The sequence below is a fragment of the Pirellulales bacterium genome (assembly GCA_019636345.1).
GTDB lineage: Bacteria > Planctomycetota > Planctomycetia > Pirellulales > Lacipirellulaceae.
Window position 1 is genome coordinate 1 of sequence record JAHBXQ010000007.1, and the last position, 115,343, is coordinate 115,343.

The following is a 115,343-nucleotide window of genomic DNA, read 5'->3' on the forward strand; positions in this document are numbered from 1 at the left end:
CATGCCAATCGCGGCGACGACGGCGCACGCCGCAAAACGAGCCCTCAGTCGTCGGAACACAAGTGCGGCAATATTGCCCTTCATCGTGGCGCCTTTCAGTGTTGAGATCGGGCGAGCGGTTTAGTAACGAGATGAGTTGCCAGCGCACTTCCGTGCCGTCCCGCTTGCGCGCGGGTCAGCAACGCGCTTCCAATGAGATCTGCCGAGAAGTCCGTTCATGAAAGTCCGAGAACCAGTTGCCGAATCTGACCGCGGCGAAGGAAGTCATTGACATCAGCGGACGCTTCGCTTGCGCGGCAGTCGCGATCGGGGCTCTGCAACTGCTCCTCGCCTATTTCTTCTTGGGGACGTCGAAGTTCAGTTCGATCGCGTCTTGGCCGGCCTCGACCACGAGCGGTTCCGTCGTAAAGTCCGCAGGCACCCGCTCCAAGTCTTGCGGCGATTTGGACGCATCGTTGGGATCAATGCACGAGACGCTGACGTGGTACCTGCCGGGCAGCAGTCCGTCTCCCGGCAGGTACGACCCGACCACGAACTTGCCGTCCGTCTTGAACGGCCCCGAACCGGGCCGGGCGGGGGTCGACGCCGAGGATTCAAAGGGAGAAAACGTGACATATCCCGGAAAGGGCCACGCCCCGCCGCCGTAGGTGACGCGACCGGCGACCGGAACCAGCGGCTTGTCGTTGCCGCCGCATCCCGCCGCTGCGGCCGCGGCGAACAACAAGGACCCTAATACAAGTTGGTTGGTTGTCTTGAGCACGAGGCGAACGATCAGGCAGGAAGGAAACGCATCCCAAACGCACTACTGCGACACGGCGCCGGATTCTCCGCCGGAAGTCGTGCCGAGAGCGTTGTACAGATAGTAGTCGATGTCCTCGCTCACAAAATGGACCGAAGCGTCCCCCATCAGCAGATGAGCGCCGGAAGGGTGATGGCTCTTGTACCCGCTATTGCGCCAGTAATCTTCGATGACGTTTTCGTTGAGCGCGTTGAACGTGATATGAGTCGAGGCAAAGACGATGACGTTGCTGAACAGGGCGTTGCGGTTGTTGTGAGCCGGGATTGTTTCTCCGGCCATGATGGTGTTCGAGACCCCGTCCTCGACCTGCCGGAGCGTCACCGCCACCGTGGTGCGGCCGAACATCCCGACAAACGCCCCGTCCTGACCGCAAGGGCCGCTTCGGCCGGCCGGATAACAGGGATTCGACTCCAAGGCGCCGGTGGTGGAACCGTAGTTGAGCCCCATGCACACCAGGCGCGCCTGCTCGAACGCCAACCTCGGCGGGCCTGCCGACACGTAACAACGGTCGGGTTGCGTCGGCCCCACCGAGGCGACGTACCAGTTGCCCTGCAGAGGGAACGGCGGTTGCGGCAGGAAGAAGCCCGAGCGATCGTACCGATCGTTGAACAGGGGCTGGCCCGCCACGGGGTCGCTCGGACACACGAACTGCGGCAACTTCAGGCCGTCAAGCGCAGCTCGATTGGCCGCGGAACTCGGCGCCCAGCTAATGTCGCCGACGCTCTTGGGAACCATGTCGAAGCTGGCAACGACCGCAGCCAGTTCCATGTACGGCATGATCTGCGTGACGTAGTTCCAGTGATTCACGGCGCCAGGCTTCATCAGCTCGTCGAACGACCTTCCGTTGTTCGGGTAAAACGCGCCGTAGGGCAACCTGCGGTTCGCGCTCTCGAAATTCGAAAAAGCGAGGCCGATTTGACGGAGGTTGTTGGCGCATTCCGAACGACGCGCCGCCTCACGCGCCGCCTGGATCGCCGGCAGCAACAGCGCGACCAAGACGCCGATAATGGCGATCACCACCAACAGCTCGACCAAAGTAAACGCCCGAGAAGTGCGTTTCATGATGCGCCGCTTTCCTGACGACTGCGAATGCGCAGTCCGCGTGAATAAGTCGGATCGGTGAATTGCGACGAGCAAAGCTTGGCAGCCCCGACGCGTCACCGAACGGATGATGAGAGGAACAAAGTTCGCGATTCCGGGTTGTCGGACGCCCCGCCGGCCGCGTTGAAGTCCGCGTTCGCCGGAAGCGTTCTGCAGGTCGCTCGAACTGCAATTTCAAATGTAACAACGACGGGCATCGGCGAAATTTTCAATTGCGCAAATCTGTTTCTGAATTGCGATCTTGCACACGACGACCGGGTGCGGGCTTGTGCCGCGCACGTTCGCCAGCGGCGAATCGCCCGGCCATGCGGTGCGCTCGACGCCGGACCTATGAGGCGACCAATCGCGTGGTTCCCTGAGGCAAACGCAGTTCGGTGCTGCACATTGCTCTCTTTTCCCATGCTGGTTGCGGAGCCGACGTCCGGCTTGAAAGGACTGGGAGAGAGCGAACCGGTCAGAAAGATCGTCGGTCGCAAATGCAATATGTTTTTGCACAATTACGACATTCTCCGTCGGCCTCGTCGCCGCAATTGCAGGTAAATTGTTGTGTGAATGGCGATCGACGGGTCCCGCGTCAGACGCGTTGCGAGAGTCGATCGTCCCGTCCTCTGTCTCCTCCTCGGCGCCCGTCGTCCCCATGCCTGAACAGCCTCGCGTCGCTCTGCTTGTCGAGACGGCCCGCGGATTCGGCCGCGATTTTCTTCGCGGCGTGGCCCGCTATGCGCAGCTTCACGGCCCGTGGAGCTTCCACATTACCGCGGGCGACTACCGCCACGCGGTGCCGAAGATGCGCACCTGGGGAGGGGCCGGCATCATCGCTCGCATTCCCGACGAGCAAACCGCTCGGGCGATTCTGGAAGCCAACGTCCCCACGGTCGCCCTAGGACTGACCGATCAACAAATGCAGCCCGACAGTCCGCTGGCCGCGTTCTCGGAGGTCAGTTCGGATCCGCGGCAGGTCGCGTCGATGGCGGCCGAGCATCTTCTGCAACGGCGATTCCAGCATTTCGCCTACGTGGGACTGGATGATCGGGCGTGGTCGCGACGTCGCGAGGTCGTTTTCGCGCAACTTTTGACGCAGGCAGGATACGGAGTCCACTCCTACAAGCAGCCGAAGCGCGCCCAGGATCGGGTTTGGGAGCGCGAACAAGCGATCCTCGCCCGCTGGCTGGACGATCTTCCCCGGCCGGTCGGACTGTTCGCCTGCAACGACGACCGTGGTCGCGAGGTGCTCGAAGCCTGCACGATCGCGGGGCTTCGGGTGCCCGAGGACGTCGCCGTCGTGGGCGTCGACAACGACGAGGTGTTTTGCGCGTTGGCCAATCCTCCGCTCTCCAGCGTGGCGCTGAACGCCGAGACGGCCGGCTATCGAGCCGCGGAACTGCTCGACGGCATGATGAGCGGCAAGGTCCGCAAGCCGAAGCGGATCGTCGTCGAGGCTTTGCACGTGGTGACGCGGCGGTCGTCCGACATTGTGGCGGTCGAGGACCCCGACGTCGCGGCCGCACTGCAGTTCATCCATCGCGAGAAGGGATGCAACATCTCGGTCGATTCGGTCGTCGAGGAGGTCGCGGTGTCGCGCCGGCATCTTGAGAAGCGATTCCGCGAGACGATCGGGCGGACGATCCTCGACGAAATCCAGCTCACGCGGCTCGAACGGGCGAAGCGACTGCTGTTGGAAACGACCTTTCCCGTGTCGAAGGTCGCCGATTTTTCGGGGTTCGGGACGGCGGCGTACTTCATCCAGTTCTTCCAACGGCGCGTCGGGGTCACGCCGCGGCGCTATCGTCAGGAACTCGGCTACACCGCCGGCGTCGCGCGCCCGCAGCCGCAGAACGCCCAGTAAGCTCGCAACCAGAGCGCGTCTTCCCAGCGGCGGCTACGGCGTGCGCTCGCCGGAAACGATCTGCAGAACGGCCCGGATATATCCCAACGCATACGCCATCCCCGCGTGCCACGGGGCGCTGCAGGCCATTTGCGGCGCGTGGTCGGGGATGACCACCCCGTTGAAGCCGTTCTCGTGAAGAATTCGCAGCACGCGGGCGAGGTTCACGTCGCCGTCGTCGACGAACGTCTCGCGGTAGTCGGGGACTTTGCCCGCGACGTTGCGCAGATGGACGTATCCGACGGCGCCTTGCCGGGCGTACTTGGCGACCGTTTCGTAAACGTCCCCCTCGGTCATCTCGGCGATGGTGCCGATGCAGAATTCCAGTTTGTTCGCCGGGCTGGGACGGCGGTCGAGAATCTGCTGGAACATGCGGGGCTGGAACACGAGTCGCGCCTGCCCGCGCATCGTCGGCATCGGCGGGTCGTCGGGGTGAGCCGCCAGGGCGACGCCCGCCTCCTCGGCCACGGGGAGCACCTCGTCCAGAAACTCGCCGTGCCGCCGCCACAGCGTCTCGTGGTCGACCGGCGGCACGAACCCCTCCGCTGCATGCGGGTCGACCACCATGTTCCACGCCATGCCGCGCGGCATCGGTTCGTCGTAAGGGCCGTCCATTCCCACCGACGTCGCCCCCCCGCGGGCAAAGGGCCCGGTCGTTCGCCCGCAGACTCCCGCGATGCTGAAGTTATATCCCATGATCGGGATGCCGGCCGCCCCGACGCGGCGGACCGTTTCCTTGACGTTCTCGTAGTGGACCGCTTTGCGCGGGCCGTCCAGCAGCACGTCGTGCCAGTGGGCGGGGTCGAAGTTCTCGATCGCTTCGAGTTCGAGTCCCGCGTCGTTCACCCGCCGTCGCATCTCGACGAGCTGCTCGACGGTCCACAAGACGTCCGGGTCGCCGGCCAAGCCCCATCCGCCGAGCGCCCCGGTCGGTTGGTTGTCGTGGGCGCCGTGATCCCCGCCGCGAAAGTAATCGACCAGATGCGCCACGATGTGCGTACACCCCGCCTGCCGGGCGAACTGCAAGTTCTCCGGCGTGAGCATGTGACGATAGAGACCGAGACCGAGATGCATGGAGGGGCGAGTGGCCAGGGGGAAGAGAGGTGAAGCTCGGCGGAGTGTCGCGCACGCCAATCGTCATGTCGCGTCGTTTGGCGGGGCGACTCAGCCTACGACCAGGGTCGTCGATTGCAGTTCGACGGAATTCGGGCCGACCATCACGGTGAACGCGCCCGGCTCGACGACGAACTGTTTGTCGATGTTCCAGAACGCCAGCCGGTCGGGGGTGAGGGGGAGCGCCACCGTGCGGGTCTCGCCGGGGGCGAGCGTGATCCGCTCGAACCCTTTGAGCTCCTTGACCGGCCGGGTCGACGAACTGACCTCGTCCCGGACGTACATTTGAACGACCTCGTCCCCGATGCACTTTCCGACGTTGGTCACGTCCACGAGCACGTGCGTCGACTCGCCCCGGGCGATTCGCGCTTTCTCTAACCGCGGCGGACTGAACTGAAACTGCGTGTAGCTGAGCCCGAAGCCGAAGGGGAACAACGGCGCCGTCGTGTCGAACAGGTACCCGCGCCGGGCCGAGGGGCGGTGGTTGTAGTACGCGGGAACGTGTCCCACGGAGCGGGGGAACGTGATCGACAGCTTTCCCCCCGGGCTGAAATCGCCGAACAACGCCTGGGCGACGGCGGGACCGGTTTCCTGGCCGAGGTACCAGCACTCGAAGATCGCGTCGGCCTTCTCCGCCAGATTGCGAATCGACAGAGGCCGGCCGTTGAACACGAGCGCCACAATCGGCTTGCCGAGTTCGGCGATTGCGTCGACCAGTTCGTCCTGCAGGCCGAGCAGATCGAGGTCGGTGCGATCGCCCATGTGGACCGCGTCCCACGCCTCTCGCGAGGTTTGTTCATTCCCCCCGAGGGCGAGGACGACGACGTCGGCCCGGCGCGCAAGCTCGACCGCCTCGGCGATCGTGCGACGATCCTCGACCGGGTCGTTCGGGACGACCTCGTCCTGCCACCACGAACCTCCGATCGTGATCTTGCAGCCTTCGTGATAGAGGACGTCGACCGCGTCGCCGACCCGCTCGCGGATCCCCGACAGCACCGTCGAACTCCGCTTCGGTTGGCCGCTGTAGCCCCCTAACAGCTCGCGATCGGCGTTGGGGCCGATCACGGCGATTGTCCGCACCGTCTCGGCCGACAGGGGAGCGACGCTTCCTTCGTTCTTGAGCAGCGTGATCGTTTTCTTGGCCGCTTCGAGCGCCAGCGCCGCATGCTCAGGGCGTCCGACGACTCGTTCGGCTTCGGCCGGATCAACGTACGGGTCCTCGAACAAGCCGAGCTGAAACTTCTGGGCCAACAGCGGGGCGACCAGCGCGTCGAGTTCCGCTTCGGCGAGCGTTCCCTCCTCAACCAACTCGACAAGATGTTGATAGCAATCGGGCTCGGGGAGTTCGATGTTCACTCCTGCGCGCACGGCCAACAGGGCCGCTCCTTTGCCGTCATCGGCTAGGTGATGCCCGTACAACCCGGGCCGATCGGCCAATTCGCGGATCGCGTAGTAGTCGGAGACCACGGTCCCGGCGAATCCCCACTCGCCGCGGAGAACGTCGCGCAGCAGCCAGCGGTTGGCGTGCGAGGGGACGCCGTCGATCTCGTTGTACGAGGCCATCACGCTCATCGCCCCGGCTCGCTTGAGGACGGTCTGGAACGGTGCGAGAAACGTCTCGCGAAGTACGCGCTCCGAGACGCTCACCGGGGCGCAGTTCGTGCCTGATTCGGGCTGTCCGTGGGCGGCGAAGTGCTTGAGCGTGGCGACGACCCGCGACTTGTCTTGGAAGGCGCGATCCCCCTGGAATCCCTGCACGGCGGCGACCCCCAACTCGCCGACGAGATACGGATCCTCGCCGAACGTCTCCTCGACGCGTCCCCACCGCGGGTCGCGAGCGACGTCGACGACGGGGGTGAGGGCCTGATGGGCTCCGCGGACGCGAGCCTCGAGCGCCGTCATGGCGTAGAGCCGCTCGACCAGATCGGGGTCGAACGTGGCGCCCAGTCCGATCGGCTGCGGGAAGCTGGTCGAGTCAATCGCCGCTTGGCCGTGGAGGCACTCTTCGTGGAAGAAGACGGGGATCCCCAGCCGGCTGTTCTCGATGAAGAACTTCTGAATCGCGTTAGTCAATTCGGCGGTTTGCCGGGGCCCGAGTCCGCCGGCGGAGTCGCTGGGTCGTCCCACCTGCCCCAGCCCGTGTCCGTGCCCGAATCGCGCGCGGGCCTTCGCCTCGTCGAACTCGCCGGCCTCATCGACCAGACAGTCGGCTTTCTCGCGCCAGACGCAGGTCATCTGCGCGGCCTTCTCTTCCAGCGTCATCCGCGACAGTAGATCGGCGACGCGCTCGGCGACGGGGAGCGAAGCATTACGAAACGGGACGATTTCGAGCACGGCGGACATGGCGGATTCAGGGCACGGGAGAGGATGCGCAAGGCGCGAGGATGCCAACACGATAGACGATCGAGACCGGCGGGTCGCCGTAGGATCAACGCTCGACGACCTCGAAATCAAACCAATCGAAATCAGCGGGCGTCGATGCCCGCTGGCCGGGGCCCGCGGCGAACATGCCGAGGTAAACGCCGGTGAAGCCGCCGATCCGCTCGCTGGACAGGTCCTGCGGCGAGGCGCCGCCCAGCGGCAACGCTTCTCCCCCCGCGGTGATGCAGAAGAACTGGTACTCCGTGGGCGACGCGATGACCTTGAGCACGACGTCTCCCGGCGGCAGAGGGCGGAGCTCCACCGGCCCGACAACCTCTCCTTTGAGCACCCGGCGGAGCGTCGCCGTGCGGCCGCCGTCGCGACGGGTCACGACCAACGCGTAGTAGTTCGCATCGTTGCCGCGCACGACGAGGCCCGCTTCTTCGCCGTCGCTCTGCGGATCGAACGACAGCTTCGTCTGCACGATGCAAGCGAGGGCCGTTTGCCGGCGCCCGACGAACGCCGGCGAGTCCTGCGCCCCGAGCGGGACCGCCGAGCCGTGCAGCCGGAGATACCCAGGGCGCTCGCTCAGCGACCAATCCTCGGCGCGGGGATTGCGGAGAAAGTTCCAGGCGAAGTCGAGTTTCGGGGCCTCGAACTCGTCGCGCTGCGGCAGCGTCGGCCAGGGGTGCGGCGGCAGCGCGGGGGCCGGGGTCTCGATCTCCATCTTTCCCGCCGTACCGATCGTCGGCCAGCCGTCGTCGTCCCAGACGACCGGGGCGAGGAACGTCTCGCGGCCCAGGTGGTGCACCCGGCCTCCCTGCGGGCGGATGCCCAGGAATACGGTCCACCACCCGGCGGGGGTCTCGACGAAGTCCGCGTGTCCCAGCGCCTGCACGGGATGTTCGGGCCGATCGACATGCGTCAAGATCGGGTTGCGGGGACACGACTCGTACGGTCCCCAGGGCGACTTGCTGCGAGCGATCGTCACCGCGTGGTTGAAGCTCGTTCCCCCCTCGGCGATCAGCACGTAGTACCACCCGTCGCGCTTGTAGAGGTGCGGTCCCTCGGCCCACACGCCCCCCGTGCCGCGCCAGATTTCCTTCATCTCGCCCACGAGCTTGCCCGCGGCGAGGTCGAGCTGCTGCAGTCCGATGTATCCGTCCCCTCCGCCGACATGCCGCATGTAGTAGACGGTCCCGTCGTCGTCGAAGAAGAGCGAGGGGTCGATTCCCTCGCGATCGAGCCAAACGGGCTCGGACCACGGCCCGGCCGGGTCGGTCGCCGTGCAGAAGAAATTGCCTCCGCCCCAGACGTTGGTCGTAACCAGATAGAACACGCCGTCGTGATGGCGGATCGTCGGCGCGAAGATTCCCGCAGAGGGACGCATCTTCTCCAGGTTCAACTGCGACGGGCGATCGAGACAGTGCCCGATTTGTCGCCAGTGGACGAGATCGCGGCTGTGAAAGATCGGCGCCCCGGGAAAGTACTCGAACGTGCTGTGGACGAGGTAGTAGTCGTCGCCGGCGCGACAGACGCTCGGGTCGGGATAGAACCCCGCTTGAATCGGATTCTGAAACGTCGGCTCGGCCCCGCGGGAGGCGCCCGTCACGGCGAGGCAGGCGAACCAACCAGCGATGGCGATTGTGCGGAACACCGAGTCGTCACTCCCTTCTTAAGCAAGTCGGCGAGTCGCAGATTACTCCCCCGCGGCGACTCGCAGCAGTGCGGCGTACGCCGGCTTTGGCTGCAACTTGCGATCGAACAACAGCGGATAGTTCTTCCGCCCGGGGGGGCGATTGTTGAGCCACGAATGGCCGTCGTGGACCCCCCAGAACGTGACGCGCGACAGCTTGTCCTTGTGCTTCCTCAGCACGCGGAAGATCTCGGCGTACCGCTGGGCCAGCGCCGCTTCCAGTTCGGGGGGGAGTCCGTCGGGATAGGGATTCGCCCGCGTCGCGCCCGGAATGTCGCTGATCTCGGCGCCGGTGTTCTCCGACTTGTCGCGCACGACGTTAATGTCGAGCTCGGTCACCATGAGCTTGACCCCCAGCTTGCCGTACTCGACGAGCATGTGGTCGATCTCATCGAGGCTGGGGTAATCCATCCCCCAATGTCCTTGCAGGCCGACGCCGTCGATCCGCACCCCTTTCGCCTGAAGCGAGGTCACCAATTCCGAGATCGCCCGGATCTTTCCCGGATACCACTCGTTGTAGTCGTTGTAGTAGAGTTCGGCCTCGGGATCGGCTTCGTGCGCCATGCGGAAGGCTTGCTCGATGAAATCGTCGCCGATCGCGGCATGCCACGGCGAGCCGGGCGCCCGACCGGGCCCGCCGGGGGCCGTGCCGGTGCGCCAGTCCCCGTTTTCGAGGATTGCCTCGTTGACGACGTCCCAGCCGTGGACGCGCCCCTGGTAGCGTCCGACGACCGCGTCGATGTGCGTCTTCATCCGCTCAATCGCCGTTTCGCGATCGAGCGCCCCGCCGTCCTTTCCCGCAAAGACCCACCCCGGGGTTTGGCTGTGCCACACCAGCGTATGCCCCACGACGAACATCTCGTGTTCCTCGGCCCAATCGACGTATTGATCGGCCGGTCCCCAGTTGTAGCGCTCGGGGTCCGGGTGAACCTCGGCCCATTTGAGCAAGTTCTCGGGGGTCACGGTGTTGTACTCCCGCGCGACCAGCTCCAGGGCGGCCGGTTCTCGCCCCAGAACATGCTGCGTCCCCAGCGCGGCGCCGACGAGGAAATCGTCGCGAAACGCGTCCTTGAGCGCCGGCGGTTCGGCGACGACGGCCGTCGACGCGCAGCAGACAAACGCAAGAGCGGCGGCAGGAAGCAGCAAGGCGTGCATCGTATCAACTCCGTAGCGAGGTCCGTTGTGAAAGACCGACCGCAGGCTTCTCGGCGTCAAGCGTTTGCGGCACGTCGCGCGGTCAACTCGTCGTGCATGTCATGTTCGGCTTGGCGGTCGATTTGGTAGTACAGCAGGCAGACCGCCGCGGCGAAGAACGCCAGCGCGGGGTACAGACTCATGACTTTTGCGATTCCCGCCTTGGCCAACGGGGTTTGGACGCCGTCGGAGACGTAGCCGTGCATGGCCAGGATGTAGCCCTGCAGCGCTCCTCCCAGGCTCAGACCGAGTTTCAGGGCGAACACGGTCGCGGCGAAGGTCATGGCCGTCGCCCGGCGATTGTGCTTCCACTCGGTGAAATCGGCGACGTCGGCCATCATCGCCCACAACAGCGGCACGCTGATCCCGTAAATGAACTGCATCAGGTACTGCACGGCGAACATCGCCTCGGTGGCGGTCGGGGGGAGCAGATAAAACGCCGTGATGCCGACGGCCGAGAGGAAGATGCTCGTGCGGAAGACGTTGCGCTTGCCAAATCGCATTGCCAGCGGCTTCGAGAGGAGCACGCCGACGATCGTCAGCGCCGTGCTGATGCCGTTGAACCAGCCGACGAGTTTGTCGGTTCGCAGGGACGTTCCGAAGATCTCGGTTCGCTCGAGATAGTAGTTGAAATAGGGGACGGTCGATCCGCCGCGCATCGCCAGAGCGATGAAAATGAGCACCGTCGCCGCCGCCAGGACGACCCAATTGCGATTGCCCGCCAGGTCGCGAAGATCGGTCCCCAGCGACGACTTCTGTTGAGCCGTGGGAACGATCCGCTCTTTGGTCGTCAGGAACGTGATGACAAAGAACAGAGCCGCCAGCGCAGCCCAGATCGCGATGGTGATTTGGTAGCCCCGCGCCGGATCGACGACTGTGCCGTCCTCGGCCGTTCCTCCGAAACGGGCGACGAGCGTCATGGTGTAGGCCCCGACGAGAAACTGCGCGGTCATCGCCATGACAAATCGCCATTGGACCAGTTTGGCCCGTTCGGCGATGTCGCCCGTCATGACCCCGGTCAGGGCCGAGTAGGGGACGTTGTTCACCGTGTACATCATCATGAGGGCGTTGTAGGTGACGACCGCCCAGATGATCTTGCCGGTGTGCCCCAAGTCCGGGGCCGTGTACGCCAGCACGAACAGCACGGCGAAAGGAAACGCCGAAGCGAGAATCCAAGGCCGAAACTTGCCCCACCGGGTCTCGGTGCGGTCGGCCAATCCCCCGATGATCGGGTCGTTGATCGCGTCCCACAGTCGCGACGCCCAAAAGATCGTGCCGACCGTGAAGGCGCTCAACTTGAGCACGTTCGTGTAGAAATCGAACAGAAACATCATCTGCGTCATGAACACGAAGTTCGCGGCGCAGTCGCCCAGGCCGTAGCCGATCTTCTCCGAAATCGGCAACCGCTCGTTCTCGGCCGACATCGCTGTTTCCTTATCGCGTCTGCAAGGGCGACGCTCTGACTGAGAAGAGCAATCGCCTCCCGTGGCCGAGGCCCGGAGGGGTGACGTTCCGAGTATTATCGAGCGAATCCACTTCGCCCATATGTAATCGCGAAGAAAAGTTTTCGTATTGCGTCTGCAAATTGCCCTTTCTTCCCTTAGTGACGATGATGCCTTCACGGGCTCGATGAACCGGACGGTCCGGGGCAGTCGTCAATCCCGCCGAGGCGCGGCACGTTCTGCGACTCGTACGTTGTTCCCGCCTCCTGTTGGATCGCCGACGGTGCGAACCGAATTCGGTCGTGCTTGTCGCTGGTCGCGATTCGCTCCTTCATGAAATCACCGCTTGCAGTATCGACGAACACGGCCGCCAGCGGACCGGAAACCAACGGCCGGAGCGACGCGGGGCCCTTTTCGCTCGTCGGCGAAACGGCGGTGGTGACCGGCGGCGGCACCGGGTTGGGATTGGGGATTGCACGGGCCTTCGTCGCCGCGGGGGCGCAGGTCGTACTTGTCGGCCGCCGCGCTGAGATTCTTTCTCAATCGGCCGCCGATCTTGGCGAGAACGCGACTTGGGAAGTCCACGACGTCACGCTCCACGAGGAGCACGGCGAGCTCGTTCAGCGGATCGTCGACCGCGTCGGTTCGCCGACGATTTTGGTCAACAACGCCGGCATCCATCTCAAGAAGCTGGCCGTCGAGATGTCGGCCGCCGAGTTCGCCGAAGTGCTGCAGACCAACCTCATCGGCGCCTTCAGCATGAGCCAGGCCGTGCTGCCGGGCATGATCCAGCGCGGGCGGGGGAACGTGTTGTTCGTGGCCTCGATGGCGTCGTTGATCGGGCTGCCAAAGGTGTCCGCCTATTCCGCGGCGAAGGCGGGGATCGTGGGGTTAGTCCGATCGCTGGCCGCCGAGGCCTCGCCCGGCGGGGTCCGAGTCAACGCCATCGCCCCGGGGTGGATCGAGTCGGATATGCTCCGCAACTCGATGAGCGGCGACCCGGAACGAGAAGCGAAGGTCATCGCCCGCACGCCGCTGAACCGGTTTGGCGCCCCCGAGGACGTCGGCTTGGCCGCGACCTTCCTTTGCTCCACGGCCGCTAAGTTTATCACGGGCGTCGTGCTCCCCGTCGACGGCGGGGCGAGCATTGGGTTCTGAGGCAGGGGCTCGAGATGGGCGAGCCTCGGCCTGACTGGCTCGGCGGAGCCTCGTCCGCTCTGACGAGCCAGCCTCGTCGGTTGGGGGCAGAATCGCGATCGCGTATCTTAAGGGATCGCCGACGTCCTCGTCAGCCGCTTCCGTCACCCCTCCTCGCACGCCATTCTCCTGATGAATTCTTACGCTCGCGCGGGCCGTCGATTTGGCGAGAGAGTTGCGAAGCTCTTTGTCTGGGAACAGATCTCACGCAGAGGCGCAGAGTGCGCAGGCGCCGTCCCGAGAAGCGTCCGGAAATCGAGGCCGCCGGCTCCATCGCCAAGGCGTATCTCGCGCCAGGCGTTCGGCGGCATGAGGCGACCTCTGCAAGCCCAGTCCCGCATGCCGCACAGTTCTGCGACCACTGTGCCTGTGCATGCGACTAGGCTTGAGTCGAGCGTGGTCGATCGCGCATGTCTGTGGCGTCGATTCGCGCTTGTCGTCGGTTGGCTCTTGTGCGTTGCAGCAGACCCCGCCCCGACTTTCGCCGAGACGGGTTACGACGGCTGGCTGCGCTATTCCCCGTTGCCGACCGACCGATTGGAGCGCGTGCGCGCCGAGTTGCCTGCTGTGATCGTGGCGCCCGGGGACTCGCCCGTCGTGGTCGCCGCCGCCGAGGAGTTGGTCCGCGGGTTTCGCGGAATGACCGGCCGCGTGCTGCGCATCTCCGCAGAAGGCCCCGTCGGAGAGGCCGCCATCGTGCTGTCGCGGCTGCCTGACGTCGACCTGCAGGGGTCGCAGTCAGGCAACGCTCCGCGCCGACGGACCTCCGTCGAAGGGTTCAGCATCGACGCTGGCCATTACCACGGACAGCCGGCGATCTTCGTTCATTCGAGCTCTGACCGCGGGCTGTTGTACGGCGCGTTTGCGTTGCTGCGGCACGTGGCGCTCGAGGGGACGCTGGCCGACGTCGCCCTCATGGAGACTCCTTGCGCCCCCGTGCGAATCGTCAACCAGTGGGACAATCTCGACGGCTCGATCGAGCGCGGATACGGCGGGCGTTCGATCTTCTGGGAGAACGACCACGTCGCGACCGATTTGACGCGGATCGGCGACTACGCCCGCTTGCTCGCTTCCGTAGGGATCAACGGCTGCTCGATCAACAACGTCAACGCGGACCCGCGCGTCATCTCCGCGGAGTACCTTCCCGAGGTCGCTCGGATCGCCGCGGCGATGCGTCCCTGGGGGGTGCAGGTCTATCTGTCGCTCAGCTTCGCAACTCCCCGCGAAGTCGGGGGCGCGACAACCTTCGACCCGCTCGACCCCGTCGCGGTCGCCTACTGGAAGGATGCGATCGACGCCGTCTATCGCGCGGTCCCCGACCTGGGGGGCTTTGTCCTCAAGGCCGACTCCGAGGGGCGGCTCGGTCCGTCGCAATACAACCGCAGCCACGCCGACGCGGCCAACGTGATCGCCCGCGCCGCCCAGCCGCACGGGGGCGTGCTGTTCTACCGCGGATTCGTCTACGACCACCGGATGGATTGGCGCGACCTGTCGCTCGATCGAGCCCGAGCCGCGTACGAGAACTTCCGCCCGCTCGACGGCCAGTTCGAGAACAACGTCGTCATTCAAGTGAAACACGGGCCGATCGATTTCCAAGTTCGCGAACCCCCCTCGTCCTTGTTCAGCGGACTGGAAAAGACGAATCTCGCGATCGAGCTGATGGTGTCGCAGGAGTACCTTGGTCAGCAGAAGCACCTGGTTTACCAGCCGACGATGTGGAATTGGGTGCTCGACTACGACTTGCAGGCCGGACCCGCGGACGATCCTGCCGGGACGCCGGTGAAGGAACTGGTCGCAGGGCGCACGTTCGGGCGCCCGCTGGGCGGATTCGTCGGCGTGGCGAATGTCGGCCGCGATGCGAACTGGCTCGGCCATCATCTGGCCATGGCCAATCTGTACGGCTTCGGTCGGCTGGCCTGGAACGCCGATCTCTCCGCAGAGTCGATCGCGCGCGAGTGGACCGGACTGACCTTCGGAACCGACGAAGAGGTCCTCGAGACGATCGTCGGCCTATTGATGCGGTCGTGGGCGATCTACGAAAGTTACACTGGCCCGCTGGGAATCGGCACGCTGACCGACATTATTCACATCCATTTCGGCCCTGGGCCCGAATCGAGCGAGTACAACGGCTGGGGGCAGTGGCATCGGGCCAGCGACACGGGCGTCGGCATGAACCGCACCGTGGCGACCGGCACGGGCTTCATCGGCCAGTACCGGCCGCGCGTGGCCGCGGAGTTCGAGTCGCTCGACACGTGCCCTGACGATCTGCTGCTGTTTATGCACCATGTGCCGTACGTTCACAGACTCGCCAGCGGCAAGACGGTCATCCAGCACTTCTACGACGAGCACTACGCCGGCGCCGAAGCGGCGGCCGAAGCGGCTGAGATCTGGCGGACTCTCGCCGGCCGCGTCGACGAGCAGCGACATCGCGAGGTGCAGGCCCGCATGGACTTTCAAGCGGGGCACGCGGTCGTGTGGCGGGACGCGATCTGCCGTTGGTTCCACAAAAAGTCGGGCGTCGACGACGAGCAGGGGCGAGTCGGCGTCTACCCAGGCCGCCAAGAGGTCGAGGACGCGGATCTGGTCGGGTACAAGCCGACCCCGATCGCTCCCTGGGAAGCGGCCTCGGGGAGCAGTTCGGCCCAGCTCCCCGCCGGCGCCGCTCGCGGCACGGCGACGTTCCGCTTCGTCGGCGAGCCCGGCTGGTACGACGTGCGGGTCCAGTACTTCGACGAGGAGGACGGCGTGAGCCGCTTCCGCGTGCGGCTAGGCGAGCAGTTGCTGGACGAGTGGCTGGCCGACGACCACGTGCCGACGCCGACCACGAAGCCCGATTCCCACTCGTCGACCCGCCGCACGATCCGCGGCGTGCCGCTGCGGCCCGGAGACGCGATTGTCGTCGAGGGAGAAGCCGACGCCGACGAACGGGCGGGGATCGACTACGTCGAGTTCGTTGCCGCGGAGTGATCGGGGGCGCCTCGTACTTTGTCACAGATCGAAATGGTCGACCTGACAAAGCTCTCGAGCGTTGATTGACGTCTTGCGCAAAGGCGCGAGGCGAATCGCAATCGTCCTATCTGACGAGCACGCGCCGTGCGAGTCGGCAGACTCCAATCCCCTTTGCGGCTTCGCGCGGGTGCGCGAGATTCCGCCCCGATGTGCGGCGATCAGTCAGCGCTAACTCTTCAGCACCAACACCGGGCAGTGGGCGAAACGTACGACGCGTTCAGCGACCGAGCCCATGACAATGTGCGAAAAGCCGGTGCGGCCGTGCGAGGGCATGACGATCAGCCCGGCCTTCAACTCCTGGGCGAAGTCGGAGATCTCGTGGGCCGGTTCGCCGAAGCGGACGGCGAACTGCATCCCTTTGTACCGTTCGTCGTGGTATCGTTCGTTGAACACTTCGCGCAGCCGGCCGAGGCGATCCTGATCGCTGACCATATCCCACACGACCCCGGGCTCGAAAGCCGCCAGCGGGGGCGCCACGTGCAGTGCCGTCACAAATTCGGGCGACTTGGCCAGACTCAGCGCGAACAGCACGCCGCGATCCGCCTCCTCAGTAAAGTCAATCGGCGCGACAATCGGATGCTCGGACAATTGCGTGATCATCGGATCCTCTTGGCCTGCCGGCCGGTTGCGTCGCGCGAGAGCTCTTGCCGTTCCTCGTCGGCGGCGGCCAGCACTGCGGCGACTATGTCGAGCGTGGTGAGCACGCCCGCGGGGGCCCCGCGCTCGTCGAGCGCCACGACGCGGTGAATATGCTCCAGACACATGACGCGGGCTGCATGCATGAGCGATGCGCCGGCGTCGATCGATTGGACGGCGGTGCTCATCATCTTGCGGACCGGGGTGAAGTCCTCGGCGGCCCAAGCCGAGCCGGGGGCGCCCTGCAGTCGGCAGGCGCGGGCCGTCTCGGACAGATAGTCGCGCGAGCTGAGCATGCCGACGCATCGGCCCGCCTCGTCGACGACCGGGGCTCCTGACGTCCCCGCGGCCACCAGCCGCGCGGCTGCCTCGCACGCGGTGTCGGATTGGGGGATCGACACGACGCTGCGTTGCATGACGTCGCACACGCGGAGGCCGCGGAGGCGGTCCATCGGATCGCAAGTAGCGGAGTTCATGAGTGGCGTGATGAGCAGAGGAGATGGGGCGAAAAGTCAGAAGCGGTCGGCCTCGTACGCGTCCGGGCGTCCGGGGTAATTATTGCAGGGCGTCGCCCGGCAGGGGACGCCAGTGCGCCAACTCCTCGGAACCCGTCGCGTTCGTCGCCTGGACACCGCCGTCGGATGGTGCGAAAACGGCGCCGAGCGTCGCACGAGCGAGGGACCGGTGCGCGACAGAGAGAAGCAAGTGCAAACCCGGCGCCGATGCGGCGCCTCGGCAGAGGAGCCCTCCCGCCAAGCCTGTGTGCGATGCGGCGCACCAGGAATCGCCGGATGGGCCCGTTCGCTCAGCCCCGCGAGATTGTCGGCCGATGCTGCCAGTGCGAAGTCGACAAACCTGGGCTTGCGCAGTCGGAGGCTCGGGTTGGGCATAGCGGTTGCAACGGTCCCTCGCCGTGGGCTGCCGCGAGCATCCTGCGGGCGAGTCGATCAGGCGGTCGACAGTTCTGTTCCGAATGACGCCCCGCATTGGTTCTTTCCCCTCGATGGCTCGCGGCGAACGGGGCTGTCGGCAATCAACCGGCGGCCGGCGGCCAAGCGGGGATTCTCTCTGCACGTCGCCGGGCGCGGCGCGAGCGCCGGCAGTCGTCGCACTCGTCGGCCGCTGGCCGAGGCGTACTCAAAATCAGGAGGCTCGAGCGATGGCGCGCCAAGTTGTCTTTCTCAGCGGCGTCCGCACCGCGATCGGCGGGTACGGCGGCAGTCTCAAGGACGTTCCCCCCGGCGATCTCGCCGCGACGTGCGTGCGCGAAGCGGTGAAACGCGCGGGGATCGACCCGACTGACGTCGGTCACGTGGTGTTCGGCAACGTCATTCATACCGATCCGCACGACCATTACTTGGCTCGCATCGCCGGCGTGAAGGGGGGACTCCCGCATGAGGTCCCCGCCTTGACCCTCAACCGGCTGTGCGGCAGCGGCATGCAGGCGATCCTCACCGCGGCCCAAGCGATCATCCTCGGCGACGCCGAGGCGGCCGTCGCCGGCGGGGCCGAGAACATGAGCCGCAGCCCGTACTCGGCCCCCGCCATGCGGTGGGGCGCCCGCATGAACGACGCCAAGCTGGTCGACATGATGGTCGGCGCCCTCAGCGATCCGTTCGACGATTGCCACATGGGCGTCACGGCCGAGAACGTCGCCAAGAAGTGGAACGTCTCGCGCGAGGACCAGGACGCGTTGTCCGTCGAAAGCCATCGTCGGGCCGCAGCGGCTATCGAGGCGGGGCGATTCGTCGACCAGATCGTTCCGGTGGACATTAAGGTCAAACGCGACACGGTTGCGTTCAATCGCGACGAAACTGTACGCGCCGACGCCACGCTGGAAGGGATGGCGAAGCTGCGGCCAGTGTTCGATCCGCAGGGGAGCGTCACCCCCGGCAACGCATCGAGCATCAACGACGCGGCCGCGGCAGTCGTACTGATGGAAGCGGAGCAAGCCGCCGCGCGCGGACTGAAACCGCTAGGCCGACTGGCCGCGTACAGCTACGCGGGGGTCGATCCCAAGTACATGGGCATCGGGCCGGTGCCGGCAGTGCAGTCGCTGCTCAAGAAGTCCGGCCTGACGAACGACGACTTTGACCTGTTCGAGGTCAACGAGGCGTTCGCCGCGCAGGCCTTGGCCGTGTGCCGTGAACTGAACTTGCCCGAGGATCGCACGAACCCCAACGGCAGCGGCATCTCGCTGGGCCACCCGATCGGGGCCACCGGGGCGATCCTTGCGGTCAAGGCGCTCTACGAGCTCCAGCGCACCGGCGGCAAACGGGCGCTGGTGACGATGTGCATCGGCGGCGGGCAAGGCATCGCCGCGATCATTGAGCGAGATTGAACCGGGACTCGCAAGCGGTCGGTTCTCGGCCGACCGCTCGCGAACCGGCGAACTGCATACCAAATCACGACAACCTCCCCTCACCGTTCTTGCTGAGAGTTCGGCGCGTAAATACGCCGGCTCCCAAAGGAGATTTCACCATGGGCCGCTTGGATGGAAAAACTGCGTTAGTCACGGGCGCCTCTCGAGGGATCGGCCGAGCGATCGCGCTCGACTTGGCTCGCGAAGGGGCTAGGATCGCCCTGAACTACAACTCGAACGAAGCGAAAGCCAAAGAAGCCGCCGACGAAATCGCGGCCATAGGGGGCGAGTGCGTCCTCATTCAAGCGAACGTCGGCGTCCCCGCCGAGGCGCGGGCAATGGTCGCCAAGGCGATTGAGCAGCTTGGCCGACTCGACATTTTGGTCAACAACGCCGGCATCACGCGCGATCGATCGCTGAAGAAGCTCACCGACGAGGAGTGGGACGAGGTCGTCCGCACCAATCTCGGGAGTTGCTTCGCGTGCATCTCCGCGGCGATTCCGCAGATGATGGAGCAGCAGTACGGGCGGATTATCAACATCAGCTCGATGAACGGCCAAGTCGGCGCGTTCGGTCAGGCGAACTACAGCGCCAGCAAGGGAGGGATCATCGCCCTGACCCGCACCGCGGCGCTCGAACTGGCCAGTTCCGGGATCACGGTCAACACGGTCGCTCCGGGATTCACGTTGACCGACATGTTCAACGAAGTCCCCGACAAGGTGCAGGAGCAGATCAAGACGCGCATCCCGCTGCGGCGTTTCGGCAAGCCCGAGGAAATCGCCAAGGCGGTCACGTTCCTTGCCGCGGACGGCGATTACGTCACCGGCCAACAGATCAATGTCAACGGCGGAGCGCATATGTAGGGCCTGTCGGCCATCGGCTGTCGACTCTCGGCCGGCGCAACTTGCGATGGGCTGACCGCCGCAAGCGGCCAGCCCATCGCCAACGCGGCTTTTCAGCGGCGCAACCCTCAACAGAATCCCTTCATCCCCCGGTCGCCCTATGAGCGATAAGACCACCTTCGATCCGCTCGATCCTACTGGCGTGTTCAAGACGATACGCGACAAGGGGATGGAGGCCTGGGCCAAGACGATGACCGAACTGGTCGGCAGCGACGCTTACAGCGAAGCGAGCGGGCAGATGCTCGATGCGTGGCTCAAGACGAGCGGGCCGTTCCGCGAGATCACGCAAAAGCTGATCGCCCAGTCGATGGCCAACTTGAATCTGCCGAGTCGCGAGGACGTGACGCGCCTCGCCGAGCGGCTGACTAACGTCGAGATGCGGCTCGACGATCTTGATGCAAAGCTCGACGAATGCTTGAGCCTGTTGCGCACCAGATCGTAGGCCGGACCAACCAACGCCAATTCGGCGAGTTTCGGTGAAGCTCGCCTCCGTCGGCCCGGGAAGGGCCTGGGCAGCACCAGCAGGAGTCGCCTCGCCATGTCCGCGACTGACACCAAGACCGATCACGACGGCCGCCCGACGCCAATGCTCGCCGACTACTGCGAGGCCGCCCACGACGCCGCGAAGAAGCTCGATCGCTTCAACGAGCTGCTGACGACCGACGCCTCGATCGCGATGACCCCGAAACGATGCGTCTGGAGCCTGAACAAGGCGAAGCTGTATCGCTACACGCCCGTCGTCCCCGAGGATCAACTGAAGCCCGTGCCGCTGCTGTTGGTCTTTGCGATCATGAACCGGCCGTACGTGCTCGACCTGCGGCCTGGGCACAGCTTCGTCGAGTACATGTTGCGTCACGGGTACGACGTGTACCTCTTGGACTGGGGCATTCCCGGGCCCGAGGACAAGGATCACCAATTCGACGATTACGCCCTGGAGTACCTGCCTCGAGTCGTACGCAAGCTCAAGGCGCTCACCGGGAAAGAGCAGTTCAGCATGCTGGGGTGGTGCCTGGGGGCGCTTATCAGCACGATCTACGCGGCCTTGCGGCCCGACGACGGACTGAAAAACCTCGTCCTGCTGACCGCCCCGCTCGACTTCGCCGACAAGAAGGTCGGCGGCTTCGTCAAGTGGGTCAGCGATCCCGCATTCAACGCCGACCGCATCGTCGAGACCTTCGGCAACGTCCCGGGCGAGATGATCGACGCCGGCGCCAAGATGCTTAAGCCGGTCGAAAATTACCTCGGCACGTACGTCGGCTTGTGGGAGCGGCTCGACGATCCCGGCTCGGTCGAGGCCTGGCACGCGATGAACACCTGGGTCCGAGACATCATCCCCATGGCGGGGGCGGCTTATCGACAGCTCATCAACGAATTCTACAAGGAGAATCGCCTGATGGAGGGGACCCTCGCCATTCGCGGCGAGAAAGTCGACTTGGCGCAGCTGCGGGCGAGCGTGCTCAATGTGATCGCAGAGGCCGACCACATCACCCCTCCCTGCCAAAGCGAGCGGATCATGAAGCACATCGGCGGCGACGACCATACCGTGCTTCGCGTCAAAGGAGGACACATCGGCATCATGGCCGGCCGCGGAGCCGAGAAGAACACTTGGCCGCATATCGACGAGTGGCTGGCAGCCCGATCCGGGTGACGGCTTGGCCTGCGGGGGCGAATCGGCTCGCCCTGGGGCGTTTTGAGGCGTCGATGCGGCGCAGCCGGGCGGGGCGTCATCGGACGAAACTTCGGATATAGTGACGCTCGGGAGCGACGCTCCCCCGTACGATTTCCGAGGCCTTTGTTGCACGAGGTGGCCATGCCAGCCGATTTGCTCGCCGAAGCGATTCTCCCCCGACTTTCCACAATGTGGTTGGGCCGCAGCTATCATTGCCACGGCGAACTCAGCTCGACGAACGACGAGGCCGTGCAGCTTGCCAAGACGGGAGCGCCGCACGGCACGGTCGTCGTGGCCGACGGCCAGACGAGCGGTCGCGGGCGGGTCAACCGAAGCTGGCACTCCCCCCCCGGCGAGAATCTGTACTTCTCGATCCTGCTTCGCCCCTCGTGGCAGGCGAGCGAGCCGCGTCCCGTCAGCTTGGCCGCCGGAGTCGGGCTGGCCGAGGCGCTTGCATCGCAGCTCCCTCAGCCGCCGCAGCTCAAGTGGCCCAACGATCTGCTGTACCGAGGTCGCAAACTCGCGGGGATCCTCATCGAGGGTTCGATGCAGCTCGATCGGGTCGAGTACGTCATCGTCGGCATCGGCGTGAACGTGAACACGGCGGAATTCCCCCCGGAACTGGCCGACATCGCCGAGTCGCTGGGCCGAGTCGCAGGCCAAGCCATTGACCGCGGCGCGGTACTTGCAGCGATTCTCAATTCGATGGAACCGTGGCTGGAGACGTTGGCCGAGCAAGGTCCTGAGCCGATCGTCGCCGCTTGGTTGAAGCACGCCGCGAGTCTGGGCCAACCGATCCGCGTTACGGACGGCACGCGCGAGACGAGCGGCGTGATGCAAGGAATCGACCCCGACGGCGCCATGCGGTTGCAAACTCCCGACGGTCGCGAGCACCGCATCGTTTCGGGCGACGTGCTCGTCGATTGAGTCGGAATCAAGGCGAGCGGCGATCGAAATCGCATGTTCGCCTGCGGTCGTTCGTGCAACGCCGCGGCTCGTCGCGAGCCCCGGGAGACGCGGCCATGAACCATTGGCAGTCGCTGCTGGACGAAGGCGAACTCGCCGAGTTGCTGCCGGCGGAGCACCGCGAGTTTGCGCCGGCGGTCGTCGGCGCCTTGGCGGTCTTCCTGGACGGGCTGAGCGAAGCTCGTCAGGTCCGCGTGTTGGCTCGGCAGGCGGAGTTGGGGCCGCACGCTTCGGCGTCTGAGCGGATCGGCGCGCTTGCGCACTCGTCGCCCGTGCTCCACAAGTTGGGGCAGATTCTTGCCCGCGATTCGCGTTTGGCGCCTGCGCTGCGTCACCAGCTCGAGAAACTCGAATCTCTCCCCCCGGCCATTCCGGTCGACGAGTTGCGACCGACCCTTTCCCAGGACCTGGGCGTCGCGTGGGAGCGGGAGATCGAATTGGCCGAGACTCCGCTCGCCGAAGCGAGCGTGGCGGTCGTCGTACCTTTTCGACAGAAACGCCCCCGACCGTCGGCTCTCAACGCTCGGTTTGGCGCCCAGGCGGCGCACGCGGATCCCCGAGAAGCAGCCGAGGCCCGCCGCTGCGACTTTCCCGGCGTGCTCAAAATCCTGAAGCCCGGCATCGAACAGCAACTCGGCGAGGAGTTAGCGTTGTTGGGGCGCGTGGGCGACTACCTCGACGACGCTTGCGGACGACTGGGGCTGATCCAGCTGGATTACGCCGAATCGTTTCGGCGGGTGCAAGAGAAGCTGGCCGGCGAGGTGCGGCTCGATCGCGAGCAGACCCATCTGCTCGCGGCGAGGCGGGAGTTCCTCGGCGAGCCGCGGGTGCTTATCCCCGCGCTCTTGCCCTACTCGTCGCCGCGAATCACGGCGATGCAGCGCGTCTTCGGCCGGAAGATCACCGAGCGGCTGCCGAGCGAGACTTCGGCCCGACGGCGACTGGCCCGGCTCGTGGCGGCCGCGCTGGTGGCGCGACCGATTTTTGCGCCGCAGGCGCGGGCCGTGTTCCACAGCGACCCGCATGCCGGCAACCTGATGCTGGCCGACGACGGGAGACTGGCGATCCTCGACTGGAGCCTTGTCGGCGAACTGACCCACGGCGAACGAGCCGCGATCGTGCAAATGCTGCTGGCGGCCGCGGCGCTCGACGAGACGCGGATCGCCGATTTGTTGGCGTCGCTGGCCGAGCGCGGATCGTTCGCCGCCGCCGCCGTACGCGTCGTCGTCCGCCGGTGGCTGGGCAAGATCATCGACGGAACGTTGCCGGCGATGGCGTGGCTGGTGGGAATGCTCGACGACGCCGTGCAAACGGCCGGCCTGCGCGTGCACGCCGAGTTAATGCTGTTTCGCAAGTCGTTGTACACCGTCGAGGGAGTGGTCGCGTCGATCGGGGGCGGGGCCGTCGACGTCGACGGCGTCCTGACGCAGGAGTTCGCCCGGCAGTTGGCCCTGGAGATGCCGGCTAGGTGGTTCGCCGCGCCGGCAAGCCGCGACTTCGCCACCCGGGCTTCCAACCTCGACTTGTTGGCACTCTATTTGCAAATGCCGAAGCTAGCCGCCTTTCAAACCGCCGCAGCCGGTCGCCGCCTTTGGGCAAAGTGGGTCGAACCAGCGGCTCCCCGCAGATAGCAAGCCGCCGCCCTCCCCCGCTCGCCACCCGTAGATCACCACTCGCCCTCCCCCCCAGGACTCTCCCCATGCAACCCGTGAAAGCCGTCAACCACATCGGCATTGCCGTCGCTTCGATTGACGAGCAGCGGCCGTTTTACGAGGAGATGGGAGCCGTGTTTGAGCACGTCGAAGAGGTTCCCTCGCAGAAAGTTCGTGTGGGCTTTTTTCGCGTCGGGGACGTGCGGCTGGAACTGCTCGAGCCGACCGATCCAACGAGCACGATTGCCGCGTTCCTTGAAAAACGGGGTCCCGGTCTCCACCATGTGGCGTACACCGTCGACGATCTGCCGGCGCGGATCGCCGAGCTGAAGCAGGCCGGCGTCCGAATGATCGACGAGACCCCGCGGCCCGGGGCCCATCACATGAAGATCGCCTTCCTCCACCCCAAGAGTTCGCACGGCGTGCTCACCGAGTTGTGCGAACCCGCACAGAGGGGCGACTCGTGAGCGGTGATTGGTGATTGCAGCAGTGTCGCCCTGTCCAACCTCCTACTCCCCCGGCTGTCATGCTTTCCGAAGAACTGACTCTCGACGAGTTTCCTCCGGTCGACTACGCGGCGTGGCGTGCGCTGGTCGACGTCGATCTTGCCGGAGCGCCATTTGAAAAGAAACTTGTCACCGGCGCCTATGAAGGAATCGCGATTCAGCCGCTCTACACGGCGGCCGATTGGCCCAGCGAGCGGGCCGCAATGCGCGGCGAGCCCGGCACGGCGCCGTTCGTCCGCGGTTCGCGATCGACGAGCGAAAGCGTCGCCGGTTGGCGACTCTGGCAGGAACACGCTCATCCCGACCTCGGCTCGACGCAGCAGGCGATTCGCGACGACGTCGCCGGCGGCGTCGACGGCGTGTTGCTGAGGCTCGACTGCGCGGCTCGCAGCGGAATCGATCCCAACGACGCAGCGGCGATGGACCTCGCGGCCCGTGACGGCGTGGCGGCGTATTCGCTCGACGACTTCGACGCCGTCTTGGCGGGCGTCGATCTCGCGAAGGTCGCTGTGGCGCTCGAGGCGGGGGCGGCCTTCGTCCCGGCCGCGGCGCTGATGGTCCAACTCTGGCAACGGCGCAGCGTGGGACTTGATCGCGCCGTCGGGGCGTTCAACGCCGATCCGCTGGCCGTGCTCGCCCGCGACGGAGCGCTGCCGCTGGCGATCGACGAGGCGCTCGCCCTGTTGTCCGATCTCGCCGTCTGGACGGAGGCGCATGCTCCGCACGTCACGGCGGTGCGCGTCGGGACGGCCCCTTATCACCACGCCGGGGCTACGGCGGCGCAGGACCTGGGGTTCGCGCTGGCGACGGGGGTCGAGTATCTGCGGGCGATGACTGCCGCGGGGCTGGCGGTCGACGCCGCTGCGCTGCAGCTCGTGTTCAACATGGCCGTGGGGACGCATCATTTTCTGGCGATCTCCAAGCTGCGCGCCGCCCGGCGGCTCTGGTCGCGCGTCGTCGAGGCCAGCGGCGGCAGCCCGACCGCTGGCGCCATGCAGTTGCATGCGAAGACCAGCAAGCGGGTTCTCACGACGCGCGATCCCCACGTCAATTTGCTTCGCAACACCGCGGCGGTCTTCGCCGCGGCGCTGGGCGGGGCCGAAACGATTACTAGCGTGCCATTCGACGCTCCGCTGGGGCTGCCCGATCTCCACAGCCGGCGCGTCGCCCGCAATACGGCGATCATCCTCAAGGAGGAAGGCCACCTGCATCGCGTCGCCGACGCCCCGGGCGGAAGCTGGTATCTCGAACGGCTCACCGACGAACTGGCCGAAAAAGGCTGGGGCGTGTTTCAGCAAGTTGAGGCGCAGGGCGGGATGCGGGCAGCGCTCGAATCGGGATGGATTGCCGCACAGATCGAATCGGCCTTCGCCCCTCGGGCGAAGAAACTGGCCGACAGGCGCGAAGGAATCGTCGGCGTCAGCGAATTTGCCGACGCGAAGCATGTCCGCCTGGAACGGCCGGCGCCCGATCGCGCGGCGATCGCTCGTACGGCCGCCGAACGCATCGCCTCAATTCGCCGCGAACAAGCCTTAGAGGTCGGTTCGCTTGTCTCCGGGACCAAGCCCGGCGAGCGGACGGTCGGCGCGATTGCCGCGGCTGCGGCCGGAGCGACGATCGGTTCCCTGGCCGGCGCGCTCGGCTTCGGCGGCGCGAGCCCGTCGATCGCTCCCTTGGCCCTGTCGCCGTTCGCCCAGCCGTTCGAGGAGTTGCGCGACGCGTGCGACGCCTGGGCCGTCAAGCACGGCGCCCCGCCGCAGGTGCTGCTCGCGTCGTTGGGTCGGCCCGCGCAACACGGTCCGCGCAGCCAGTATTCCAAGAGCTTCTTCGAGGCGGGCGGGTTCCTGGTGATTCAGGACGAAGCGGCCGGCACGATCGACGCGGCCGTCGCGGCGCTCGACAAGCATCAAGCGCCGATCGCCGTGCTCTGCTCGACGGACGAAATCTACGCTGAACAGGCGGCGACGGCCGCCCAGCGGCTCAAGCAAGCGGGGGCCAAGACGGTCGTCCTGGCCGGGGTTCCGGGCGCCAACGAGGCTGCGTGGCGCGAGGCCGGGGTCGACCGCTTCATTTTCATGAAATGCGACGTGCTGGCGACGCTCCGCGAGTTGCTGGCCGGGTTAGGAGTGATCAGCGCATGAGTGCGATTCCTTCGTTCGTCGACATCCCGCTCGAAATCCCCGCCAATGCGGCCGGGGGCGGAGCGGAGCACAGCCCCGAGGGCGCCCACGTCGGGGCCCCGGCGTGGGAAACCCCCGAGCACATCGCCGTGAAGCCGCTCTACACGGCCGAGGATCTGGGGCCGGTGAAGCATCTCGACACGATGCCGGGACTGCCCCCCTACGTCCGCGGGCCGTACGCCACGATGTACGCGCTGCGTCCCTGGACGGTGCGCCAGTATGCGGGGTTCTCGACTGCCAAGGACTCGAACGCATTCTATCGTCGCAACCTCGCAGCGGGACAGATGGGGCTGTCGGTCGCCTTCGATTTGGCCACTCATCGCGGCTACGATTCCGACCATCCACGGGTATTCGGCGACGTCGGCATGGCGGGGGTCGCCATCGACAGTATCCGCGACATGCAGACGCTGTTCGACGGCATCCCGCTCGATCGCATGAGCGTGTCGATGACCATGAACGGCGCCGTGCTGCCGGTGATGGCGCTCTACATCGTCGCAGCCGAGTTGCAAGGCGTGCCGACGGAGAAGCTCTCCGGCACGATCCAGAACGACATCCTCAAGGAGTTCATGGTCCGCAACACGTACATTTACCCCCCGGGGCCCAGCATTCGGATCATCGCCGACATTTTCTCGTACGCCAGCCGGCATATGCCGCGGTTCAACAGCATCAGCATCAGCGGTTACCACATGCAGGAGGCCGGGGCGACCGCCGATTTGGAACTGGCGTACACGCTCGCCGACGGGCTCGAGTACGTGCGGACAGGGATCAAGGCGGGCATGGCGGTGGACGACTTCGCCCCGCGGTTGTCGTTTTTCTGGGCGATCGGCATGAACTACTTCATGGAGGTCGCCAAGCTGCGCGCCGCCCGGCTGCTGTGGGCCAAACTGATTCGGCAGTTCGAGCCGCAGAATCCCAAGAGCCTCGCCCTCCGCACCCACAGCCAGACCAGCGGCTGGAGCCTGACCGCCCAGGACGTGTTCAACAACGTTCCGCGGGTCTGTCTGCAAGCGCTCGCCGCGGCCCACGGGCATACGCAGTCGCTCCATACGAACGCGCTCGACGAGGCCCTGGCGTTGCCGACCGACTTCTCGGCCCGCATCGCGCGGAACACGCAACTGTTCATCCAGAAGGAGACAGACACCTGCGACGTGGTCGACCCGTGGGGAGGGAGCTACTATGTCGAGCGGCTCACTCACGACTTGGCTCGACGGGCGTGGCAGCATCTGCGCGAGGTTGAGGACCTGGGCGGCATGACGGCCGCGATCCAGGCCGGCATCCCCAAGATGCGCATCGAGGAGGCCGCCGCCCGAACCCAGGCCCGCATCGACTCGGGCCAGCAGATCGTCGTGGGGCTCAACAAGCACCGCCCCGCACACGAAGACGCGATCGAGGTTCTCAAGGTCGACAACACGGCCGTCCGCGAATCCCAGATCGCCAGCCTCAAGCGACTGCGCGCCGAGCGCGATCAGGGGGCGGTCGACCGCGCGCTGGCGGCGCTCGAGGAAGCCGCGCGCAACGAAACCGACAATCTGCTAGAACTAGCGGTCGTCGCCGCACGGGCCCAGGCGACGGTCGGCGAGATGAGCGCGGCCCTGGAACGGGCGTACGGCCGGTATCAAGCCCCGGTCGAAGCGGTTCGCGGCGTCTATGCCGGCGAGATCGGTCAAGGCGCTGGCATGGTGCAAAATGTTCAACGACTCGTCGAACAGTTCGCCCAAGCCGAGGGCCGCCGCCCGCGGATCCTGGTCGCCAAGATGGGGCAGGACGGACACGACCGCGGCCAAAAGGTGATCGCCAGTGCGTTCGCCGATCTGGGATTCGACGTCGACATCGGCCCGCTGTTTCAAACCCCCGCCGAAACAGCCCGGCAGGCAATCGAAAACGACGTCCACATTGTGGGAGTCAGCTCGCTGGCCGCAGGGCACCTGACGCTGGTCCCCGCCTTGCGCGAGGAACTCGCCAAGTACGACCGCGACGACGTAATGATCGTCGCCGGAGGGGTGATTCCGCCGCAGGACTACGACGCCCTCTATCAGGCGGGCGCCGCGGCCGTTTTCGGCCCCGGCACCGTCATTGCCGACGCGGCCGAGAAACTGGTCCGCGACTTGGCGGAGCGATTGGGGCATAAGCTGACATCTTGAGCGGCTACCGCCCTCGGCGATCGCCTCGCCATGCTGCTGCGGCTGCCATGACCAGCAGGCCGATCGTCGCCGGTTCAGGGACCGCGCCGCTCACGACGACGGCCGGGACGGAAGCGCCCAGCGTGGCTTGCCAGATCGCTAAATCGGCGGAGTCGACGACGCCATTGCGGTCGGCATCCCCTTGGGCGTGGGCGGCGCCGCCCGTCGTTCCGTAGCCGCGCTGCCAAATCAAAAAGTCGGCCCCGTCCACGCGGCCGTCAAGGTTGAAGTCGGCGTCGAGCGCGGGCCGCGCTTCGAGCGTGACGGCGGTCGGGGCGTACAGCACTGCGTAGGTCAACGCGGAGGGCAGCCCGGCGAACGTCATGTTGGCGAACGTGCCCGTCACGCTTGCGCCGCTGATGATTTCGAACTGGTCGCCGATTTGCGGCACGAACAGTCCCCCTCCGAAATCGACCTGGGCGACGGCCAGCGTCCCCCCCAGTTGCACGTCCGCTTGCGACAACACGCGGTCGTAGTTGTTGGGATGGGCGCCGCCGATCTCGATCTCCAGCGTAGCGGTCGGGGCGAGTTGATACAGGCCGTGGACCGGCACGGCGTTGTACGGGGCGAATCCGGGGCGGTGGACGTCGTTGATCCGCACGTCGCGCAACAGGCCGTCGCCGGCGAGCGGGCCGTTGACGGCCAGCACGTTTCCTCCGCCGGGTCCGCTGACGGTTCCGCGATTGACGAGGCTGCCGTTGATTTCTCCCAGGCCGCGAATCGTGTGGCCCGGTGCATTGGTGAGCGTCTTTCCCGCGGCGACGGAGACCTGTGCCCGAAAGCCGACGTTGACCAGCTCGATTTCGCCGACGCCGTCGAGCGTCATCGCCGTGGCGCCGTCGAAAAGAAGCCGGATCGTCGTATTCGCAAACGTCGGATTGACTCGAATCAGGCCGTCGTTCGTCAGCCCGGAGCCTCGCACCGTGACGCCGCTGCTGAGCACCTCAAGCAGCCCCTGATTGGTCACGTCGGTCAGTTTCGCCGACCCTGACGCCTGAATCCTGCCTGGGCCCGTGCTGTGGAGCCGTCCGTCGACGATCTCGACGCTGTCGCGCAGGCGAATCGTCCCCTCGTCGGCGACGATGATTCCGGCGGCGTGGTCCTGAACGACGACGACGTTGTTGACAATATCGAGCGTGTTGCCCGCCAGCGCGGCGATGCGGTTGTTGTTGACTTTGTTCTGGCCGGTCAGCGTCAGGAGGCTCGTGCTGGTTCCCGTAATGGCGGCCTCGATGACGCCGTCATTGACCAAATTGGCGAAGATCTGAAGCTTGCCGCGCAAGGCGTGGCCGGCTCCGTTGGTCAGCACGGAACTGCCCAGCGTGGAGATCGTGGAAGAAACCGAGCTTGTTCCGACAACGGCCCCCGTACCCGCGACGGTCATCGTGCCGTCGACTTGCAGCGACGTCGACAGGGCGACCGTGCCGTTGTTCGCGAATCCGCCTCCGTCGAGGACTAGCGTCGCGTTGGCCGTAAGGGCGCCGTTGTTCGTGACGCCGTGGAAGCGGGCGCCCCCGCCGCCCGACTGGATCACGACGTTGCCCGTGCCGGTCGTGCGGAGCTCTCCGCCGTGGAGGTGGAGACCGTTAAGTTGCACGGTCCCTCCGTCGGCTTGGATGATCCCGCCGCCGCCCTGCTGAACGCTGAGCGATTGGATTTCGAGGATGCTGCCAGGCCCCGCGGCGAACGTGCCGTTGTTGAGATTGGTCGTCGCGGACAAGATCAGCCTGAGCGATCCCGAACCGATGGGGTTGTACGCAGCGACCATGCCGTTGTTGACGAGCGCGGCGTCGATTCGCCCCATGCCGCGAATCGTGTGGTTGGCGCCATTGGTCAGGGAACTGGCCGCTTCGAGCCGCGCCCCCGAAACGGGGATCGCCGGCGGGAACCCGGCACTGTAGACCCGATTGAGCGTCAGCGTCCCGACGCCCGCGATTGCTCCCCCCGCGGGAAAGACCAGCCGCGAAAGGAGCGCCGCATTGTCGCTGTTGACGACGATCTCGCCATCGTTGCGGAGGTCCCCTGCGGCCAGCGTCAGGGTCTTGCCCCCGAGGATGTTCAACAGCCCCGCGTCGATCTCCAGCGAATCAATCGTCCTGTCGAGATCGAGCACGGCGGGGGCTGGCGGTCCTATGATGGCGTGATCGCCGACCGAAGGGGGCGGGCCCCCCTTCCAATTGAGGGCCGAACTCCAGGCGTCGCTCACGGGGTCGTCGCCAGTCCACTTCACGTCGGCCGCGCCGAGAGGTCTCTTGCCGCAGAACATGGTCAGCGCCAGAACCAAGGCTGGCGTCGCAAATCCTCGAATGCGTCGGAGTCGACGCAGACGCGGTAGCGGACGTTCGCTGCCGTTCGTGACCATCGCCGGCCTCCTCGAATGACGAGAGCAGGAGCGGGTTGCCGACGCCCGACGACAGGCGGCAAGACCAGAGCGGCGCTCCCTGCGGGCCTCAGCTTCGCTTCCTGGCCGCCGCAGTGCGCGTGCGACAAGCTCCCCCGCGACGCCCAGCAGCGGACCAACTGGAGCATGACGCCGAGAGGCGCTCCGCGTCAAGCGTTTGTCGCCGGCTCGTCGACCGACGGTTTCGTCGACGCAGTCCAGTGTCGGGCGAAGACGTAGGCGACGCACGCCGCCCCCAGGGCGTAGGTGATTCCCGCGGCCCAGATAATCTGCTGCTTCTGGGCCGACATGTCGAGCTGCCGCAGCGAGAGCGACGCCGAGATCCCGAAGAAGACGAGAAACACGACATTGAACCCGACCACGAACGCTCGGTCGACCTCGCGGTAGCGTCCATGGCTCTCCAGCCAGTGCTCCCAGCAGCTGAAGTCCTTGATGCGGGGCTCGACCACCTCGCGCAGGTAACGGCCCGCGCGGCTGATGTTGCTCGATTCGGCGATGAACGACAGCATGAGCGCCAGGATCAACAGCGGAATCGACGCGTTGGCGAACCCCGATGGCTGGGCCGCCGCCATGTAGCCGCCGACGATCACCAGCAGCATGCCGACGATCAACAGCCAGAAGATGCGGGCCTTCGACTCGCTGATTTCGGCCCGGAGGGCCACGTACTGCTGCTTCGAGAATTCATCGAGGTTCATGGTCGCAGCCTCCGCGGGGAGTAGAGAAGGCGAATAGAGGTGTGAAGAGGCGCGGCGGGGTCGTGCGTCGGCAAACGTCGCGCCGCTGTTGGGCGATCGTAGTCTTCTGCAAGCGCTTTCGCAACTCTTGGGCGCCGCTGTCGCGAGGCGTCTCGCGTTGAGGTGCGGAGGCGACCAGCCGCGAAGCAGTCGGCAACGCACCAATCGCATCGAGGTTCGCCTCCATGTCGCGGACCCTTTTGCACCGCCGCGGCCGGGCGCAAGTTCGCTTAGCCGATTTCCGCGAAATCAGCCGAGGGAAACTACACAAGGGCGTCGTGCGATTTCGCACAGCGGCAGCTCTTGGTTGCCTAGAAGAAGGGGGTTGGGGGCGCTTCCTTCGACCTTGGTAGCCTGTCGGTTCGCCCGGGGCCGCCCTTTATGAACGGCCCGAACCGGCCGGGGGGAGAAAACGCTCACGTCCGGCGTGGCGGCGAGTTATCGTGAATGGGGCGTCGCGAATCGGACCGGGATTTGCTTGTGACCCGTTCGTCGGTTCGCTCCGCTCTTGCGACGGTCGCGACGGCCTTGGGCCGTTTAGCCGGCCATCGCCCCTCTTCTCATTTGCAGCAAAGGTCGGTTCCATGAGCCAGCCGGCGGTTCCCTTCGACGAGATGCGGCGGTTGCTGTTGTTTCTGGGGGAGCACGGGGCGTCGGACCTCCATCTGAAGGTCGGCTACGCCCCCTACGTGAGGATCGGCGGGCACTTGCGGCGGATGGAGTTGCCGGTCATTCCTGACACCGCGTGGATGCATGAGATGGTCGAACCGCTGGTGCCCTCCAAGCGGTGGCAGGATTTCGAGGCGAACGGCTCGCTCGACTTCTCCGCATCCGACGAGTCGGGAGATCGGTACCGGATCAATCTGTTCCGCTCGCACGGCGACATCCATGTCGCGGTGCGGCGGGTGCAGTCGAAGATCGCCGATTTCAACGATCTCAATCTCCCCGACGTGTATCGCGACGTCATCAGCAAGACAATGGAGGGATTGGTTCTCGTCTGCGGCGTGACCGGGTCGGGAAAGAGTTCGACCCTGGCGGCGATGATCGAGCACATCAACCAGAATCGCAGCCTGCATATCATCACGATCGAGGACCCGGTCGAGTTCGCTTTTCACGGCAAGAAGAGCATCATTTCGCAGCGCGAGATCGGGCTCGACGTCGCCAATTTCCGCGACGCGTTGCGGTCGGTCGTCCGGCAGGACCCCGACTGCATCCTCATCGGCGAGATGCGCGACCGCGAAACGATGCTCGCCGCGATCCAAGCGGCCGAGACGGGTCACCTAGTCATGGGTTCGCTCCACTGTGCGGACGCCCAACTGAGTTTTTCGCGCATTCTGGAATTTTTCGACCGGAGCGAACACGGATTCATCCGCTCGTCGTTGGCCAACAGCCTGAAGGCGATCATGGTGCAGCGGTTGCTGCCGGCCGTCGAGGAAGGAAAGCGATTCCCCGCCACCGAGGTCTTGCTGGCTAACGCGACGGTCAAGGACAAAATTCTCCGCGAGGAGGATGAAGACCTGCCCGCCGTGCTCCATCAATGCCGGCACGAAGGGATGCGCGATTACACTCACTCCCTGTGCGAACTGGTGTTGCAGGACAAAATCCTGCGGACGACCGCCATGGACTACGCCCCCAGCCGCGAGGGACTGCAGGCGGCGCTCAAGGGGATCGACTCGGCTGCCTCCAGCATCATTTCCCGCGTGCGGGGTTGAGAGTCTAGCGCTTTGACACAGCCCAAAAAACTCGTGCTGACAAAGCGCTCGCCTCGACCTGTCCAAGAGCGCAGGCGACCCTCGCACGTCCTGAAGCAAACGCAGCGCCTCGCACCGGCACAGTCGCGGGTCGAGGTCGCACAGGGGGCGACCTCCTGGGCGGAGTCGCATCGCTGTGGCGGCTGCCGGGGCGCACGGTCGCGTGGAACGCCAGTTGCTGCAAGGCTATCCAGTCGATCAGCGATCCCTTCCTGCGGAGGGCGGCGACATGTGCGGGCGAGAATCTCGTGAGTTTTGGTTTCATCCGGCCCACCAGGGATGCGGCGAAGCATCCGGCGGCCGCGCGGAGTCGATCCGGCTGGTCCTGATCGGTCCCCCCGGAGTGGGCAAGGGGACGCAAGCCGCGCTGTTGTGTCGCCGTTATCGAGCCTGCCACCTGTCGACCGGCGATCTGTTTCGCGCGGCGGCGTGCGAGTCGGAACTGAGCGCCGCGATGCAGGCCGCCCTGGTCGCCATGCGGCGCGGCGAGCTCGTGTCGGACGAGTTGGTGATGGATCTGGTGCGCGAGCGATGCGCGTGTCTGGCCTGCCAGGGCGGATTTCTGCTCGACGGCGTGCCGCGCACCTTGCCGCAGGCCCGGGCGCTCGTCGAGCTGCTCGCCGAGCTTGAGGCGACGCTCGACGGGGTCGTGCTCTACGAGTTGGCCGAGACTGAGATTGTCGCACGCATCTGCGGCCGGCGAACGTGCGCGACTTGCAAGGCGGTCTACCACGAGTCGGCCTGCCCCCCGGCGAAGCCGGGCGCGTGCGATCGGTGCGGCGGATCGCTGATGCAGCGCGACGACGATCGCCCTGAGGTTGTCGTCGCCCGACTGGCGGCGTACCGCGCGGCGACCCGCCCGCTGAGCGACTTCTACGCGGCTCGCGGCGAGCTGATCCCGGTCGCGGCGCACGGCTCGCCGGAGGAAATCTGCGAGCGCACGTGCCAAGCCCTCGCCGCGCGCCGGACCGCGCCGCGCTGTTAGCGCGCCCCCCGTCAAGGCGCCGTTTTCGTCTTGATCACCGTAACCGAGTACGGAGCGAACGACCGCCGCCAGGGGAGCGAGTCGATTCGCTCGGTCGAGGAAATCGGCGCAACGCGACGCGGCTCGTCGAGGGAATTCTCGGCTTCGGCGCCTTCGGCGGTCAACTCGACGACTTGTGCCTCGCCCTTCACGAGCGTACGGCCCGTCGTCGTGACAGGAGTCGTCACGGCGTCGCCGGTCGGATTGACGACCAGGATCACGGCCTCGTGGTCGGCGGAGTTGTAACCCGCGGCGGCGTACAGCGCGGGACGCGGCTTCAAGGCGAACTCCTGGACGAGCTTGTCGTCCAGGTAGCAGCGGACTTCGGCGCCCGCGATCTCGATCCGGATCGAATACCACCGGCCGGTCTCGATTTGCCCGGGGACCTGCGCGGCGGTCGCCCCGCGCAGTTCCAAACCGTGGAGTCGGTTCCGCCACCCGCCGAGGTTCCACCAATTGGCCGTTCCCGGGTCGGTCGAGGCGAACGAGACGAGGAACCCTTCTTCGCCCCCCAGTTTGCGAGCCTTGAGCGAGAGCGTGTAATTCTCCCAATTCGGGTCGCCGACGAACAGCCGGACGTTCTCGGCGCGCGAGCTTTGCCGGAGCACTCCGTTGGCGCATGACCATTGGCCGTTGTGCGTCTCCCAGCCGGCCAGCCCTGCTTCGGGGTCGAATTCGTACAGCGTTTCGCCGCTGCGAACGACCTTGACGTCTTTGAACTCGGCCTCGGTCAGCCACGTGCCGATGCCGATCCGCCCGCGGAACGGCGTCGGAGGCTGCTGCGGCAAATCGCTCCGCACGGGCGCCATCAACTCGGGCAGGTGGGTTGAAAAGACCTGCTGCACGTAGTACGACGGCGAGCCGAACGAGCGTTCGTTGTCGAACCAGATCAGGTCGGGCGCCCACTGGGCGTGGCCGAAGCGGCCGAACAGAGGGGCGTAGCAGGCCATTGCCACGACGTCGGCGTTGCGCCACAGGCCGGTCATGAACGCGGCCTCGGCGAGGGCGGCTTCCATGTTGTTGCGGCGTCCGGAGCCGTGGGCGGCGAATTCGCCGGCGAACACCTTGGGCCCGTTGCGACGGAACGAGTCGTAACGGCGATGATTGTCCAGGAACCACTGCGGCGGGCGGTAGTAGTGCTCGTCGACCAGATCGGCCGGCAGCCCCGCGTAAAACCGGCGCCAGGCGTCGTCGTACTCCCTGCCGTCGGCCCCGGCGCCCGAGGTCGAGATGAGCTTGATCTCAGGATGCCGTGCGGCGAGTGTCTTCTGAAACGCCTCGTACCGCGCAAAGTAATCCGCTCCCCATTGCTCGTTGCCGATGGCGACGTATTTCAAGTCGAAGGGCTCAGGATGCCCCATCGCGGCGCGCTTGGCGCCCCAGGTCGTCTCCGGCGCGCCGTTGGCGAACTCGACGAGGTCGAGCGCGTCCTGCACCCAGGGGTCGAGTTCCTCCAGCGGCACGAGCCCCCCGCCGCGGAACTGACACGCCATGCCGCAGTTCAGCACGGGCAACGGCTCGGCGCCCATGTCCTCGCACAGTTGGAAGTACTCGAAGAACCCCAGGCCGTAGGTCTGGTGGTACTGGGGCGATTCGTTGTTGCTCCACAGATTCCAGTTCTGGCGCCGCCGCCAGGGCTCGTCGATCGTGTCCTTCCAGCGATATGCGTTGGCCAGCCCGTTCCCCTCGACGATGCACCCCCCGGGAAACCGCATGAATCCCGGACGCATGTCGGCCAGCAGTTGAGCGAGATCCGCGCGGAGCCCGTTGGCACGACCGTGGAACGTGTCGGTCGGGAAGAGCGAGACCATGTCGAGTTCGTAGCGCCCCGGCGCGGCGACGAGCACCCGCAGCCGAGCGGCGGCGTGCGAATCGTCGGCCGTGATCGTGCCGGACAAGGACTGCCACGTCTGCGAGTCGCCGGCGCGGAGCACGACCTCGCCCAGGCTCCGGCCCTCGTCGTCCACGAGCGCCGCGGTCGCTTGGGCGCCGGCGATCGCCGTTCGCAGAAAAAGCGAAAATCGGTAGCTCTTCCCCTTTTCAACCCGAATGCCGTCGAAACCGGAGTTCGAGACGCCGATCGCGGGAGCTGCGGCTTCCAAGACCAAGTAGTGCTCGTTGTTGGGATCGAGCGGCTCCGCGTCGCCGATCGAGATCTTCGCTTGCTCGGCGCCCTCGGCTTGCCAACTGGTGAGCCGGTTGCGGTGCTCGAACGAGCGATTCTGAACCAACTCGGCGTAGAGCCCCCCGTCGGCCGCGTAGTTGATGTCCTCGAAGAAGATGCCGTGCATCGTCCGAGGATAGGCAGGTCCGGGGTTCGTCAGGTCGACCACGATCGACCCCGTTGGTTCGGCGGCGATCGCCGTACCGGACGTCAGGAGCGCCAGCAGCAGCCAGCAGGAGAGCTTCACAGGAGACATATCGAGGCTCGCTCGTTGGTGAACAGGAGAATGGTTCGTCGGAAGTCAGTCCGCTTCGACGACGGCGCCGGACAGTTCCATTTCGTCGCCGACTTGGGGCCAGCCGTCAGCGTCCCAACTCAGGCGGTTGACGCCCAGTTGGGGCAGCCCCTGGCGATCGCCGGCGTAGTAGTGGTAGCTCAGCATCTGTCGGCCCTCGTGCGCGAAGATTCCGGCGTGGCCTGGGCCGATCGCCTTGCCGCGCGTCGCGAGGACCGGGGCGCCGCCGCCTTCGCGGAGATCGACCCCGCGCTTGTCCACGTAGGGGCCCGTGACCTCGCGGCTGCGGCCGACGCGGATCTCGTACGTGCTGTTCACTCCCCGGCAGCAGTGGCCCCAGTTGACGAACAGGTAGTAGCAACCGTCGTGATGCCAGAGCGTCGCCGCTTCGATCTCGGACTTGCTGGCGAGCGCGTAGATCGGGCCGTCGGGATCCTTGCGTTTGCCCGTGGCGGGGTCGAGTTCAACAAGCTTGATTCCTGTCCAGTACGAACCGTACGCCAGCCAAAGCGTTCCGTCGGGCGCGGCGAGGACGCTCGGGTCGATCGCGTTGTGGTCGTACTTGCCGCTGTCGTCGGTGCGGACGACCAGCCCCTCGTCGGTCCAGCCGAAATCAGCGGCCTGCGGATCGAGCGTCGGCGATGACGCCAGCCCGATGGCGGACGTCTGCTTGCCGAACGTCGACACGGAGTAATAGACGAAGTACTTGCCGTCGCGTTCGATCAGGTCGGGAGCCCACAGATGATCGCGATGCTCCGGCACGGCTTCGCGGAACCATTCCGGCAATTTGGCGAACAGCGGCGGTTCGAGTCGCCACTCGCGCAAGTTCGTCGACGACTGGACTTGGATCCCCGTGCCGGTCGAAAAGCACCAGTACCGGCCGGCGCGGTGCAGGATTGTCGACGGGTCGTGAATTCGCGCCGGGCGGCGGAACCGCAGACTGACGTACGTCGGCGCATCGCGATCGCAACCGAGGGCGCCGTCGACGTAGGTCAATTCGGCGACCTGGATCGAACTGCGACGAAGCTCGTACCCGCTGGTCGCTGCGCCCTCGGCGCCCGTGCGCCCTGGGTGAGTGAAGTAGAACAGGTACGCCCGATCATCGATCGCGACGACGTCGGCGTGCTGGCCGATGACTCCGTCGTCGACCCCGGCGCCGGGCTGCTGCAGCAATCGCTCGGACTGCCGAGTCCACTCCGTCGCGTCGTCCGAGCGATAGACGGCCAGCCCGCCCCACTCGTCGATGATCATCCAGTACTTGCCCTGCCAGGCAAAGACCTTGGGCCCTTCCCCGCCCCGCAGGTCGGGCAGGAGAACCTTGCCCTTGTCGTGCCAAGCGGCCAGATCGTCGCTGTCGGCGCAGTAGATCGATTTCTTGTCGGCCTCGTTGTTGTACCACATGCGGTACTTGCCGTCGGGCAGGCGGAGGACCGAGGCGTCGATCACTTTCGGCGACGCGAGTTCGAGAGTCGACTCGTACTTCCAATCGCGCAAGTTCCGGCTTGTCAGGTGAACGATCGACCGCGGATGGCCCCAATCGCGAAACACTCCGGGCACAAGCGTGAGATACATGTGGTACTGCCCATTGCCGAAGATCACCTCGGGCGCCCAGTAGGTGGCGTCTTCGCCGCCGAAGTCGATGTTCGCCGTTCCGACGTACTCCCAATGAGCGCCGTCGCTCGACTCGGCGATGCCGATTTTCGTGCCATGCACCCAGTTGACGCCGTCGATCTGATCCTCCGGCAACTTCGCCCGGCGGTTGGTGTAGAACATCCACCACTTCCGCTCGGCGAAGTTGTAGATGATCGTCGGATCCGCGGCGCCGTCGAACTCGGGGTCCCGGAACAGGGGCTTGTCGGCCAAGCCGCCGCGGCGCGCCGGCTGCGCCGACGCCAAGTCGGCGCCCAGCGCGACGCACGCCATGACGAACAAGCCGAGCGCCGCGACCCTGCGCGACCTCCGTTCGGAGGGGCGGGGCGTCGAAGCGGAATCTGCGAGGTCGTTCACGATCTCTCTCTCCAAGAAACTTACTGCTGCCGCGATGACGGAGCCTCGGCTATGGCTGCGAGGTTGCGGGCTCGTCGCCGTCGCGGCGGACGACGCGCACGCCGAACACTCCGCCGGCGGTGTTGCGGGGCTCGGCCTGGAACTTGACGGTCGCGGTCTTGCGGCCCGTCGTTCGCTCGAGCGGCAGTTCGTACGTGCGGTCCCAAAACTTGCCGGGCTGATCGCGATCGAGCGACTCGGACGCGAACTTCTCGCCGTCGATCAGGACGTCGAACTTGCGGGCCCCTGAATCGCTCCCCCAATAGGTGACGATCAAATCGGCGGCCCCGTCGTCGGGGAGCTTCACGTCGAACGAGAACCAGCCCCCGTCCCAGGCATGGCGGAACTTCTTCCCGCCGAAGTCTCCCGGCCCCGTCTTCTCCCCCTGGAAGTTGTGATCGCGCTCGGACTGCATCTCGCCAATGGCGAACAGATCGACCGTTCGGGCGTCGAGCTGCTTGAGTCGCCGCCGCTGTTCGTTGTATTCGCGTTCCCGGGCGCGCCATTGGTCCTCGGTGAAGACGTCCCAGTAGACGATGTAGCGCTCGTCACGGACCGCAAAGAACGGCTCCAGCGGCAGATCCCGTGGGCGGCCGACGCCAGCGGTTTCGAACCGCGCCGGTCGATCCGCCGCGGGCTTGAGCCAATCGTCGACCGGCCGATCGCTCGTCACCAGCACCGGCAGCATCTCCTCGGCGTCTTGCCCCACGATCCCGACGTACATCGCCGGTCCGTAGAACGCCGCGACGCGGCCAGGATTGTCCGGCATGGGCTCCAGTCGCAGCGACGGCGGCAAATCGACTTCGACGACGTCCCCGGCGTTCCATGTCCGTTCGACGGTCGCGAACGATCCCGGCGTGGCGTCGGTCTCGACCTCCGCGCCATTGACGCGAATGCGAAATCCCTCGCCGCACCACCGGGGGCGCCGCACGTGCAGGGCGAACTCGCGCGGCTCTTTGCAGGAGATTTCCAGCCGCGTCGCCCCCGTGGTCGGCAGCTCGGTCTGCTGGCGAAGCTTCACCCCGGCTCGGGTCCAATCGAGCTCCGACGAGATGAACTGGTTCACGTACAGGTCGTCGGCCGACCGAGCGTAAACGTACTCGCCGTAGCGGGCGTGGTTCTCCATCCCCGAGCCGCTGCAGCAGGTGAACGCCTCGGGGTCCATGAACGGCTTGGTCGACCCCGCGGCCAGCGGCACGAAGTAGCAGACCATGCCCGTCGCCGAGTTCTGCGATGCCAGGATGTGATTCCACAGCGCCCGCTCGGCGTACTCGACGTACGCGGCGTCGGGCTTCTGCGAGAAGAGGGCCGAGGTCAGCTTGAGCATGTTGTAGGTGTTGCAGGTCTCGGCCGTGTCATGGCTGAGCCGGTCGTTGAGCTTGCGCGGCGGGCCGAGGTGCTCGCGCATGCTGTTGCCCCCCATGGCGTAGGTGTGGTTGTCGACGATCGTCGACCAGAAGAAGCGGGCGATCACGGCGAACTTGGCCTCGCCGGTGAGTTCGGCGATCTTCGCCGCGCCGATGATCTTGGGGACCTGCGTGTTCGAGTGCTTCCCCTCCAATTCGTCGCGCTCGGCGGCGAGCGGATCGAGGATCTGCTTGTGGTAGAACTTCTTCGCCAGCTTGAGGAACTCTTCGTCGCCGGTGAGTTGATACAGCTCGGCCAGCGACTCGTTCATGCCGCCGTGCTCGCAGGCGAGCATCTGCTGCCACTGTTCGGGCGTCAGGTCGGCGGTCGTCTCGATCGCCCATCGCCCCAGGCGCGACGCCACGTCGAGCGCCTGCTCGTTGTCGCACAGGCGGTAGGCGTCGATCAGCCCTGCGAACAACTTGTGAAGCGTGTACCACGGGACCCAGGACCCGTTGAGGTCGAACCCTCGGGAGCGGATGTCGCCGCGGGCCACCTCGGCAAACACTTCGCGGCCCCGCGGCATGGCGCCGACGAACCCGTCCCCTCCCGCCTCCTGACAGGCGGCCAATTCGGCGACGACGTAATCGACTCGGCGGCGAAACTCCTCGTCGCCGTCCGCGTGGTGCATCCGGGCGCAGGCGCTCAGGTAATGTCCCAGGCTGTGCCCGGCGATCCCCATCGCTTCCCACCCGCCGTACTGTTCGGCCTTCGGCTCCAGTCCGGCGTCTTTGCGGTACCAGCTCAGCAGGCGATCGGGCTTGAGCGTCAGCAGGTACGCCGCGTCGGCGTCCTGCGCCTCCTTGAACGGGCCGTCGAGCAACTTGACCTGCCGTACGTCGAACGGCCGCACGACCGGCGGCGATTTGGCCGCGACCTGGGCTCGACAGACGGGGGGCGCCAACGGGGCCATGAATACGATCGCAAGGAACCCAAACTTCAAGGCGGAAACGTTCACCGGCAGGATCTCGCAAGGGGGGGCGGGCTGCTGCGGGAGCCTCGCGCTCCCGCAGCGGGACAAAGCCGACTCCGGAGCCGTTCCCTATTGGACCGGAAATCGGAGAACGGTCAACGAATGCGGGGCGAATTCATGCACGAATACGGGGCCCGCGAGTTTCGCCGTGCTCGTTTGCGGGGCGATCGCCTCGGGTTCGTCGAGCGAGTTGACCGCATCGGGATCGCCCGCGAGCACGACGATTCGGGCCTCGTCCCCGGCGAGCTTGGCGGATCCCAGGTCGATCTGTCCTGTCACAGGCTTGTCGCCCACGTGCACCGCCTTGACGACGACCTCGCGGGTCGCGGCATCGCGACCCGCGACGGCGTACAACCAGGGCAGCTCCAAGGCCGGAATCGTCGCCTCGTGGACGAGCTTGTCGTCGAGGTAGCACCGCACGTCAGGGCCGCTCAGCTCGATCCGGACGTCGTACCAGCGTCCCTCCTCGATGCTTCCCGGCGTCGCGGCCACTTGCGGATTCTCGGTGCTATGCCGGGCGAGAAACGCTTGCAGCGTGTGCTGCGTGTTGCCCGCGGCGCCAATGTTCCACTGCACGAACGATCCCCCCGGCGTCCCGCGGACCAGCGCCGCAAAGCCCCCCGGGCCCCCCGTCTTGCGGGCCTGGAATCGCACCACGTAGTCGCGCCAATCGCAGTCTCCCAACAAGGCGCGGCAGGTCGCCCGCGGCGCCGTTTGGGCGAGCGTGTCGCCATCAAGTTCCCACCGCCCACGGAAGCGTTCGAGCACGTCGACGTCGGCAAGCTGGTCGGCCCGCCACAGCGTTTCGCCCTCGCGCGCGACCGTGATTCCCCGGAACTCGACCGTCGCGTCGTTGGCGCCGACGCCAATTCGTCCCCCCGCGGGCGCCCGGGGGCGCGGGTCGACGAACTCGATCGGCAGCACGACGTCGGCCCGATGCCGGCTGAACAATTGCTGGACGTAGTAGTTCGGGGTCGCGTACGAGGTCAGGCTGTCGAACCAGATCAGATTCGGCCGCCACTGCCACGCCTCCTCGTGCCCGAACAGCGGGGCGTAGCACGACATGACCACCACGTCCGAGTTGCGCTCGATCCCGGTGAGAAACGCCGCCTCGGCCAAAGCGCAGCGCAGGTTGTTGCGGTTGTCGGGCGAGCAGATGTCGATCGACTGGGCCGCGTATTCGCCCATGAACACTTGCGATCCGCCGCGGGGGTAGGAATCGTAGCGCGTCGCCTCGCGCTGGAACCAATCGGGGCAGGCGTAACAGTGCTCGTCGACCGCCTCGGCCTTCTGCGGGCGGAGCCGCGACCAGGCGTAATCAAAGTCGGCGCCGACCGGGAACGGTCCGGAACCCGAGACGAGCCGAATCTCGGGATGCTTCTCCTTGAGCACGGCCGCGATTCGCTCGTATCGGTCGAGGTACTGCGGGCCCCACTGTTCGTTGCCGATCCCCAGCATCGTCAGACCGAACGGCGCGGGATGCCCGAGCGCGGCCCGGCGGGCGCCCCACGGGGTCTCGGGGCCGCCGTTGGCGAACTCGATTAGATCGAGCACGTCGTCGATGTACGGTTCCAGGGCATCGAGCGCAACGAGCTCCTTCGAGTTGAACTGGCACGCCATGCCGCAATTGAGGATCGGCAGCGGCGCGGCTCCGAGGTCCTCGCTCAACTGGAAGAACTCGAAGAACCCGACGCCGAACGACTGAAAATAGTCGGGCGTAAGCCGATGGGCGAACTCGGCGTTCCAGCGGTTCAACAACAACCGCCGCTCGGCCAAGTCGCCGATGGTCGTTTTCCACTGATAGCGGTACTTCAACTCCGGCCCTTCGACGATGCACCCCCCGGGGAAGCGGAAGAACGCGGGTTGCAGCTCCGCGAGCTTCTGCACGAGATCGGCCCGCAGCCCGTGGGGGCGTTCCCGCCAGGTACGTACGGGGCAGAGCGACGCCATGTCGAGATCGATCAGCCCGGGCCCGGCGAGCAGCAACTGCAGCGAGCCGCGCCCCTCGTCCGCGGTCGGGACGAGCTCCGTCTCGACCGCGCGCCATTCCGACCCGGCGACGTCGACGGCGGATTCGGCGAGCGCCTTCCCCTGCGGATCGACCAGTCGCACCACAAGCAGGGCGGTCCGTCCGGCGACCGAGCGCGCCTGGGCCGTGAAGCGGTACGGTTCGCCCGCGCGGAACCCCATGCCGCGGAACCCTTCGTTCGCGGCGCCGTAGGGGCCTTGCTCGCTGGTTTCGATCCGCAGGAAGACGGCGTTGGTCGTTCGCCAGGGGGCGTCGTTGCTCGTGCTCAGTCGACCCCGCGACCCGCCGCGGACCTCGCTCCAGCCAAGCAGCGCCCGGGGAAACTCGAAACCGCCGTTCTTCACCAACTCGGCGTTGAGCCCCCCGTCGCCGCCGAAGTTGATGTCCTCGAAGAAGATGCCGTAGAGCTGCGGACTGACCGTGTGGCCGGGGCGGTCGACGGCGACGCGCAATTGAACCTCGGCCGCCGCAGCGATCGAGGCGAGCAAAGCCGTCAGGGCCGATAGCGCACCGCACCTCAACAGACACCGCAGGTTACCCGCGGGCGCTGGCATCCGCTCCAGGCTCTGAGCGGACGGCGCTCGCCGCCGGTGCAGCACGCGAGGCTCCTGCACAACCCGCCATCGTTGTTTGCTCGGGACTGGCGCCTGCGGCTCGTGATCGGGGGCAAAGCCTGACATGACACGTAACAAGAGGGCTGTCGATGGTGAAGGCAAGCGAGCCGGCACGACAGGCCTGGCGATCGCGCTTGCAGGACGATAGCGAGGACAAAAGACCAAGGCGCCGGCGAAGCGCGACGCTGCCGGCGCCTGAATCGATGGCCGTCGTCGCCTAGCGGCAGCCGTCAGTTCCCGATGCTGACCGTCTCGCCCCCGGCGGCGCTCGTGAGGGCGTTCCATACAAAGCGATCGATGCTGTCGGTGTAGAACGCAACGGAGGCGTCGCAGCGCGACGCGTTGACGCCGCCGGGATGCCGACTGCGAGCGCTCACATAGTTTTGTTTCGTACCATGCTGGTTGTCCACTCTGGCTTCGGCAGGGACGTCATTGCTCCGAGGAATGTTCAGAGGAGATGCAGGGGGGCTTGGCAATTCTGCGGCGGCCCAGGCGTCCCTCACGTCTTGGTTAGGCGACCACCACCATGACTGCCGATCGAGGCCATCGGGAACCGTTGTGTTGGGAGTTTGGTAGCCTGTGAACATCTGACCTCCCAAAGCCGTCTGGGCGTCCGAGTAGGGCCCGCCCCAGTTCGCGGTTTCGGGTAGGACGAAGACCTCTGACATCATAAGAGTGTTGGCCGTACCATCAGTGATCGCGGCGAGTTTCCCTTCTTTCTTCGGTATGAACGGGGCCCCGCCAAAGGTGATGCAGTTGGGGAATTCCCCTGGGCAACCTCCAAGAAGATGTTGGCCGTAAACCGTATTGCCGCCGTTGACGACATAGTTGCTTCGTACGCGAGCCCAATATACGCTGCCCCATTCGTTGCGTTGCAGCCCAATGTCAGTTGGGCAGGCATAGAGCGGGACGAAAGCTCGCCGAGCGGCTTCGTTAGCGGCATGGCTAAACGATTTGGTCACGTCGACAACAGCGACGATTCCTTGTTGCTCGATGTAGGGCATGAGGGGCAGATACCATCCATGGTCGTCATACCAACTGCCTTGAACCCCGCCGGCTCCGTAGGTTGCGGTCATCTCGGCATTGGACCAGTGCTTCGCCAGATGCGGCAATCCCTTCTTGGCCGACTCGTAGTTGAGCATAGCCACGCTCAACTGCCTCAGGTTGTTGAGGCACTGCGAGCGGCGGGCCGCCTCGCGGGCCGCTTGGATCGCCGGCAACAACAGCGCGACCAGCACGCCGATGATGGCGATCACCACCAGAAGTTCGACCAGCGTGAAGGCCCTCGATTGGCTAAGTCGATGTTTCATGTCCGTTTTCCTTGTTGCCCCGAATCAAAGGGCGGCTTGACAATCCGTCACAATAAACGGCGAACGGATGCTGCTAAAGATCGAAATGTTGATCGAGATTCTCGCCTGAGACGACAACTTCAACCCCAGTCGATGTCTTGGGCGGCACCAAGTTGACTTCGTCGCGATACTCACCCCCTGTCCGCTCGTTCTTCTTAAGCGGACCGACCTCACGGGTAATGTTGAAATAGGCTCGCAATGTGCCCACCGGCGTCGCCGGCGAGTCGTACTCGCCGTTGACGATCGGGACCGATACGGCCTTCGTTTCGGACCCGCCGGGGGGGGCGAACGTGATCGACGCCTTCGCGTCCGCCGGGATCGGCTGGCCTCCCAGGGTCACCTTCCCGTGCAGGTGCACCGTGGAGTTCGAGCCGCCGCAACCGGCCAACAGCCCCAGCGCCGCGAGCGTCGCCCAAGCGCGGCGACCGGCGCGACCTCGCACAGGCGCGGATCCGACCGGGGGACATGCTGCGGGACGCGAACAAGTGATCATGCGCGGGACGACGGTCCTGGAAACGAGGAGCAACCGAATCGGACGAGACAACGTGAACGCAATCGCAAGTCTGCGTCGCTCCCGGCGCGATGGCGCATGGCGCGGGAGCGATCGGCACCCGCGGTCCGTCGGCGAGGACAGGACCGTGGGGCTCGGCAGAGGATGATGAGCTACCTAAATAATCGCCGGTTTGCGTCCCGGAGTCACTACAATGATGCGTATAAAAAAAACAGAAAATGCGCAGCAGACATGTCGAATCCCGACATTTTTTAGCTCACTTGTCTCTTGATCGGAACCGCTTGGCGGGTCGGCGGCGACCTTGCCAGCCGACCGCGCACGCCGCGGCTGCGGCCAAAGCCGTCGCCGACGGCTCGGGGACCGTCGCTCCCAGTAGGGCCGACGAGCCCGGCCCGTGGACCGCCTCGTAGTCGGCCTTGAACAGCCGGAAGTCGGCGACGTCGTTGTCGCCGTCGCCGTCCAGATCGCCGGCGCGGTACGCGGCGACCGGAGACAAGCCCGTCAGGCTGGTCAGGTGATTGTCGCGCAGCGCCGGCCAGTCGGCCGCGTCGATGACGCCGTCGGCGTTCAAATCGCTGCGGGCGAAGCGGTTGCCGTCGTTGCCGACGTACTTCACGGTCCCGGGGATGGTCGAGCCGTCGCCCAGCGTGATCGTCAGCAACAGGTCCTCGGTCGGCGAGGCGAGCCACCCACCCGCCGAGCTGAGCGTCACGCTTTGAGCGTCGTCGAGAAGCCCGGCGGTCCCTAGCGAGCTCTCGGCGAACGAGTAGAAATCGCCCGCCGGCGAGGTGATCTGCCAGTTGTTCGTCTGGTCGACGGCGCCGGTTCCCGCCGCGTCGGCAAAACCCGTGATCGGCGTGTCGAACCCGGCGGCGTTGATCGCCCCCGCGGGGGAGGCGAGCGCGTAGCCGCGAATGTCGACCGCGGCGCCGGTGGGGTTCGACAAGGCCATTCCCCCCGTCATGCGATCGACCGTGAGAGTCACCGTCAGGTAGGGGACGAGCTTGAAGATCTCGCCCAAGCCGGCGGCGGGATACTGACCGTCGAAGCTGTTTTGCGTCCCCGAGCGGTTGCCGAAGTCGACGATGTAGAGATTCCCGGCGTTGTCCTCGCCGAACGACACGATCTTGTCGAGCCCGGGCAGATCGTTTTGATTCGAACTGGGCATGTACGTCGGATCGGTCGGGTCGTAGACCAGCGATTGCCACAGCGAAGTCAACTCGGTGACGACGCCGTTGTTGCCGTTGGGGGTCTCGTTGCGATCGTATTCGAGCGACCAGTACCGTGACCGGACGAAGTCGGCGTAAAAGTACTTCCCCTGCAATTCTTCGATCGGCCCGCGGTAGACGTATCCGCCGATGACGGCCAGGCCGTCGGCGTGGGAGTACTGCTGGATCGGATCGAGCGATTCGACGCCCGTGAACGGGTTGGTCGGCAAGTGGGGGGCGCCGGAGACGTTGCTCTCGAACGTCCCCTCCCATTGCGGCCAGCCGAGATCGACGGGGGGACCGCCGAGGTTGGAACCCTGCTTGATGAAATGGACCTCCTCGACGGCGTTCTCGCCGACGTCGCCGTAGTAGAAGTCGCCGGTCTCCCGGTCGAAGCTGGCGCGGTAGCCGTTGCGGACCCCGGTGATCCAGACCTCCCCCAGCCCGGAGATCGGCGAACCGGGGTTCGCCGCGTTGTAGGCGGGGATCGGATTGGTCGACGGAATCGAGAAGTTCTTGTTCCCGTTGCCGAGATACGAGTCGCCCGAGACGTCGACGCGCAGGATCTTGCCTTGCAGGTCGGCGGGGTTTTGCGACGGCCGGCCCGTGGGGCTCGTCCCCCCGTTGTACGCGTTGCCGAACGAGCCTTCGCCGGCGGAGATGTAGAGATGATTGCGCTCGGCCCCCGTCGCTGTAGGATCGAACCCGATCCAGTTGACCGTGTGGTTGTTCTGCGCGTTGTTGTTGTAACGGAGGATGGTCCGCACCGAGCCGAACGTGCCGTCGGGGTTCATCGTGTACTCTTCGACCCGATTGATCGCGGTGGTGCTGCGCTCGCTGCTGGAGACGTACATCTTGCCGTAGGTCGGGGCGCCGGGCGTGTTGAAATCGGGGCTGAAGGCGATCGTCTGCAGACCCGTGTCGTTAGTGACCGACCGGTGCGACAAGTCGAGCACGACCGTTTTGGTCCGCGTGTCGACGTCGTATCGCCAGACCTTGCCCATCTGGTTGATCGCCGAAAAGCCGCCGATCGTGTTGGAGGTTCGCTCGGCAAAGTAGAGGATGTTCGCCGGGTCGCCGGGGGCCTGCGTGACGTAGGTCGGCTGGCTGAGGCCCGAGGCGATTCGTTCGAGTCGGTAGCCCTGGGCGTCGGCGTCGGCGGCGCCGATCGTCAACAGGCAGGCGAACAGAAACTTCGCCGGCGAGGAGTCCGGGCGAACCCGGCGCGATCTTGCAAGGATGTCCATCGTGAGTGGCGGCCAGAAGCGATGGTCCGGGCGGCGTCGGTCGCTCGGACGCGCGGAAGACATCTCGACCGAAGGTACGACGACCGTCGGCGACGCAGAGCGGACAGCGACCGAGGTCGCAAGCAGAAGTCAGGCGGCGAATGCGATGAAGACAAGGCGGCGGCGTGTCGCCGAAATGCATCTCGACGACTTCTCCTTCAGTCACCTTAAGCGCTCTAGTCGCCGCGAACAAACGTCCTGCGCGATATCTAAAGATGTTGTGCGGAGAGTTGGTTGGCGTCCGCGCGCTCGGCAGTTCATAATCGGGCCCGAACGCGAAGGGCTGCAGACGGGCAGGTCTTCCCGCTTTTCGTTCAGGACAGGCCACGGCGGGCTTCCCTGCTTGCTGTTGCACGGACGCGAAGCTGCTTAAGCGACTCTTCAAACGGCGACGTTCTTCTCGTTGCTCGCAGCTGCGCGAGATTTCCGTGGATTTGGGTTTGATCCTCGAGGACGCTTTTCGGCAACCCGCAGGCGAGCCTGCTTAGCCCGCAAGAGTCAAGCGACCGACCGTTCCTCGGAAATCAGGACATTACCGGCGTTTTCTTGACTGAGGGGCGCGGTCAAGACGGCGATCGACACACCATTGCTTCAGACGACAAGGAGACGGAATTGTGAATCGACGATTGTTGACAGGCGTCGCGGCGGTCCTCGTTTCGGCGACGAATGCTTGGGGGGCGGTCACGCACCTTTACACCTTTAACGACGGCACGGCGAACGACTCGGTCGGCGGCGCCCACGGCACGCTCGTCGGCGGCGCCACGATTTCGGGGGGAGAAGCGATTCTGGGCGGCGGGCCGATCAACACTCCCGACACCTCGGCCAACAACATGGGCCCCCACGTCAGCTTCGACGCGGCGACGATCGCCATCAACACCTACACGGCCGCGAGCATCGAGGTGTGGCTGAAGTCGGACACGTCCAACGCGATTCCGACCGGCCAGTTCACGATGGCCGCGGCGCTCGGCCGGCACACGACCAACACGGGCGGAAACGAGGCCCCCTGGTCCGGCCACCAGTACATCATGATGCAGCCGACCCGCGGCGGCGGACCGGCCGCTATGCGGGCTGCGATCACCAACGATCGGTTCGAGAACGAGACCGGCGTCAATGGCGTGGCCCAAATCGCCGACAATCTGCTCCACCATTGGGTGGTGACGATCAACTCGACGACGATCAGTTCGTATCTCGACGGCGTGCTGCAGGGTTCGACGGCGCTAGGAAGCAACTCTCTGTCTCAACTCAGCAACGAGGTCGTCTACCTCGGGCGATCGCTCTACAACGACCCCTTCTTCAAGGGATCGATCGACCAATTTGCGATCTACAATACGGCATTGACCCAGACCGAAGTGACGACCAACTTCAACACCGGCCCGGTGGGCACCGGCAGTCCCGGGGTGGCCACGCTGACGATCGACCGCGACACCGGCGCGATGACGCTCAGCAAGCAGGGCGCCCCGCATGAAATGTTCCGTTACGAGATTAACTCCGCCAGCGGGGCTCTCAACCCGGCCCAATGGCGCACGATCGCCGACAACGCCGACTCTGACAGCGGCTCGTCGTTCGACGATAACGACGTCTGGAACGTTCTGACTGCGACGAACTTCACGTGGTCGGAGGAAGAGCCGATCGACGGCGGCGGCGACAACGGCGGTCTTCTGGGAGCCGGCGGCACGACCTCGCTCCCCCTCTCGACAGCCGGCGGGTGGCTCAAGTCCTACCGCGAAGACGTCACGATGACCCTGGGCATTCTCGTCAACGGCATCGAGGCGACCACCCCGGTCAACGTCGTCTACACCGGCAACGGCGGTGAGCCGTTCAAACGAAGCGATTTCAACTTCGACAATGAGATCGATGAGGTCGACTACCAGATCCTGCTGAGCAACCACCTGACGACGCTCACGGATCCGAATGCGGCTTCGACGTACCTCAAGGGCGACGTCAACGGCGACCTGCGCAACGACGTCCTCGACTTCCGGCTGTTCAAGGAGGACTTCATCGCCGTCAACGGTTTGGCGGCGTTCAACGCTTTGGTCGGCGCGGTTCCCGAGCCGGGTTCCGTCGCGCTGGCGGTCCTCGCGGCCGCGACCGTGGTCGGACTTCGGCGCCGACGTTAGGCTCGCTGGCTGCACACGCGCCAGCTCGAGGACGTCATCAACAGGACCATCTCATTCGCAACTCCAATTGAAATAAGGTTTCCCCACGATGAATCTGCGGACTGCAATGAATTGGGCGACTCGCGCCGCGGCCGGTTTGGCCGGGACGGCGGCGGTTGCAATTTTGACCGGCGTGACGCCCGCCTACGGGGCGTTGACCCATAAGTACACCTTCAACGACGGCACGGCGAACGACTCCGTCGGCGCGGCCCACGGGACCTTCGTCAACGGTCCGACCGTCACGTTCGACGGCCAAGTCGATCTCGACGGAGTGAACGACTACGTCAGCCTTCCCGGACCGACGATCGCGATCAATACGTACTCGGCCGTCACGCTCGAAACGTGGTTCACGATGGACGTCGCGCAAGGGTGGCAACGCATCTACGACTTCGGCGACACGAGTCCGGACAATCTGGGCAGGAACTACATCTTCTACTCGCCGAGCAGCGGGCCCGGCGACCATCGGGCCGTGATTTCCGACGCTGATCCCGGCTACTTAAGCGAGGAACTCGCCGTCGGGGGGCCGACGCTCTCGACCGGTATCGAGCATCACATCGCGGTCACGATCGCCAATGGCGGCAACATGACGCTGTACCACAACGGCGTCCAAGCCGGAACGGTGGCGCTGACCAAGTCGCTGGCGTCGGTCAGCAATGCGTTCGCCTTGCTGGGCGAGGCGGTGTATCCCGGCGACCCGAACTTCAACGGGCGCATTGACGAGTTCCGGATTTACGACACGGCCTTGTCCGCCTCGGAGGTCCAGGCCAGCTATGCGCTCGGGCAGGATTTCAAGCAGACGCTCGTGTTGGACGTCAACACGGTCACCGGGGCCGTGGGGCTGCGCAACGCGACGGCCGTCCCGCTCTCGTTCGACTACTACCAAATCACCAGCGCCGCAGGGACGCTGAGCACCACGAACTGGAACAGCCTGAGCGACCAGAACATCGACGCGGTCGGCGGCGGCCAAGGGGAGAGTTGGGACGAAGCGGGCGGGGTGACCAGCAACGTGCTTAGCGAGTTGTTTCTCGGCGGCTCGACGACGCTTGCCCCCAACGCCACGCTCAGCCTGGGCAACGCCTTCAACACGGGCGTCGGGGCGACGGATCTCCGGTTTCAGTATTCGTTGACCGACGGAACGGTCGCCAAGAGCGCGGTCAACTACGTCACGGGAGCGACCGATTCCGATTTCAACAACGACAACATCGTTAACGGCAGCGACTTCCTGATCTGGCAGCGTAATTTCGGCGCGACCAGCGGGGCCACCAACGCCCAGGGCGACACCAACAATGACGGGGCTGTCAACGCCGCCGACTTGGCCAACTGGAAGACCAGCTACGGTCAGCCGTCGGCGACCGCCGTGGCCGCGGGAGTCCCCGAGCCGTCGGCAATGCTGATCGCGTTGGCCGGTCTGTCGTTGTTGGGCTTCGCCCGTCGCTAAGGGTTCGGCTTCGCACCGGCGAAGCGACTCCCGCCCTAAAATCGAGTCCCCGTGCGGTTCGGCGCCGACGCGTCGAGGGGGCAGGCCGCACGGGGATTTCTTTTTTCACCGCCGGTCGGTATCACAAACGGTCCAGTCAGGCGTCACGGTCCTATTGACTCCGTCGCAGCGGTCTATGCCACTTAAGACGCCGAAGGTCGCCCTGCTCATCGAAACGTCGCGGGGTTACGGGCGAGGGCTGCTGCGCGGCATTTCGCGCTACGCCAAGCATCACGGGCCGTGGGAGTTCTACATCACTCCGGGCGATTTCGCCCAGCATTTGCCGCGAATCAAACAGTGGAGCGGCGACGGGATCATCGCCCGGCTCGAAACGCCGGCGATCGCTCGCGACGTGTGCGCCGCCAATCTGCCGACGATCATTCTCGACGTGTCGCAGAACATTCCGCTCGACATGCCCGAGCTGCAACGATTCAGCGAGGTGGCGTCCGACTCCGTCGAAGCGGGCCGGATGGCGGCCGAGCATTTGCTCGACCGCGGTTTCAAGCAATTCGCCTATGTCGGCGAGCACGGTCGCATCTGGTCGCACAACCGAGAGGCGGGTTTCCGCTCCGCTCTGCAGAAGCGAGGTTTCGACGCCCTGGTGTACGAAGGCCCGCGCAACAAGCAGAAACAATTTTGGGAGCGGGAGCAGGCCGTGCTGGCCGAGTGGTTGGCGGCGCTCCCCAAACCGATCGGAGTGATGGCGTGCAACGACGATCGCGGGCGGCAAGTGCTCGACGCCTGCCTGACGGCGGGGGTGAAGTCGCCGCTTGAGGCGGCAGTCGTCGGGGTCGACAACGACGAACTGCTGTGCGAGCTTGCCATGCCGCCATTGTCGAGCGTGGCCCTGAACTCCGACGCCGGGGGATACCGGGCCGCGGCGTTGCTCGACGACCTGATGGCGGGCCGGCGTCGCAAGCCGCAGCGGGTGACCGTCGAGCCGATCGGCGTCGTCGAGCGCCGCTCCACGCAGGCCACCGCGCAGTACGACCCCGACGTTGCGGCGGCGATTCACTTCATCCACGATCATGCGGGGCAGAACATTGGCGTCGACGACGTGGTGCGGCACGTGCACATGTCGCGGCGAACGCTCGAGATTCGGTTCCGCGACGTCGTCGGGCGATCGCCTTATCACGAGTTGCAGCGGGTGCGAGTCGAGCGGGCGCGCCGGTTGCTGATGGAAACCGACTTGCCGATCCCCCGCGTGGCCGCCGCCGCCGGTTTCAGCAGCAACGCCTACTTGGCGCAGGTCTTCCAGAAATGGGTCGGCAAGACCCCCTCGCAAATCCGCCGGCAGCATCGAACGTAGCGCCGGTTTCGGCAGGCTCGCGAGTCGTCTCTCGGGAGCAAGCGGTCGGCGCGACAATCGCCCAAGCTGCCATGAAGTGGAGAAACTCGTGCGCAAACTGACAGTCTCCTCGCCGATTGTTCGCCGGAAAGGGCGGCGGTAGCATGGGGGGCTGTTGACGTGTTTGCAGTCACGAGACCTCTGCCATGACCTTGATCGCCGCGGCGTTGGCCCTGGACGGGGACGCTCACGAAGTCGCTGCTTGGGAGCGGTTGGCCGCTTCGCCCCTCCTCGGCAGCGTGGCAGCGACGGTTCCGCCGGGGAACAAAGCTCCTTTCGCCGCTTGCGCCCGGCTGGACGCCCCGTCGTTGCGATCGGCTGCCGGAGTCGTCGAGACGTTGCAGTGGTTCGCCGGGACCAAGGCGTCTCATTTGCTGTGGGCGCCGTCCCCGGGAATCGAACTGACCGCGTCCGGACTGCTCCGTCTCGCGCAAGCCGCCGAGGACTCGCGGGCCGCGATTCTCTACTCGGACTACTACGACATGCAGGCCGACGGCGCCGCGACGCTTCACCCGCTTATCGACTATCAGGCAGGGAGCATTCGCGACGATTTCGATTTCGGGCGCGTCGTGTTGCTCAGCCGAGACGCCGTCGCCGGGCTTGCCGAGGCGATCCGGGCCGACGGCGTCTCGGACGCCTTTGGCGGCTGGTACGACCTGCGTCTGCGGGCAAGCGAGCGCGGCCCGGTCGTTCGGCTTCCGGAGCCGACCTACGCAGTGTGCTCCGTCGAGCAGCGAACCGCGGGCGAGGCTCACTTCAGCTACGTCGATCCGCGGAACCGAGATTATCAGCTTGAGATGGAGCGAATCGCCACGGCGCACCTTCGCCGCATCGACGCGTGGCTGCCGCCGCCGACTGCGCCGCCCGTCGAGGGAGGGGAGTTTCCCGTGGAATGCAGCGTCGTGATTCCGGTGCGGAACCGCGTGCGCACCGTCGCCGATGCGGTCCAGAGCGCTCTGTCGCAACTCGCCGACTTCGCCTTCAACGTGATTGTCGTCGACAATCACTCGACCGACGGGACGACGGACGTGCTGCGCGAATTGGCCGCGACGAGCGAACGGCTCGTCCACCTGATCCCCGCTCGGGTCGATCTGGGGATCGGCGGCTGTTGGAACGAAGCGATTCACGCCGCAGTCTGCGGGCGCTACGCCGTGCAACTCGACAGCGACGACATCTACTCGAGCCCCGACGTGCTGACCCGGTTCGTGACGGAGTTTCGTCGCGGAGGATACGCCCTTGTGGTCGGCTCGTACACAATCTGCAACTTCGAGTTGCAGCCAATTCCGCCGGGGCTGATCGACCATCGCGAGTGGACTCCCGAGAACGGGCACAACAACGCCCTGCGGATCGCCGGGCTCGGCGCCCCGCGGGCGTTTCATGTGCCGACCTTGCGGACGATCGGGTTTCCGAACGTCAGTTTCGGCGAAGACTACGCGGTCGCGCTGCGAATGAGCCGGCAGTATCCGATCGGCCGCATCTACGATTCGCTCTATTGGTGTCGCCGCTGGGAAGGAAACACCGACCATGCCCTGCCGCTGGAAACGCAGAACCGATATGCGTCGTACAAGGATCGCGTCCGAACGATCGAGCTGGCCGCTCGTCGGCAGGCGGCGAAGACCGGGTGATGCGGCGGTTCGCCGTGGAGGACCCAGGACCTGCGGACAGCGCGGATTGCGTCGTTGAGATTGCGTCGAGTCGGACGACCGGTTGAAGTCGGTCGTCTCGGCCCGTCGCGTCGGATCTGCTGCAACGCAAGTTGGCGACGATCCGGTTTCTCCTCGCGTCGGCCTTTTCGGCTGTGCGTCGAATTGAGTTGCAGAGTCGCTTGCTTTCCGACGAACGCCCATGCCCTGGCGAAACATCCTCGAAATCGACCCAGGCCCGACCGTCCCCCTGCGGCAGCGCATTGACGGTTTGTTCGTCCAACAGCGAGCGACTTGGCCTGCGCTGCGCGACGGAGAAGCCGCGCTCGCCCATTTGCAGCGGAAGACGCTGTCGACGGACATTTCGACCGTGATCGTGCAACGCAACCCGGCGCGGCGCGGCTCGACCTTGGCCAAGACCGACGCGAAAGCAGTCGCGGCCAGGGCCTGCTTTCTTTGCCCGGACAAGATGCCAGCCGAGGAGCGGGGCGTGGCGTTCGAGGACTTCGTCGTCCTTCCGAATCCCTTTCCGATTCTGCCGCTCCACGCCACGATCGCCTCGCGCGATCATCAGCCCCAGCGGATCATGGGGCGGGTCGACGCGTATTTGCGACTCGCTCGGGACCTGAGCCCCGATCTTGCGGCGCTCTACAACGGTCCTCGCTGCGGCGCCTCGGCGCCGGATCACCTTCATTTCCAGGCCGCCGTGGCGAGCGAGATCCCGATTCTTGCCCAGTTCCCGCCCAAGCAGCGTCGTCCGCACTTCGCCCACACGAGCCGGAGTCGCCGGATGGTCGTTTTCGCCGGCGCCGACCCGGCGCGGATCCAGCGCGACGTCGACGTCACGATTGCTGCGCTTGCCGAACTCGACCCAAGCGACGCCGAGCCGATGCTCAACCTCATCGCTCGCTTCGACGGTCGGCAGTATCTGGTCGTGCTGTTCCCGCGCGCCGCCCATCGGCCGGTGTGCTACTTTCAGCCGGAGCCGGACCAGATCCTGATCAGCCCGGCGATCCTCGAGATGTGCGGGATCGTGGTCGCCACCGAAGAAGCCCACTACTCCCGGGTCGACGATCGCGTCGTCGAGGAGATCTACGAGGAAGTGAGTCTGGCCGGCCCGCAGTTCGAGCGGCTGATCGCGGCGCTGTCGATCGGCCCCCGCTGAGCCGCTGAGACGCTGAGACATCGAAAAACACGCCACTTTGCCGCTTTCCCGCTATTCGGGCTATATTAGAGGAAGTCGTCGATCGCATGCCCTGCGTCGCCAGCCCGCTGGACGATTCTTGCCGGAATATTCGCCGATGGTCCCCTCCTCCGTGTCGAGCGCCCGTTCTTCCCGCTTGCGGTCGGCGACCGCTGTGCGCCGCAGCGGCTTCACTCTCATCGAGTTGCTCGTCGTGATCGGCATCGTCGCTGGGCTGATCGCGCTGCTGTTGCCGGCCGTGCAAGCGGCTCGAGAGGCGGCGCGGGCGACCCAGTGCCGAAACAACCTGCGGCAAATCGGGCTGGCGACTCTGCACCATCACGACGCCCTGGGGCACTTTCCCCCGGCCCGGCTGCGAATCCGCAATTGGGACGAGATTGAGTGCGAGACGACGCAACCCTCCTGGTTCGCTCGCATCCTCGGGTACCTCGAGCAGGGTTCCGCCCACGCCCAGTGGGACTTCAGTCTGCCTTACGAGGAGCATCCCACGGAGCTGCGCGAGTTCGGGCCCGACGTGTTCGTCTGCCCGTCGCGACGCACGTTGAGCGAGTCGGTCATCGCCTCGGGCGCAACCGAGGAAGTCGTGACCTATCCCTGCGGTTGCAGCGGATTGGAAACCACGTGGCTCACCAGCGGAGTGACCGGCGATTACGCCGGCAATCACGGCGACTTCACCGGCGGGTCCTACGGCAGTCAAACCGACTACTGGCGCGGGGGAAACGGGACGGGCGTGATTATTTCCAGCCGGCCTGAATGCCGCGGTCTTCGTCCCGGCGGGGCGCGCGACAAGGTGCGGCTGAAGGACGTGCTCGACGGAGCCAGCAACACGTTCCTCGCCGGCGAGATGCACATTCCTGCCGAGCGACTCGCACAAGCTCCCGAGAACGGGCCGCTGTACAACGGCAAAGATCTGACCGCGTTCGCGCGGATCGGAGGACCGAGCGTCCCCCTCGCCCGCGGCCCCGAGGACGCGTCGGTCGGCATCTTGGGGTTCGGCAGTTGGCACCCGCAGAACTGCCCCTTCGTGCTCGCCGACGGTTCGGTCCGCAGCATCGACGTGCTGATCGACACGGTCGTACTCAAAGGGTGGTGCCACCGTTCCGACGCCTCCGGCGCCGACGAGGTCTTTCCCGACTGGTGGCCGGGGCTGCTATGAATCGCCTGAGGACGAAGCGACTGCTGCTGTCGCTGATGGTCGCTCTTGGGTCAGGGTGCGGCGACGGCCGCGAGCCGACCTATCCCGTCAGCGGGACGGTCACGTTTCGCGACGGTTCGCCGGTGCGGTTCGGCAGCGTGGAATGCCGATCGGAAGCCTCCGGCAAGATCGCCCGCGGCGTGCTCGATCGGCAAGGGCGGTTTCGGCTCGGCGTCTACGCCAACGACGACGGGGCCGTCGCAGGGTTCCATCAGGTAATCGTCGTGCAGTTGGCGCGGCCGGAGAGCGTTCCGTTGGCTCCCCCCGCCGACGTCGCCGAAGCCGATCGCGCAGCCCACGCCGCGCACGGCGCCGTGCCGCTGGTTTCCCCGCTCTACGCACAATACGCGACCTCTCCGCTGCGGATCGAGGTCAAGGCGACGGCGTCAAATCAGGCGGACCTGATCGTCGATTCGTTGGCTCCGCCGAGGAGCGATCCGGCTCCCCGCCGCTCGGGGCGGGCCGAGTAAAGTCGTCGCCTCTCCGAGCGCGGTCGGCAGAATCGTTGCATTTGCAATCTTAATGCAAAGACGCAAGAATGCTTTTTAGACGCTGGCTTGTCCCATCGCCCTTGTCCCGACGGGAGTCGTTTCCGTGAAATCCGCTGCCGCCAAGCACGACGTAACATGGGCGAAGGGACTGCTGAAAGGCGCCGGGATGCGCAGCACGGCCGCCCGCGTGGCGGTGCTGCAGCAATTGGCGGCTGCGACGCAACCGACCAGTCACGCCGACGTGGTCGCAAAGCTCGAGGATTTCGGCTTCGACCAATCCACGATCTTCCGCTCGCTGCAGGAACTGGCCGAGGCGGGGTTGGTCAGTCGACTGGATCTGGGCGATCAGGTGCGCCGTTTCGAGCTTCGGCACGAAACGGGGGACGATCGGCTGGAGCATCCGCACTTCATGTGCATCGACTGCGGCAAGGTCTCGTGCCTCGACGATTTCTCGTTTCGTCTCGCCCCCAGCCGCGGACCGCGGCGTGATCAGTTGGGCGAAATCACCGAAGTGCTCCTCAAGGGTCACTGCGGGACTTGCCTCGGCAAATAGCGGCTTGTCGCGCGACGCCGGCGCTGCTCGACCGGCTTGAGGTCCGCTCGCTTCGGGTCCGCCCCGCTCGGCATGCCGGCGCAGTCCGGACGCGCCATGGCCGGAGTTCTCGAACCGGGGTCCTGAACCGCCCCGCCTGACCCGGCGTGCCTGGGCCGGAAAGGCGTTTTCTTCGTAACGAGAAGAATTTGCAATTATCTATTTGCAATCCAATTGCATTGCGGGTATTCTTTGCAAAGCAATTGCACATGTACTATGTATGCTTATTCACTTCCGTTGCCGAAAAGCCGCCATGTCCGCCTCTCTCCCCGACTTGCCCCGACTCCTCCCCGTCACGGTCCTCTCCGGCTTTCTCGGGGCAGGCAAGACGACTGTTCTCAACCACGTCTTGGCGAATCGAGACGGTCTTCGCGCGGCCGTCATCGTCAACGACATGAGCGAGATCAACGTCGACGCCGCTCTGGTCCGCGGCGGTCAGGCGGCTCTCAGCCGTTCGGAAGAAAAGCTCGTGGCCATGACCAACGGTTGCATTTGCTGCACGCTCCGCGAAGACCTTCTCAAGGAAGTCGCCCGCCTGGCCGACGAGGGACGGTTCGACTGCCTGCTGATCGAATCGACGGGCGTCAGCGAGCCGATGCCGGTCGCCGAAACGTTCACGTTCGCCGACGAGCAGGGGCGTCGCCTCGGCGACGTCGCCCGACTCGACACGATGGTCACCGTCGTCGACGCCTGCAACTTCCTGACAGACTTCGGAAGCATCGACGATTTGGCCGATCGCCGAATCGGACTAGGGGAAGAGGATCGACGCAACGTCGTCGATCTGTTGGTGGATCAGATCGAATTCGCCGACATGCTCCTGCTCAACAAATGCGACCTCGTCTCCGAGGACGAGTTGACCGCCCTCGAGGGAGTGCTCCGCAATCTCAACCCCCGAGCGGAGGTGATCCGCACGGTACGCGGACGCATCGAGCCGCGACGGCTGCTCGACACGGGACGGTTCGACCTCGAATCCGCCGGCGCCCAGCCGGGTTGGCTCGAGGTTCCCCGCGGCGCGGAGGAGCCCGAAACCGACGAGTACGGCATCACGAGCTTCGCGTATCGGGCCCGGCGGCCGTTTCATCCGCAGCGTCTCTGGGAACAGCTCGATCGCGAGGACGGAGTGCTGGCCGGGGTGATCCGCTCGAAGGGGTTCCTCTGGATCGCCTCGCGGCATGATTGGGCTTACTCGTGGTCCCAAGCCGGCGTGTCGGTGCAACTCAACCCGGTCGGCACTTGGTGGGACGCGGCCGACGAGTGCGAGTGGCCGGAGGATCCGGAACTCGTCGCCGAAATCCGCAGCGATTTCGCCGGTCCGTACGGCGATCGACGCCAGGAACTTGTGTTCATCGGCATCGAGATGGACCGAGTCGTCATCGAGAGCTGCCTAGAAGGCTGTCTGCTGACCGACGAGGAATTCGCCGCCGGGCCGGACGGGTGGAGTCGCTTCGTCGACCCTCTGCCGGCCATCGAGACGGCCAGCGACGACGACACGATCGTCATGGACGAGTCGCCGGCCGAACCGCCCGCCGCTTTTCGCGACGGCGATCAATCGCGGAACTGAACCTTTCGCCCGGCCGGGTGGCGTTCCGTGGCGGAACGCAGCGGCGGGCGAATCACCTGAGGAGTTGATCTCATGAATGTCCAGTTGGCACGGTCCTGCGCGCTGTTGGCGGCGCTGCTGGGGATCGGAATCGGGTCCGCGCGAGCCCAACTTGCCGAGTACTACGTCGGCATCGATTCGCGCACGGCGCCGTTCTCGGCTCCCTTGGCCGATGGCGGGGGGTTCTATCCCGATAATCCCAATTTCAATCGGCTCACGTTGCTCTACAACCACGGCGACCACTACCATGGCATCGGCCAGTACGTGTATTCGGGACCGTCAGCGACGCCGACGCTCAACGACACCAACGCCAACAACCGCCTGCCGGAGACCTCCACGGGACAACCAGGGTTGCCTCTATTGCCGGGCTCCGGGGCCTACGCGGGCAAGAACGCGACCAAGCACGTGCTCGGTCTTGACTACTCGAATCTGGAGTTGCGAAACGTCCATTCGCTCGCTGGCGTCGACCCGATCCTCTACGGCAGCAGCGGCGGACGGTGGGACGACCCGTTCGGCGCGGCCGACGTCCACCTGGAACTGCTTAGCGTCAGTTCGCCCCACTTGAAGGTCGGCTCGCTGACCGACCCTGACGCCCTGCTCGTGGGCGGCGACGTCCATGTGGGCGAGGGGGACGAACTGTTTTCGTTCACCCCCGTGCTCTGGGTCGACGCCGCGGCGCCGGTCGGCAACTACTGGGCCGAGTTCCGGCTCACCGACGCCTCGGGGACGTTCGGCAATTCGGGCCGCTTCTTCCTCGACGTCCGCCAGGTTCCTGAGCCGACCGCGATCGGTTTGGGGGCGGTCGCCGTGCTGGTCCTCGGGGCGGTGCGGCGCCAGCTTGGCTGAACTCGCCAGAGGCCCCGGCAGGTTGTGCGCCTGCCGGGGCTTTCGTCTACTGCAGCAAAACTCGCTCAAGATTGCCGAATCCTCTGACAGCAGGAGCTTGCTTTGCTCAACGCAGCGCTCACGGATTGCCAAAGACAAGGAAGTAATTCTCTTTGAACTCGCGGACGAGAACCTCTTCCTTGAAGCGAAAGCCGGCCGCTTCAATCTCGCTGCGAAAGACCTCCTTGCCGGCGCGGACGTGCTCGAACGTCCACTCGCGCGAGACTCCGGCAATGCGCTCGAAATCGATCACCACCAGCCGACCGCCCGGCTTGAGCGCCCGCCGCAACGAGGCCAGCGACGCCTGCGGTTGCTCGAAATGGTGATAGACGTCGCAAATGAAGGCGACGTCGATGCTGTCGGGAGGCAAACGGACGTCGTCCTGCGCGGCGAGGACGGGCGTCACGTTCGTCAGCCCGCGGATCTCGGCCATGGCGCCGATTCGTTCGAGGAACGTGGGGGCGATTTCGATCGCGTAGACCCAACCGTCGGGACCGACCCCGCGTGAGAAGGATTCGATGAACAGCCCCGTGCCGGCGCCGACGTCGGCGATTCGTTCTCCCGGCTGCAGCTTGAGTCGCGAGACGATCGTCGGATAGGCGCGGAAGATCTCGCGGCTCTCGACCTCGAACCGCCGCACCCACTCCTCGACGTCGATGTCTCGGGCCAGAAACGGGGCGTTGATGTCCGCCGGGACGGTCGCCGCAGCGGCGTCGGCGGGCGCCTGGGGCGTTTGCCCGACGGTGCGAACGACTCCGACCAAGGCGAGCAGGACGGCGAAAAATCGCACAATATTCCGTGCTGGCATGACGAATCGGCTCCTTGGCGACGGCCCTGAATTGACTCTGGCAGGATACTGCCGGTGGCGCCCAGCGGCAACCAAGCTCGCCGGACGGTCGTGATACCATTTGCGATCTTGAAAGGGTGGCTGGGGTCGCAGCGCAGCGGAGCCCCCAGGGGATCCCCTGGGGGCTCACTTCGTTCGATCCCAGCCACCCCCGTCAAATTGGCAAATGGTATCACGACTTGCCGGACGAGTTCGATTCTCCGCAGCCGCTTCTCGCACCTGCGCAGCAATCGCCGTCGCCGGCTGGCATCGCCGACGACGGTGATCTAGTCTGAACCGCGTTCTGGTTCGGGCAAGTCGAATCGGTCGTCGCACCGACCGCGACCAGCTCCGTTCGCTCCGCCAAGACCGTTCGCAGGTGAACGATCCGTTTGCACGTTGAGTTGCCATGAGAGACCTTCCGTTGTTGGCTCTGATGTTGCTTGTCGCGGCTCTGATTCGAGAAGAGGCCATGTCGCAGGTTGTTCCGCCTCCCCCGTCGACGAGCGGTCTGGAGCGTTTCGCCAAGCAGATCGAACCCGATCTCCAAGGCCGGCCCGAGCGATTGCCGCAGTACGTCGCTCACTTTCGCGCGCAGGCGGCCAACGATCCGCGTCTCGTCGCTTTTCGCGTTGAACCCACGATTGCGGACGACGGCCGCGTGACGCTCGTCGGGTTTGTCGAGTTTCCCGAGACTCGCAGCGGATTGCAGGAGTATCTCGAACTGCTGGGATTTGCAGACATCGACAACCGACTGGAGACGCTTCCTGCGGCGACCCTTGGCGACAAACGGTACGGCGTCGTCAAGACGACGCACGCGCTCAGTTACGATCGCCCGCAACGGCCGCGCGAGGTCGTCACCGATTGTCTCTTCGGCGAACCGCTCTACCTGCTGCGGGAGGACGGGGACCACGTGTTGGTTCACAGCGGCGAGGGCTACTTGGGTTACGTCGCCGCCGCCGCGATCGAGTGCGTCGGGCGGGATGAATTTGATGCGTACGTCGCGGGGCCGCATGTGCGAATGATCGCCGACCACGCGGTCGACAAAGGGCTGACGCTGCCCGTCGGCGCGATTCTCAAGGTCCAACCGGGCGACGCCGGCGTCTGTGAATTGCCGACCGGAGCGACTGTCGCCGTCCCGGCGGAAAAGCGACAGCCCGTCGAGCCCCCTGCCGCCGAGATCGAGCAGGCGATCGCCGCGGCCGTTCGACTGCTGGAGACTCCCTACCATTGGGGAGGCAAAACGGCCGCGGGAATCGATTGCTCGGGGCTTGTTCAGATCGCCTTCGCCTCGATCGGTTTTCATTTGCCGCGCGACGCGAACCAGCAGTTCTATCTTGGCCGCCTGACCGCCACGCGCTGGCATCGCGCAGGGTTGCGCCGCGGCGACACGCTGTACTTCATCAGCCCCGTCGGAAAGATCTCGCACACGGGCCTGTACCTAGGCGACGATCGATTCGTGCACGCCGAACTGCCGCAGGTGAAGATCAGCAGCTTCAATCCCGAGCACGACCAGTACGACCCCAAACGCGACGCGTCGTTCGCGTTCGCCAAGCGGTTATGGTAGCGAGGCGGACTTGACCGCCGACGGCTCAAGAGACCAGCCAGCAGAGCAGCGCCGCCAGATAGCCGGCGAAGTTGCCGATCGCGTAGCCCAACAAGGCCATCAGCACCGCGGCCGGCACGAGGGATTCCTGGTGGTGCGAGGCCACGATCGTGGCTGACGCCGCTCCGCCGATGTTCGCCGCGCTGGCGATGGCCGCCGTATGGACGTCGACCTTCAGCAACTTGGCGCCCAATAGGCAAAACGCCCCGTGGATGAAGATCCACACGCTCGCCCCGAGCAGGAAAGGCAGCGCCTGCCCGGCCGCCTGAGCCAGATCGGCCGTGGCGCCCATCCGCGCCACGAACAAATAGACCAGGGCCATCCCCAATTCGTGGCTCCCGCGAATCGTTCGCAGCGGGGTGTAAGACAGGCTGATCCCGATCGCCGTGATAAGCAGGATCCGCCACGTTGATGCGCTGAGGTACGGTTCAGCGACCGGCAATTTCTCAGCCGCCGCTTGGGCGATCCAGGTCGCTGCGAAGCCGGTGAAGAGCAATGCGAGATAGTCGGCCGCCGCGGGGGCCGATTTGTCGGTGCGGACCGTGGCGGCGGCGGTCGTCATGTTCGCCAGCCGATCCTTCTCGACCCCGGTGAACGAGCCGAACCGCTCGGCCCAGTGCTTCGAGGCCAACAACAGCGGCAGCCAGAGCAGATAGATCGTCGAGTCGCCGATCACCGCCAGCCCCACGTCGGCGCCGCTGGCGTCGATCATCTGCGCAACGGCGGCCATGTTGCCGGTGCCGCCGATCCAACTCCCGGCGAGAGCCCCGAACGCCTTCCACGAGTCGGGCCCCAGCCAGTGCTTGACGAGCAGAAACCCGATTGGCGCCCCGACCACGACTCCCAGCGTGCCGAACAACATGACTCCCACGCCTCGTCCCAACACGCTCGCCGCTCCCCGCACGTTCACGTTGAGCAACAGCAACACCAGCATCATGGGCAGGACGAAATCGCCGATCGCGTCGTACGCCGGTGAACGGGTCGTCAGCAACCCGGCGGCCGAAAGGAGCACCGGGACAAGGTAAATGAAGATCAGCGGCGGAACGTATTGCGACAGCCGTCGCAGCAACCCTCTCTCCAACCAAAAGAACAAGGCGCACACGCCGCACAGCGTCGACAGCACTCCCAGGTCGCTGGAAATGGGAAAAGAGGTCATGGAAACGCTCGTCGAGAAAGGTTCGGCTCGCCCGCTCGAGCCTCGCCTCGATCGGCGATCATGGCTGGCGGAGTGTGTCTCGACAGAGCATAGTTCTCAGCCGCGCTGCGACGCAACCGGCATTGTACGGTTCGTCGCAGAGGGGCGAGCCGCCTTGCGGCGGCTCACTGGAAGAAGTTCCTCAACCCTCCCAACAGCATTTGGACGCCGAACGTCGCCAACAGCAGCCCTCCCAATCTGGCGAGCAATGCCATCACCGTCGGCTTCACTTGGGCGACCAGATGGCCGAGCCAAGCGAAGGTGAGAAACGTGGCGATGACCACGATCGCGACGCTGATCAGCGCCGCTAACAACCCCCACGGCGCCTCGCGCTGCGAGGTGATCGAGATCGTCGTCGCAATGGCGCCCGGCCCCGCGATAAGCGGGATCGTGAGCGGAATCAACAGCGCGTCGTCGCCCATAGGTCCTTTTCGCCGCAATCGCTGTCCTTGAGCTAGACTCGCTGCGCCGCCGTAGAGCATTTCGAAGCCGATCAGGGCGATGATCAATCCGCCAGCGACGCCGAACGCATCTAGATCGACCCCCAGCAGATCCAGCAAGTGCCGACCTGCCAGGGCCGAACCGCCGAGCACCAGCGCCACATACAGCGACACCGTCGCGGCCGCTTTGATCCGGCGCTGCGGCTGGGGGTCGATGGCGTGGTTGAAGAACAGCAGATTGACCGGATCGGCCGGCCACGCGATCACCATGAGCGAGATCACTGCTCGGATGCAGAAATCAAGATGATTGTCCAAACCAGACCTCGCCACGAGAAAGATGTGCCCAGCGTGACGACCGCCGGCATGTCGATCAGTGCGAATTTCGTACCGCAGGCTTGTCCCGTCTCTTCTTCCCGTGACATCGAGAGGATGGCTAGGGAACCCGAACCGAAGCCCGAGAAACAAGCCGACCCGACGCTCCGCGAAGCAGGGGCGAGAACCTGTTTGCGGAGCCTCGTCGCGGCGCAGAATGTGCACTCCGCTTGAGGTTGCAAGATAGCTCCTTGCGAGGCCGCCGAAATTCCCTGCGGCGATCGCTGCCGATGTGCGAATTTGCACGCTCCTTTCGCTGCCCTCCTCCTACATGTCGAGCGCACCATGGACCCGCAATTGGCCGCCTCAAGCGTCATCCTCGACTCCCTGGCCGAGGGTGTCTACGTCTGCGATCGGGATCGTCGGATCGTGTACTGGAACAAACCGGCTGAGCGGATCACCGGCTGGAGCGCCGAGGAGGTGGTCGGCCGTCGCTGCCTCGACAACCTCTTGTGCCATGAGGACAAGGACGGTCGTCGGCTTTGCGGCGAGGAGCACTGTCCGTTGCACCGCTCCATGGCGACAGGCGCGGCGAGCACCGTTCCGTTGATCGTCTTCGCCCAAGCAAAGGACGGACAGCGAATTCCCATGCAGGTTACGGTCGCGCCAATTTATGATGAGGCGGGAGTGGTCGTCGGCGGCGTTGAGACGTTTCGCGAGATGTCGACGGTCCTCGGCGATCTCATGCGGGCGAAACAGATCCAGGAACTCTCGCTTGAGCATGATCTGCCGCATGATCCGCGGATTGCGTTCACAACGGCCTACTCGCCCCACGATATCGTGGGGGGCGACTTCTACGCACTCCAGCGGCTCGACGCCGATCGCTATGGATTTCTCTTGGCCGACGTCATGGGGCACGGGGTGGCGGCCGCTCTCTACACGATGCATCTCAGTTCGTTGTGGAGTCGACGATCCGCCGATCTGCTTATGCCGGCCCAATTTGCGGCGGGAGTCAATCGCGAGTTGAGCCGGATCGTCCGGGACGAGTCGTTCGCCACGGCCATTTGCGGAACGATCGATGCGTCGTCGGGCTGCGTGCGATTCGCCTCCGCGGGAGGACCTCCAGCGATTGTTTTTCGCAGCGACGACTCGGTCGAGGAGATCGAGGCATCGGGTGTTCCGCTGGGGATGCTCGAGGACGCCGACTACGACGAAGTGACTGGCGAACTCCGACCTGGCGACGCCATGCTGCTGGTCAGCGACGGAGCGCTGGAGGTCATTGCGGCCGACGGAGCCATGTTGGGCGTCGACGGCTTGGTCCGCATCCTCCAGACGTACGGTTACCCCCGAAGCCCGCTCCCCATCAAGGCAGTCGAAGCAGAACTTCTTCGCTTCTCTAATTCAATCCGCTTGCAAGACGACGTGACGCTGATCGAGATGCGGTTCCTGACCTGATTGCGGAGTTTCGTCGTCGTGTCCGAAGCCCTCGGAGCGCTTGCCAGTCACGCGGCGGCGCATGAAGCCGAGGGTGGCCCCGCCCAGGAGCGCCGCGACCAGCGACCCTGGCTCGGGGACCGTCGTCGCCGAGGACGCGGCCGGCGCGTACTGCTGATTCCAGAACCCCAAATCAGCCGCACCGATCCGCCCGTCGCCGTCGGCGTCTCCCTGCGCCAATCCCCCGGCGGCTCCGGCGTTTCGTTGCCAAATCAGAAAATCGCGCCCGTCCACGGCCCCGTCGCCGTCAAAGTCGGCCGTCCCGACCGCCTCGACGATCCGGCGCATCATGCCGTCGCTCTTGCTGAGGATGTACAACTCGCCGTCGGCGTCGACCTGCAGACGGATGTCCGCTCGGCCATAGGAGCCGGTCGTTTGCGCGCCGCCGGGGAGATTCGGATCCAGGCCTCCCCGGTCGTGATAGGCGATCTCGATGATCTGATGCAGCGGTCCCCGCGTTGCGCCGCCGGTCGTGAGCATCGTGAAGAACTGCTCGCCCGACTCGCCGGGAGCTTCCCACAGCAGGTCGATCGAGTGGATCGTCGCAAGCGTCGCGGGGTTGCCGTCGTCGGCGGCCAGAACGTCATCGTAATCGGCCCACATCAACTGCCCTGTCGTGATGTCGCCGAAGATGAACTTGCCCTGAAGCGAGGGGATGTTCGTGCCCCGATACACGAAGCCGCTGCTGATCGCATCGCCGACGGGCAGACCTTGGCCGCTCAGCCCGTGGCCGTACTGCACGACCGGGTAGAGCGGGGTGGTCGTCCCCAACGGAGTCGAGGAATTGAGATAGTAAGTGACTTGGTCGGGCGCAGGAATCGGAGCGCGGCCGTAGAAATTGTCGAGCTGTTCGTTCCCTTCCCGGGCCGGGTAGCCGTAGTTTCCGCCTGAGTGGATCAGGTTCACCTCCTCCCAGGAATAGAGCCCAATGTCGTTGACGATCAATTGCCCCGATTCGGCGTCCCACGTCATGCGATGCGGGTTCCGCAGTCCCAAGGCGTAGATCTCGTCGCGAACCGCGGATTGCGGGAGGCTGGTGAACGGGTTGTCGGCAGGGATAAAGTACCGACCGTTGGGGCTGGCGGTCAGCGAAGTCCCGGCGTCGACGTTGTCGGGTCGAATGCGAACGACTTTCCCCGCCAGATTGTCCAATTGCTGGGGAGTGTTGCGAACGCTGGACGATTCGCCGTTCCCGCCGTCGCCGATCGAGACATACATCATCCGCCAATCGGGGTCGCCCGGATTGGCGTTGGGATTGAACGAAATGTCCCCCATGGGATGGATCCGGGTTCTTTGCCCGATGCGGAACAATTCCCGCGCCGTGCCTTCGAACACCGAATTGTGCGGATTCGTATCGGTCCATTCGACCAGCACGTTGTGAAACCCATTTGCCGCAGTGTACCCCGGGGCGTTGATCGAGGAGGTCGTCGTGTAGCCGGCCGTGTTGAAGCCCGGAAACGACGAGGCGTCGGGCGAGGTCGAGGCCCCGCCTTGTTCGATGTGGATCGTATAAAACTTGCCGTTGTTGGCGTAGTCGGGATCGAATTGAAACGAGACGAGCCCCGTCGCGTAACCCGCCTCCGTGTAGAGCCGCGGAAAGATGCCCGCCGCCGATCCGCGACCGTTGAAGTTGAGATACTCGGTGAACTCTTTCGATTGTTTGTCGAGGATGTACAGCGGACCGTTCAAGTCGTTGACGAACATCCGATCGGACGACAGGGGATCGTCGGCCAGGAAGTTCAGCCGCGCCAAGTAGGCGCTGTTTGCCGTTGCAGACGGATACGCGACGGAGCCCGTCATCGGAGCCGCGGCAAAGTCCTGCAGTCGCAGGGTCAACTCGGCGCGGGCGGCGACGGTCGTGGCGACGATCGCCGCGGCGGACAGCATCTGCACGATTCGCGCAGCAGGAGCGGGACGTCGATTCATGGGGCAAGACAAAAGCGAGGAGACGAACGATCCCGCCTTGATGCGCAGCGGGTCCGGCGATCCGTTCAGGATAACTCCCCGTTCGTTCCTGAGCGAGAGGACGGCCTGGGCGCCGAAGCGAGCCCGCGCAGCCCCAGTGCGAAAGCTCCGGATCGAGATCGGGCCCCGACGCCTCGAAAACGCGGCTGCTTCCGGCAGAATTGCTGTCTTCGGTCTCAGAGCCCGCTATGCTGTCCCCGGCGACGAGAGTCGTCAGCATCTGCGCGGTTGCGGACTTAGGGAAGTGTCTTGCGGCAATTCGACCCGACTTCCCGCGTTGTCACGCCGCGACGACTGAGTTCAAGGCGTAGCCTGCCGAGCCGAGTTCGGGTCCCCGCCTTCCGTCGTCGTCGTCGAACTCGCTCGTCGTTCGCGGGGCTGGTCGCCGCCGACGCGCCACTCGTACACAGCCAGGGCGTGAAGCGCATGCCCCAAGGCTCCGCGATGCCAGTCGGTTTTCTCCTTCCCTTCCAACAGGCCCGCCACATAGGCCAGTCCTCGTTCGAGCCGCTTGTCGTCGAGTTGCTCGGCCGGCAGCGACATGACCAGCCACTCGAGAATATGCCCGCTGGTCGTCAACCGGCGAGTCGCATCGGCGCGACTCTCGCGCGAGTCGAGCCAGGCCGTGCTGAAACTGCCGTCGGCGTTCTGCATTTCGAACGCTCGGCGCTGGTACGTGCGGGTCCGCTCCCGCGCCGTTCGCCACGGCTCGGCGAGCGGTTTCCCCGAGACTTCCCGGCGGTCGGCGGCCGAAGAGATGGCGTACAACCGATGAAGTCCCCCGCACGTCGCAGTTCGATCAATCGGTTCTTGCAACTCCTCGCGCAGGAGCCGTTCGATCGACCATGGTTCGCCCTGCTGGTTCTTCCAGGTTGCGTCCAACTCCTCGTAATGAGCCAGCCCGATGAGTTTGAACGTCAATTCACGTCCCGAGCGGCAGGTCCGCTTCTCGTGTTCGACGAGGTCCGCCACGACCAGCGTGCGCTCGCCCACGCGCAGCTCATAGTCGCGCTTGACGCGCGACTGGGCGAGCATCGCCAGGAACTGCCCGTCATGCCCCTGCCTGCCCGGCCCGACCGGCAGCTCTATTCCCGAAGCGACCGGAGTCATCAACTGCATGCCGGCCGAGGGATAGTTGAAGCATAGCCAGCCGATCGCCGTCACCGGTTCGCCGTCCGGTCCCCCGGAACGCACGGTCGCCTCGACGCCGTATGCGATCGACCAATGCAGGACCGACCACGGGGCGTCGTCGCGCGTGTTGAGCGGGTGGCGATAGTATGCATCCAACACCCGCCGCACTTGCGTGAGAAGCTTCGAGTCGACGGTCCCCGGCATCGGGTTGCCGACCTTGTCGGTCATTGCGGGCCGAGACGATTCCGCTGCCGAGGATTTCGTCGCGGACACGCCGTCGACGGCGGCGACCGCGCCGGTCGCGACGCTGCGCGGCTGAGAGATCGCGCCGTCCCCCGTCGCCAGAGTTGCCGCCGAGAGGTACGTCAAGCCGATCAAAACCGGAGGAAACGCGGAGGGGGACAAGGCAATGGCTCCGATAGCGGACTCGGCGGAAAGGCTGCCGCGACCGCGCTTCTTGGCGACGCAAGCAGGGTTCCCTGCGCATCGGTGCAATCGACGAGCCAAACCGCGGGATGCCTCCAAAGTCAGGGGCTCTGAGGAGATCGACCTTGCGTTCCACGTGAGTGCGCGAGTCGAGACCGCACACCGGCGGCTGTGCGGTCTCGACTCCCGAGTGATTCGGTTGGGGGAGCAGGCATGTCCTTCCGCCTAGCGCTTTGGCACGGTCCAAAAAACCCGAACTGACAAAGCGCTGGCGTCAGAAATCTACTCCCGCGGGAGCTGATCGACTCTTTGCATCGCCCGATACAGCCCGAAAGCCAGCAGCACGACGAGCACGCCTGTGGCGAGGGCGAGGAACAGGCCGCTGTCGAGCAGTCGTAGCAAGAGCGACTGCGGTTTCTCGGCAACCTCGGCCAGCGGGGCGATCGGGCCGAGCGTCGCCACGACCGGCTTCACGTCCGCCGCCAGCAGCGCATCGATCGCCGCGGCGTCGTAGCGGGGCTGTTCGACCTCGGGGTTGCCGTACGCAAGTCGGTACGCCCCCTGCGGCTGGCCCAAGAAGATCGCCTCGTACGCGGGTCCGCGGGCCGTGACGCCCGTCAGGTTCAGCGGCGGGCTGTCGCGATTCTCGACAATTACGCGCAGCCGCTTGGAGCGCGTTTCAGGAAACTCGATGCGGACGTGCTGCCGGCGCAGGTCACGAAACTCCAGTCGGGAGAGAACTCCCTGAGCAATCGAGCGCCATGCAACGGCGCTCCCGGGGCGTTCGCTTTCGGCCTCGACGCGAACGGTGCGGCTAAAGTTGCGATCCGCAACGACCAGTTCCAGCGACGAGATCGGCTGCCGCTTCGTCGAGACCATGACGATGGAGCGCTGCTGGTCGTCGTTCAGTTCGTCGACTTGAAAGTCGACCGCGTAGTCGGCCAGCCGGGGGCCTTCGGCGCGTTGACGGACGGTTTCGCGCCACAATTCAATCCGGTCGATGCGAAACGGGGTCCGGCGCACCAACACGCTTTCGGTCCGCTCCGCCTCGTCGCCGCTGCGAAGCTTGCGGGTGAGCTCCATCAGTTGCGATTGTTGCTCCTGCGTGACTTCCTTCACCACGATGCGAAACCGGCGATGCACGACTCCCTCGGGAAGCTCGGCCAGTCGCAACGAGTCGTCGCGGGCGTCGATGAGTTGCGAGTAGTCGTAGAGCAGGCCGTTTTCGACCCGCGGGATCCACTCGGCGTCGTCGGCCGAAGAGTCGACCTCGATCCGCCGCTCGAAATCGACCAGCGGCGAGACGATCCGCAATCCGTGGGGCGCGGGGTCGCGCTCGTCGATCTCGAACGCGATCTCGGCGCCGCCGTCGTCGGTCAGAACGACGACGGGTTTCGGGGCGGGCCAGGAGCTGCGCTCGACCTTGTCGCGGGTGATTGTCGCCCGGCGGAGGACCATGGCGACCTCGGCGTCGTCGGAGTCGAGCACGCGGAGATCGGGCATGCCTTCGTTGAGTTCGGCGTAGGCCTCGTCTGGCAGATCGATCTGAATCAGTTCCTCCCGGTCGAGCGGCTGGGCGAACGCGATCGGTTGAGCAAAACGGAGCGGAATCGCCGCGGCTTGATGCGCAGCGGTGGCGGCGATCGCCGTCGCCCCGGCCAACAGGACCGACGCGCCGCCGAACCGCACGGGGCGCAACGACGCACCGATTCGAGCCGACAGACTCGCCGCTCGGTGCGCGACGCGCGCAACGGGCGGCGAGCATTCGGACAGAACGATTGAGCGGAACACGGTCGCCTCCATAGTTCGTCTCACGTTTCGTCCTCCGGCGAAGCTCCGCGCTTGGCCAGTTGGAACGTCTCACGGTACTTGAGATACACGAACGACCCGGCGATGAGCAACACGCCGAGCACCACGAACGCGACGATCCGGTAGAACTGGTCGAGCTGCGCGAGATCGACGAAAAACACCTTCCATGAAACGACCGCGAACAAACCCAAACCCAGGTAGCGCAGGCCGGCGACGTTGCGAGCGATCCCCCGGCCGATCAGCGCCAGGGCGAACAGCGACCACAAGATCGACACGCCCCCCGGACGCAGGCCGTCCATGTAGCTGCGCAGGAACGTGTTGACTTCGAGCGTCAGATAAACGAACAGCATCGCCAGCCCCGCGCCTCCCAGGACTGTGCGGATCTTGGCGGCCGACCGGCGTCCGGCCAGCAGCGCGTACGCCCCGCCGAGATAGCCGACGATGGCCGCAAAGTCGATCGCGCGCATCGCCGCATCGCGGAACGAGTATTCGCCGTCGTACAGGAACCAAGTCGAAGTGCGCCACGACGGGAGATCGAACAGGGCTAGCTTGGCGACGAGCAGGCCGGCGATTGCCACAAGCGCCGACTGCAGGAACTTTGACTCCCACGCGAGCGCAGCCGTCAGGACGAGCCCTCCCAAAGCCGCCAACAGCACGGTCAGCACCGGCAGCCGAGCCGGCGGGTAGAAAAACCCGACCGTCCGGTTGAGCTCCAGGAACAGATACCCTCCCAAGGCGACGGCCGCCGCGGCCAGCAGACCGCGACCAGCGGCGGTCGTCGGAACCCACGCGGGAACGTCGTTGGCCGCAGCGACGGGCGGGGCGCCCACGGCCTCCGTCGTCGTTGCGGACTCGGCCGTCGGGCGCGGCAGCATCCGATACGCCAGGCCGAAGCAGCCGACCGGGATCCCGAACGCGACGACTCGCTCCGCCAGCGCCCGGACGTAGTCTTGCCACGGCAGGTCGCGCAGCGCGACCCTGCCCGGAAGAAACTCGCGGGACAAATCGAGCAGCAGAAACCGGCCCAGCACCACGGCGAACAGCAGGTAACCAAGCTGCCGCACGAACTGGCTCCCCAGCCGATCGGCGGCCCACAGGAAGACGACGGCCTGAATCGCCCAACTCGCGGTGATCCACTGCCGCGACAACGCCAGGGGCATCGCCACCGCCGAGAAAAACGCCGCTAGGCTGATGAACGAGATTAGCAGGTTGCGATCGACGAATTTGCGCCGCAGGAAATGCCAAGCGTGAGCGACGTAAAACGCCGCCAGCGCCACCGCGAGCACGGCGACCCATCGGCGGCCGAACCGCTCGTCCACCAGCCCGCCGCCGAGGATGAAGAACGTTCCCGCGTTGGCGACCAGCGCCAGCAGGTCGAGCAAGTTGGCCGGCGCGTGCCGGACCAGCTTGTACAAGAACGTCATCGTCGAGAACAGGATGAAGAACCCGACGAGGAAGGGAAAGACGTCGCCAAAGGGCCGCGTGGTCGCGCCCTCCAGCGCCGCGATCGTCAGTCCGTAGGTCCCCAGAAAGCTGAGCAAGTTCACCAGCGGCCAGTTCTTCCAGTAACAGACCGCCAGCACGCCGATCCCCAAGACCAGCAGGTACCCGAGCAACACCGGCAGGTTCGGCGGCCCCGAGCCGAGCATAAGCGGCGTCAAATACCCGCCGATGATCCCCAGCACGGCGACCAACATCGAGTCGAACCGCACGGCGACCCCGCCGGCCAGCGCGGTGACCAGTCCCATCAATCCGAACGCGGGCCCTTGGCCGATCAGTTGGAACAGGTTCGCCGCGGCGTAGACGGTGAAGTACAGCGTCGCCAGCCCCGCGCCGAGCAGCCCCTGCCCCAACAAGTGATAGCGCCGCCCCAAGATGCGCGTCCCGGCAATCAGCATCGCGAAACCGGTCAGGGTCGACAGCGCCACGCGAGCCTGCGGGCCGAGCCAGCCGTGATCGATCGAGTACTTCAAAAAGAACCCCACGCCCACGACCAGCACCAGCACGCCGATCCGCAGCAGCCATTGGCTCGCCACCGCGAACTCCATCGACACCCCTTGGGGGCGATGCTCTTCGCCGACGACGATCCAGTTCCAAATCTTCTCGAGCGCCTCGCGCGCGGCGACCTCGAACCGGCTCAGCTCGCGCGGCGGGGGGAGCGGGCGCTTTGTCGCGCCAGGCTCTGCGGACGCGGCGAACGTCGACGCCGGGACCGGCCGCGGCGGAACCGCGGACGCCCGTTCGCCGGCAGCCGAAGCGAGCGTCGGCTCGGGCGGAGTCGGGCCGACGCCGCGGAGGGGTTCCTCGGCCTCGGCCGTCGCGCGGGGTTCATCGAAGGGGGCTCTTGTCGCGAGCCGAGGCGCCTCGGCGGCTGCTGCACGCCGCGCCCCTTCGTCGTCGGCTCGCTCGTCCGGAGCGACCCGCTCCAGCCGTTCCAACGCCCGTCGCAACTGCCCGGCCATCGCATCCTGACCGCGCTGCAGTTCCCGCAACCCGGCGAGCAGCTTGAGCGGGGCGATCACAATCGCACCGATCAGGCCGCCGATGACGGCCAGCAGGACGAGCAAGGAAAACAAATCGTCCATCGCGCGCCTCCCCCAGGCCCGGAGGCCAACTCGCTCCTGCCGACGCCCGAGAACGAGCGACTGCGAGATCAGGAGCAAGCTAGCTCAGGGGTGGATTATCCACCCTTGGCGATGCGGGGACAAGCAGGCCTGAGAGGAGGGTGCCGGAGAGCGACGACGAGCCCGCCAATTGGGAGGAGCAACGGCCTTGTCGATGCAGATCTTGTGGGTTGTTCCCACTCACCGGAGTTCGAAATCCCGAGTTCCTCGAATTATTCGAGTTCACAAAGTCTAGCCGCTACCCGACCTCGCGCGACGAATCGCGATTCAGAACGGGCATACGACACTGCCGCATTGCGAACTCAACCCCGCGCAATGAACCGAGCGAACTTGCTTCGTGCGGAACGGCGGGAAAATGCCAGCGCCGCGATTGCACCAGCGAAGAGGAAGGACGAAGCCTCGGGAACGGCCGTGTAGGTATGAAAGTTGGTGAAGCTGATCGTGCCGCTATCCCCAGGATTGCCGACACCGACGCCCGCTCCGTAAGCCTCGTCCGAGCGCCACGCAGTCGTCGAAATATAAGTCCCCACGAAACGCATGGCGCCGCCGGGGACGAGGCCGATCGAGGCCATCGAAGTGCTGAAAGTGTGTGTTGAGGCTCCCGAGTTGCCTGTAGGACTCAGCCCCACGCTGTTGACGAATCCGTGCGATCCACCGGAGGTCAGCGACCACAAACCTCCGAACCCGGCGTCGAAGGCAATCGCGTAGTCGGCGGTCATCCCAGTCGCAAAATTAACCGTCGTACGCGTTCCGCCCGAATTGTTCGTGCCGCTAATAGCGTTTCTCAGCCCGTCGCCCGAGTCGGTGAACGAACTCGTACTACTGAATCCGCCGGCCGTCGTGTCCAGGTAAAGCACCAACGCATCGTTGAGGTTCCCGCCGCCCCGACTGAACGAGAAGTAGACGTTCACTCCGTCGTCGGTAATCACAAGCGAGCTGCCGCCGACCGTTCCCCCAAACCCGCTGTTGCCGTTGCCGGAGTACAACGTTCCGAAAGCGATCTGGCTACCCGCCAGGACGAGCGTACATGCGACCACGGATGCACGAATCATAGGAGTGTTTCCTTGCAGTACTCAGCGCCATGCGACGTTCAGCGGTCTGTCGCGACTCGGTTCCCCTGAGGGGCGACCTCGTCATTCAGTTCGCAAGAACGCGTCGTTGGCAGTTGCGGGGAGGAGTCGAATGGCGGTTGCTTGCAGATCGAGATTGACGAACGCAGAAAAGTTGGCCCGTGCGAGCGGGCTGGATAAGTAAGGTCGCCAGTTGCAGATTTTGGTATCTGAATCGCAAAAAATCAACAAAAACAAGAGTATCTGGCCAGTTCCGAGCGGTATTCCCTCAGCCAAACGGCCCTCCCACACCAAGCTTGGTTGCTCGATTTCTGAGGGTCGACTCGGCGGGGCAACGAGCCCAAGTCGCATTGGTAGCGGAGTTTACGTCCTATGCCGACTGATGCGAGACAGCTGCGACACCGTGCAGGGAGCGAAGGTCTGACCAAATTCTGGCCAACAGCGCCCCGTTCCGCCCCTCACGCTTGTTGCCGATCACTCGCCCTTCCCGCCAGGCACAAGTTGAATGTTCGCCGACAGCTCCACGCGCGAGTCCCCCCCGACTCCCAGGCGAAACTCGCCCGGTTCGATGAGGAACTGTTCGTCCTCGTTGAAGAACCCCAGTTGCGGTCCGCTGAGGGCGAACTCGACGACTTGCGATTCGCCGGGCGCCAGCGTGAGCCGGCGGAAGTCCTTCAGCTCGCGCACCGGCCGCGCGATGCTGGCGGCGACGTCGCGCACGTAGAGCTGGACGACTTCGGTCCCGGGGCGATCGCCCACGTTCGTCACCCGCGCCCGGACCGCGAGCGTCTGCCCCGCGGCGATGCTCGGCCGCGACAGTTCGAGCCCGTCGTACGCGAATTCCGTATAGGACATCCCGTACCCGAACGGGAACAGCGGAAACGGATCGCTGTCGACGTAGTGCGAACGGTAGCGGGTGTCGTTGTCCAGGTCGGCCACGGCGGCGAGCGTCGGCGGACGGTATCCAGGCGCCGCCGGCCGTCCCGTCGCCAAGTGGTTGTAGTACAGCGGAACCTGCCCGACGGATTTCGGAAACGAGATCGGCAATTTGCCCGAGGGGCTCTCGGCCCCCAGCAGCACCTCGGCGATCGCCGCGCCCCCCATCGTCCCCGGGTGCCACGCGTAGAGCACCGCGTCGACGACGTCGCACTCGCGCCCGATCGCTAGCGGCCGCCCGGACAGCACAACCATAACGACCGGGGCGTCCGTCGCGGTCAGGGCCTCGATCAGTTCGCGCTGCGACCCCGGCAGATCGAGCGTCGTGCGACAATGCGCCTCGCCGCTCAGGGCCGCCTCCTCGCCCACCAGAGCAATTACGACGTCGGCGGTGCGGGCCGCCTCGGCCGCTGCGGCGATCTCGGCGTCGCTGGGGCCGTATTTGCTCGCCGTGCAGGGAACATGGACGACTTCGACCCCCGGCCCCAACGAACTCTTCAGCGCGGCCAGCGGGGTGACGGAATCCTCCGCTCGGCCGTCGAGCGTCCAGGTCCCCAGTTGGTCGAGCGGCGCCTCGGCCAGCGGTCCGACGACCGCGACTCGCTTGAGCTTCGTGCCGTCGAGCGGCAAGGTGCGTCGCTCGTTCTTCAGCAGCACGAGACTTTCCAGGGCGGCCTGCTGGGCGATGCGACGATGCCGCTCGTTGAGCAGCGCCGGCTTGTCCGCGGCGGCGTACGGTTGCGTGAACAGTCCGAGCCGGACCTTGGCTCGCAAGATCCTCGCGACCGACTCGTTCAGGCGGTCTTCGTCAACGGCGCCGGAGGTCGTCAGCGTTTCTAAATGGTCGGCGAAGCAATCCGAACTCATCTCCATGTCGACCCCGGCCCGGACGGCCGCCTCGGCCGCCCCGCGGTCGTCGGCGGTGAAGCCGTGGACGGTCATTTCGGCAACCGACCCCCAGTCACTGACCACGAACCCGTGAAAGCCCCACTCGTGCTTGAGGACCCCGCGCAACAGGCGTTTATGGCCCGTGGCCGGGACGCCGTTGACGGTGTTGAAGGCGGACATCAGGGTCACGGCCCCGGCGTCGATGCAGGCCTGAAACGGCTGCAGGAACACGTTTCGCAACTCGCTGCGGGAGACCATCACGCTGTTGTAGTCCCGCCCCCCCTCGGCCAGTCCGTAGGCCACGAAGTGCTTCGGGCAGGCGGCGATGCCGTCGGCCAGGGTTCCGCCGTCGGGCTGCTGCAGCCCGCGCACCATGGCGGCGCCGAGCCGACTCGCGACCACGGGATCTTCGCCCAAGCCCTCGGCGATCCGACCCCACCGCGGGTCGCGGGCGACGTCGACCATCGGCGCGAAGGTCCAATGGATCCCCGCGCGGCGCGACTCGTGCGCAGCGACGGCGGCCGCTTGCTCGACCAGTTCCTCGTTCCAGGTCGCGGCTTGCCCCAGCGGGATTGGCGCCACGGTGCGAAACCCATGGATGACGTCGCGCCCCACGATCAGCGGCACGCCGAGTCGCGATTCCTCGACGGCGATCCGTTGGGCCTGACGAACTTGCTGTTCGTCGCCGGCGTAGAAGATCGACCCCAGTTCGCCCCGACGAATCTGGTCCCGAAAGTCCGGCGTCAGCGGCGGTCCGGGCGGGAACGCCTGTCGCATCTGGCCGATCTTCTCGACGAGGGTCATCTCGGCGATCAGCCGCTCGACGAACCCGTCGATTTCGGCGACGGTCGCGTCAGCCGCCGGCGGCGCCGGCCGCTCTCCGCGCCGCGGCACAAGCCGTTCCGCCCGCGCCGGCGCGTTCGTCGTCACCGTCGAGGCGGGGCGCGCCGGTCCCGTGGGCGACTCGTCGGCAGGCGTTCGCGCGGCCGCGACGAGCAAGATCCCGAATACGGCGGTTCCCGACAGGGCGACGGGACCGATCCCGCCGGCACGAATGGTTCTCTTCATGGTCCGGCCGCGCGGACCGTGTGCCGCGAAAGAAGCAGGCGTGTTTCGTAAATTCCGATTAAGGCGGCGATCGCCAAGACCGCGGTCGAGGGTTCGGCCACGACGGCGCTCGCCGCCGCGCCGACCGGCGCCGGTCCGCCAAATTGTCCGTGCCACAGGGCCAGATCGCCGCCGTCGGTGCGGCCGTCGAAATTGAAGTCGCCGACTGCCGGCGCCGTCGCGTCCGTCGAACCGTAGCCGCGCTGCCACTGCAGAAAGTCGGCCCCGTCGATCGTGCCGTCGCCGTTGGCGTCGGCGGGCATGGCCAAATCGAGATTCTCGAACCGCACCTCGTCAAAGTGAACGGCGCCGGAGCCGTTGTTGCGCTGGCGGAACAGCAACACGACTCGCGCTTCGACCGCTTCGTTTGGCGCCACGGTCGACAACGAGCGCGGAAGCCACACGTCCTGCGGCGAGGAGCCGTCGGCGACCGTCTGCACCAGCTCGCTGATCATGTCGGCCGAGCCGTACTTCCCGCCGAACTTGCGATAGAACTCGATCTTGAGCAAGGCGTCGTTGTTGGTGCCGACGATGCTGTCGCCCGAGCGGATGAAGGCGTTCACGTCGGCCTCGACCCGATTGCCCGCGACCACGGTGATCCCTTGCGAGACGCCGGAGTAGTTCTCCTGGATGATGGACTGGCCGAATAATTTCAGGGAGCCGCTTCCGTCGAGGTGCGCTTCGGCCGCAACTTGCACGTTGGGATTGGCGGCCAGCGTGTTGCCGAACGTGCTCCAACCGGCCAGTCCTCCTCCCGCCTCGTCGAACCCAGGATTCCGAAAGACGACCGGCGGGGGATTCTCAGCCCGCTCATACACGCGGACATAGTCGACCAGCATTTGCTGCGGCCAAACGCTCGAGCTGTTGGGCTGTGCGGTCCCCAGAAAATCGCCGCCGACCGCAACGTTGAGCACCGTTTCCATTTCCGCAGTCGTCGAACTGAGGAATCCGCCGACGTCCTGATTGTGAAGCGTCAAGTAGTTCACGTCGTCGACGAAGAATCGCAGCTTGTCCGCGTCCCACTCCACGGCGTAGACGTGAAAGTCGTTGTGGTAGTTCGACAAGACCCCGTTCACGCTGGTCCGCTGCTGGCCCCACTTGTACTGGTGAGCGGCGACGCTGCCGCCGTAGTGGTACGCGCTGCTCGTGAGATGGGGCTCGGTGCCGCGATTTTCGAGGATGTCGATCTCGCCCTGCGTCGGCCAGCCATGCACGGTCGTATCGGGCAGCAGCCAAATCGCGGGCCACGTGCCGCGGGTCCCCGGCAGTTTGGCTCGAATCTCCCAACGCCCGAACTGCTGCGTGATCTTGCTCTCAACCTTGCCGGAGGTATACGCCTTGCCTCCCAGCGGCGTGTTGTCGGCCGTCAGCACGAGATGGCCGTCGGCCACCGTAACGCGCGACGGGTGGTAGGCCTGCCGTTCGTTGTTGTAGGGGGTGAGCCAGAGGATCGGATCCCACTTCGTCGTATCGAGCGTCGTGCCGTCGAATTCGTCGCTCCAGGTCGGAACCCATCCGGGAGGCGCGGCCGGGGTTGAACTAGTCCCCAGTCCGAGCGTCGTGAGCACGGCGAAGACAGTCCGCCAGCGGCGAAGATTCTTGCCGGGGCTGCAGCGCGGCGGTCGTGAACAGGGGAAATGCATGGCGGCTGGCTCGGGAGGGGCGGCAAGTCAGGGGCGAGTCGCTGCGGCCGAGGGAACGCTGCCGATTGGTCAGCGCCCATTCGCGGCGGTCGTCGGCGAGTTCTTGGCGGTCAGTTCAATATTGATCGTGTTCGAGCCCCTCTCGACCGTGTATCGCAGCCCAGAGGTCCCTTCGACGGCATAGTGGCGCGGCGTGATAAATGCCCCCGGCATCGGGGGACCGCCGCCGGCCGGTGTTTCGCCAGGCTCGCGCGCGACGACCGTAACGACGTACTCGCCGACGGCGAGCCCGGATTCGCGATTCGTCCGCAGCGTGTAGCTGCCGTCGCTCTGGATGGCGCCGGCGGCGCGTGGTCCCCCGGCGGTCGGCGCGAATCCGACCACGCCCCGTTCCAGCGGCTTGCCGTCGAGCGTAACGACTCCCGAGACCGAGGCCGGGAGCCCCCCGCAGCCGACGAAGGTCGTCAGCACCAGCGAGAACGCGGCCGATCGACGGCCCAGAGCGGTCAGAAGGCGCAAATTCACTCGACGAACGCCGACGTGTGGCATGATGGGCAGGGTCCTTGTTCGCGATGAGAAGGCGACGCAGCGCGCCCGCTCGGCGGGTGGCGCTGCAGATTACGGCAGATTGGCGACCTCGCCCCCGTTGCGGGTCGAGAGCGCGCGATACAGTTGGTGATCGATTCCTTCGCTAAGGAATTGTACCGAGGCGTCGGCCATGGCGAAGTGGACGCCCCCGGGGTGCAGGCTGCGGAACCCGCGAACGTCGTACCACTGTTGTCGCACGAGCTCGGGATCCCCCAGCAGGAAGTAGTTGAGCTGCATGTTGCAGGAGGCCCAGTCGCCGTCGGAGAAATACGCCATCGCATGCAGGTCCTGATCAGCGACCGCCTCGCCGATCATGAGCGTGTTGCTCAGTCCGTCGGAAATCTGCTTGAAGTTGATCGGCTCGTAGTAGCTCATCTTCCAGAACAGTCCGTTGCAGCCGAGCGTCTCGAAGCAGTCGGGAACGCTTCCGTAGGTGCTGTTGCTCCACAAGCCGCCGGCGCCGAAGACCTCGCCGAGAGCCGTGTCGCCGACGACTCCCTTGTAACTGGTGACCGCCGTCGTGACTTGCTCCCAGTGGTAGTTGCCCAGGCGGGGAGTCGCGGAGGAATCCGAGGGACAGGTCAGCACGGGAAGCTGATCGTCGAGGAATTGGCGAATTTCAGGCCTGCCCATCCCGCGGCCGTTCGTGGCAGTTGCGATGAATCGCATATCGGCGCCCGGATTGTCGAAGCCGGGCTTGAGTCCGTCGTACATCGCCTGCTGTTCGAGTTGCGGCAGCACGTCGACGATCCACCCTTTGCCGTTGGTGTTCCGGCCGGACACGTATTTAGAAGGGGTGGCTTCCTCGACGCCGCCCCCCGGCAAGCGATATTGTTCGCGTCCGTAGCTCGTGTTGTAGTTGATGCCGAACGGCAGACGCCGCTTGGAATCGTGATGATTTTGCACGGCCAATGCCACGTTCTTCACGTTGTTGGCGCACGACATCCGTCGGGCCGCTTCCCGAGCAGCCTGGACGGCCGGCAGCAGCAGGGCCACCAGCACGCCGATGATCGCGATGACGACCAGCAACTCGACCAACGTGAACGCCGGTCGCTGGCCTAAGGAACGAGCGGGGCGGGAGAAGGGCTTCATCACGTGCGTCGTTTCCTGTGATGAGGACGTCGTCGCGGCAAGCACGCCGGTTCGGCGACCTAAGAAGGGAATCCTGTAAAGCGGGCCTCGCGCGGCGCGAACCGACGAACCGGTTCGCGCCGTGCGGCGACCAAGATTAGCTGCGCGAACGGACGAGTCGTCCCGCGCCCGACAACAGGGCCAACAGCAGGAGCGAAATCGTCGTCGGTTCGGGGACGGCGCCAATCGTCGCGACTGCCGGCCCGACGCCCGTGCCGTATTGCGTCTTCCAGAACCCGAGATCGACCCCGTCGACGTCGCCGTCGTAGTCGGAGTCCCCCATGGCGGTCGTCGCTCCGGAAGTCGTGCCGAAACCTCGCTGCCAGATCAAAAAGTCCGTGCCGTCGACGCCGCCGCTGGAGTTGAAGTCGGCGACCGGCATTTCGCTCAACGCCGGGTCAGGGTTCGTATTGGGCGTCACGGCCCCGGCGTTGGCGAACACCTCGACCAGCGCATTGTCGAACCACAAGCTGCCGCTCACCGCGCCCCCGGCGAAATCGCCCCAGAACATCACGGCTCGCACCTCCTCGACGTCGGCGACGGTGTAGACGTCGTCGCCGATGCCGAACCAGTCGGAGTCGTTCACCGTGTAAGTGACCTCGATCCGCGTCCACGCGGTCGTCGTGACCGTTCGGATGCGTCCTTCGCTTGCCGCGAAGGGATCGATCACCGAGCCGTTCTTGTTGACGTCGATCCAGATCCCTTGTCCGAGGTGTTGATCGGTGTCGACGATCTTGTCGCCCCAGAGCGGTTGAAGTTGTCCGCCGTTCGTGTCGGCGGACGTGCTGAGCGCCTGCTTCCAGAACTCGAACTTCAGCACAGGTTCAATTTGCGGCGCCGCCGTGATCGGGTTGTTAGGATCCTCGCGGACCCACATCGAGTATCGCAGCACGTTGCCGTTTTGCAATTTGGCGACGTTGCCGTGAAGCGGGTCGGAGACCGCCGTGTTGCCGATCGTCGCGAAAACCGAGTTCGGCGGGGTCGTGTTCGGCGGGTCGTCGTTTTGGTCCATATTCGTGGGGCCGTCGAACGTGACGTCGATGCCGTTCTCGCCGTTGGAGACCGGAATTGAGATCCCGGCGCCCGATCCGGCGCCCGTATTCTGGGTCTGCACGAGGATGTGATTGCCGCGATACACCGCGGTGTCGTCGTTGCCGAAGGCGCCGAACGCGAAGACGTCGGTCAGCCCGAAGCCCAGACCGTCGGCGTTCATGTCGGTGTCGAGCACGGTGGCGTTGGCGGCGGCGACTCGCTGCGGATTTGCGGGGCCGAGCCAGATCGCGGCGGCGGAGAGCGCGAGCAGGCTCGCGCACTTCATCATGTGGAAACCGGGGGCCATATCGACGTTCTCCCTCTCATGCAAAGCCGCCTCGAACCTCGATGGACGAGCTCGGCGACGCGAACAGAATTGTTGACTCGGCAGCAGAAACAAGGCCACGAGGCGCCCTGGACGGTGGGTCGCGGACCGCAGCCCCGTCCGCGTGGCGCTCGATGACGAGAACGCGACGCCGCACCGCCCCCAGCGTCAATCTTCGCTGCGTGCGGCGTCGCGATTCCCGATACCTGCAAGCGCCGTCCTGGACGGGCTTGCAGCGACTCAGACCGACTCGCACGGCCGACGAAGCAGGCCGGCCGTGCGAGCTCGCTATCCTGTTCAATCAGGCCCGGCGACGACGAGCGAAGCGGACCACGCCGATCAAACCGATTCCCGCCAGCAGCACGCTGCCCGGCTCGGGGACCTTGAACGAGAAGTCGTCGATGAACAACGTCCCGCTTCCTCCGGTGGAAAACGTTTGTCCGGCATAGACGGCCCGTGCGATCGTCGCCCCGGCGGGCGCCGTCGCGACGAGGTTGAACATCGTGTAGTCGGAAGTCAGCGCGGGGACCAGATTGGGAGTTCGACCGATCTCGCTCGTGTCGTCGCGCCACTCGATACGGACCTCGGGGCCTACGTTGGTGTTGCTGCCGACCGCCTTGTGCCAGCCCATGAAACTCCATGTGCTGCCGCCGGTCACCGGCACGTCCTGGAACACGCCGGCAAAGCTGTTAGGGCCGCCCAGGGTCAGGTCGATGTGCGAGGCGCCCGTGCGGGGCATCACCGTGCTGACCAAGGTCGAGGTGCCGGCGGCGCCCCCGGAAAAGCCTTCCCAAGAGCCGACGAACGGAGGGCCGTCGTAGGTGATGGGGTCTTCAAAGCTCGGATTCGCAAACTGGTTTGCATTGGCCTGCGAGCAGCAGGCGATCACGATCGCGCTCAGAGCGATTGCGACCGACGCCGCGCGGGTCGGACTTGGCTTTCTCAGTGTTGACAGCATGAGCGTTTCTCCAGAGGGACTACGACAAAACAACAACGCGACGAACGAATGCCCATGGAACGGGCCGACTCTTCTCGCCAGACAGTTCTTGAAACCAGCGCCCAGCAGTTCCGTCGCTCGGATCGCAGCGGAGCAACGAAATCCAAGACTTCGTGGGAAAGGAGCAGAGAAAAGACGAGTTACGGAAACAAAGGAACCGCGAGCTTGGCTCGACGCCTCACCCGATGAACTTTGACGAACCGATCGCGGGTGCGAACGCAACAAAGGATTTCGAGCGACGCGGGCTCGGAGAGCAAGACGAGTGAGAATCGCAAGTGAAAAGAAAACGTTCTGTAACAGTTACTATATTGACGATCTAAGAGCCCGGCGTCAAGTCAATTCCGGGAAAATCGGCAGAATTCGTGAAATCGGAACTCGCGCTGCGACACCACTTGCCTTGCGAAGAACGGGGGAGCACGACCGCGAGACTGCAGAATCGAGGCCCTCGCTCAGCGTTCGCTCGTGGCCGGCCGGCGGGACGCCGTCGGAGCAGGCCCGGCCGTACGATGGATCTCCAGCCAGGCCTCTCCCCGCAGCGTCATGTTCCGAGCCAGCGGATTCGCGGCAGCCGTCTCCGCAACGAACTCGAACGCCCGGCGACCCAGCTCGCGCGAGTCCTGACAGACCGCAGTCATTTCCGGAAAGACCGTGTTGCGAATGTCGGCGTCGTCGAATCCCACGATCGAGATCGTCTCGGGGATCAGGACCCCCAAGCTGTGGGCCTCGTTGATCGCCCCGACCGCCACCAACGGGTCGGCAATGAACACGGCCGTCGGGGGGGAAGGGAGGCTGATCACCTTCCGCATCAGTTGGGTGCCGTCCTCTTGCCGAGCCGGCAATTTGAAGACGAAGCGCTCGTCGTACAAATCGTGCGATTGCAGCACCTCGCGGTACGATCGGTACCGATCGAGGTGGTCGCCGTCTTCGCGCTCGCTCGACGCAAAAGCGATTCGCCGATGGCCCAGGGAGACGAGATACTCGACGGCCTCCAAGCTCGCCGCCCGGGAGTCGTTGTAGACGAACCTCAACTGCGGGGCGTCGAAATGGTCTCCCAGGACGACCAACGGGAAGTCCTCTTCGGCCATCTGAGCGACCAAGTCCCGCTCGGCCGCCGTGCAGCGGATGATCGCCCCTTCGATCCCCTTGCGCATAAAGAACTGAGCGAACGTTTCGTCGGCCCGTTTGTCCCGCCGCAAATGGACGATCTGCAAGTCGAAGGGGGAGTCCTGCATGGCGGCAATCATGCCGTCGAAGCAGGCCGCGTCGTAGGGGGAGCCGGCCGTAAACTGGCCCGTGTAGACCAGGGCGATGCAGCCTTGCGATTTTCGACCCACGGTGGGTGAATAACCGCAACGAGCGACCGAGGCCATGACCCGGTCCCGCAATTCCGGGGTCACCGAACCGCTGCCGTTGACCACACGCGAAACCGTGGCGATGGAAACGCCTGCGTCTTCTGCCACTCGGCGGATCGATGACATGAAAAACCCGAGGAAATAGCCAGTGAAACAGTTTCTTATCTGTATCCTGGCCTCCCGCTCCGGCAAAGTCAATCCTCTTTGGGTTCCGGCCAGATGACGAAGTCCTCGACTTCTGTCACTCTGGGGCTTTGCGAGGGCATACCGGGCGTCAGGGCCGCTGGCCCGCGGCAAACCGGCGGTCCTCTCGCAACGGCCGATTCTGCCGAGGCTGTCGCCGCTGACTCATCGCTCGAAGCCGCCTTGTTCATGCCCCACGCCGAACCCGAGCATCGTTCGTCCTTGGGGCTGATGTTGCGTCTCTCGGCGATGATGTTCCTCCAGTATTGGTCCTTCGGCGCCTGGGCGGTGACCGTGGGGACGTACATCGCCGCGAACACGGGCGAGGAGGGGGCCGCCATCTTCTCGGCAGGATTCATCGGATACAGCTCCGCAGCGGGCGCCATCGGCAGCCTCCTGTCACCGGCCATCGTCGGAATCCTCAGCGATCGGTACTTTTCCGCCCGGCGACTCTTGGCCGTCACGCAACTCGGCTGCGCCGCGGCGAATTGGGGGATGCATCAAAGCCGCAGCGAGTGGACGTTTTTGTTGTGGCTGCTGGCGTATTTCCACTGTCTCTTCCCGGCCATTGCGATGACCAATGCGATCGGGCTCAGGAATCTTCGCAATTCCCAGGCCGAGTATCCCGTCGTTCGCGTGGCCGGGACGCTCGGCTGGATTGCGGCGGGGTTGTTCGTCGGCATGGGGTGGCCGTGGGCGACGGGCGTCTCGATCGAGGCGACGCGAATCCCGCTGGCGATCGGGGCGGCCAGCAGCCTGCTTCTGGCGATCTTCGCCCTCGCATTGCCCGCGACCCCTCCGCCGCAGCGTCAACCAAGCATGGCGATCACGGCCACTTCGGTCTCCGGCGGCGCAACGGGGGTGGGGCGTCCGCTGGCGATGTTTCTTATTGCTTCCGTGTTCGCCTGTCTGTCGAGCGTCGCTTACAACAGCTACGCCAACCTGTACCTCAACCAGCGCGGATTCCCCAACCCGGCGGCGCTGATGACCATGGGGCAGGTCTCCGACGTCGTATGCCTGTTCGCAACGCCATGGCTCGTGGCGCGGGTCGGACTGCGAGCGCTCTTCGCCGCAGGGATCGCCGCCTGGGCCGTTCGCTACGGGCTGTTGGCCGGGGGAAGTCGGCTGGCCGGCGACTGGCCCGTTTACGCGGCCATCGTCGTTCACGGTCCGTGCTTCGTGTTCGTGTTCGTCGTCGGCGTGATGATCGTCGACAAATTGGCAGGTGAAGCGTATCGCGGAGTCGCGCAAGGGCTGTTCACCGGCGCTTCGACGGGGGCGGGGAACCTGCTCGGCGCTTTCGCCATGGGGTTGGCTCAGACGCGGTTCCTGACTCCTGCGGGGGAGTCGCCCCCTCCGTATCGCTGGTCGGAGTTTTGGCTCGTCCCGGCCGCGATGAGCGTCGCGGCCGGGATCATTTACGTCAGCGTCTGGAAGTCGTTGCGCCCGCGCGGCGAAGCGCAGCCTGCCGGCGAGCGACGCGAAGCGCAAGGCGAATCGTCGACGGTCTGAGTTGCGCTCGCCGCATTCACTGTGCCGTACCGGGTCTCTTTCACGGGCCTCCGACGACGGGGGACTTGGCGACGACGTCGGCCAAGTCTTCAAGGAGGTTGCTGCCGTAGCTGTCGGGGAGCAGGAACTCGATGTGGCCCGTCGTGACGTCGTACATGGCGCCGACAATGGCGATGCGATCGGCGTCGACCAAGCCGCGCAGCGTGCGGCTGCGCGCGTAGATCTCCGCGACGGTGCGCTGGACGTTGCGGCGGGCCACTTGATCGACGAACGCCGCGCGCTCGCGGTCGCCGGAACGCCGGTGGAAGTCGTCGATGCGACCGGCGATCGAGTGGTTGATCTCCTCGACCACTTCCCCCAAGTGATTGCAGGACGCCAGCAGCGGGTCGATCGGCTCGCCCCGGGCCGTAGCCGCGGCGAGTTGCACCGACGAGGAGACCGCCCCGCACTGGGTGTGGCCGATCGCCAGCACGACCTTGGCCCCGGCGACCGAGCAGCCGTACTCCATGCTCCCCAGGATCTTCGGGCCGACGATATTTCCCGCGATGCGGATGCAGAAGATGTCCCCCAACCCCAGGTCGAAGACGATTTCGGCGGGCATCCGCGAGTCGACGCAACTCAGCACGACCGCCAGCGGATGCTGGCCGTGCGCCGCCGCGTGCCGTTGGCGGCGGAAGTCGTACTCGAGGTGACGTCCGGTGCGAAATCGTTCGTTCCCTTCATGCAGGAATCGGAGAACCTGCGCGGGGGACGATTTCGACTGCAGCTCGCGCGTCGAGTAGTCGACGTAGCGAATCTCGTCTTCGAGCTGATAGCTGCTGCGGAAGCCCCGCAGGCTGACCTCGACGCCAAAGGCCGGGGCGATCTCTTGCTTGTATTCGCGAACCAGGCTGAGGATGTCGGGATCGATGTAGTCGGAATGCACCGCGTCGATCAACAGATGGGATCCGGGGGGCGTGTTGCGGAGCGTCTGGCTCAACGAGGCCCGGTTGAGGAAGCTCACTTGATTGGCCAGTTGCAGGTGGACCACTTCCCCGCTGGCGTGTTTCTCGACGACGCGCTGAATCGGGCGCCGCAGGTTGCTGTGGAGGATGAACGTCAGGCTGACGCCCAGCCCGATGAGGACGCCGGTCAACAGGTCGGTCAGCACGATCGCCGCCATGGTGATCACGAACGGCGCAAATTGGTAACGGCCCTGACTCCACATTTTCCGGAACAGGTCGGGGTTCGCCAGCTTGTATCCGGTATACAGCAGGATCGCCGCCAGACAGGAGAGCGGAATGTGATTGAGCTGCGTCGGGAACAGGGCCACGCACACCAACAGCAGACCCCCGTGGATCACGGTCGCCAGCTTGGTGCGCCCGCCGGCCAGCACGTTGACCGAACTGCGGACGATGACCGACGTCATCGGCAATCCGCCGCACAATCCGGCCGTCACGTTGCCCGCCCCCTGGGCCAGCAGTTCGCGGTTGGGAGGAGACTGCCGGCGCTGCGGATCGAGCTTGTCGACCGCTTCAAGATTGAGCAGCGTTTCAAGCGAAGCGACGATCGCGACCGTGATCGCCGCCATGTACGCGGCCGGGTTGGTCCACTGCGTGAAATCGGGGAATGCGAGGAAGCCGACGAACTCGCGCACGCTGCCGGCGACAGGCACCTGCACGAGGTGGCTCGATTGAATCAACCATTCTCCCCCCAGCCGGTCGAACCACAGTTTCAGCCCCGCCCCTGCGAGCACGACGACCAACGGCATCGGCACGAGCGAACCCTTCAGCGGCTTCCATTGCGACACGATCATGAGACCCAGCGAGATCAGCCCCACCACGATCGCGCCTTCGTGAATTTCGCCCCACAGATGCAGCAGCTCGGTGAAGGTGTTTCGCTTGTCCGGCTGGAGGAAGGTCAAGCTCCCGGTCGGATCGGCGTCGCGGCCCAAGAGGTGGGGGATTTGCTTGAGGATGAGGATCACCCCGATCGCCGACAGCAGACCGTGGATGACGCTCGTGGGAAAGAACGCGGACAAGTTGCCGGCGCGGAGCAAACCGAGCACGATCTGCAAGGCGCCGGCGACGGTCACGACGAATAGGAACGCCTCGAACGAGCCGAGCCTTTCGATCTCGAGCGCCACGACGGCCGTCAATCCGGCGGCGGGTCCGCTGACGCTGGTGTGAGACCCGCTGAGGAGTCCGACCATCAGCCCGCCGAGGATTCCCGCGACGATGCCGGAGAACAGAGGCGCCCCCGAGGCGAGCGCAATCCCCAGGCAGAGCGGCAGCGCCACCAAGAAGACGACCACGCCGGCGACCAGATCCTGGTGCAGACGATACGGAGACGCCGCCGCGGATTGGGTCATCGGCGCACCTGCGTGTTGCTGACGAGTCGGACAAGCGGCTCAGCGAACGCCGAGCGCGAGAGAGGACGGCAGCCCCGCTCTCATTTTTGCGTTGGGGACGCTGCTAGTGCAACTCCATCGGGCGGAGTTCGGCGTTCTCGAGTCCAGAACGACGAGTCGTTCCAAGACCGACGGGATGGGCGGATCCGCTCATCAGCGAGCGCCGGGTCGCCATCCCACCGAGGCTCGCAGGACACGCGACTCGCGTGACGGAGATCGCGGAAATCGAAAGCCCGGAGATCAATGCCGCTTGGCGGGGGCGACCGACAAAGTCACCGAGTTGCGAACAGACCCTCGCGCAGCGGCCCCGAGGGCGTCGAGCCGTCGCAGCGGCGACTCCAGACCTCGGCGACGCTCACCGTGCTGGTGCGGACTCAGTGTCAGGCGTTGTATTGAATCCTCGCCTCATACGTCCGAGGGGCGGAGAACGCGTTGTCATTTTGCCGGCGAGCAAAACTCCATCACTATCTCGTGCAAAACTCCGGTCTGCGGGGCGGGGGAGGATTTTCCGAACGTGTTGGGGGTCAACGTCTTGCGCGCCGGGACGGCGGTCGCGGGGCGACTGGTTTTGCTAGCAAAACTCGCGGCGGGCGAGCAAAACTCGCGACCCGTCGCGGCTCGCGCCGGCGCGCGATTGCGTCGCAAGGGCAGGTGAAGCGTGCGGTTGGCAGGATCTGTTCTACGCGATGCGGCGGCCCATTTTCCAGTAAGAATCCCGCGGGAAATTGAGCGGACGATTCCGGCCTTGTCGCGCCCCCCGGGTAGCACCGGTTGTCCTCAAGGGTGTGCGCAAGCAAGAAGCATCTCTCCTGCGGCTGCGCCGCCCCCTGAGGGTCTTCGAGACCAAGTTTCGGGGCGTGCCATGCTCTCGTCCTCGTGAGCATGCGCCGCGTGGCGAGGGGATGCTTCCCGCGCGCAGGCAGCCCCGGCCTCTGGCCGGGGGTCGCGCACCGAAGGTGCAACGCTTGCTCCAACGGAAATTTACCCCCCGGCAGAGCCGGGGGCTGATGTTGCCATTGGCAACGTCGCGCGCGCTGTGCCGCAAGCGCGGGCGAAGCGCGCGGCTGGCAGCATCTGCTCTACGCGATGCGGCGGCCTATTTTCTACCGGAATCCCGCGGGAACTGAGCGGACGGTTCCGGCCTTGTCGCCGGGCGCTCCTCGCTGGATTTTCGCTTCGGGGCGGGCGTGGGCGGCGTCATCGGTGGGTGGGCGGCGACAATTGAGCGGGCTGATTCTGGGGGGTCGAGGCTGGTTTCAGGGTGGGATTGGCGAGGGTTTCTGGCGGCGCGATCATTTGTACCCCACAGACGGTTCCTGTTCGCCGCTGCGCGGCGGGCGGAAAATCGGTCGTGGTGGCTGGTTGACGGCGATTATCGAAGGTTCAAAGCGACAATTTCAGTCGCTGCTGTCGGCTGGTTGGTCTTGGATTGGCGGCTGGTTTTCTGGGGTTTTGGTTGGCGACGACTTTTTGCGCCCTACGGTCTTGGCAGTGCGATTTATTGCACGCTACGGCCACGACTCTACTAATTCCCAAGTCCGAGTGAATCTGGCCCTAAAGAATTCGAATCGAAGGCATGAAACGTTACCGTAAGATGATGATTGCAGCTTGCATTCCAACTGAAACATTACAGCCCCAACAGTTCCCTCGACACGTCCTTGCACAGGCTTGGGCGGCAGGACGTTTAGCGACTCAACGAATGACCCTTCATACGGAAATCTAGTCCCAGCAAAGGCAAGGCTATCAATCGATGAGAAATCGGCTTGAAGTGACTCAACCAAAGCGCGCTCTTTGGAATCTAGCGTTGCTTGCTGAATCACGAGCTTCAAAGAAGCTGTCCCGAAAACGCATGCGTGCATGACTTCATTACCGTCATCCACAAAACGCCACGGCAAGGTCATATTCAAAGAGGTAAGTACCGCATCGTGAAGAGGGCCCAGCCATTCCTGCAATTCGCTTGCGTGAGACAACTCATACAATTCAAAATCATCTGGTGGTCTCCTAGTCATAGCCATTACTCAAAGTCCCGATGGTGGATCTGGCTGCCCGGGCAACGGCGGAATACACCCGCCAAATAGCCGAGGAGAACGGACGCATAGGCAGCTTGGCGGCGTCCTGGTTCAGCGTGAACTGGAATTCCGGCCTTCGGACGTTAGCGGGTTGAAAGGTTGAATTGACGGTTCAGCACCGACGATTTGCGGAGCGGCTGTCGCCGGGGGGAGTTTGTTGGGCGTTCACGCAGACCGGGGGGCTCATCGCCGCCCCCCGGGACCCCCGCTAGCCTTTCTCTGTGTTCCGTTTTGCAGGCGGCCGACGCAGCCGCTTCCTGGCGCCGCGTCGCGCGGCGCTCTCGGGCCTCGGCGAGCTTCCGCTCGCGCCGGGCGTAGATCTCCTCGTGCCGCCCGGCGAGCCGATCGGCGGGGGTGACGTAGCCCAAGGCGGAGTGAAGCCGCGCGTGATTGTACTCCTGGACGAACTCGGCGACGAGTCGGCGCGCATCTTCCAGCGACAGCGGGACGTTCGGGCGGATGCAATCGCGCTTGAGCGTTCCATGCCAGCGCTCCAGCTTGCCGTTGCTCTGCGGATCGTACGGGCTCGTGCGGACATGAGTCATGCCGCACAAGCGGATGAACTCCTTGAAGTCCTTGGCGACGAACTGCGGGCCGTTGTCCGAAATGATCCGCGGCGTCGCGCCGGGGAACTTTTCTCGCGCCCGCTGGATCACGATCTCGACGTCGGCTTCCTTCATCGACTCTCGCAACTCCCAATGAACGAGGTAGCGGCTGCACCCGTCGAGGACGCTCGTGAGGTAGTAAAACGTCCCGCAGACGTTGACGTAGCTGACGTCGACGTGCCAGTGTTCGTGAGGTTGCAAAGGCTGCACGAAGCCGGTTCCCTTCGACGATTCTCGGCGATTCCAGCGGTCGAACCGGCCCGCCTCGTTCAGCACGCGGTAGACGGTCGCCGGGCTGGCGGCGACCAGGTCGGCGTCGAGCATGAGGTACGTCAGCCGACGATAACCTTCGAGCGGCCGCTCGGCGTCGAACGCCCGGATCGCCTCCTTCTCCCACGCCTCCAGCCAGTGGTCGCGCGGCACGGGGGCGTTGTGCTCATTGACCTTCCCGTACCGCGCTTGCCAGTCGTAGAACTTGCTCATGCCGATCCCCAGCCACTGGACTAACTTCTTCGCGGGAACTTCCGTCCGCTGGTGCTTCGCGCGAACGTAGTCGACGACCTCGTCACGGACGTCCGGCTCGACCCACCGCCCCTTCAGGGGAGGCCAGGCGCTTTTTTTAAGCGGACGTTCTCCTCGGTCAGCTCGGCGATCACCTCGTTCTTCACGGCGAGCCGCTGTTCGAGATGGGCGACGCGCCGTTCCACGGGAGACGGCCCGGCCGGCTTGCCCGGCTTCTTCTCGAACGCCGCGGCGGCGCCTTCGAAGAGTTGCTTCTGCCACTGGTAGAACTGCGTCGGCGTGATCTGCGCCTCGTCGCACAGGTCCGACACCGCCACCCCCTCGAGCAAGTGACGCTTCACCAGCGCCACCTTCTGCTGGGCCGTAAAATGACGCCGCTCACGCCGCGGCGAGTCCTGAGAATCGATGCTCATGGGGAATTCCTCCTGAAGGCGTTATGCTAACGCCCGTCAAGCAGAATTCCACTTCCGACTGAGGCAGGACAGGCAGCCCCGGCCTCTGGCCGGGGGGTTGCGCACCAAAGGCGCAACGCTTGCTCAAACGGCAATCGACCCCCCGGCAGAGCCGGGGGCTGATAGTGCCATTGGTAATGTTGCGCGCGGCGCGTGGCAGTGGGATGCTTCTTGCGGCTGCGCCGTGCGAGGTTGAGGACAACCTGGGCTACCCGATGTGGGGGGGCAGCGCGGACGCCCCGAGGGGCTGAGGGCGACGGGGGAGATGCCGGTAGAGTATTCTTGATTTCGCGAGACGGCGGCGCGACGATGTCGGCATGACGCGGCAAGAGGCCGAGCAGGCGGCGGAGACCATCGCAGCTGTCGCGCGAGGGGGAACGTCGCTCCTTCCTCACATCTACGCATGAACCAATTTCGCCACTGCCGCTTTCGCTTCAACACGCGCCAGGCGCTGCTGCTAACGCTGGCGGTCGCCGTGGGGATGACGATCGCCTCAGGTTGGCACTTTGGATTGCTGGCCGTCGTTAGCGTGATGGCAATTGCCGGGCTCTTGAGCGATGTTCGTGCCCTGCGTCGTTACGAGCGAGTGGGCCTGCTCGCTGACAATGACCTCCGTTTTTCCCTGCGGTTCGCCGTCATCTGGCGTCTGACCCTTGCAGCGATACTCGCCTTCTCCCTCACCGCCAAAGTGCTCTTGGTTCGCGGCCTCATCGACCTTCCCAAGGATGAATTCCGGTTCTACGAAGACCCTCTCACCGGCTATCTTCTCTGGTTGGCCCTTGGGTTGGCTCTGGTCGTCGAGTTAAAGGCTCCGCAGTCCAGAAGAACAGCAGTGTGGAGGACTGCAATTGACGTGACTGTGGTCGCGGCTGCCGTTGCGTTGGGTCGATACATAATCGAGGACGCCTGGTGCGTGCCCTACCTTGTTCACCTCATTTGCGAAGATGTGGACGCTGCGCTGATCAATGCCACGCATCGTTATGGAGTGACGGCGCTTTCTGACCGCCGGCTCTATGACGCCGCTTCGTTCGTACTCGCAATTGCGGTAGTCGCCGCGGCGCTCGCTTGGGTCGGGGCCGAGAAGTTGCCTAGGAACCGTCGAGGCTGGAGGGCAACGCTCGGCATCGTCGCGGGCGCGTTTCTCGCCGTCGCCGCGACGATCTCGTACTGGTTTTACTTTCTTGCGTTTCCGAAGCTCTCGCCAGACGCTGCGGAAGCCGGGCTGTGTTCTTCGTGGTGGCGTCGATTGGGCGGTTTGGCGATCGGGGCGCTGCTGACGGCGGCAATCGCTCACCGGGGATGCACAGGTCCCACGGAGAACGAAGCCCCTCCGCTTGAGATCCCTGTTCCGCGCGCCTTCCATCGATCGTTACTTGCGGGGCTGCTGCTCTCGCTCTCGTCCCTGTCCTTGTTCGCGCTTGCTGCTCGTGAGTGCATCGACAATGGCTGGGAAAGCGGGGCATATTTTCTCCTGGATTCAGACAACTACCTGAGTTTCGCTCTGCTCGTACTCGGTCTCTGTATCGTGTGGCGCCGCCTCTGCCGTGCGGACGATGAAGTCATCGAAGTTCGCCCGCTGTCGGCCCGAGCCTTCTTCCTCGCCTGGGGCGCGGCCGCACTTTGGCTGATCGTCGCCGTGCCGAGCCTTGCCGCGTCGGGATGCCTCTCGTGGCACGGGACGTGGTTTCTTGAGTGAAGCGGGGAGCACCGGTTGATCGCAAGGGAGTGCGTGGGCAAGGAGCATTCACTCCAACCGTGGCCCCCAACTGGACCGCCGCTCAGATCCCTGCAGCCCCGGCCTCTGGCCGGGGGTTGCGTACCGAAGGCGCAGCGTTTGCCGCAACGAGAATCTACCCCCCGGCAGAGCCGGGGGCTGATGTCGCCTTTGGCAACGTCGCGCGTGAGGCGTCATTCGGCGGGGGTCGCCGCTTGTCGGGCGTCCCAGCTTCCTCGTCCGGCTCCGTTTGCGATGAGGAAGACCATCGTCCCCATGAGCGCGAGGTTCTTCATGAATTGGATCATCTGCATCTGCCGGTCCTGGCCCTCGAAGGTCCAGAAGTCGTGGAAGTAGTAGGTCGCCAGGGCCAAGAACGTCAGCAGCAGCGCGGCGCCGATGCGCGTCTTGTAGCCGACGATCACCGACAGCCCGCCGACGATGAGGAATGCAATCGCTCCGGCGAGCATCACCTGCGGCGCAGGGACTCCCTCGGCCGCCATGTACCCGGCGACGTCGTTGAACTGGGGGATCTTGTTGCCGACCGCGCTGGAGAGAAAGATCACGGCGATCATTACGCGGCCAAGCACGGAAGCTGCTGACGATAGCATGGTAGAGTTCCTATGGGGTTCGTGAGAACGGGGGGAGCGGGATCAGGCGAGGTCGAACGCCATGACCTCGGTCTCGCCGTCGCCGTCGGCGACGAGGGTCAGTTCAGGCTCGTCGCTGACGGCGGCCCCGTCGCCGGCGGCCAAGGCGACGCCGTTGAGCGAGATGCGTCCGCGGAGGACCTGCAGCCAGGCGTGCCGCTCGACCGCGAGGGCGTGCCTGACTTCGCGGTTCGGATCCAGGGTTGCCAGAGAAATCCGTGCATCCTGATGGATCCTCAGCGAGTCTTCGGCCCCGTCGGGCGAGGCGGCGAGCTGCCAGCGATTGCGGCGCTGTTCTTCCGGAAATCGCTTTTGCTCGTAGCTCGGCTCGATCCCTTTGCGCTCGGGGAACAGCCAGATTTGGTAAAGGTGGACCGGCTCGGTCGCCGAGGGGTTGAATTCGCTGTGGGTGACGCCAGTGCCGGCTGACATCCGCTGGAACTCCCCGGCGCGAATGACCTCGCCATTGCCCAGCGAGTCCCGATGTTCGAGGGCCCCGGAGAGGACGTAGGTGACGATCTCCATGTCGTGATGGGGGTGCGTGCCGAACCCCTGCCCGGGGGCGACGAAGTCTTCGTTCATCACCCGCAGCGCCCGGAACCGCGTGTGGCTCGGATCCTGGTAGGTTGCAAAGGAAAACGTGTGATACGTCTTGAGCCAGCCATGATCGGCATGGCCGCGGTCGCGAGCTTGACGAACTTGAATCACGGCGAGTCCTCCCTGTACGGGGAATGCGAGTCGGCGATCTGCGAGTCGGAGGGGAACTGCTTCGAGCGTCACGGGTCGTCCGTCGCGACGCTCTGGCGAGCCTTCTCCAACAGTCGGCTCAGTTCTTTGAGCTCGGTTTGCGTGAGATGGCCCAGCAACCGCTGGTGAAGTTTCTTGACGGGGTGGTCGAGTCGTGCCAACAGCTTGCGGGCCTTGGGGGCGAGTTGAACGTACACGACCCGCCGGTCCTTGGCGGATCGTCGCCGCGTCACGAGCCCCTGCTTCTCAAGCCGATCGACGAGTCCGGTCATCGCGGGGACGACCTGCACCATCCGCTCGGCGATTTCCTGGCAGGGGAGCGGCTCGCCCTCCCCGCGCAGGATCCGCAGCACGTTGTACTGCGACGGAGTGAGTCCGTATTCGCGAAACAGCCGCCCGACCCGGTTTTGGAACTGGTCGCTGGTTCGCAAGAGATTCAGATGGGCCGCCTGTTCGAGCGAATCGAACGGCATCTTCTTCCTGAGTTCGTGTTGCAGTCCGGTCTTGGCCATCGAGAATCTCCAGTTCACGCACATATATTACACGTCAAATAATGTCATGTCAATAGAGTGCGCCGAGATTCCTGGCCGGTGCGGCCGCTGCGGGATTTCGCCCGGGAAGGCTCGGCCTGACGAGAAGCCGTGCCGTCGCTGATGCGGCGGATCAATTCTCTCCGGCGGCGGGACGCCTTTGCGGAGCAAGGCGCCGCGGGTGCGAGAATTGTCCCAGGGGACCGAGCTATCGCATGTCGCAGCGCCGTAGCGAGGCTCCTGGTCCTGATTGCGCCGCTCGAATACTCGAAACGGTCCTGCCCGGGCGTCGTCTTCGGCTCTTGTTTCGCGCGTGACAGAGCGTCATGCTGAACTGGCCGCCTCGGACTTGGATCGCCAGGTTTCCCGAGACGACGACTCTTCCCTGTCTCCTGCGAGGTTCCGATGGCGTGCATGCGAAGCGGATGGTTGGCGGCAAGCGTCGTGGCGGTCGGTGCGGCGTGGGCCGGATTGCTTTCGGCAGGGGACGCCCAAGAAACGACCGGCGCCCCGGGGTCGCCCGGCGCCACGACGACGATCAGCGGCAAGCAGTTGCCGCCGCCTGATCCGGCCTTCGGCGGGGTCGTCGCGGAGGGCGCGCTGCAATCCAAGGCGTGGTGGGCGCCGCGCGTGACTCCTCCCCAGGGAGCGCCGAACGTCCTGCTGATCATGACCGACGATTCAGGCTTCGGCGTGCCGAGCACGTTCGGCGGCGTCGTGCCGACTCCGACGATGGATCGCATCGCCCGGGCCGGGCTGCGCTACAACAACATCCACTCGACCGCGCTTTGTTCGCCGACGCGGGCCGCCCTGATCACGGGACGCAATCACCACTCGGCCGGTTTCGGCGTCATCTCCGAACAGTCCACCGGTTTTCCCGGATACAACAGCATCATCGGCAAGGACAAAGCGACCATCGGTCGGATCCTCAGAGAGCACGGCTATGCGACCTCGTGGTTCGGCAAGGACCACAACGTCCCGGCGTTCGCAGCGAGCCAAGTCGGTCCGTTCGACAACTGGCCGGTCGGCCAGGGTTTTGAGTATTTCTTCGGTTTCATCGGCGGCGACGCGAACCAGTGGCAGCCCAACCTGTTTCGCAACACGACGCAAATCTACCCGTTTACGGGAAAGCCCGAGTGGAATCTGGTGACGGGCATGGCGGACGACGCGATCGACTACCTCCACCGCGTCGACCAGATCGATCCCGGGAAGCCCTTCTTCTGTTACTATGTGCCGGGCGCCACGCACGCTCCGCACCACCCGACGAAGGAGTGGGTCGACAAGATCCGCGCCTTGCACCTGTTCGACGACGGCTGGAACAAGGTTCGCGAGCGGATCTTTGCGAATCAGAAGCGGCTGGGAGTCGTTCCCGCGGACGCCGAGTTGGAGCCTTGGCCGGCCAAGCTGATTAAGAATTGGGACGACTGCACCGCGGAGGAAAAGCAGCTGTTCATCCGGCAGGCGGAGATCTTCGCCGCCTACGCGGCCTACACGGACCATGAGATTGGTCGCGTCATTCAGGCCATCGAGGACATGGGCAAGCTCGACGACACGATCGTCATCTACATCAACGGCGACAACGGGACGAGCGCCGAGGGGGGCCCGCTGGGGACCCCCAACGAAGTCGCCTTCTTCAACGGCGTCAACATGATGCCGGTCGCCGAGCAGATGAAGTGGTACGACGTCTGGGGCACCGAGCAGACGTACAATCACATGTCGGCCGGGTGGTCGTGGGCCTTTGACACGCCGTTTTCCTGGTTCAAGCAGAACGCCTCGAAGCTCGGCGGCATCCGGCAGTGCATGGCGATCTCCTGGCCGGCCCGCATCAAGGACCAGGGAGGCCTCCGCGAGCAGTTCTGCCATGTGATCGACGTCGTTCCGACGCTGCTGGAGGCGAGCGGAATTGCGGCGCCCGAGACCGTCGACGGCATCCCCCAGGCGCCGATTGAAGGAACGAGCTTCGCGTACACGTTCGACGCCGCCAACGCCAAGGCCCCGTCGCGGCATACGACCCAGTACTTCGAGATGATGGGGCAATGGGCGCTGTATCACGAGGGGTGGCTGCTGAGCACGAAGGTGAACCGCGCTCCGTGGGAGGCCTTCGGCGCCGCCAACCCCGATCCGCTGGACAACCAGGTCCTGGAACTTTACGACCTGAACACGGATTTCACCCAAGCCCGGAACATCGCCGATAAGCATCCTGCCAAGGTGCAAGAGCTCAAGCAGATGTTCGTCGCCGAGGCGAAGAAGCACCACGTCTTTCCGCTCGACGCTTCCGTGGCGGCGCGGATCGTCGCCCCGCGTCCGAACATTACTGCGGGCCGGACCGAGTTCGTCTACACTCGGCCCATGATCGGGCTGCCCCAAGGCGACTCGCCGGTGCTGCTCAACTGCTCCTACTCGGTCACGGCCGAGATTGCCGTTCCCGAGGGGGGCGCCGAGGGGATGATTCTTACCTCCGGCGGTCGGTTCGCCGGGTACGGTTTTTATCTCCTGGGGGGGAAGCCGACATTTCTCTGGAATTTGATCGATCTGGAGCGCATCAAGTGGGAAGGTCCCGCGCCGCTCGCGGCCGGGGACCACACGCTGGAGTTCGACTTCCAGTACGAGGGACTGGGGGTCGGCACCCTGGCGTTCAACGATCTCAGCGGACTGGGGCGATCCGGCGTCGGCACGCTCAAAGTCGACGGTCAGGTCGTGCAGACCCGACGGATGGAGCGCACCTTGCCGATGATTCTGCAGTGGGACGAAAGCTTCGACATCGGGTCCGACACCCTGACCGGGGTCAACGACGCCGACTATCATCCGCCGTTCCCCTTCACCGGGGAGTTGCGGAAACTGACGATCAAGGTCGACCGTCCGGAATTGTCGGAGGCGGACGTCCGGCGGTTGGAGGCGGCCCAGCGCGAGAATCCGCTGAGCGAGTAAGCCCCGCGGCGGTCGCGCCGAGCGAGCCGGTTCAAGCGGCGCGTCACGAGTCACCGGCAGCGCGGCGGGCCGCGGCCGTGCGCCGCAGGCATTCGCGAAACGCCTTGAGCAGCCGGCTCTGAAACCGGTCGGGATTCCAGGCGACCGCGACGGTGCGCATCGGCTGGCGGCCGGCGAACGACCGATAGACGCGGCGGTCGCTCTGGTCGAGTCGCCGCGCCATGGCCGGGATCATCGAGACGCCGTGCGCCAGGGAGACCAGTTCCTGCACCATCGCCAGTTGACTCGTCCGTTCGACGGCCACCGGCTGAAAGGAACGCTGTCGGCAGAACGTCGCAATGTTGTCCGACAGGCAGTGCGCTTCGTCGAGCAAGACGAACTGGTAAGGTTCCACGTCTCCGAGGCGAATCTTATCCTTGCCCGCCAGCGGGTGCCCCGGCGGGAGCACCAACAGCAGCTCCTCGTCGAACAGTTCCTCGACGGCGAGTCGCTTGGCGGGCAGCGGCAACGCGAGTACTGCCAGATCGAGTTCGCCTTGCAGGCAACGCTCGACGAGCGCGTCGGTGGTGCTTTCCTGCACGACGACGGTCGCATGCGGATGCTCTTGCGAGAACTGACGCAGGACCTCGGGGAGCAAGTACGGGGCGATCGTCGGAATGGCTCCGATGCGCACCCGCCCGCTGCGTCCGTCGTCGGCGATCTCGGCCTTCGTGTCGTCGAGAAGGGCAAGCACTTGCTGCGCCCGGGCTTGCAACAGGATGCCGGCGTCGGTCAGCGAGACGGATCGCGTTTTTCGTTCGAGCACCGGCTGGCCGAGTTCCTCTTCGAGTTTTTGGATCGAGCGGCTCAGCGCGGGCTGCGAGATCGCCAAGTCCTCGGCGGCGCGGGTGAAATTCCCGCGGTCGGCGACGCGCAGAAAGTACCGCAGTTGATCCAGTTCCATACGCCGGCCCGGGGAGGCAATGCATAAAATGCATGAGTGCAATCAATAGAATGAATTGGAATTATAGCTCCCGGGCCGCGATAATCCATGCGTGGCGGCTCGCCGACCAGCCCCAAGACCCCTGAAAACGGTCGCGCTTGTCGTGCTTTCGCTAGGAATTTCGTTACAAAGGAATCAACTCGTGGCTCTTCGAACCTTTTCCGCTCGACAGTCTTGTTCCTGTCGGCTTGCCGCGGCGCTGTTCGTCGTGGTTGCCGGCTTCGCCCTGGCTCGCGTCGCTTCCGCCGCCGGCGACGGCTCGTCGGACGGACCCGCACAGAACTCGCTCATCGCGAAAACCCATGGAGACGAAACAATGGAGACCAATGGAACTTGTCCGGTGATGGGAGCCGTTCGACCTGCAGCGGCCCGGCACACGGCGGCCGGGGCGATGTCGACCAGCGACTGGTGGCCGAACCAGTTGAATCTGAAGATCCTGCATCAGAACTCCCCAGGAGGAAACCCGCTGGGGGCGGACTTCAACTACGCCGAAGAGTTCGCGAAGCTCGACCTCGACGCGCTGAAGCAGGACCTCGGCGAGTTGATGACGACCTCTCAGGATTGGTGGCCCGCCGATTACGGGCATTACGGGCCGCTGTTCATTCGCATGGCTTGGCACAGCGCCGGCACGTACCGGGTGAGCGACGGTCGCGGGGGCGCCGGCTACGGCACGCAACGGTTTGCGCCGCTGAACAGTTGGCCCGACAACGTAAGCCTGGATAAGGCTCGCCGGCTGTTGTGGCCGATCAAGCAGAAGTACGGCAACAAGATTTCTTGGGCCGACCTGATGGTGCTGACGGGGAACGTCGCCCTGGAATCGATGGGGTTCGAGACGTTCGGTTTCGCCGGCGGGCGCGAAGACGTCTGGGAACCGCAGGAAGACATCTACTGGGGCCCCGAAAGCGAGTGGCTGGGGGACAATCGCTACACGGGCGACCGCGACTTGGAAAACCCGCTGGCCGCCGTGCAGATGGGGCTCATCTACGTGAACCCCGAAGGCCCCAACGGCAACCCCGATCCGTTGGCCGCGGCCCGCGACATTCGCGAGACGTTCGCTCGCATGGCGATGAACGACGAAGAAACGGTCGCCCTGATCGCAGGGGGCCACACCTTTGGCAAGGCGCACGGCGCCGCCCCCGCGGACAACCTCGGTCCTGATCCGGAAGCCGCCGGCATCGAGGAGCAGGGCTTGGGCTGGCGCAACAAGTTCGGCACAGGCAACGCCGGCGACACGATCACCAGCGGTCTGGAAGGAGCTTGGACCTCGACGCCGACGCAGTGGTCCAACGGGTACTTCGACCACCTGTTCGGCTACGAATGGGAACTCACGAAGAGCCCGGCAGGGGCCGCGCAGTGGACTCCCAAGGACCCGGCGGCCCAGGGGACCGTGCCCGACGCGCATGACGACTCGAAGTCGCATCCGCCGATCATGTTCACGACCGACCTGGCGCTGCGAATGGACCCGATCTACGGGCCGATCTCGAAACGATTCCATGAGAATCCCGACCAGTTCGCGGAGGCGTTCGCCAAGGCTTGGTACAAGCTGACTCACCGCGACATGGGACCCGTGTCGCGGTTGCTTGGCCCCGAAGCGGCCGAACCGCAGCTTTGGCAGGATCCCGTGCCGACGGTCGATCATCCGCTGGTCGACGCACGAGACGTCGCCGCTCTCAAGGTTAAGGTGCTGGCCTCGGGGCTCTCGGTGTCGCAACTCGCGACCACGGCGTGGGCCTCGGCGTCGACTTTTCGCGGCAGCGACAAGCGGGGCGGCGCCAACGGCGCTCGCATTCGCCTCGCTCCCCAGAAGGACTGGGCGGTGAACCAACCCGCCGAGTTGGCGAAGGTGCTGCGGACGCTCGAGCAGATCCAAGCGGAGTTCAACGGCTCGCAAAGCGGCGGCAAGAAAATCTCGCTGGCCGATTTGATCGTGCTGGGCGGGTGCGCCGCCGTCGAGCAGGCGGCGAAGCAGGCCGGGCACGCCGTCGAGGTCCCGTTCGCGCCCGGCCGCACCGATGCGACGCCGGAGATGACCGACGTCGAGGCGATGGGCGTGCTCGAGCCGAAGTCGGACGGCTTCCGCAACTACTTCGCGCCCGAGATCGATCGTCCGGGCGAGGAGTTGCTGGTCGATCGAGCGCAGCTGTTGACCCTGACGGCGCCGGAGATGACCGTGCTCGTCGGGGGCTTGCGCGCCCTGGGCGCCAACGCCGGCGGCGGCCCGTTGGCCCAACTGGGCGTGTTCACGGACCGTCCCGGGACATTGACGAACGACTTTTTCGTCAACCTGCTCGACATGGGAGTCGAATGGAAGAAGTCTCCGATGTGCGAGCACTTTTTCGAGGGCCGCGATCGCCGGACGGGCGACGTCAAGTGGACGGCCACCCGCGTCGATCTTGTCTTCGGCTCGAACTCGCAACTGCGGGCCATCGCCGAGGTCTACGCCAGCGACGACTCGCAGCAGAAGTTCGTCCACGACTTCGTCGCTGCCTGGAACAAAGTCATGAACCTCGATCGGTTCGATTTGGACCCGTCGAGTCGAAAGTAGGCTCAGGCCGTCGAGTTCCGAGGGCGAAGATCGCCTGCCGGGAACCGCGAGCGAGAGCGCCAGGGCGCCACGGATGGCGCTGATTGTGCGGAGCGAGAGTTCACGACGTCGCCGGGCGCCTGTTGCCAGGGTCCGGCGCCGTTTGCGCTCCCGTTTGCGCACGAGAGCAATCCGATCATCAGTCCGCCAGGACGGTCGTCTCTTTCGCCTGGGCGAAGTCCATTTCCCCGGTGGACTGGGCGACCGGAATCACAGGCACGCTCGCGCCGGCGCGAATCAGCAGCGCAATCGGGACCGGCGTCGCCGCGACTGTGCGCCAGCCCCCGCCTTGATGCGACTCTCCTGTCTGGACGTTCACCCAGTCGCCCGGGGGGAGATACATCGACCGGCGCGGCTGCGAGTCGGATTTGTTCACCGCGGCTGCAGTCTGCTTGCCGCCCGAGTCGCTTGAGCGAAACAGCGGGCCGACCATCAGTTCGCTGCCGAAGAAATATTGGTCGTCGACGGTCCAGGAACCGGGATCCTCGGGGAACTCGAAAAACAGCGACCTGAGCATCGGATGCCCGGCGGCGGAACAGGCTTCGGCCTGGGCTGCGATGTACGGCATCAGCTTGTATCGCAGTTCGACGGTGCGCCGGAAGTCGTCTTCGAACTCCGCGCCGTACTCCCAGGGTTCGCGCGGCGGCGCCCCGTGGCAGCGCGTATGACTGGTGAGAACTCCGAAGGCGAGCCAGCGGCGATACAGGTCGGCGTCGGGGCGACCGACAAAGCCTCCGGCGTCGTGGCTCCAGAAACTAAAACCGGACAGCCCCAGCGACAACCCGGCTCGCAGCGTCGCGGCCATGGCCGAGTCGGTGTTCTCAGCGTCGCCTCCCCAGTGGAGCGGGTAGCGTTGACTGCCGGCCCATGCGCTTCGGGCCCAGATGATCGACTCGCCGGTCGTTTCGCGGGTGAGTTCGGCGACAGTCTTGTTGTATCGCAACGGGTACAGGTTGTGCTCGTACCAGCCCGTCCGCCCCGAAGCATAGACCCCAGCCAGAGGGGCGTCCTCGCCGAAGTCGACCTTCACCGCCCCGACGCCCAATTTCAGCAACCCGGCGATTTTGTCCCGATACCAGGCAACCGCGCCCGGATTGCTGAAGTCGAGCACCGCGTCGAGCGCCGCGACCGATTCGCCCGCCCCGCGAACCGCGTAGCCGTTCTCGACGATCTCGCGGTAGAGCGAGTTTTTGCGCGTGAAATACGGCAACTGCCACAGGCTGATGCGGAATCCCTGTTCGCGCAGGTCGGCGATCATTTGCCGCGGGTCGTCGAAACGCGACGGCGAGAACCGATAATCGCATTGCCAATCGGTTTCAAACCAGCCGGTGTCGAGATGGATCACGTCGCAGGGGATTCGATCCTTGCGCAGCCGCGCAGCGACCGCGCGGACTTCCGCCTCGCTCTTGTAAGTGATCCGGCTCATCCATAAGCCGAACGACCACAGCGGCGGGGTCGGACTGCGGCCGGTGACCGCCGTGTACTCGGTGAGGATCTGCTTGGGCGTGCCGACGAATACGAACAGGTCCAAGTTCTCGTCGCCGGTCGAGACGACGGCCGCCTCGTCGAAGTCATGGCCGAAGTCGCAGGTCGTCGGGGCGCTGGTATGGACGAACATTCCGTAGCCGCGACTGGACATGAAGAACGGGATCGGTTTGTACATCCGCTGCGACTGGGCGCCCATGCCGTCGCGCGTGACGAGGTGAACGACCTGCCCCCGTTTGTTGAACCGCGTGAACGATTCGCCGCAGCCGAAGAGCATTTCGTCGGGAGCGAGCTGCAGCGCGGCGGCGACGCTACGGCCCAAATCGCGAGAGCGGCGAATGAACGAAAACGGAACGGGGGCGGAATACGTCGGCGGGTCGTCGAGCGTCCGCGTCCGCGTGACGAGTCGACCGTCGGCGTCGTAGATTTCGATCCGCCACGGGTTGCGCCGCAGGCGGACCTCCGCGGCCGCGCTGCGGAAGACGAACGCGTCCTCCTGCTCGATCGCGGTCCAGGAGGCGTCGCGCGCCGGAGGCCGGGCCAACATCAGCGACTGGTCGTCGCCTTCCGCTCCCACGGGTCCGTCGGCGCGCGTTGCGAATCGCAACCGAATCGCCCGAGGCGAGACGAACGTCACCGAGAACGGCAACGAGGGATCGCGCTGGTATTCGCTGGCGGGGAACTCGTTGGCGTCGGCGCGGGCGTAGGCGACGTCGACCTTGCCGAACGACATGTTCGAGCGACGCACGTAGCGGTCCCACCGGAGCAGGCCTTCGCCCGAAGCGAGATCGAGCGCCTCGACGGCCGCGGGCACAAAATGCACGGCCGTCGGGTCGCGAAAGTCTTCGCTCGCATCAATGGCGCCGCCGGCAGCGGCGGGCGAGGCCCCCGACGCTGCGTGCGGAGACAAAAAAAACAGGATGGCAACAGCAAGCGACGACGGGCGATTGGACATGAGCGTATGAGACTCGGCCAGCCGAGTCGTTCCAGGAGAAGCGGGAAAGGCCTCAGCGTCGGAGAGGCGTCATCAACGAGAACTTCGAGTCGAGGGTCTGGAGTCGAGGGATTCGAACGCGCGATCCCGCAAGTCGGGAATCGCCGTGGCCGACGGCGGTACGCCGCGCGGCTTGATGAACGGCCTGCGGGGAAGAGAAGCTGGAGGACGAACTGCCGTGAGAAATCATGGCAAGACTCAGATTCCATCAAACTGCAACCGGTGTCAGTTGTCAAGGCGCGCGCTTGGTCATTGGGCGTTGGAGGCCGAGAAAAATAGCCATTGCCGCCTGGGTGCGTTTCGCCACCGATGGCCTTTCCCTGGGGCGGCATCCCGGACCCCGGCGACATCGTTAGGCTCGTCCAAACCGCGGGATGAACTTCGGAGGCGCCCCCCTAGCCGCCGTTTGGGTCGCGGGGAGCGGCGGGCATCGTAAAAATTGACGCCGCCGGGGGCGGGGTCTAGACTGCAGCCGCAGGGTGAAAACGCCCGCACCTGTTCTCTTCTCTCAGCTTGCCAGGTTTGACGTCATGTCTCAGGTCTTGATTCGCGCCGGGATTCTCTGCGCACTGGCTGTGACGTCGAGTTCGATGAAAGCCGCCCTCGTCGTTGACGGCAGCATCTTCGAGGTGCTCAATTCTTCGGGCACGCGCATTGGGAGCACCGTCGACCATTGGCGCTTCAAGGTCAATAGCCCGGGGGTCGTCACGATCGACGTCCTTTCGTGGGAGGTTGATTTCCAGGATTGGGATTCGGATTTGAATTATTTGGAAGTGTTCGACGTAAACGGCGACGGAGAGATTGCATTCTTCGATTCCGTGATTTGGCTGTTCAACGACGACGGCGTTCTCGACGCGGGGGATGCGATTGCTACCAACGACGATTCCGGCAGCACGTTTGGAGACGGCTCGATCATCACTTACGATTCCTATCTCAGCCTCAATCTCGCTGCAGGAAACTACGTGTTGGCTATTGGCGCGTTCTCCTTGGATGTGAATGAAGCGATTGCCGGGCTCAACAATTCGACCCAATTTCCTTGGACGGCGAACGGCGTGAGCAATCCCACGCCGAATATCGACCACGGCGATTACCGAATCACCTGGACCGGCGATCTGGCCATTACCGGCTCTCCGCACGCGAGCATTCCGGAATCGAGTTCGCTGCTGTGCTGCGGGATCGTGGCCTTGGGGCTGCTGGTCCGAACGTGTTCGAGGAAGCGGCTGGCGATCGGGTTTCCCTTGGTCAGCAACCGTTGAGCCGACCCCGAGATGTGCATCTCGTGCTTTGGCACGGGCCAAAAGACTCGATCTGACAAAGTCTTAGGCCGTACCGGACGTCAATCTCGTGGCTCCGCAAAGAGCGTCGGCCGTTGCGTCACCCTGGGACCATGACCTGCGCTCCGTTGAAACTGGTCCGTGAAGCCAAGATCCGCGATCTGCTCCCCGATGCGAACGCACGGAGGCGGTTCGAGGCGAGTGGGGTCATGGCGCATCGCGGCGAGTTGTTCGTCGTGTTCGACGACGGGACGGCGGTGGCGCGGTTGGCCGCGGATCTTCGCCCCTGCGAGTCGAACGCGCTGGTCGGCACGGCGCCGCTGGATCAGGGCTACGAAGGGATCGCCTTCAACCCTCGCAAACGGCGGTTCTGTCTGCTTGTCGAGAGCGTCCCCGTCGACAAGGGGGGCGGCGTCCACCAGGCCGAGATTGTCGAGTACAGCGCCGCCCTCAAATTCGTGAGGCGGCGCCCGCTCGAGTTCATCTTCGAGTCGCGCAACAAAGGGTTCGAGGCGCTCGCCTTCGTGCGCCGGGGAAACAGCGACTACGCCCTGGCCCTTTGCGAGGGCAACAAGTGCTGCGGCGGCAAGCGCGGCCGGCAGCCGGGGGGCGGACGGATTCAGCTCTTCGAGAAGAAACGGACCAAGTGGGCCCACGTCGGGACCGTGAAGCTGCCCAAGTCGTTGCCGTTCGTCGACTTCTCGGGGATGAGCCACGCCGAGGGGCGCCTTGCCGTCGTCTCGCAGGAGAACTCGCAGTTGTGGGTCGGCGCGTTCCAGGAGTCGACGTGGCAGTGGCGCGACGAGGGACGAATGTACGAGTTTCCGCGATCCCCCCAGGGCAAGATCCGCTACGGCAACATCGAGGGGGTCGCCTGGATCGGCAAACGCCGGATCGTCGCGGTTTCCGATCGGCGCAAGCGGGACCAACCCCGGCGGTGCGCGGCGCAGGACCAGTCGATCCACGTCTTCGAACTGCCCCGCTCACGATCGGCCGGCGCGGGCGGAGCGTGAGGTCCCGATTCCGCGTTCTGCTTGGCTCCAGCGAGTCGGACTTTTGCTTCGACCGTCCTGGCCGAACGGACAGAAGTCGAGCTGCGCTCCTGCTATAATGCTTCCTTGGACGGCGTCGAGCGTCTTTTCGTCGAGTGCGTCCCCCCTCGGAGCGATTCGCCTCGTCGCCATGGATTCTCTGTTAACGGCCTTGATGGTCTTTGCCGGCGTTGCGATCCTCCTCTGGACGGCCGGGGCGATTTACTTCGATCTCGTCGGGGCGTCGACGTCGGGCAGATTGGCGGCGATCGCGTGGGTCGGCGCCTGGTTGGCCGCGTTCGCGCTATGGCAGCCCCCGGGGCGGCCGTTGCTGCTGCTGGCGGCGGCGTTCGTCGCGCTGGTCGCGTGGTGGTTCCGCCAACGACCGTCGCAACAGCGAAACTGGGATCCCCACTTCGCCCGCGTCGCACGGGCCGCGGTCGACCGCGATCTCGTGACGATCGAGAACGTCCGCAATTCCGAGTACCACGGTCTGGGAGACGCGACGGCCCGGTTCGAGACGCGCTGTTATCGGCTCTCCGAGTTGTGCGGGATCGACGCCTTGATACTCGCCTGGGGCTCGCCCTGGATGAGCCATCCCATGTTCGTGTTCGATTTCGGCCCTGACGGCCGGCTTTGCATTTCGGTCGAGGTCCGCTATCGCGTCGGACAGAAGTTCAGTCTCCTGCGGAGTCTCTATCGGCAGCAGGAGCTCGCGTACGTCCTCGCCGACGAGCGCGACGCGATCCTTCGCCGGACGAAGTTTCTGGCGGGGCACGACCTGTTTCTCTACAAGCTTCAGGCGGACGATCTGGCGATGCGGCAGTTCTTCTTGGAATACCTCGTCGCCGTCAATCGGTTGGCCGTCGAGCCGCGGTGGTACCACGGGCTGACGACCAATTGCACGACCAGCGTTTACGCCCAGGGCCGGGGGCACATCCGCTGGAGCTGGCGAATGCTCCTCAACGGCCGGCTCGACGAGCTGCTTTACGAGCGAGGACTCTTCGATCGACGGTTGCCGTTTGCGCGTCTGAAGGAACTGAGCCGAATCAACGACGTTGCGAACGAGGCTCCGACCGACGGGTTCGGCGATTATTTGCGCAGTCGCGTGCCGGGCTACGCCCAGACGGCCTCGACGGCAGCCGACGGGAAGGGGTCTAGCAGTCGGTTGCAATAGGGGACAGGCTCGCTCGCGGAGCGCCGCTGTCAGGGAGGCGGTATCGGTCCGCGAGCCAGCCCCCTCTTTCAACGGCCGGTGCGCGAAGGCTCAAGCGACGTATCCCGTGCTCGACCCGATCCAGCCGCCAGTCGCCATTGGAATCACTGCCGGCAAATCTTAGACTTCAAGAGCGGCAGCGAGCGACTTGATGCAGTGCTCGCAGAGACGCGCACCGCCCGCAGCGGGGTTCTGGCTCGCTGGACCGTCGTTTGCCCCTGCTCGGCGCCATGCCCAAGTCGTTTGGATTCTGGACATTGTCGTTCCTGGTCGTCGCCAACATGATTGGCGCCGGGGTGTTCACGACGTCCGGTTTTAGCTTGCGCGATCTCGGGACTCCGCAAGCGGTCGTGTGGGCGTGGGCGATCGGGGGGAGCGTCGCGCTGGCCGGCGCGACGAGTTACGGCCTGCTCGTACGAGCGATGCCCGAGTCGGGCGGGGAGTACCTGTTTCTCTCGCGGGCTGCTCACCCCGTGTTCGGCTTTATCGCCGGATGGGTGTCGCTGATCGCCGGGTTCTCCGGGGCCATTGCTTTCGCGGCCACGGCGTTCGAAGGCTATGCGTTGCCAAAAGAGTTTCGTCCCGCGTGGCTTCCCGAGCGATCGGTCGCCGTTGCGATCATTGTGCTGGCGGGTTTGTTCCACGGGGTGCAAGTGCGAGTCGGGGCGCTCGTCCAGAACGTGCTGGTGGCGCTCAAGCTCGTGCTGCTGGCGGCGATTCTGACGTTTGCCGCATCGCACTTGCCCGGCGGGGAGCCGGCGCGCGGAAAGCCGGTCGACTCCGGACTGTCGGGCTGGGGGCTCGCCTCCGCGCTGGCTACGAGTCTCGTCTGGATTTCGTTGAGCTACTCGGGGTTCAACGCCGCGGTCTACGTGGCCGACGAGGTGCGCGACGCCCGCCGCGTCGTGCCGCGGGCCCTGCTCGCCGGAACCTTGGCCGTGACCGTGCTGTACGTCCTGCTCAATGCGGCGTTCGTTTTCTCGGCCCCGCCAGAGCAGCTCGCCGGCATGGCCGACGTGGCGGCGATTGCGGCCCGGGCGGTGGGGGGCCCCTCGTTCGAGGCGTTCGTGCGCGGGACGATCGCCTTGTGCCTGCTGACGTCGGTGTTCAGCATGCTGATGGCCGCGCCCCGCGTGTACGCGAAGATGGCCGGCGACGGCTTGCTGCCGGCCTGTCTGCGGTTCGACGGAGCCGCTCCCCGTGCGGCGACGCTGGTGCAGGCGGCGCTGGCGATGGGATTGGTTTGGGCGTCGACGCTGCAGGGGCTGTTGTCGTACCTGGGGCTGACGTTGTCGTTGTCCGCGGCGGGGTCGGCCTGTTGCCTGTTTCTGCCGAGCGTGCGCACCAAACCGTTGTGCCATCCCGTACATCTGGCGCCGGCGTTCTACGTGACGGCGACGCTCGCGGCTGCGGCGATCATGACCTGCTTCGATCCGCGGCAACTTGTGGGCACGGGGCTGACGTTCGCCGCGGGGGCGGCCGCCTACGCGGCAAGGCGACGAGTCGTCCCACGCGACCAGCGGCTGCGATCGTTGCTCAGCCCGGGCGCTGTCGCTGGCCCCGGCACTTCGGCATCGGATGCCGCGAAGTCGGAGTGACCTTCCTCGCGACCATGCGGAGCGGCACGTTCCGGCGGTCGTCTGCGATCAGTTCCTGTGCGGGGCGTTCGGCATTACGTCGGCCATCCAGGAGCGGTCGCGCCCGTTCCTGGCCTGCGGGCTGCTGGCGACCCTCTGCCCATTGGTGGCGCTTATGCTGCGGCCCCCTCGGCTGCGGCAGATCCGCCTGAGCGAGACCTCGCCGGTGCGCCGGCGGCTCGTCGCAGTGCGTTTTTGAGCGATTTGCATTGCAAAATCTGTTCGTTGTGAAAGCTGCAATCCCAGTCGATAATTGAAGAGTGCAAGCCTGCTGCGGAAAATCGGGCCGTTCCTCAGGCGGGGCCGCCTTTGATCGCAACGGCTCGCTTGTTCCTTGACGCCTCGTGCATTCGCACCGAGGCGAGGTTCCCGCCACGGCGGCGATCGCCCCGGGCGACGTCCCTCGTCCTGCGTGACTCCTATTTCTAATTCTTGATTAGCAGGACTGCGGGGCGGCCCCATTCGGCGTCGCGACGGTCGCTCAACTTTCAGAGACGTTTCATGCCCCAGCACCATGTTTGCCGACTCCTCGGGGCGTTCGCGACGTTCGTCGTCGCGAATTTGATCTTTGCCGTCCCGGGCTTGGCCCAGATCAAGGCCTTTCCGCAGGCCGAGGGCTTCGGCGCCGCCGCCTTGGGGGGCCGCGGGGGCGACGTCTACCGCGTGACGAACCTTAACGACAGCGGCGTCGGCAGTTTGCGGTACGGGCTCGAGAACTCTCCGTCGGCCGGGCGCACGATCGTGTTCGACGTCGGCGGGTGGATCCAACTCAACAGCAAGCTGGGGCTCACCCGCAATCGCATCACGATCGCCGGACACACGGCGCCCGGGGGGATCGGCGTCCGGGGGGCGCAGTTTTCCGTCGGCGGGGACGACGTGGTCATTCGCCACATGCGATTTCGCCCCGGCAAGGCCGCCGGCAGCGACCACGACTCGATCAACACCAACGAAAACGCCCAGCGCGTCATCTACGACCACATCTCGGCCGAGTTCAGCACCGACGGCGGGTTCGACCTGCAAGCGGATCAGGTGACCTTGCAATACAGTTCGGTGTCGTTCGGGCTATTGACCCATTCGACCGGCGGGCTGATTCAATCCCCCTCCGGCGGGGCCGCGGGGAAGCTGTCGTTTCATCACAACATGTTCGCCCACAACCAAACGCGCAATCCCAAGGCCCGTTCCGAGTTGATCGATTGGCGCGACAACGTCATCTACAACTACCATAACGGGTTTCTCGCCGGCGAGTCGGAGACCGACGTCAACCCGAACTGGCGGGCGAACTTCGACGGCAACACTTACATCTCGAACGTCGGCGGCAACGCCGGCAGCGGCGGCCGGCCGATGATGACCGGCGGCCGGACCCAGAACTACGACCTGTGGTACGGCGTGAACGCCCTGGACCGCGACAGCGACGCGCAAGACGACCCGATCGTGTACGCCCGCGCCCAGGCGCAGGCCAACCAGCAGATCGTCAGCAGCGCCTACAACTGGTTCGCCGATCCGTTTGACGTCGGCGTCGCCGAGGTGTGGCAGAACGGCAGTCCCGGGGCGGCGTACACGCGCGTGCTCGAGGAGTTCGGCGCGACGCCCTGGGCGCGCGACGCGGTCAATCAACTGATCCACGATCAAGTGCTCAGCCGCACCGGCGTGCGGATCACCCGCGAGAGCGACCTGGGCCTCCCCAACGCCGGGTATCCGAATCTCAACCCGCTCAATCTGTCGGCCCCGCTCGATTCCGACGGCGACGGCATCCCCGACGCCTGGGAGATCAAGCACGGACTCAATCCGTTGGTCGCCAGCAACAACGGCGACTTCGACGGGGACGGCTACACGAACCTGGAGGAGTACCTCAACGATCTCGGGGCCTTCAAGGCGATCGGGCCCCTCGAGTTCGACGGCACGGGCCGCTACGCCGACTGGGGCAACTGGACCCGCCGTTGGGAGCCGTCGCGGCTTGACGACGTTTACATCCCGACCGGCACGGCCGTGGTCGACGCCGTCGGTCAGAAGGCGGGGCTCTTGCGGGTCGGCTCCAAGGCGGGCGACGCGGGCGCGCTGGCCGTCACGAGCGGGTGGATTGAGATCACTTCGGACTTGCAAGTGGGAGTTAGCGGCAGCGGCGTCGTCAACCAGACGGGCGGCGAGGTCCGCGTCCTCACGGGGGGCGTCTCGCTCACGGGGGGAAACTACAACCTCTCCGGCGGCTCGCTCGTCGCGCCGCAGGTGACGCAGTCTCCCGCGGGGAGCCTCAATCTCACTGGCGGTCGCCTGAGCGCCGGAACGATTCACGGCGACGTCGTCAACAACGGCTCGACGATCGCCCCCGGGGCGAGCCTGGGGTTGACCACCGTCAACGGCAATCTCACTCTCGCCAGCGGCCGTCTGGAAATCGAAATCGCCGGCACGGGCCTCGGGCAGTTCGATCGCATCGCCGTGACGGGCGCCCTCGCCGCCGGCGGCGTTCTCGACGTCAACTTCCTTGGCGGCTTCTCGCCGCAGGCGGGCGCATCGTTCGACCTCCTCGACTTCGCCAGCGCCAGTGGAGCCTTCACCCTCGACTTGCCCGCGCTGGCCCCGGGGTTGGCGTGGAACAGCTCGGCTTTGCTCGCCACGGGAGTCCTCTCCGTACAGGCCGCCGCCCTGGAACCGGCGGACTTCGACCAGAACGGCGTCATCAACGGGGTCGATCTCGGCGTGTGGCGCGCCGGATTCGGCGCCACCGGGCAGACGAGCAACAGCGCCGGCGACGCCAACGGCGACGGACGCGTCGACGGCGCCGATTTTCTTGTCTGGCAACGGGCGCTGGGCTCGGGCAGCTTCGCCGCGGCCGTCCCCGAACTGGCCGGCGACGTGCTGGCGGCCCTCGGCGGCGCCGTCGGGCTCCTCGTTCGCGGTTGGTTGACGACGCGCACGAGTCGCCCGAGCGCGTCGCTCACGCCTTGACGCCGTCAAGGGGCAGCGTGAATTGCTGCTGGTCGTCGGTCTTGAACGCACGGGTCGAGGGGCTGTAGGTCCGCACCAGGATCGACTTGTCGTCCGGCGGGAACTCCAGCAGCCGCAGATATCCCTCGCCGCCGTCGGCGCGATTCTGGTAGTTGGCGAGCAGTTGGTGGACCAAGTTGCCCCCGTCCCCTCGGCTGGCCAGCCGGCCGGCGCCGTCTTCGAGCACATGGCCGTTGAGCGTCAACAGAAAGTTCGCTCGACGACGCACGAGCCGCTGCCACAATTGCTCGCCGTCGTGACACCCGCCGCTCTTGCAGTTGCCGTAGACGTGCGGGTTCCAGTGCTGCGCGGTCCCTTTCGCCTGCCAGTCGTACCGCGTGTCGTCGTAGTACAAGTAAGCGTGCGTCGCGAGGATCAGTCGACAGTCGCCGTGCTTGTCGGCGACGTCGTTGGCCCAGGCGACCGTCGCCTCGCGCGGTCCCCATTCCAGCGCGAGAACGAGGTGCCGCCGCCCCCCCGCCTCGAAGACGTGGTAGCTGTTTTCCAGGCGTCCGGGCTCCATGACCCCGCCGAACGTCGGCCACCGAGCGCAGGCCTCGGCGGCAAAGTAGTCGTTGAGCAGCGTCGTCCGATCGTTGGCTGAACCCCCTTGTCCGTAATCGTGATTGCCGGGCGACAGCGAGTAAGGGACGACGCCGTCCAGAAGTTGCATGGCCGCTTGGGCGACCTTCCACTGTTCGTGGAGGTTGTCGTTGACGATGTCCCC

Annotated in this window: 78 protein-coding genes (1 of these 78 running past the window's edge); 36 read left to right on the top strand and 42 right to left on the bottom strand. The window is 65.3% G+C overall.

Features of this window, described 5'->3' with window-relative positions; all coding sequences use genetic code 11:
- Positions 1-331: 331 nt before the first annotated feature.
- Together KF688_15830 and KF688_15835 are read right to left on the bottom strand one after the other, a co-directional pair.
- The gene (locus tag KF688_15830) at positions 332-760 is read right to left on the bottom strand and encodes a hypothetical protein (GenBank protein ID MBX3427147.1); all 429 of its coding nucleotides are present in this window, start codon (positions 758-760) and stop codon (positions 332-334) included.
- Positions 761-802: 42 nt separating this feature from the next.
- Complete coding sequence (locus KF688_15835; protein MBX3427148.1) at positions 803-1,861, bottom strand: DUF1559 domain-containing protein; 1,059 nt, start codon at positions 1,859-1,861, stop codon at positions 803-805.
- A 676-nt stretch (positions 1,862-2,537) separates the two neighbouring features.
- Between KF688_15835 and KF688_15840 the strand changes: the two genes are divergently transcribed.
- Positions 2,538-3,746, top strand: coding sequence for a XylR family transcriptional regulator (locus tag KF688_15840; GenBank protein MBX3427149.1), 1,209 nt, complete (start codon positions 2,538-2,540; stop codon positions 3,744-3,746).
- A 33-nt stretch (positions 3,747-3,779) separates the two neighbouring features.
- Here KF688_15840 and KF688_15845 read toward each other — a convergent pair whose 3' ends face one another.
- The 6 genes from KF688_15845 to KF688_15870 form a co-directional block, all read right to left on the bottom strand.
- A complete protein-coding gene (locus KF688_15845) occupies positions 3,780-4,859 on the bottom strand; it encodes a mannonate dehydratase (GenBank protein ID MBX3427150.1) in 1,080 nt (359 codons plus the stop codon).
- A gap of 90 nt (positions 4,860-4,949) precedes the next feature.
- A complete protein-coding gene (locus tag KF688_15850; protein ID MBX3427151.1) occupies positions 4,950-7,241 on the bottom strand; it encodes a glycoside hydrolase family 3 C-terminal domain-containing protein in 2,292 nt (763 codons plus the stop codon).
- 85 nt (positions 7,242-7,326) lie between these two features.
- Positions 7,327-8,916: a glycoside hydrolase family 43 protein gene (locus tag KF688_15855; GenBank protein ID MBX3427152.1), complete on the bottom strand. Its 1,590-nt coding sequence runs from the start codon at positions 8,914-8,916 to the stop codon at positions 7,327-7,329.
- Between the two features lie 42 nt (positions 8,917-8,958).
- Positions 8,959-10,110 (bottom strand): endo-1,4-beta-xylanase, encoded by a 1,152-nt coding sequence (locus KF688_15860; GenBank protein ID MBX3427153.1) that lies wholly within the window; start codon positions 10,108-10,110, stop codon positions 8,959-8,961.
- Positions 10,111-10,166: 56 nt separating this feature from the next.
- On the bottom strand, positions 10,167-11,573 hold the full coding sequence (locus tag KF688_15865; protein MBX3427154.1) for an MFS transporter: 1,407 nt from the start codon (positions 11,571-11,573) through the stop codon (positions 10,167-10,169).
- A gap of 194 nt (positions 11,574-11,767) precedes the next feature.
- A complete protein-coding gene (locus tag KF688_15870) occupies positions 11,768-11,926 on the bottom strand; it encodes a hypothetical protein (protein ID MBX3427155.1) in 159 nt (52 codons plus the stop codon).
- Here KF688_15870 and KF688_15875 point away from each other — a divergent pair.
- Both KF688_15875 and KF688_15880 read left to right on the top strand, forming a co-directional pair.
- The gene (locus KF688_15875) at positions 11,925-12,749 is read left to right on the top strand and encodes a glucose 1-dehydrogenase (GenBank protein MBX3427156.1); all 825 of its coding nucleotides are present in this window, start codon (positions 11,925-11,927) and stop codon (positions 12,747-12,749) included. The genes KF688_15870 and KF688_15875 overlap by 2 nt on opposite strands.
- Before the next feature lie 435 nt (positions 12,750-13,184).
- Positions 13,185-15,755 (top strand): hypothetical protein, encoded by a 2,571-nt coding sequence (locus KF688_15880; GenBank protein MBX3427157.1) that lies wholly within the window; start codon positions 13,185-13,187, stop codon positions 15,753-15,755.
- 210 nt (positions 15,756-15,965) lie between these two features.
- On the opposite strand, the gene KF688_15885 is transcribed toward KF688_15880, so the two are convergent.
- Positions 15,966-16,397: a universal stress protein gene (locus KF688_15885; GenBank protein ID MBX3427158.1), complete on the bottom strand. Its 432-nt coding sequence runs from the start codon at positions 16,395-16,397 to the stop codon at positions 15,966-15,968.
- A complete protein-coding gene (locus KF688_15890) occupies positions 16,394-16,909 on the bottom strand; it encodes a CBS domain-containing protein (protein ID MBX3427159.1) in 516 nt (171 codons plus the stop codon). The genes KF688_15885 and KF688_15890 overlap by 4 nt, the downstream gene beginning before the upstream one ends.
- Positions 16,910-17,592: 683 nt before the next feature.
- Between KF688_15890 and KF688_15895 the strand changes: the two genes are divergently transcribed.
- The 9 genes from KF688_15895 (at position 17,593) to scpA (ending at position 28,811) form a co-directional block, all read left to right on the top strand.
- On the top strand, positions 17,593-18,774 hold the full coding sequence (locus tag KF688_15895) for an acetyl-CoA C-acyltransferase family protein (protein ID MBX3427160.1): 1,182 nt from the start codon (positions 17,593-17,595) through the stop codon (positions 18,772-18,774).
- A gap of 140 nt (positions 18,775-18,914) precedes the next feature.
- Positions 18,915-19,658: a 3-oxoacyl-ACP reductase FabG gene (locus tag KF688_15900; protein ID MBX3427161.1), complete on the top strand. Its 744-nt coding sequence runs from the start codon at positions 18,915-18,917 to the stop codon at positions 19,656-19,658.
- Between the two features lie 139 nt (positions 19,659-19,797).
- On the top strand, positions 19,798-20,139 hold the full coding sequence (locus KF688_15905; GenBank protein MBX3427162.1) for a hypothetical protein: 342 nt from the start codon (positions 19,798-19,800) through the stop codon (positions 20,137-20,139).
- A 96-nt stretch (positions 20,140-20,235) separates the two neighbouring features.
- Positions 20,236-21,345: an alpha/beta fold hydrolase gene (locus tag KF688_15910; protein ID MBX3427163.1), complete on the top strand. Its 1,110-nt coding sequence runs from the start codon at positions 20,236-20,238 to the stop codon at positions 21,343-21,345.
- Positions 21,346-21,507: 162 nt separating this feature from the next.
- Complete coding sequence (locus KF688_15915; GenBank protein ID MBX3427164.1) at positions 21,508-22,293, top strand: biotin--[acetyl-CoA-carboxylase] ligase; 786 nt, start codon at positions 21,508-21,510, stop codon at positions 22,291-22,293.
- 95 nt (positions 22,294-22,388) lie between these two features.
- Entirely contained in the window at positions 22,389-23,963 is a 1,575-nt protein-coding gene (locus tag KF688_15920; GenBank protein MBX3427165.1) for a phosphotransferase, read from the top strand.
- A gap of 68 nt (positions 23,964-24,031) precedes the next feature.
- A complete protein-coding gene (mce, locus tag KF688_15925) occupies positions 24,032-24,451 on the top strand; it encodes a methylmalonyl-CoA epimerase (protein MBX3427166.1) in 420 nt (139 codons plus the stop codon).
- A 59-nt stretch (positions 24,452-24,510) separates the two neighbouring features.
- Positions 24,511-26,631 carry a methylmalonyl-CoA mutase small subunit gene (locus tag KF688_15930; GenBank protein MBX3427167.1) on the top strand — a complete coding sequence of 707 codons (2,121 nt, stop codon included), beginning with the start codon at positions 24,511-24,513 and terminating at the stop codon, positions 26,629-26,631.
- Positions 26,628-28,811: a methylmalonyl-CoA mutase gene (gene scpA / locus KF688_15935; GenBank protein MBX3427168.1), complete on the top strand. Its 2,184-nt coding sequence runs from the start codon at positions 26,628-26,630 to the stop codon at positions 28,809-28,811. The genes KF688_15930 and scpA overlap by 4 nt, the downstream gene beginning before the upstream one ends.
- A gap of 4 nt (positions 28,812-28,815) precedes the next feature.
- Here scpA and KF688_15940 read toward each other — a convergent pair whose 3' ends face one another.
- The gene (locus KF688_15940; protein MBX3427169.1) at positions 28,816-31,134 is read right to left on the bottom strand and encodes a PEP-CTERM sorting domain-containing protein; all 2,319 of its coding nucleotides are present in this window, start codon (positions 31,132-31,134) and stop codon (positions 28,816-28,818) included.
- A gap of 266 nt (positions 31,135-31,400) precedes the next feature.
- Complete coding sequence (locus KF688_15945) at positions 31,401-31,946, bottom strand: hypothetical protein (protein MBX3427170.1); 546 nt, start codon at positions 31,944-31,946, stop codon at positions 31,401-31,403.
- Between the two features lie 623 nt (positions 31,947-32,569).
- Between KF688_15945 and KF688_15950 the strand changes: the two genes are divergently transcribed.
- Together KF688_15950 and KF688_15955 are read left to right on the top strand one after the other, a co-directional pair.
- Positions 32,570-33,697, top strand: a complete 1,128-nt coding sequence (locus KF688_15950; protein ID MBX3427171.1) for a PilT/PilU family type 4a pilus ATPase — start codon at positions 32,570-32,572, stop codon at positions 33,695-33,697.
- Positions 33,698-33,899: 202 nt separating this feature from the next.
- On the top strand, positions 33,900-34,721 hold the full coding sequence (locus tag KF688_15955; GenBank protein ID MBX3427172.1) for a nucleoside monophosphate kinase: 822 nt from the start codon (positions 33,900-33,902) through the stop codon (positions 34,719-34,721).
- Positions 34,722-34,732: 11 nt separating this feature from the next.
- Here KF688_15955 and KF688_15960 read toward each other — a convergent pair whose 3' ends face one another.
- The 7 genes from KF688_15960 to KF688_15990 form a co-directional block, all read right to left on the bottom strand.
- Positions 34,733-37,180 carry a carbohydrate binding domain-containing protein gene (locus KF688_15960; GenBank protein ID MBX3427173.1) on the bottom strand — a complete coding sequence of 816 codons (2,448 nt, stop codon included), beginning with the start codon at positions 37,178-37,180 and terminating at the stop codon, positions 34,733-34,735.
- A gap of 45 nt (positions 37,181-37,225) precedes the next feature.
- Entirely contained in the window at positions 37,226-39,226 is a 2,001-nt protein-coding gene (locus KF688_15965; GenBank protein ID MBX3427174.1) for a family 43 glycosylhydrolase, read from the bottom strand.
- 49 nt (positions 39,227-39,275) lie between these two features.
- Entirely contained in the window at positions 39,276-41,630 is a 2,355-nt protein-coding gene (locus KF688_15970; GenBank protein ID MBX3427175.1) for a glycoside hydrolase family 127 protein, read from the bottom strand.
- 84 nt (positions 41,631-41,714) lie between these two features.
- Positions 41,715-44,162, bottom strand: a complete 2,448-nt coding sequence (locus tag KF688_15975) for a hypothetical protein (protein ID MBX3427176.1) — start codon at positions 44,160-44,162, stop codon at positions 41,715-41,717.
- 356 nt (positions 44,163-44,518) lie between these two features.
- On the bottom strand, positions 44,519-45,598 hold the full coding sequence (locus KF688_15980) for a DUF1559 domain-containing protein (GenBank protein ID MBX3427177.1): 1,080 nt from the start codon (positions 45,596-45,598) through the stop codon (positions 44,519-44,521).
- Positions 45,599-45,671: 73 nt separating this feature from the next.
- Entirely contained in the window at positions 45,672-46,079 is a 408-nt protein-coding gene (locus KF688_15985; protein ID MBX3427178.1) for a hypothetical protein, read from the bottom strand.
- A gap of 325 nt (positions 46,080-46,404) precedes the next feature.
- Positions 46,405-48,603 carry a PQQ-dependent sugar dehydrogenase gene (locus KF688_15990; GenBank protein MBX3427179.1) on the bottom strand — a complete coding sequence of 733 codons (2,199 nt, stop codon included), beginning with the start codon at positions 48,601-48,603 and terminating at the stop codon, positions 46,405-46,407.
- Positions 48,604-49,256: 653 nt separating this feature from the next.
- Here KF688_15990 and KF688_15995 point away from each other — a divergent pair.
- The 10 genes from KF688_15995 (at position 49,257) to KF688_16040 (ending at position 61,194) form a co-directional block, all read left to right on the top strand.
- Positions 49,257-50,759, top strand: a complete 1,503-nt coding sequence (locus KF688_15995) for a LamG domain-containing protein (protein ID MBX3427180.1) — start codon at positions 49,257-49,259, stop codon at positions 50,757-50,759.
- Positions 50,760-50,847: 88 nt separating this feature from the next.
- Positions 50,848-52,236 carry a hypothetical protein gene (locus KF688_16000; GenBank protein ID MBX3427181.1) on the top strand — a complete coding sequence of 463 codons (1,389 nt, stop codon included), beginning with the start codon at positions 50,848-50,850 and terminating at the stop codon, positions 52,234-52,236.
- A 175-nt stretch (positions 52,237-52,411) separates the two neighbouring features.
- Entirely contained in the window at positions 52,412-53,584 is a 1,173-nt protein-coding gene (locus KF688_16005; protein MBX3427182.1) for a DNA-binding transcriptional regulator, read from the top strand.
- 185 nt (positions 53,585-53,769) lie between these two features.
- Positions 53,770-55,248 (top strand): glycosyltransferase family 2 protein, encoded by a 1,479-nt coding sequence (locus KF688_16010; GenBank protein ID MBX3427183.1) that lies wholly within the window; start codon positions 53,770-53,772, stop codon positions 55,246-55,248.
- Positions 55,249-55,468: 220 nt separating this feature from the next.
- Positions 55,469-56,431 (top strand): DUF4922 domain-containing protein, encoded by a 963-nt coding sequence (locus KF688_16015; GenBank protein ID MBX3427184.1) that lies wholly within the window; start codon positions 55,469-55,471, stop codon positions 56,429-56,431.
- Positions 56,432-56,567: 136 nt separating this feature from the next.
- Complete coding sequence (locus KF688_16020; protein MBX3427185.1) at positions 56,568-57,626, top strand: DUF1559 domain-containing protein; 1,059 nt, start codon at positions 56,568-56,570, stop codon at positions 57,624-57,626.
- Positions 57,623-58,135 carry a hypothetical protein gene (locus KF688_16025; GenBank protein MBX3427186.1) on the top strand — a complete coding sequence of 171 codons (513 nt, stop codon included), beginning with the start codon at positions 57,623-57,625 and terminating at the stop codon, positions 58,133-58,135. The genes KF688_16020 and KF688_16025 overlap by 4 nt, the downstream gene beginning before the upstream one ends.
- Positions 58,136-58,322: 187 nt before the next feature.
- A complete protein-coding gene (locus KF688_16030; GenBank protein MBX3427187.1) occupies positions 58,323-58,709 on the top strand; it encodes a transcriptional repressor in 387 nt (128 codons plus the stop codon).
- Between the two features lie 292 nt (positions 58,710-59,001).
- Entirely contained in the window at positions 59,002-60,309 is a 1,308-nt protein-coding gene (locus tag KF688_16035) for a GTP-binding protein (GenBank protein ID MBX3427188.1), read from the top strand.
- Between the two features lie 72 nt (positions 60,310-60,381).
- Positions 60,382-61,194 carry a hypothetical protein gene (locus KF688_16040; protein MBX3427189.1) on the top strand — a complete coding sequence of 271 codons (813 nt, stop codon included), beginning with the start codon at positions 60,382-60,384 and terminating at the stop codon, positions 61,192-61,194.
- Positions 61,195-61,312: 118 nt separating this feature from the next.
- Here the strand turns inward: KF688_16040 and KF688_16045 are convergent, their stop codons facing one another.
- Positions 61,313-62,041, bottom strand: coding sequence for a methyltransferase domain-containing protein (locus KF688_16045; GenBank protein MBX3427190.1), 729 nt, complete (start codon positions 62,039-62,041; stop codon positions 61,313-61,315).
- 427 nt (positions 62,042-62,468) lie between these two features.
- Here KF688_16045 and KF688_16050 point away from each other — a divergent pair, with 427 nt between their 5' ends.
- Positions 62,469-63,626, top strand: coding sequence for a C40 family peptidase (locus KF688_16050; protein ID MBX3427191.1), 1,158 nt, complete (start codon positions 62,469-62,471; stop codon positions 63,624-63,626).
- Positions 63,627-63,651: 25 nt separating this feature from the next.
- Here the strand turns inward: KF688_16050 and KF688_16055 are convergent, their stop codons facing one another.
- Together KF688_16055 and KF688_16060 are read right to left on the bottom strand one after the other, a co-directional pair.
- Positions 63,652-64,821, bottom strand: a complete 1,170-nt coding sequence (locus tag KF688_16055) for a DUF819 family protein (GenBank protein MBX3427192.1) — start codon at positions 64,819-64,821, stop codon at positions 63,652-63,654.
- Positions 64,822-64,985: 164 nt separating this feature from the next.
- Entirely contained in the window at positions 64,986-65,615 is a 630-nt protein-coding gene (locus KF688_16060) for a MarC family protein (GenBank protein MBX3427193.1), read from the bottom strand.
- Positions 65,616-65,957: 342 nt separating this feature from the next.
- Here KF688_16060 and KF688_16065 point away from each other — a divergent pair, with 342 nt between their 5' ends.
- On the top strand, positions 65,958-67,067 hold the full coding sequence (locus tag KF688_16065; protein ID MBX3427194.1) for a SpoIIE family protein phosphatase: 1,110 nt from the start codon (positions 65,958-65,960) through the stop codon (positions 67,065-67,067).
- On the opposite strand, the gene KF688_16070 is transcribed toward KF688_16065, so the two are convergent.
- The 12 genes from KF688_16070 to KF688_16125 all read right to left on the bottom strand — a co-directional run bounded on the left by KF688_16070 (position 67,014) and on the right by KF688_16125 (position 86,238).
- Positions 67,014-69,032 (bottom strand): PQQ-dependent sugar dehydrogenase, encoded by a 2,019-nt coding sequence (locus KF688_16070; GenBank protein MBX3427195.1) that lies wholly within the window; start codon positions 69,030-69,032, stop codon positions 67,014-67,016. The genes KF688_16065 and KF688_16070 overlap by 54 nt on opposite strands.
- 339 nt (positions 69,033-69,371) lie before the next feature.
- Complete coding sequence (locus tag KF688_16075) at positions 69,372-70,571, bottom strand: hypothetical protein (protein ID MBX3427196.1); 1,200 nt, start codon at positions 70,569-70,571, stop codon at positions 69,372-69,374.
- A 339-nt stretch (positions 70,572-70,910) separates the two neighbouring features.
- Positions 70,911-72,443: a DUF3999 family protein gene (locus KF688_16080; protein ID MBX3427197.1), complete on the bottom strand. Its 1,533-nt coding sequence runs from the start codon at positions 72,441-72,443 to the stop codon at positions 70,911-70,913.
- The gene (locus tag KF688_16085; protein ID MBX3427198.1) at positions 72,440-75,022 is read right to left on the bottom strand and encodes a DUF2339 domain-containing protein; all 2,583 of its coding nucleotides are present in this window, start codon (positions 75,020-75,022) and stop codon (positions 72,440-72,442) included. The genes KF688_16080 and KF688_16085 overlap by 4 nt, the downstream gene beginning before the upstream one ends.
- A 341-nt stretch (positions 75,023-75,363) precedes the next feature.
- Positions 75,364-76,113 (bottom strand): hypothetical protein, encoded by a 750-nt coding sequence (locus KF688_16090; protein MBX3427199.1) that lies wholly within the window; start codon positions 76,111-76,113, stop codon positions 75,364-75,366.
- A 492-nt stretch (positions 76,114-76,605) separates the two neighbouring features.
- Positions 76,606-79,023, bottom strand: coding sequence for a glycoside hydrolase family 3 C-terminal domain-containing protein (locus KF688_16095; GenBank protein ID MBX3427200.1), 2,418 nt, complete (start codon positions 79,021-79,023; stop codon positions 76,606-76,608).
- Positions 79,020-80,705 (bottom strand): family 16 glycosylhydrolase, encoded by a 1,686-nt coding sequence (locus KF688_16100; GenBank protein MBX3427201.1) that lies wholly within the window; start codon positions 80,703-80,705, stop codon positions 79,020-79,022. The genes KF688_16095 and KF688_16100 overlap by 4 nt, the downstream gene beginning before the upstream one ends.
- A gap of 69 nt (positions 80,706-80,774) precedes the next feature.
- Positions 80,775-81,254 carry a hypothetical protein gene (locus KF688_16105; protein MBX3427202.1) on the bottom strand — a complete coding sequence of 160 codons (480 nt, stop codon included), beginning with the start codon at positions 81,252-81,254 and terminating at the stop codon, positions 80,775-80,777.
- A gap of 69 nt (positions 81,255-81,323) precedes the next feature.
- On the bottom strand, positions 81,324-82,385 hold the full coding sequence (locus tag KF688_16110) for a DUF1559 domain-containing protein (protein MBX3427203.1): 1,062 nt from the start codon (positions 82,383-82,385) through the stop codon (positions 81,324-81,326).
- Between the two features lie 136 nt (positions 82,386-82,521).
- The gene (locus KF688_16115) at positions 82,522-83,763 is read right to left on the bottom strand and encodes a PEP-CTERM sorting domain-containing protein (GenBank protein MBX3427204.1); all 1,242 of its coding nucleotides are present in this window, start codon (positions 83,761-83,763) and stop codon (positions 82,522-82,524) included.
- Positions 83,764-84,082: 319 nt separating this feature from the next.
- Positions 84,083-84,739, bottom strand: a complete 657-nt coding sequence (locus KF688_16120; protein MBX3427205.1) for a PEP-CTERM sorting domain-containing protein — start codon at positions 84,737-84,739, stop codon at positions 84,083-84,085.
- A 488-nt stretch (positions 84,740-85,227) separates the two neighbouring features.
- Positions 85,228-86,238, bottom strand: a complete 1,011-nt coding sequence (locus tag KF688_16125; GenBank protein MBX3427206.1) for a LacI family DNA-binding transcriptional regulator — start codon at positions 86,236-86,238, stop codon at positions 85,228-85,230.
- A gap of 264 nt (positions 86,239-86,502) precedes the next feature.
- Here KF688_16125 and KF688_16130 point away from each other — a divergent pair, with 264 nt between their 5' ends.
- Positions 86,503-87,825 (top strand): MFS transporter, encoded by a 1,323-nt coding sequence (locus KF688_16130; GenBank protein MBX3427207.1) that lies wholly within the window; start codon positions 86,503-86,505, stop codon positions 87,823-87,825.
- Between the two features lie 40 nt (positions 87,826-87,865).
- On the opposite strand, the gene KF688_16135 is transcribed toward KF688_16130, so the two are convergent.
- Together KF688_16135 and KF688_16140 are read right to left on the bottom strand one after the other, a co-directional pair.
- Entirely contained in the window at positions 87,866-90,175 is a 2,310-nt protein-coding gene (locus KF688_16135; protein MBX3427208.1) for a bifunctional SulP family inorganic anion transporter/carbonic anhydrase, read from the bottom strand.
- A gap of 2,191 nt (positions 90,176-92,366) precedes the next feature.
- On the bottom strand, positions 92,367-93,671 hold the full coding sequence (locus KF688_16140) for an IS3 family transposase (protein ID MBX3427209.1): 1,305 nt from the start codon (positions 93,669-93,671) through the stop codon (positions 92,367-92,369).
- A 594-nt stretch (positions 93,672-94,265) separates the two neighbouring features.
- On the opposite strand from KF688_16140, the gene KF688_16145 reads away from it, so the two are divergent.
- Positions 94,266-95,558: a hypothetical protein gene (locus KF688_16145; GenBank protein MBX3427210.1), complete on the top strand. Its 1,293-nt coding sequence runs from the start codon at positions 94,266-94,268 to the stop codon at positions 95,556-95,558.
- A 212-nt stretch (positions 95,559-95,770) separates the two neighbouring features.
- Here the strand turns inward: KF688_16145 and KF688_16150 are convergent, their stop codons facing one another.
- The 3 genes from KF688_16150 to KF688_16160 form a co-directional block, all read right to left on the bottom strand.
- The gene (locus KF688_16150) at positions 95,771-96,187 is read right to left on the bottom strand and encodes a DoxX family protein (GenBank protein MBX3427211.1); all 417 of its coding nucleotides are present in this window, start codon (positions 96,185-96,187) and stop codon (positions 95,771-95,773) included.
- Positions 96,188-96,229: 42 nt separating this feature from the next.
- Entirely contained in the window at positions 96,230-96,934 is a 705-nt protein-coding gene (locus KF688_16155) for a pirin family protein (GenBank protein ID MBX3427212.1), read from the bottom strand.
- A gap of 68 nt (positions 96,935-97,002) precedes the next feature.
- Positions 97,003-97,485, bottom strand: a complete 483-nt coding sequence (locus KF688_16160; GenBank protein MBX3427213.1) for a MarR family transcriptional regulator — start codon at positions 97,483-97,485, stop codon at positions 97,003-97,005.
- A 423-nt stretch (positions 97,486-97,908) separates the two neighbouring features.
- On the opposite strand from KF688_16160, the gene KF688_16165 reads away from it, so the two are divergent.
- Entirely contained in the window at positions 97,909-100,431 is a 2,523-nt protein-coding gene (locus tag KF688_16165) for an arylsulfatase (protein ID MBX3427214.1), read from the top strand.
- A 43-nt stretch (positions 100,432-100,474) separates the two neighbouring features.
- Here the strand turns inward: KF688_16165 and KF688_16170 are convergent, their stop codons facing one another.
- Positions 100,475-101,374: a LysR family transcriptional regulator gene (locus tag KF688_16170; GenBank protein ID MBX3427215.1), complete on the bottom strand. Its 900-nt coding sequence runs from the start codon at positions 101,372-101,374 to the stop codon at positions 100,475-100,477.
- A gap of 355 nt (positions 101,375-101,729) precedes the next feature.
- Between KF688_16170 and katG the strand changes: the two genes are divergently transcribed.
- Positions 101,730-103,958, top strand: coding sequence for a catalase/peroxidase HPI (gene katG / locus KF688_16175; protein MBX3427216.1), 2,229 nt, complete (start codon positions 101,730-101,732; stop codon positions 103,956-103,958).
- A gap of 178 nt (positions 103,959-104,136) precedes the next feature.
- Here the strand turns inward: katG and KF688_16180 are convergent, their stop codons facing one another.
- Entirely contained in the window at positions 104,137-106,437 is a 2,301-nt protein-coding gene (locus KF688_16180; GenBank protein ID MBX3427217.1) for a DUF4968 domain-containing protein, read from the bottom strand.
- A gap of 518 nt (positions 106,438-106,955) precedes the next feature.
- Here KF688_16180 and KF688_16185 point away from each other — a divergent pair.
- From KF688_16185 to KF688_16210, 6 genes are all read left to right on the top strand, one after another.
- Positions 106,956-107,732 carry a DVUA0089 family protein gene (locus KF688_16185; protein ID MBX3427218.1) on the top strand — a complete coding sequence of 259 codons (777 nt, stop codon included), beginning with the start codon at positions 106,956-106,958 and terminating at the stop codon, positions 107,730-107,732.
- Positions 107,733-107,863: 131 nt separating this feature from the next.
- Positions 107,864-108,763, top strand: a complete 900-nt coding sequence (locus KF688_16190; GenBank protein MBX3427219.1) for a hypothetical protein — start codon at positions 107,864-107,866, stop codon at positions 108,761-108,763.
- 169 nt (positions 108,764-108,932) lie between these two features.
- Entirely contained in the window at positions 108,933-109,958 is a 1,026-nt protein-coding gene (locus tag KF688_16195; protein MBX3427220.1) for a DUF4105 domain-containing protein, read from the top strand.
- A 269-nt stretch (positions 109,959-110,227) separates the two neighbouring features.
- On the top strand, positions 110,228-111,595 hold the full coding sequence (locus tag KF688_16200; protein MBX3427221.1) for an APC family permease: 1,368 nt from the start codon (positions 110,228-110,230) through the stop codon (positions 111,593-111,595).
- Positions 111,576-111,833 (top strand): hypothetical protein, encoded by a 258-nt coding sequence (locus KF688_16205; protein ID MBX3427222.1) that lies wholly within the window; start codon positions 111,576-111,578, stop codon positions 111,831-111,833. The genes KF688_16200 and KF688_16205 overlap by 20 nt, the downstream gene beginning before the upstream one ends.
- A 302-nt stretch (positions 111,834-112,135) precedes the next feature.
- Complete coding sequence (locus KF688_16210; GenBank protein ID MBX3427223.1) at positions 112,136-114,577, top strand: hypothetical protein; 2,442 nt, start codon at positions 112,136-112,138, stop codon at positions 114,575-114,577.
- Here KF688_16210 and KF688_16215 read toward each other — a convergent pair.
- Positions 114,567-115,343: the 3' portion of a metallophosphoesterase gene (locus tag KF688_16215; protein MBX3427224.1), read on the bottom strand. Its footprint extends 264 nt past the window's final position; 777 of the gene's 1,041 nt are visible here — the last part of the coding sequence; the start codon falls outside the window, past its right edge; its stop codon occupies positions 114,567-114,569. The genes KF688_16210 and KF688_16215 overlap by 11 nt on opposite strands.

What these genes read in the sequence shown, in the direction of transcription:
- KF688_15865 (MBX3427154.1), bottom strand. Translation starts at nt 11,573, where the DNA reads ATGTCGGCCGAGAACGAGCGGTTGCCGATTTCGGAGAAGATCGGCTAC.
- KF688_16020 (MBX3427185.1), top strand. Translation starts at nt 56,568, where the DNA reads ATGGTCCCCTCCTCCGTGTCGAGCGCCCGTTCTTCCCGCTTGCGGTCG.
- KF688_15950 (MBX3427171.1), top strand. Translation starts at nt 32,570, where the DNA reads ATGAGCCAGCCGGCGGTTCCCTTCGACGAGATGCGGCGGTTGCTGTTG.
- KF688_16110 (MBX3427203.1), bottom strand. Translation starts at nt 82,385, where the DNA reads ATGAAGCCCTTCTCCCGCCCCGCTCGTTCCTTAGGCCAGCGACCGGCG.
- KF688_16200 (MBX3427221.1), top strand. Translation starts at nt 110,228, where the DNA reads ATGCCCAAGTCGTTTGGATTCTGGACATTGTCGTTCCTGGTCGTCGCC.
- KF688_15875 (MBX3427156.1), top strand. Translation starts at nt 11,925, where the DNA reads ATGAAATCACCGCTTGCAGTATCGACGAACACGGCCGCCAGCGGACCG.
- KF688_15990 (MBX3427179.1), bottom strand. Translation starts at nt 48,603, where the DNA reads ATGGACATCCTTGCAAGATCGCGCCGGGTTCGCCCGGACTCCTCGCCG.
- KF688_16065 (MBX3427194.1), top strand. Translation starts at nt 65,958, where the DNA reads ATGGACCCGCAATTGGCCGCCTCAAGCGTCATCCTCGACTCCCTGGCC.
- KF688_15920 (MBX3427165.1), top strand. Translation starts at nt 22,389, where the DNA reads ATGAACCATTGGCAGTCGCTGCTGGACGAAGGCGAACTCGCCGAGTTG.
- KF688_16195 (MBX3427220.1), top strand. Translation starts at nt 108,933, where the DNA reads ATGGATTCTCTGTTAACGGCCTTGATGGTCTTTGCCGGCGTTGCGATC.
- scpA (MBX3427168.1), top strand. Translation starts at nt 26,628, where the DNA reads ATGAGTGCGATTCCTTCGTTCGTCGACATCCCGCTCGAAATCCCCGCC.
- KF688_16165 (MBX3427214.1), top strand. Translation starts at nt 97,909, where the DNA reads ATGGCGTGCATGCGAAGCGGATGGTTGGCGGCAAGCGTCGTGGCGGTC.
- KF688_16105 (MBX3427202.1), bottom strand. Translation starts at nt 81,254, where the DNA reads ATGCCACACGTCGGCGTTCGTCGAGTGAATTTGCGCCTTCTGACCGCT.
- KF688_16130 (MBX3427207.1), top strand. Translation starts at nt 86,503, where the DNA reads ATGCCCCACGCCGAACCCGAGCATCGTTCGTCCTTGGGGCTGATGTTG.
- KF688_16135 (MBX3427208.1), bottom strand. Translation starts at nt 90,175, where the DNA reads ATGACCCAATCCGCGGCGGCGTCTCCGTATCGTCTGCACCAGGATCTG.
- KF688_16000 (MBX3427181.1), top strand. Translation starts at nt 50,848, where the DNA reads ATGAATCTGCGGACTGCAATGAATTGGGCGACTCGCGCCGCGGCCGGT.
- KF688_16205 (MBX3427222.1), top strand. Translation starts at nt 111,576, where the DNA reads ATGCCGCGAAGTCGGAGTGACCTTCCTCGCGACCATGCGGAGCGGCAC.
- KF688_15885 (MBX3427158.1), bottom strand. Translation starts at nt 16,397, where the DNA reads ATGATCACGCAATTGTCCGAGCATCCGATTGTCGCGCCGATTGACTTT.
- KF688_16180 (MBX3427217.1), bottom strand. Translation starts at nt 106,437, where the DNA reads ATGTCCAATCGCCCGTCGTCGCTTGCTGTTGCCATCCTGTTTTTTTTG.
- KF688_15860 (MBX3427153.1), bottom strand. Translation starts at nt 10,110, where the DNA reads ATGCACGCCTTGCTGCTTCCTGCCGCCGCTCTTGCGTTTGTCTGCTGC.
- KF688_16145 (MBX3427210.1), top strand. Translation starts at nt 94,266, where the DNA reads ATGAACCAATTTCGCCACTGCCGCTTTCGCTTCAACACGCGCCAGGCG.
- KF688_16070 (MBX3427195.1), bottom strand. Translation starts at nt 69,032, where the DNA reads ATGAATCGACGTCCCGCTCCTGCTGCGCGAATCGTGCAGATGCTGTCC.
- KF688_15980 (MBX3427177.1), bottom strand. Translation starts at nt 45,598, where the DNA reads ATGAAACATCGACTTAGCCAATCGAGGGCCTTCACGCTGGTCGAACTT.
- KF688_15840 (MBX3427149.1), top strand. Translation starts at nt 2,538, where the DNA reads ATGCCTGAACAGCCTCGCGTCGCTCTGCTTGTCGAGACGGCCCGCGGA.
- KF688_15835 (MBX3427148.1), bottom strand. Translation starts at nt 1,861, where the DNA reads ATGAAACGCACTTCTCGGGCGTTTACTTTGGTCGAGCTGTTGGTGGTG.
- KF688_15895 (MBX3427160.1), top strand. Translation starts at nt 17,593, where the DNA reads ATGGCGCGCCAAGTTGTCTTTCTCAGCGGCGTCCGCACCGCGATCGGC.
- KF688_15845 (MBX3427150.1), bottom strand. Translation starts at nt 4,859, where the DNA reads ATGCATCTCGGTCTCGGTCTCTATCGTCACATGCTCACGCCGGAGAAC.
- KF688_16055 (MBX3427192.1), bottom strand. Translation starts at nt 64,821, where the DNA reads ATGACCTCTTTTCCCATTTCCAGCGACCTGGGAGTGCTGTCGACGCTG.
- KF688_16035 (MBX3427188.1), top strand. Translation starts at nt 59,002, where the DNA reads ATGTCCGCCTCTCTCCCCGACTTGCCCCGACTCCTCCCCGTCACGGTC.
- katG (MBX3427216.1), top strand. Translation starts at nt 101,730, where the DNA reads ATGGAGACCAATGGAACTTGTCCGGTGATGGGAGCCGTTCGACCTGCA.
- KF688_15930 (MBX3427167.1), top strand. Translation starts at nt 24,511, where the DNA reads ATGCTTTCCGAAGAACTGACTCTCGACGAGTTTCCTCCGGTCGACTAC.
- KF688_16100 (MBX3427201.1), bottom strand. Translation starts at nt 80,705, where the DNA reads ATGCATTTCCCCTGTTCACGACCGCCGCGCTGCAGCCCCGGCAAGAAT.
- KF688_16090 (MBX3427199.1), bottom strand. Translation starts at nt 76,113, where the DNA reads ATGATTCGTGCATCCGTGGTCGCATGTACGCTCGTCCTGGCGGGTAGC.
- KF688_16025 (MBX3427186.1), top strand. Translation starts at nt 57,623, where the DNA reads ATGAATCGCCTGAGGACGAAGCGACTGCTGCTGTCGCTGATGGTCGCT.
- KF688_16115 (MBX3427204.1), bottom strand. Translation starts at nt 83,763, where the DNA reads ATGGCCCCCGGTTTCCACATGATGAAGTGCGCGAGCCTGCTCGCGCTC.
- KF688_16015 (MBX3427184.1), top strand. Translation starts at nt 55,469, where the DNA reads ATGCCCTGGCGAAACATCCTCGAAATCGACCCAGGCCCGACCGTCCCC.
- KF688_16190 (MBX3427219.1), top strand. Translation starts at nt 107,864, where the DNA reads ATGACCTGCGCTCCGTTGAAACTGGTCCGTGAAGCCAAGATCCGCGAT.
- KF688_16040 (MBX3427189.1), top strand. Translation starts at nt 60,382, where the DNA reads ATGAATGTCCAGTTGGCACGGTCCTGCGCGCTGTTGGCGGCGCTGCTG.
- KF688_16045 (MBX3427190.1), bottom strand. Translation starts at nt 62,041, where the DNA reads ATGCCAGCACGGAATATTGTGCGATTTTTCGCCGTCCTGCTCGCCTTG.
- KF688_16160 (MBX3427213.1), bottom strand. Translation starts at nt 97,485, where the DNA reads ATGGCCAAGACCGGACTGCAACACGAACTCAGGAAGAAGATGCCGTTC.
- KF688_16030 (MBX3427187.1), top strand. Translation starts at nt 58,323, where the DNA reads ATGCGCAGCACGGCCGCCCGCGTGGCGGTGCTGCAGCAATTGGCGGCT.
- mce (MBX3427166.1), top strand. Translation starts at nt 24,032, where the DNA reads ATGCAACCCGTGAAAGCCGTCAACCACATCGGCATTGCCGTCGCTTCG.
- KF688_15900 (MBX3427161.1), top strand. Translation starts at nt 18,915, where the DNA reads ATGGGCCGCTTGGATGGAAAAACTGCGTTAGTCACGGGCGCCTCTCGA.
- KF688_15960 (MBX3427173.1), bottom strand. Translation starts at nt 37,180, where the DNA reads ATGTCTCCTGTGAAGCTCTCCTGCTGGCTGCTGCTGGCGCTCCTGACG.
- KF688_16170 (MBX3427215.1), bottom strand. Translation starts at nt 101,374, where the DNA reads ATGGAACTGGATCAACTGCGGTACTTTCTGCGCGTCGCCGACCGCGGG.
- KF688_15945 (MBX3427170.1), bottom strand. Translation starts at nt 31,946, where the DNA reads ATGAACCTCGATGAATTCTCGAAGCAGCAGTACGTGGCCCTCCGGGCC.
- KF688_15905 (MBX3427162.1), top strand. Translation starts at nt 19,798, where the DNA reads ATGAGCGATAAGACCACCTTCGATCCGCTCGATCCTACTGGCGTGTTC.
- KF688_15870 (MBX3427155.1), bottom strand. Translation starts at nt 11,926, where the DNA reads ATGAAGGAGCGAATCGCGACCAGCGACAAGCACGACCGAATTCGGTTC.
- KF688_16010 (MBX3427183.1), top strand. Translation starts at nt 53,770, where the DNA reads ATGACCTTGATCGCCGCGGCGTTGGCCCTGGACGGGGACGCTCACGAA.
- KF688_16210 (MBX3427223.1), top strand. Translation starts at nt 112,136, where the DNA reads ATGCCCCAGCACCATGTTTGCCGACTCCTCGGGGCGTTCGCGACGTTC.
- KF688_15915 (MBX3427164.1), top strand. Translation starts at nt 21,508, where the DNA reads ATGCCAGCCGATTTGCTCGCCGAAGCGATTCTCCCCCGACTTTCCACA.
- KF688_16085 (MBX3427198.1), bottom strand. Translation starts at nt 75,022, where the DNA reads ATGGACGATTTGTTTTCCTTGCTCGTCCTGCTGGCCGTCATCGGCGGC.
- KF688_15910 (MBX3427163.1), top strand. Translation starts at nt 20,236, where the DNA reads ATGTCCGCGACTGACACCAAGACCGATCACGACGGCCGCCCGACGCCA.
- KF688_16120 (MBX3427205.1), bottom strand. Translation starts at nt 84,739, where the DNA reads ATGCTGTCAACACTGAGAAAGCCAAGTCCGACCCGCGCGGCGTCGGTC.
- KF688_16050 (MBX3427191.1), top strand. Translation starts at nt 62,469, where the DNA reads ATGAGAGACCTTCCGTTGTTGGCTCTGATGTTGCTTGTCGCGGCTCTG.
- KF688_16095 (MBX3427200.1), bottom strand. Translation starts at nt 79,023, where the DNA reads ATGAAGAGAACCATTCGTGCCGGCGGGATCGGTCCCGTCGCCCTGTCG.
- KF688_16005 (MBX3427182.1), top strand. Translation starts at nt 52,412, where the DNA reads ATGCCACTTAAGACGCCGAAGGTCGCCCTGCTCATCGAAACGTCGCGG.
- KF688_15890 (MBX3427159.1), bottom strand. Translation starts at nt 16,909, where the DNA reads ATGAACTCCGCTACTTGCGATCCGATGGACCGCCTCCGCGGCCTCCGC.
- KF688_16150 (MBX3427211.1), bottom strand. Translation starts at nt 96,187, where the DNA reads ATGCTATCGTCAGCAGCTTCCGTGCTTGGCCGCGTAATGATCGCCGTG.
- KF688_15850 (MBX3427151.1), bottom strand. Translation starts at nt 7,241, where the DNA reads ATGTCCGCCGTGCTCGAAATCGTCCCGTTTCGTAATGCTTCGCTCCCC.